We start from the raw sequence: 115,343 nt of genomic DNA on the forward strand, positions 1-115,343 counted from the left end.
GTAAATCGGCCACCATCCCATTTCTCCATCATGGCCAGGCACTTGAGCAGCATGCTTTTTCCACTGCCGCTTGAACCGACTACTGCGATCATTTCACCTTGTTGCATATCAAATCGTATATCCCGCAGAACCGGAACACGGTCCGCTCCAACGGATTTACTCAAATTCTCAACTCTGATCATCGCGATGTCTCCTCTTGTCCATGTTTTTCCCTACTATATAGTGTACTCGGAAATGGACATCAATTTCCATGCGAACACCAGCTTCTATTTTAACACAGAATGAGAACTAGGTTTTTGCTGGAACAGGACACCTGCGGCACCAAAAAGCAAATAAAAACAACCAAGCAGGATAAACATGCTTCCGGGTGAGATCCAATTGATCATCTGACCACCCAAGTTCGGCCCCAGAATACTGCCTATCGTAAAATGGAACGAGGCCACGACGTTCGCTGCTGGAAGAAGTGCCTTTGGTAAAATATCTGCTGCATAGGCAAGTCCAAGCGAGAAAAACGACCCTACCAGCCCACCTGCTACGGTTAGTAATACCAGCGTCCACCAGAAGTGAGTTCCGGCCACAGGTACCAGCATGAACATAACCCCACCTGCAATACCAGCAGACATTAACACTTTTTTGCGTCCAAAGCGGTCACTGAGGATACCCAGAGGTAGCTGCAGGAACAATCCTCCAATTCCCACAAACGGCAGTAAAGATGAGATCTGACTGGCATCTAAGCCGATCCGCAAACCGTATACCGGGAAGTTGCTGTTCATCCCGGCTTCCATATAACCATAGAGAAGCGCTGGTATTAGCGCATACCATGCCCATGCCCAGCTGCGTCGGAAGCGGCGTTCCGGGAGCTGACCATGCTCTGCTTTTTCCGGTTTGGTATCAGGAAGCTTCATTAATACAAGCAGGAGCACGGCCCCCATACAAACGAAAAGAACCCAGAACGGCACTGCCTCGCCAAATCCGAGCAGCTTGATGCCCAAAGGCCCGATACTGAAGCCAAGTCCGTAGGACATGCCATATAGGGATATGTAACGCCCTCTTTTTTCGGGTGCCGTCACGAGAAGAACCCAAAGCTGAGCAGCATAATGTAATGCACTATCGCCTATACCAACGACGAGACGAAGAATAAACCATAATTTAATATCCGGTAAATACGGAAAAAGAATCAGGGGAAACATAACAAACAGCAGGCCGCCGACAATCAGCTTTTTAAAACCAACTGCTCCGAGCAGCCGTTCAGCGACCAGTGTCATTGCAAAAGAACCTACATACAGCGCTGCTGCATTGAGACCATTCAACCCTGGTGATACCCCTTTTTGCTCCAGGAAAATGGATAGTACAGGAAGCAATAATCCTTGACTAATCCCTGCTACAACTATAACGATGATAAGGATGAGATAGTTGGATGTAGAATGTGATGATTTTGCGACATTAATGGATGACACGAATTTCATTCCTCCTGCGGACAACCAAAAGAAAAATCGCCATCGCTGACGACTTTTCGCATGTTATTCATATTCGTATGATAAAGCGCTGCTTCACCGGTGCATTTGCCCCGGACTTGAACATTATAGTGGACAACGCCCTGCAAAACAAGCCATAATAGTACATAAGTCGCTGCGTACATTTAGATGTGACGGGAGGATTCTGCATCGTTATGACTTATCATGTCAAGATTGATGTTTCACCGATATATGAAATGCTCAACAGTTTTCTTGTATATGTCACGAAAAAATGGATTCAACATTTGGATGTTGGACCCGAATGGATTCTTGAAGTGGAAGGCAAACTAAGTTCCAACGTACGTGCTGCTCTTGCACCTGCGTCGACTTGGCCTTTTGATGATTTTGATGTTTTGTTCGCATGGGCTGCCTACCGGACCTGCTCTTCAGAGAATCAGGACTTTCTCAATATGCTTGCGAGTCTGCCTTCAGAGGAATTGTTTGCACGAGTATCTCCTCTTCTGCCGAGTATTACAATAGAAGAAACAAGTCGTATTCGGGACAGTTACGTGCCGCTTCTTCGTCTCTGGGACCAGCATTACTGCCAGAATATAAGTGACGATTATCGTACCTGGCTGGAAGAGGACGCTCAGGAGAAGCGAATTCTTTTGGAGAAAATGGGACCTGAACTGCTTATCGAATATGCTACAGCAGGTGTTATTGTGGAACCAATGCCCGGATTAGATGAAGTGATTCTATTCCCCACAGTACATAACCGTCCAATTAATATTTACTGCTTCTACGAAGGCATGATGATTATGCAATACCCGGTGGATACTCCTGAAGAGAATGAAGATCAGCCGCCAACCTGTCTGCTGCGCTTTACACATGCTTTGGCTGATCCCGAACGGCTTCGCCTGCTTCGTTACGTATCCGATGAGCCGAAGTCGCTTGCGGAGATGTGCGAAGAATTGAACAAAGATGAAGACATGGTTAAAGATCAGGTTATGGCGCTGCGTGTCGCAGGTTTGCTGCGTACCCATCTGCTCGGCAGTAACCGCAAAGAGAAATACAGTATCCGGCCGGATGGCGTGTCTGAATTGAACATGTTCCTAGAATCCTATATACGCATATAAATGAGGATGTAACTGGAGTTGCCGGCTGCAAGGAGTGATTTTGAAATGAACACGATTAAACAGCACATCATTTTCGATCTGGACGATACGCTCGTCTATTGCAACAAATATTTTAACTTAGTCCTCGGTGAGTTCTTCGAGAACATGCAGGAGTGGTTTGACAATCATGCATTAACCGTCCAGGACATTCGTGACAAACAACTGGAAATTGACGTGACCGGTGTGAACCAGGTCGGATTTGCCAGTCACCATTTTCCACAGTCTCTTATTGATACGTATCGCTTTTTCTCTCAGAAATATGCAAGAGCCACTTCCACTGAAGAAGAAACGTTCCTCACGAAGCTTGGCATGAGTGTATATGATCGGGAGGTTGAACCATACCCTCACATGGTTGAGACACTGGAAAGTCTGCAATCAGCCGGACATGCCCTCTATCTGTATACTGGAGGCGAAACGGTGATTCAACAACGGAAAATTGATCAGATGAAGTTATCTGCTTATTTCGATGACCGTATCTATATAAGGCAGCATAAGAACGTCGAAGCCCTCGAAGGCATTTTATCTTCCGGCCCTTTCGACCGCAAGACAACATGGATGATCGGAAACTCATTACGCACGGATATTTTGCCAGCAGTCACGGCTGGAATCCATAGCATATATATCAAACAACCAAATGAATGGCAGTATAACATTGTTGAACTTCAGCCCAATCCGGAGACTTCGATGTACACCATCACGGCTCTCGAAGAGGTGCCTCAGGTCATTCATGAGAATATTCAGCAGCAGCAGCAAAAAAGGACCCTTGATTAAGGGTCCTTTTTGTTCACATCAAATCTGTGATTGCTTCATTTTTTTGAACAACCTTACTACTCCTGCCTTTCAGCTGACAGCTTGCCCGAAGATTGATCCTGCAGGATGATCCGGGCCTTAACCGTACTCCCGTCCTTACGTTTGAAAGACAGCACCTGAGTGCTTCCCTTCTCGATCAAAGACTTTAACATTGTACTGGTTATTTTTTTGCCAACGTACTCTTTCCAGATGACAAACCCACAGCCTTCCTTAAATCGCGTACACCCATAGCCTTTTTTCCCCTCTATAATCTGACCGGTGCAACCCGGCGAGGGACAAGATGCCAAGGGTTCACGAACACCGGCATTTGCCGAGCTCGCTGATGCAGCCTTTACTACTGAGACTGCTGTGTTACTCGATTTGGAGACAGATCCTGAAGACTGCCGTGATGATTTCGGAGCTGATGCTGCTGTTCTCGCTGTTGTTTTCGTTCCTGATTTTGAGGATTTTGCTCCCTTGCCTTTGCCACGTCCCCCACGTGAATCTTCACCAAATGCATCCGCAGGTGCAGGGGCTTGTACACGCACCTTATCAATAATGGACATGGTGAACTTCTTAACGTTCTCCATAAACTTATCCTGACCGGCTTCCCCTTTGGAAATCTGATACAATCTTCTCTCCCATTGTCCAGTCATCTCCGGGGAGGTTAACAAATCAACACCGGCTCGCCGAATCAATTCGATCGCTGTTCGACCTTTTAGCGTCAACTGCATCTTTTTCCCCTGCATCGTGATATAACCAACATTTTTGAGCCGCTCGATGGTTGCAGCTCGTGTTGCTGGCGTGCCCAGACCGCTGTCCTTCATGGCATCACGCAGTTCTTCGTTTTCGATCTGCTTACCCGCACTTTCCATCGCTTTCAGCAAAGTTCCCTCCGTATAACTTTTGGGAGGTTGGGTTGCTTTCTCCTTGAACTCGCTCTTGCTACACTGCACTGGAAGTTCTGGCTGCACAGAGAACGACTTATCCGTCCATTCTTCGGATTCTTCTTCCTCATTATTGTTCTTCTTCGTTTTTTTCTTTCCCGAGCCATTCTGCTCTTGATCTGTAGAAGGAAGAACGACTTTCCACCCGAGTGACAGCAGTTCCTTCACAGAAGTTTTGAACTGATGCTGCTCTACTTCAGTAAGTACGGTATGCTGTTTATACTCTGCAGGCGGATAGAAATGAGACAAAAACCGTCGGACGATCAGGTCGTAGATGTTCTGCTCATCCTTCGATAAGGTACCTGGCCTTTTTAACGTAGGCAAAATGGCATGGTGATCCTCAACCTTGGAAGGATTGCAGACTCCCTTGTTATTTTTATGAACCAATTCAGGTTTTGCACCAATAGCCAGCTCACTATAGGGCCCGTTCTTAAGCAGGTTTAATGTTTTGTGCATACCCTCAATATTCTGTTCCGTAACATAGTTGGAATTCGTCCGCGGATAGGAAATAACCTTGTGTTTCTCGTACAAGGCCTGTGCAATATCCAGTGTCTTCTTCGCTCCATACCCATACTTGGCATTGGCTTCACGCTGCAGCAGAGTCAGATCATATAGTCTGTACGGATACTCCTTCGTTTGCTTCGCCTCATACTTGGTAATATGTCCGGTTTTGCCCTTCACACTGCTCGCTATCGCTTCAGCAGCCTCCGCATCCGTGAGCTTGTCTCCTTGGCGTAAGCCTCTGTACTCTACACCCTCCTGACGGAACCAGGCGGCGACTTCATAAAATGTTTGTGATTGAAATGCCTCAATCTCCATTTCCCGATCATAGATCAACGCAAGAACCGGTGTCTGTACACGTCCCACAGATAACAGGGCGTTATGCCGAGTCGTGAAGGCACGTGAAGCATTCATGCCAATCAGCCAATCGGCCTCACTTCGGGCGCGAGCAGCATGAGTCAGATTTTCGAACTCTGATGCATCCTTAAGCCCGTCAAAGCCACGCTTAATGCTCTCTGCAGTCAGGTCCGAAATCCATAGTCGTTTAACGGGCTGACGCAGCTTCAGCTGCTGTTGAATCAATGCAAAAATATACTGGCCTTCTCGCCCGGCATCACATGCATTTACGATCGATGATGCTCGTTTGGCAAGTTCTCCAATCATCTTAAGCTGATCTTTTGTTCTGGGATTCGGCACGATTTTGAACTGATCCGGAATAATGGGCAGATCCGCAATATTCCATCGTTTGTATTTCGTATCATATGCATCCGGTTCAGCAAGCCCGAGCAGATGACCAATCGCCCAAGTGATAATGTAATGCTCACCTTCAAGATAACTGCGATTGTTCTTGGCTCTTGGTTCTATGACGGCGGCAATGGTTCGACCCATATCAGGCTTTTCCGCTATAACCAGTGTCTTCATCCGTCCATCTCTCCTCCTTCACCGTCCGCTTGACGGCAAAAAGGGGCCTTCCGCCCACGGAAGCCCCTTGCTTCTGAAACCTATTATATCAGATTTTGAATCCGGGAGCATCCTCCGTGGAACAATTAGCCTGCAGCTTGTTCATTTACGGCCTGCTTTTCCCTACATTCCCTGCATACACCCTGGAAGTCAAGGCGATGATCCGTCACGGCAAATCCGTATTGACGTTCAATCTGCTGCTCCAGACGAAGCAAGCCATCTTCCATAATTTCTTCCACAGTTCCGCACTCCGTGCAGATCAAATGGTGGTGATGATGTGAGCCATCTGTGCTCCGCAGATCGAAGCGTGCAGCACCATCTCCAAAATTTATTTTCTCTACAACCTGAAGATCACTTAGCAGCTCTAGTGTCCGATATACAGTTGCCAGGCCGATCTCAGGAAACTGCTCCTTCACCAGCAGAAACACTTCCTCAGCACTGAAATGATCCTTTTCATGTTCAAGCAGCACACGTACCGTCACTTCACGTTGTTGTGTCAATTTATATCCTTTGTCTACCAATTGCTTTTTAATGTCAAATATTTGTTCTGAAATGGACTTCTCCCGGTTTCTTGCCATAGCTGGTCGCACCTCCGGATTTAAATTCTCTATTTAACAAGGTCATTTGTAGTCTTATTTATAATTATTATAATCTAATAATAAATCTTTACGACTTAAAAAGCAATGCTATACCGCACACTAGCTCAAATTATTTGCTACGCAATAGAGTTATGAAATAAAAAAACAACTCCCACTATAAGCGAGAGTTGTTTTTTGTATCACATCTTTTGTTCCGAAATAATGTATGAAATTATTGCTTATTTCAAGTTAAGCAAGAACGGTGGCACCCATCAGGTATTTGTCTACCTCACGAGCGGCTTCGCGTCCTTCATTGATAGCCCATACAACCAGACTTTGTCCGCGACGCATGTCACCTGCAGCAAATACTTTATCCACATTGGTATTGTATTTGCCGTAGCGAGCTTTAACATTGGTACGACGATCTGTTGCAAGTCCCAGCTGTTCAACCAGCGTTTGCTCTGGACCATCAAACCCGATCGCGATCATTGCCATTTGTGCAGGGAAAACGCGCTCTGTTCCAGGGATTGGCTGGTAGATCTTACGACCTGTTTCATCGACAATACGCTCGATTTGAATCGTGTGCAGTTCTTTGAGGTTGCCCTCTTCATCTCCAACAAATTTGGTTGTCATGATGGAGAATTCACGCGGATCCTGCCCGAACAACGCTTTGGCTTCCTCTTGTGCATAGTCCAATGTATAAACATTAGGAAATTGCGGCCAAGGGTTGTTAATGCGATCACGTTCCATTGGTGCTTGGGTATGTGTACCAAATTGGGTTACGGTACGACAACCGTGACGGAGCGATGTAGCCACACAGTCCGAACCGGTATCTCCGCCACCAATAACGATAACGTCTTTATCTTGTGCAGAAATGTAGTTTCCGTCTTCCAGGTTGGAATCCAGGTAGCTTTTGATACTGCCATTCAGGAAGTCCATCGCGTAATGTACGCCTTTCAAGTCGCTTCCTTCAATATTGAACTCCCGCGGCTTCGTAGCACCACCACACAACACGACTGCATCATACTCGTCCACCAATTGCTGAGCAGGAATATCCTTGCCAATCTCGGTGTTTGTCACGAACTGAACGCCTTCCGCTTCAAGCAGATCCACACGACGCTGCACCACTTTTTTGTCCAGTTTCATTGTAGGAATACCATACATCAGCAAACCGCCGACACGGTCCGAACGCTCATATACGGTTACCGTATGACCTGCTTTGTTCAATTGAGCTGCCGTCGCAAGACCTGCAGGGCCAGAACCAACGACCGCTACGCGTTTACCTGTGCGTTTCTCCGGAGGTTGGGGAACCACCCAGCCTTCTTCGAATCCTTTTTCGATAATAGCTTCTTCAATCGTTTTGATGGTAACCGGCTGGCCGATCAGGCCAACGGTACAAGATCCTTCACATGGAGCTGGACAGACACGACCTGTAAACTCCGGAAAATTATTTGTTTTGTGCAGACGATCAAGCGCTTCTCTCCACAATCCACGATATACAAGATTATTCCATTCCGGAATCAGGTTATGCACAGGACAGCCCGACGTTCCGCCAATCATATCTATACCTGTATGGCAATACGGGGTACCACAATCCATGCATCGTGCACCTTGTGTTCTGAGCTCTTCTTCAGCCATATGTTTATGAAACTCTTCCCAATCCTTAATCCGCTCAGCCGGCTCCCTGTCCGCAGGCAGCTGCCGTTTGTATTCCATAAATCCAGTAGGTGTAGACATCTTACGTTTTCCCCCATCCGTTCTCGTCTTAATCCTTTCATTGGCATGGTTCTATATGAAATGGATTACTCATGCTGAGTTTTTTGTCTATTGTATCACAAAAACTTCTCAAAGATATTTCAATTATAGTAGCATTTCGACAACTGAATATTAAATGGATTATCCGCATAATTATTTGTATTTTATACATCATATCGTCAGGTTTAGCTGTGGTCAATACCCTTATTTTGGAGCTGAAAATGATGATCAAAAGTCTGTTCTAACGTTTATTATGTCGAAAAACAAAAAGAACGTCATGTAAATGTGAGCTAATTTGCCATTAAAATCAAGCAAGTCAGCCCTATATACCTCCTAATTCCGAATATTCGCTCGAATTTAGGGCTTCACAACGGTAAAAGCCCACAACTTTTATACTTTTTTACTAGTTATGTTGAAAATCTTATTTTCGAGCCCCAATTTCTCTTGGTTACAAATGTTATATTCGTGTAAACCACAAAAAATGGCTGAGGGCATCCTACATTTTTAAAATAAATTAAAAAAGACGCTGTTCACGAATATTTCGTCAATCAGCGCCTTTTGTATTTTTGCATTTCACACATCAAATTTCTAATCAATGATCATCTAACAGATTAACTTCAGCGTTTGCGTTCATAAAACTCAAACGTATAGGCATACACATTTTTCTCGTCCTGCTCGCCCTCAATCTGCTCCTTCAGCTCCCATTCGGTCCAATCCACATCCGGGAAAAAGGTATCTCCCTCAAATTCCTCATGGATCTTGGTAACCACCAACCGGTCCGCCAGCGGGAGGAACTCACGGTATACCTGTGAGCCACCGATTACACATAGTTCCTCTCCTTTGGTAGCCTCCAAACCTTCTTCAATGGAATGCACCACTTCTGCCTGCTCTACCTTGTAGTTCAGATCTCTGGTGACTACAATATTCCGGCGCTGCGGAAGCGGCTTACCTCCAAAGGATTCCCACGTATTGCGGCCCATTAAAATCGTTTTGTTTAACGTACGACGCTTAAAAAAAGCCATATCTTTGGGCAAACGCCATGGAATCGAATTGTTCAAGCCAATAACACCATTTTCACCCATAGCCCACACAAGTTCAATACTCAAAATGCTACACTCCTTCTTCGAGTCTGCTTATACCGCAATTGGAGCCTTAATACCCGGATGATGCTGATAGTTCTCAAACTCAAAATCCTCAAACTTATAATCAAAAATCGAATCCGGCTTACGTTTAATGATCAACTTAGGCAGTGCGAAAGGCTCACGCTCAAGCTGTGTTTTCACTTGCTCCACATGATTGGAATAGATGTGCACATCGCCACCCGACCAGATGAAATCTCCCACTTCAAGGTCACACTGCTGGGCAATCATATGTGTCAGTAACGCGTAGCTGGCAATATTAAATGGCAACCCCAGGAACGTATCCACAGAGCGCATCGTAAGCATACAGGATAGTTTACCCTCCGCCACATAAAATTGAAACGCAAAATGACAGGGTGGAAGCTTCATGTTGTTAATCTCTGCCACGTTCCATGCACTTACCAGATGGCGGCGTGAATCCGGGTTATTTTTAATTGAATCGATAACTGCTGAAATCTGATCAATTTTCTCCCCGTTTGGAGCTTCCCATGTTCTCCACTGTGAACCGTAGACCGGGCCTAGATCGCCATTCTCGTCTGCCCAATCGTCCCAGATTTTCACTCCGTTTTCTTTCAGATAGGCAATATTCGTATCCCCACTCAAGAACCATAATAGTTCATGAATGACGGATTTAAGATGGATTCGCTTCGTAGTTACAAGCGGAAAGCCTTCGGACAGGTTATAACGAAGCTGTCTGCCAAACACGGATTGTGTACCCGTTCCGGTACGATCCCCTTTATGAACACCGTTATCCAATATATCTTGTAATAAATCGAGATAGTTTTTCAAGTTGATTTCCCCTCGCATCTCTATATATGTTGCCACTCAGCTACAGATTGATCTGATTTTCATCATGTCTGATCATCTTAACAGTTTATCACACTGTGCACGATGGAAAAAGAGTTGAAAACACATTCAATTTTGCCCATGTTGTACAGCACAAAGTGCATGATGTAGCTCTACGGAAGCCATCTGCATTCACAAAAAAGAGGCAAATAACGCGTTAGCGCTACTCACCTCTTGATTTACGTATGATGCCGGACGAGTCCGAAGCTTAGACGATATTAGCGGGAAATGATGTGGATCGGATGACCCATAACCAGTTCCGCAGCTTCCATCACGATTTCGCCCAAAGTTGGGTGAGCGTGAATAGTCAGAGCCAGATCTTCCAGAGTAGCACCCATTTCGATTGCAAGACCAAGCTCAGCAATCAGGTTGGAAGCTTCCAGACCAACGATTTGGCAACCCAGTACAAGGCCGCTTTCTTCGTCAGCTACGATTTTCACGAAGCCTTCAGCATGGTTCAAAGATACCGCACGGCCGTTACCCGCATAAGGGAACTTACCTGCTTTTACTTTGTAGCCTTTTTCTTTGGCTTCTTTTTCAGTGTAACCTACGCTGGAGCACTCTGGATCTGTGAATACAACAGCTGGCATACATTTGTAGTCAACGACAGACGGTTGTCCTGCGATCGCTTCAGCAGCCACTTTACCTTCATAAGAAGCTTTGTGGGCAAGTGCCAAACCGGATACGATATCACCGATTGCGAAGATGTGCGGGATGCTAGTACGGCCTTGGTGGTCAACTTTAACGAATCCACGCTCGTCTACGTCAACACCGATCAGGTCCAAACCAAGCTCACCGTCTGTGTTTGGACGACGTCCAACAGTAACGAGCAGGTAGTCTGCAGTTACTTCTTTGGACTCACCATTTACGGAATATTTAACAGTTACATCTTTATCCGTTTGCTCAGCACTTTCAGCTTTTGCACCCGTTACGATTTCGATGCCTGTTTTCTTCATGTTTTTAGCCACAAGGCTAGTCATGTCTTTATCGAATCCTGGAAGTACAGTATCCAAACCTTCGATGATCGTTACTTTAGCACCGAATTTGGAGTACATTTGACCAAGCTCTGCACCGATATAACCGCCACCGATAACGATCAGGCTTTTCGGTACTTCAGGCAGGTTCAATGCTTCTGTCGAAGACAGAATGCGTCCGCCAAATGGGAAAGGTTTCAGTTCGATTGGACGGGAACCTGTTGCAATGATTGCATTTTTGAATTTGTAACGCGGAGATTCGTGATCGTTGAATACACGCGCTTCGTTTTCGTTAATGAACATGCACTCACCGTTGAAAACTTCAACTTTGTTGCCTTTAAGCAAACCAGCTACGCCGCCAGTCATTTTCTTAACAACGCCGTTTTTGAATTCTTGAGTTTTGCCGAAGTCCACTTTTACGTTTTCAGCAGAAATACCGAATGCTTCACCGTGAAGTGCATTTTCATATTGGTGTGCAGCAGAGATCAGAGCTTTGGATGGGATACATCCACGGTTCAAACAAACGCCACCAAGCTCGGATTTGTCTACAATCAATACGCTTTGGCCCAGTTGAGCAGCGCGGATGGCAGCTACATAGCCGCCAGGACCCGCACCAATTACTAATGTGTCGATATTGAGAGAAGCGTCGCCTACTACCATATCTTACACCTCCATAACGAGCAGCTCAGGGTTAGCGAGCAGCTGTTTAATGTAGTTCATAAAGTTTTGTGCTGTTGCACCATCGATGATACGGTGGTCAAAGCTCAAGGAAAGAGCCATTACAGGAGCTGCAACAACTTCGCCGTCTTTGATAACCGCTTTTTCGCTGATTCGTCCAGTTCCGAGAATTGCAACTTCAGGGAAGTTGATGATCGGAGTGAAGAACATACCGCCAGCAGAACCGATGTTACTGATGGAGATTGTGCTTCCTTTCATTTCGTTAGCGCTCAATTTGCCATCACGGCCACGAGCTGCCAGATCACGAATGGAATCAGCGATCATCCAGATGGATTTGCGATCAGCATCTTTGATAACAGGAACGATCAAGCCGTTGTCTGTATCTGTTGCGATACCGATGTTGTAGTATTTTTTGTAAACAATTTCGTTAGCTTCTTCATCAATCATTGCGTTCAGAGCAGGGAATTGACGGGAAGCTGCAACCAATGCTTTAACGATGAACGGCAGATAAGTAACTTTCGTTCCTTTTTTCTCTGCGATTGGTTTCATACGAGTACGGAAAGCAACCAACTCAGTTACGTCCACTTCGTCCATGATTGTAACGTGAGGTGCAGTGTAAGCCGATTTAACCATAGCATTGGAGATTGCTTTACGGATACCTTTGAATGGTACGCGCTCTTCTTCAAGGCGTTGGTCAGCTGCTGCCGCTGCTGGTGCTGCGGATTTTTTCTCTTCTTGAGCAGGAGCTGCGGAAGCTGCTGCGGATTGGCCGCCACCATTTTTGAAGGATTCAACATCTTCTTTGGTTACTTTACCGTTGTTGCCAGTGCCGTTAACCTGAGCGATGTCTACACCTTGCTCACGAGCAAATTTGCGTACGCTTGGTGTTGCCAGAACGTCTTTGGCAGGTACTGCCGGAACGCTGTTGTTGCCGCCTTCTTGAGCTGCATCCGAGCTGGAAGCTGCTGCAGAAGAACCGCTAGTGTCAGCTCCGCCTTGAGCTGCGTCTTTCTCTTGTGCACCTTGGTCGCCAGCAGGAGCGTCGTCTTGCTCAGGCAGTTCGCCTTCTGCATCGATAACAGCAACAACTTCACCAACGTGACAGATTTGACCGTCTTTAGCGAATACTTCAGTAACTGTTCCGTTAACCGGACAAGGTACTTCTACTACCGCTTTGTCGTTTTGTACTTCCATGATGATATCATCGTCAGTTACTTTGTCCCCGACTTTGATGTGCATCTTGATGATTTCGCCTTCGTGAAGGCCTTCGCCTAGTTCAGGGAATTTGTATTCAAATTTAGCCAACTGAAAAACCTCCTTGATTATGTGCTCAATCCTGAAAACAACCCTTAGCTCCAAGAACTAACTGTTACTGCTAATGCAAATAACTGTCAATCAAGGGGCTAATGGCTGTTTACAGTGCAGCCTGTGCTGCGATGTGAATCACCATACTGCGCCTTGCGGCATGTCAGATGATCAAATTAGAAATTTACGACTTTGTTAACCGCAGCAACAATACGTGCTGGGTTAGGCAGCCATGTATCTTCAATTTGTGCGAATGGATATACAGTGTCCGGACCAGCTACACGCAGAACCGGAGCTTCCAGGTGAAGAATTGCTTTTTCATTGATTTGGGCAATGACTTCAGCTGCAACACCTGCGCTCTTTTGAGCTTCTTGTACAACAATTGCACGATTTGTTTTCTTAATGGAAGCAACAACGGTATCGATGTCGATCGGGCTGATCGTACGAAGGTCGATTACTTCAACTTTGATTCCTTGTTTTTCAAGCTCTTCAGCTGCTTTAACAGAAGTATGAACCATCATACCGTAAGTAATGATCGTAACGTCGGAACCTTCACGAACAACGTTTGCTTTACCCAGTTCAACAACGTAGTCTTCTTCAGGCACTTCTGCACGGAAAGCGTGGTACAGGTTCAAGTGCTCCATGAAGAATACAGGATCATTGTCGCGGATGGAAGCGATCATCAGACCTTTTGCATCGTAAGGGTTAGAAGGAACTACTACTTTAATACCCGGAGTTTGCGTGAGCAAACCTTCCAGAGAATCTGTATGCAATTCTGCCGCTTTTACACCGCCACCGAATGGTGTACGGAATACGATTGGAGAATTGTATTTTCCACCGGAGCGGAAACGCATACGAGCAGCTTGCACTACCATTTGGTCAAGTGCTTCGAAGATGAAACCTACGAATTGGATTTCAGCTACCGGACGGAAGCCTTGAATACCCAAACCTACAGCCAACCCACCAATAGCGGACTCAGCCAGCGGAGTATCAAATACACGCTCTTCGCCAAACTCTTTTTGCAGACCTTCCGTTACACGGAAAACACCGCCTACATTACCTACGTCTTCACCGAAAAGCAGAACGTTAGGATCACGTTTCAACTCAACGCGAAGCGCATCACGGATTGCTTCTTTCATGTTCAATTGTGCCATTTGCTTCATTTCCTCCTTAAACATTGACAGTTCACATTTGAATTCATACATGTATACCGAGACACCAGAGCCGGCGCCGGATGTTTATGCTTTATCGGAAAAAACTTATTGGAAATCAGCTTTTTGCTCTTCCAAGTGCTTAGGCGTTTGTTCGAACATGCTGTCGATCAAGCCTGAAATCGTCATTTTCTCGGTTTTTTCCGCTTTTTTGATCTCTTCATTTACTTTAGCTTTTGCTTCTTCTTTCACACGAGCTGTATCTTCTTCAGTCCAAAGACCTTTTTTCTCCAGATACTTAGCGAAACGTGCGATTGGATCTTTTTCGCTCCACTCCGCCTCTTCTTCTTTTGTACGATATTTGGAAGCATCGTCAGAAAGGGAGTGAGGACGGAAACGATAAGTTACCGCTTCAATCAATGTAGCGCCTTCTCCGTTACGTCCACGTTCAGCAGCTTCCTGAACCGCTTTGATAACAGCGAAGATGTCCATACCGTCAACTTTAACACCTTTGATACCTGCTGCTACCGCTTTGTGAGCGATGGACAGAGCTGCTGTTTGTTTAGCAAAAGGAGTTGTGATGGCATAACCATTGTTTTGTACGAAGAAGATAACTGGCAGTTTGTATACACCAGCGTAGTTCAGACCTTCATAGAAGTCACCTTCAGAAGAACCGCCATCACCTGTGTACGTAATAACAACTTGCTTTTGTTTCTTCAATTTATAACCCATAGCAATACCCATTGCGTGCAGAATTTGTGCACCAATGATGATTTGTGGCATCAATACGTTAACGCCATCAGGAATTTGTCCACCATGTTGGTGTCCACGGGAGTACAAGAATGCTTGATAAAGAGGAAGCCCGTGCCACACGAGTTGCGGAATATCGCGATAGCCTGGAGCAATAAAGTCTTCTTTCTCAAGTGCAAACTCACTACCAACCATTGTTGCTTCTTGTCCAGATACTGGAGCATAGAAACCAAGACGACCTTGACGGCCCAGGTTTACTGCACGGTCATCCCAAGTACGGGTAAATACCATGCGATACATAATTTCTTTTAATTGATCGTCGGAAAGTTTAGGCATCATGTCTTTGTTTACAATTTCGCCGTCAGGAGACAGCACGGACAGAGCTTCTACATCCTCCGTATACACTTCATAAGGAACCTTGCTCATTTTTTTCTTCACCTCAACAAAAAATTTGAATATCAAGTTCCGCTGTTATAATATTATTATACACCTGTTTCACTGCATACGTCAAAGATATCCGTAATTTTTTTATGTTTCCTACCGGATTGTATGTATAACAGGGGCTTAATATTGGTATAACAGCATAATACATGATTGCGTGTTTGACCTATCCCCGCACCAGGTTAATCTTACCGTATTGCGCGGACGAATGCAAAAATAAACCGAGAAAGGTGACGTTTTATGACGGATTCCCGCTATTTGAAACGTACGATTGTAAAGGAAGAAATCGATAGCCGCTATCTTGGAGAGAAGCGCACACTTCGAATTTATCTTCCACCCGGCTATAACGAATTACTCAGCTACCCTGTCGTTTATTGTCAGGACGGCGAAGAGTTCTTCAACTTTGGTCGTATCGCTACGACTGCCAACCGTATTATTCTGGATGAGGGTGCTGAACCTTTCATTATTGTAGGTGTTCAGGTTGATGTTTCTGTTCGAACCCAGGAATATGCTCCATTTGGTAATCGATTCAAAGCATATACCTCATGCTTTGCTGAAGAGATTATTCCCTTTATTGAAGAGAAATATCCGGTAAGACGCTCTCCACAGGAACGCTTGCTCGCTGGCGATTCACTTGGTGGCAGTGTTTCATTGCATCTGGCCCTGCTCTATCCAGATCTGTTCACACGGGTAATCAGCATGTCAGGAGCCTTCTATTCTGCCTCCCAGGAAATCTATGCAGCTGAAGAAGACTTGTCCTGGCTATCCATCTGGATGATCGTCGGTTTACAGGAAACTGCCTTTGAGGCGGATACCGGCACTTATGATTTTGTTCAGCTAAACAGGGACACACGTGATTTGCTGGAAAAACGCGGTGCTCACGTCTCTTATCGGGAAAAGGATGGTCATCATCAATGGGGATTTTGGCAAAAGGAACTGCCTGAAGCCCTGTTATATTTCTTGCAAGAGAAATAGTGTGCTTCATATTATAAGCGGCTGTATTGGCCGCTATTTTTTATTTCTATTTGATAACGCTTACAAAAATCTTCTTAAAAAAAGCAGGAATCTCCTGCTTGTCTATAACCTCATTTTATTGAAACAAATCCTGTACCTATTCGGATTAGGCAAGAGAATGATCTTTTTGAATTTGCTCCAAAAGTACATTGCAACCCGCTTCGACCAGCTTGTACACTTCTTCGAAGTTACCTGTAAAGTACGGATCCGGCACTTCCCGAAGGGATTCATTCGGCAGAAGGTCCATGAATTTCATAATATCCGCCTCTGCTCCGCCAGTTATCTTACGCACATTCGCAATATTGGAATCATCCATGCAGACAATATAATCAAATTGGTTAAAGTCCGCACTTCCGAATTGCCTAGCAGCCATGTCGGCATAGGAAATTTGGTACGAATCAAGCAGCTTGCGCGTTCCTTCATGCGGAGGCTTGCCAATATGCCAATCTCCTGTGCCAGCAGAGTCCACCTGAATCTGGTGTTGAAGCCCTCTCTCCTCTATCTTGTGACGCAATACCGCCTCGGCCATAGGTGATCGACATATGTTACCAAGACAAACAAACAAAACACGAACCATGATTACTCCCCCTTGCTTAACGTACGCTTAAGCGCTGACTGTGAAGGCTGTGATGGAGCTGCTTCTGCGCTCACCAAGGAACGGCGAGGAAGCTTCCATTTATAATGTACAGAACACATCCGGAAAAATACCACTGCTGCAAAACATATCAACAGTCCCATATTCGAGGTAAACCATCCCATACCTATAACAAATCCGGCTGTCATAGCCCATACCGCATAGATTTCGTCGCGGAGTACTAGTGGCTTGCGGCCTGCAAGCAAATCACGAATAATTCCACCGCCGATCCCCGTCAGTACTGCAGCAACGATTACCGCGCTGATGGGATGTCCCATATTAGCAGCATACAGTCCACCTTGGATGGCAAACGCCGCCAGTCCGATCGCATCAAACAGCGCTTCTGTTCTCTTCCAGTGACCGATCCACTTCAGAGGAAGCAAGAACGCTACAGCAACTGATACCAGTGCTAGCATAATTAGTCCACCCTGACTCCAGAGCGTAGTGACAGGCACCCCAATCAGTACATTACGAACAACCCCGCCACCAAAGGCGGTCACCAGCCCCAATACGAGCACGCCCAAGATGTCATATTCCTCTTCCATTGCCACGAAAGCACCAGACATTGCAAAAGCAACGGTGCCTATAATGCTGAACACTTCAAAAATGTGCAAGTCCAACCTGTTCAAACCTCACTTTTCAAGTCATCTCCATGTCGCTCTACCCATTGTATCCGCGAGGACCAAAATTGTGCAACCACATTTTGTGTTTTATACTGAGAGCATTCGTGAATACTGTGAAATGATGTTATACGTTCTACATTAATAGAAAGGATGAATGGAATGACTACGAAACGCATTGTGATTTTTACAGGCGGGGCTCTCTCTCCTCAATTTCTCAAAGAAATTAGACAGGATGATATGGTTATCGCAGCCGATCGCGGAGCTCTGTATTTAATTGAACATGGCGTAAAGCCTCATATAGCAGTTGGAGATTTCGACTCCATTACAGAGCAGCAATGGCAAATGGTGCGTGAAAACAGTGAGCGCATGATCACGGTTGATCCTATCGCAAAAGATTGGACAGACACTGAAATGGCCTTTGAGACGGCACTAGAACACGAACCCACCCATATCCTGATGCTTGGAGCTACGGGGACTAGACTGGACCACACCTTGGCCAATGTACATATTATGGTTCGTGCTATGCAGCATCATATCTTCTGTACCATTCAGGACGAACACAACTATATGATGCTGACAACATCAAAATTAGAGGTGGAGGACCGGGGGTATGAATACATTTCCTTACTGCCCCTCACTCCAGAAGTTACGGGTATTACATTAGATGGCTTCTTGTATCCTCTTGATCAAGCTACCATACGCATGGGACAATCTTTGGGGATAAGCAATAAACTGCTTGGATCATCAGGAACTGTATCCATAGACAGTGGATTATTACTTATCATACAGAGCAAAGATTAACCTATATCCTCGATAGTTATTACGTTTTTGTAACCTGAAAAATGTACGTAATATAAGATCAAAACTAGAAAAGACCCTTGATAATCAAGGGTCTTTTCTAGTTTTCTGTCCAAACATATAAGTCAACGATTAATTTTTTGACATTTTTAATTATTTTTTAATAAAGAAACCCAAACCTAGGCTGTACAAGGGATTATAGCAGTTTATCCAATTTCTAGGCTGTTACAAACCTGTTATACTCGCTTTAGCAACTTAACGAAAACGAATTTTGGAGGTAACAAACAACATGAAAACAAACATCTTAGTCCAAAAGGCCGTAACCGTCGGGTTGTGCGCTACATTAGGTTTTGGAGCTGTATTAATGACAAATGCACCTGTTGCACAAGCAGCAACTGCATCCGTATCTACTGGACAACAAATCGTAAACTACGGCAAAAAATTTACGGGAACACCATATAAATTTGGCGCGTCAACGTCCACTACGAAAAATTTTGACTGCTCTTCTTTTATGAAATATATCTTTAAGAAGTATGGTGTAGATTTGCCACGTACGTCTGTAAAACAATCCAAAGAAGGTAAGGCTGTATCGAAGGCTAACCTGCGTGTAGGAGATCTGGTATTCTTCTCGAGCGGTAGTCGTTCCACAGGTTCAAACATTACTCACGTAGGAGTATACGCTGGCAATGGCAAAATTCTGCACACTTACGGCTCTCCTGGTGTAACCATCTCGGATTTGAATTCCGGTACTTGGAAAAGAACATATATTAAAGCTCGCCGCGTACTGTAGTTATACTCTAATATATACTATAGACAGGCAGTTGGGACCGGATCTTGGATCCGGTCCTTTTATATTTACCCAACTTTCTAAGGATTACAAACAGGCGTATTTTGGTAATTTAACGTCATATTTATACTGGGAGTCATTCATTAACTGGTATGAAGCATGTAGCCGATGCCGCGTACGGTATGAATCAGTTTAATATCTCTCCCTTTATCTACCTTAACACGCAAATGTTTAATATATACGTCCACTACATTGGTATCCATCGCAAAATCATACCCCCACACTTCCCTTAGAATTGCACTCCGCGTACACGCCTCATTCACGTGCCTGGCCAAAAATTCCAGCAGTTCATACTCTTTTGGTGTCAACATGAGATATTCCCCTGCACGGCTTACCCTGCGTGAACGCAGATTCACTTTAAGATCATGCACGACGATAACCTCCTCATCCGTTCGGGCTGCATTCGAGAAGACGCGGAGCAAATTTCGAATTCTCGCCATCACGATTTTCCACTGAAACGGTTCAACAATGACATCATTCGCGCCTTGATCAAGCCAAGCCACTATCTGTTCAGGGGTTGCGTGAGATGCTATGACGATAACAGGAACAATGCCTTCCTTTTGCTCCATTAGCCATTGCAGTTCCTCCACTATGGAAGTGTCACGCTCGTCCTGATTTTCAACCACCCCGATGATCATAGTGCAGGTTCCAAGCCCAGAGTCCTGTTCCTGATACAGCTCTTCCCAAGTAATATCAGAAACGGAGTAACCTTCGGCACACAACACTTCCATGTAAACGTTCGTTCGATCCTCTGCACCAATCAGTAAAATGGACGTTTTCATCTCGATTCACCCGGCCTGTCTCAAACCGCTGTCAAGGTGTAGGATGACGCATTCGATCCTCATTTTTCACCAGAAGGACAGCAACCTGTTGTTTGCTTAGCATGCCGTAAAACGAAAAAGTCCATTCCCCTATAGGGAACAGACTCGAGAAATTAATCATTTAGCCAAAGTATCGATGTACGAGTGTACGAGCTTCTGCAGTATCTTTTGTACCATGAACCAAAACACGTCCATCCTGAAAAATCACCAATCGATGCGCCCCTGTCGTAAAAGAGATCAGGAACGGATTAACTTCAACTGGTCCTTCATCAAGCCTCCTCAGACGCTCAGCCGTATCTTGAAGATTCAGCTTCATGGAGCGAGAAGGACGAATCTGAACCGTATCCCTACCGCATAACACATCGGTTTTCTCCAGATTGGCAGCGGAAAGGTAAGGATAGGAAGCGGTATTTCCACAGGAAGGACAATCTGCTTTTTTGGCCCCATCCACATTTATGGATATGTACTCATTCCGCCATACATCAAAAGACAACAGCTTACGCCGCAGCGCACCTTCATTACCGCTAAGAAGCTTCATCGCTTCTGCAGTCTGGTTCGCCGTTACCATCTGCACAGCCTGGGGTATAATCCCCGATGTATCGCAAGTATCTCCGCCAAGCGGTACCTCTCCAAGTAAACAGTTCAAACAAGGAGTATCCCCGGGCAGGAACGTATACGTGATACCATAACTCCCCACACACCCCCCATAAATCCAGGGAATGCGGTACTTCTGGGACATGTCATTAATCAGCAGCCTTGTATCAAAATTATCCGTGGCATCCATGATAAGATCTGCATTTTGAATGAGATCCTCCAGCTCGTCTGCACGGACATCCATCACCTTGCCTTCAATGACAATCGAAGAGTTGATATCGAGCAGGCGTTTTTGGGCTGCCATCGCTTTTGGCATTCGCTGAACTGCATCCTGTTCAACATAGAGCTGCTGTCGCTGCAGGTTGCTCCATTCCACATAGTCCCGGTCCGCAATGGTAATGTGTCCAATACCTGACCTGGCGAGCGTCTCTGCAATGCCAGTTCCCAGTGCACCTGCCCCCACGATAACAACCCTGCTGTTGTTTAGTCTACGCTGACCTTCTTTGCCAAACGGAGCATATCGTTCCTGTCTCGAATATCGATCACTTTGCTCCGTTGAATTTGTTTCTTCTATCATGTATGAACCATTCCTTCCGCCGGACTGCTGGCTGCCGCATAACGCTTAACGGGTATCATGCCTGCTTCATAAGCAAGTCTTCCTGCCTCAACTCCCATTCGCATTGCTTTTGCCATTTTAACTGCATCCGTTGAACCGGACACCGCCGTATTCAGCAGCACACCATCCGCCCCCAGCTCCATGGCATAAGCAGCATCTTTGGGGGAACGCAATCCCGCATCCACAATTACAGGAACAACCGCTTGTTCTATTATGATTTCCAAATTGTATGGGTTGATAATGCCTCTTCCTGCTCCGATCGGTGAGGCACCTGGCATGACTGCATGAACCCCGAGCCGTTGAAGCCGTTTGGCTAAAATCACATCATCCGAGATATAAGGCAGTACGATGAATCCTTTTTCCAACAAGATCTCGCAGGCCTTGTACGTTTCGATTGGATCAGGCAGCAGTGTGACTCCATCTCCGATCACTTCTACTTTTATCATATCACAAAGTCCTGAGGCACGGGCAAGTTCAGCGGTTCGGACGGCCTCTTCTGCAGTGGAAGCACCCGCGGTATTAGGAAGTAAAGTGAATCTCTTCAAATCGAGTGTATCAAGGAAGTGGCGTTTATCCCGCTCTTCCAAGTTCAGGCGTCGAACGGCAAAAGTCAGCACTTCGGTTCCTGAAGCTTCTACCGCTTGACTCTGTATATCCAAATCGTCAAATTTGCCCGTACCCAACAACAATCTGGAAGAAAATGAATGATGTCCTACCTTCAGCATATATTAACCGCCTCCCACAAAATGTACGATCTCAATTCGGTCTCCGTCTCTTAATACGGTCGATGCATGGTGCTCCCTCATCAAAATCTGACGATTTAACTCAACCACCACAGTTTTTACCTGCAAATTAAAAGATTGCAGCAGCTGATCCACATGATTCAAATCGTCATTAATGTTCATGCTCTGCCCGTTTACGATGATGTTCACTGCATAATCTCCTTTCTGCTCAAACGCTCCGGACTCAATTCATCAATGCCAAGTTCTTCCGAAGAATGGCCAGCAATCAAATCAGCCATCAGACTGCCGGTTATTGCGCTCAGTAAGATGCCGTTTCTGTAATGTCCAAATGCTGCATATAGCCCAGGTACGCTTTTACAAGCTCCCAGATAAGGCAAACCGTCAGGAGTCGCTGGTCGAACCCCTGCCCAAGCACGGATAAACTGGGCTTGCTGAATTCCAGGGACCCAGCCTGCTGCGGATGCAAGCAGCTTTTGAATACCTTCAACAGTTACATCACGATCCGAGCGCCCTGGTAAACTGGTTGCTCCGATCCAGACTTCGCCGTTTGCTTTGGGGACAATGTATACATTATCTGCATAAACCGTCTTGTCAGGTCTGTAATCTGCATCATGTTTCGCATATTGTATTGCAGCAATTTCACCTTTCACCGGAAGAGTGGGCAGGTTAAGACCCACCTGTTTCAACATCTCTCCACCTTGTAATCCAGCTGCGACAACAACATGCTTACACGTTAATCTTCCAATCGACGTTTCCATACCCTGGACTCCACTCGAATCCGCAGTTAGACTTACATTCTGTACACCTTCGATTAATTTGGCCCCCATTGTTTGAGCTGCGACCGCATAGGCACGTGCCAAATTGACAGGAAGAAGTTCACTTTCTGAAGCTCTATACAGAGCCCCGAAAGCTTCCTTGCTTATCCATGGGGCTTCACGTTGAAGATTGGAATGATCCCACCAAATTTGCTCTGTAAGCAAATCTGTACTTTTTCTGGTATCGCTATACTTTTTCATCTCGTCTTCATTCCGAAATGGTGTAATAAATCCATTCTGCTGCAAGCCAATTTCAATGCCGCTTAGTCGTTGAATCTGTTCTTTTTGCTGATGCAGTCGTTTTCTACTTTCATATGCTAGTTTTGACATCACAGTAGTATGAAACGTCTCGCTGTCTGCAGCTAACATGCCCGCTGCGGCAGAAGATGTCTCACTTGCAATACGCGCACGCTCGATTAAAATTACTTCTTTACCTCGTGAAGCTAGCTCATACGCGATGGCACAACCTATAACGCCGCCTCCCACCACTATCGTTTCCGCATGAAGCTTGCCACGAAGTTCTCCACGTATTTGGGCCGTAAAAGCAGCTCCATTTCGGTAAAGGCTGCCACTTCGTCTTCGACCTCTTGCTTCTCCGCTCATTCATTCACCTCCGCGATTCGTTCTTATTTCTATCGTTCAATAGCCTGCCTCAAGGCTGCTGCTGCGCTTTGCGGATTATCGCTAGCCCAGATAGATGATATTACTGCCGCACCACTTGCTCCAGCTGCACGTACAGCAGCTATGTTTGCCGGTTCAATGCCGCCAATGGCAATTACGGGAATGGAAACGCCTGAACATATTTCAGACAGGGCGGATAGCCCTCTCGGCTTGATCCCAGGTTTACTGCTGGAGGAAAATACATGACCATAAAAGAGGTAATCTGCTCCGCGTTCTTCAGCTTCTCTAGCTTCGTGAAGAGAGTGAACAGAAATGCCGAGACGAAGTCGATCGCTTTTGTTCAGGCTGCTGCCTTGAATAGTCGTCATATTGGACTGGCCCCAATGAACCCTCTGAATTAATACATGCTTTTCCAATTCATTCAGCTCACATAGACCATTGATCACGATCCTGTCAGATGGAATTCCTGCGTACAGCAAACTATACGCCCATTGAATTTTTTGTTCGGTGGTTAGATGTTTCTCCCGGATGTGAATATAGTCAAGCCAGGGCCATACATCCGTTGCAATCTTCACAAAACGTTGTTCATCCCCTATGCCCGGTGAAACAGCATGCAGTTCAAACGATAATGAATTCACAAGTTTCTTAGAGATATCCGTTTGGTTTCACCTTCCCTGCTGTCAATATGTAAGCACAAAAAAGCCACTCCCGTAGGGAGTGGCCGCGATAACATGTCAAGTTAGTTAAATGAGCTTTACATGCCAGTTGTCAGGTATACAAGCTATAAACCATAGCCTTGATATATACGAGATATCTTCATGCTCCACTCGTGAGCATTCACATTCGCTGCAAAATCGAATATTAATTTGCCCATATCATTAACTAAAACGCGCCACTTCCCTACGCTGGTATAATCCAGATCAGGTGCAAAGGGTCCGGAATCGCATTATTCCATCTCAGCCGCAACGAGCGGCCCCCCTAGTGATCATATGAAGTTGTAGCCTATGTTACCATAGTCACCTTTTTTTGTCACCGTTGATTTCTCAAACTCATGTTGATGTTTGATTGTAGAGTACTTCATTGCTCCACAACAACTAGTTTTTCTCAGACCAGGCTTCGACGTCCCATGTCTTGGTGACCCAATCCTGATAAAATTCAGGTTCATGCGAAACGAGCAATACTGTACCTTTAAACTCTTGCAGAGCTCGTTTTAGCTCCGCTTTTGCTGTTACATCCAGGTGGTTTGTCGGTTCATCAAACAGGATCCAATTGCTTTCACGCATCAGAAGCTTGCACAAGCGAACTTTCGCTTGTTCTCCCCCACTCAGTGCACTCAGCGGGCGAGTGATGTGCTCGTTTTTCAAACCACATCGGGCCAGATGCCCTCGTACTTCGTTCTGCGTCAGGTGAGAGAATTCGTTCCACACATCTTCAATCGGCGTAATATTGCCCGCACGGACCTCCTGTTCAAAATAAGCTGTCTCCAGATAATCCCCCAGGAACGTTTTACCGCTAATTGGAGGTATCTTTCCCAGTATGGTTTTAAGAAGTGTCGACTTACCTACACCGTTACATCCGACAATGGCTATTTTCTCACCACGTTCGATTGTCATTGTCATTTTAGGCAGCAAAGGGTAGGAATAACCAATCTCAAAATCAATTCCCTCGAATACTGTTTTGCTGCTGGCACGGGCATCTTTGAATTTAAATGTCGGTTTTGCTGCTTCATCCGGGCGATCGATTCGTTCAATCTTGCCCAGCTGCTTCTCACGGCTTTTAGCACGTCCGGAAGTGGAGGCTCTTGCCTTGTTACGCTGAATAAAATCTTCCTGTTTCTTAATATATTCCTGCTGTTTCTCATAGGCATCGATATGTTGTGCTTTTTGCATATCGGCCATTTCAAGAAACTTATTGTAGTTGGCAGCATATCGCGTCAATTTAGCAAATTCCAGATGGTAAATGACGTTAACGACTTCATTCATGAACTCCGTATCATGCGAAATCAGGATAAATGCATACGGGTAATCTTTTAAATATCGCGTTAACCATTCGATGTGCTCAACGTCCAGGTAGTTCGTTGGCTCGTCCAGCAAAAGAGCCGTCGGTTTCTCGAGCAACAACTTGGCGAGCAATACTTTGGTCCGTTGTCCCCCGCTTAGAGCAGCGACGTCACGATCAAGCCCAATAGCGGATAATCCAAGGCCATTCGCCATTTCTTCCACTTTTACATCAATCAAATAAAAATCGCCCTGCTCAAGCTGTTCCTGGATTTCACCCATTTCTTCCAGCAGTTTTTCAAGCTGGTCTGGGTCTGCATCAGCCATCTGGTCTGTAATGACCAACATTTCTTTTTCCAGTTCAAGCAGGGGAAGGAAGGCATCTTTTAAAACGTCACGGATTGTTTTGCCAGGAGTCAGCTTGGTATGCTGATCCAAATATCCGTACCGGACTTTTGGTGTCCACTCTACTTTCCCGCTATCTTTCAGCAATTTTCCGGTCAAAATATTCATTAAAGTGGACTTTCCTACACCATTTGCTCCGACCAGGCCTACACGCTCTCCTGCAAGTAAACGAAAAGATACATTTTTAAATAACGTGCGGTCACCAAAATTGTGACTGACGTTCTCTACTGACAATAAACTCATGAGATGAGGTTGCTCCTATCTATTTAACATTACTTTTTTTCGGTATTGTTTATACCGGTCAAGTTCTGAACTGAAACCCTATTTTAGCACAGGACCTGCCTTTTCTGAAAGCAATGTAGTAGGCTCAGCAGTCTTACTTAGTGAACAACCTTGTTAATGTAACAATTCCCCTCAAAATACCCCGCAGCCGCGGCCTGCTTCGCATCTGTAAAAACTTCTTCAGCTCGGAAGTTATTTTTACATGTTGCTGGATAATAATACTTTATGCCGGTTGAAGGTTCTATCCCTCCAATGACTGCTGTTCTTTTAACCAACCTTCCTCCGCCGATGGCATAGGTGTTTACCTTGAGGCTTCCTACAGGCAAGCCCTGAATAAATGCCATGATCCCCGTATCATTAATCGTATTGTACCAATCCTCCTGAGAAATAAGAGGCAGGGTAAACGTATAGGATATCCCGTTTCTTCTTGCAAACTCATTATGCCGATTAATGACTTCGGCAAGATTCTCCTGCACGCTCATGATGATACGAGTTTGTCTGACCTGCTCAAACGAATTTGAATTTTGCAGCAATGGAATTCCACTAGTTGAAGCGAGTTCCCTTTGAAAACCTTCAATCCATTTATCCTGAACGGCATCATAAGCATATACATAACCGTCGAGTGTAAAATTAATGCTGCTGCCGTCTGAATCTGAATATGTATAGGGCATTTTAGGACTCCATACCTGGTGGTACGAATCATCAGTCTCACCCGTCATCTCTGCTTCCTTAGCTAAGATATAATAACCATCGTAATCCAGTACAACTATGGCTGGTATGTAATCAAACAGTGCTTGTATCGCCTTTGGATCGTCATGTATACCCATATTCAAGGCCATCGTCTGAGTGAATGTCTGAAGCGCCAGTTCCTTATCGGCCTTTACGAATTTGGTGGAATCATACCCTGCCTCACTGTTTTGCTTCTCATTCTGGTGCATTACGTTTCCTGCGTCCAATACAGCTGTTTGGAGGGCCGATCTATACCTTTGATTAAGAAGCTGAGCTTCATCCGCATCATGAGTATTCCGAGAAACCATCCAAAGAAAGGGTAGAAATACTAGAACAAACACAATGGACAAATCAGTAATCTTCATTGAGAACCATGCCTCCATAAGTGGTAAACACTGCTGCTGCAGGAGCCGTACCATTCAGCCACTCGCGAATCAGCATGGCTGGTGTCCGGTTGGTATTTTTAAGTGTAATCGTGAAAAAGTCACCCATGGTCAGTGTGTATCTACGAAGCGGATCATCGGCTGCGTACGTGCCTGAGACAGGGAACAATTTTTCCAAGATTTGCGCTGAGTAATATGCATCCTGTACCGTCTCATACGTTCCTGTAAATGTACCTTGATCCATAGGATCTGTGTAGTGAGGAACATATTTTTTGTGCAGATGCTCCATGGTAATCTCGTAAACATTGCCTGTTCGCGCCAGCTGTTCTTCAAATTCGGCATACATCCCAGGAGAGATATAACCTTTCGTTCTGACTGAATCCACAAAACGGGTAACCGTCTGATATGTGACCATTCGCGCTATATCGTCTTGGCGATCTGCCGTTTCCGCAGTCGGATATACATATAGCAGAAGTACTGCCAGCATAACTGCTAGCAGCTTGGATACAGCATTTATCAATTGATACTGGCCTCCCTCCAAAATGCAATTCGAAGCAATCCCCCGCTATCATCTCTTACAAACTCCGGTTTATAGGAAGCAATCACGTCAACAGGTATGGACGCACTTCGGTTGATAAGCGGGTCTATCGTATACGTTTTCCCGTCAACCTGCACTTCGACTGCTGTACCCGTCATTTGTCTAACCGTATGTAACACCTCGGCTCCGCTGTAACGAAGGGGTTTGCTTATTTTTAATGTTGTATTTATTCTTCCTTCCATGTCTTCATTCGTGTGCACGCTGGAACTCAAAGCACTGGACAATAAGCTAACGCTTTGTTGTCCATACAGACAGGCTGTTACAAACAGGACAATGGCGGTACAAAACAACATGAGTTGCTGTGTATTCTGGGACAATGGAAACCAACTCCTGTCAGGATTGCTGGAAGATTAGTCCTCTCACCACATTTGATTTGTCTTTAACGATAACGGCCTTGAACTTTCCACTTGGGTTGACATATTGATTGTCCTTTTCGCTCATCGTCTGATTAATACTGCCTACTTTGTTATCCGGAGCAACAACTGAACCGTAGTCCGCATTATTGATATCCTGAGAAATATTCAACTCATTGCCATACCACTGACCACCCTTGTTTTTTCCTGTAATGACCTGGATACCAAATTGATCCTTGTCCGCATACTTACGCAGGGCGTTTGTAACTTGGGAGCCACTGATCGTGGTCCCGTCATACACCGTAAATGCTGCCTGAGACAACTCTGTCTGAATATCCGCAAAATTGTTTTGCGCTGTTTTGGTTGCCTCCTGAGCAGAAATAAACAGCAGTACCACAATCGTAATAAGGGCAATCGTCAAAAAGATCCCTGCGGCTACCTTTAAAGCACTTGAAGCATTGTTCATGTTAAATCCTCCTAAGTTTTGATAAATAAATGTATATCAGTCTGAACAGGTTCAACCTGAACCGCTACAGTTTCTGAATTTGTTCATAATAAATGTTCATTTGCAGGAAGCTCATACCAACAAGCGGGATCACCAGATAGAGAAAAATAAGGGCATACATCGGGGTAAAGCCAATCATTCTGCCCCATGAGGCTTTCACATCTATCATTCTGGTATACTCCTGCTTCCGCTGATCGAAATAAAAAGCCATCATGCTGTCCAGATCATCAAACGCTTCCCGGATCGAAATTTTACCGAGTGCAAGCTGCAGTTTGTCCACCAGACGCTGAAATTCAGGCAACCCTGCATCCTCTTTCAGCTGCTCAAGTGCATTTTCTGGTCCATGTTCAAAGTGCAGCAGACATTTTTGAAGGGGTCGTTTGAAAATGACGGCAAAACGATTGAGCCATTCCAAAATCTCTTCAACGGACATCCGGTCCATCTCACGCAGAATGGAGATCACCGTCTGATATTGGTAAATTTCATGCTTCATGTCCATACTTCGCATTTTACGCTGGAACATCATGAGCCATATGGGCATGTAATATCCGGCCGCGCCAATAAAGATGGCAATCAACAGCTCCCACCAGTGCAAATACTGCTTGTTGTATATTTCGAGCTTTTGAATAATGCGCAGACTCGTTTCAGTTTGTGTATCAGAGTCTAGTGGGTTGGAGGAAATCTGTTGTAACATGTTAAACACGTCATCATAACTAGTTCCACGTTTCATGTCTAACCGCTCCATTACCTCTCGGTCCAAAGCTGTTTTTTCGGCAGCCTGCTTCAGTTCCGCATCGGCCATCACTCCAAACATGCGGTCATCTCTCACCGGATCGTATAGAACATGATTTCGTTCAATATGATGAAGCAGTAATATGCAACCGATAGCCAGTGTAAAAGAGCACACAAACAACATCAGTCTGCGGATCGCCAGCCACTCGTATTTTAATTCAGCGCTGCTCTCCCTCATTAACCTTACGGTCTGGGTATAATTTGTACTCCCTGGTTTGGCAGCAAACAACATGGCCAATTTACGAATGTATTTTTGGTTATACAAAAAACGGTCCATGAAGGAAGGTTTGTGCCCTGATCGGAATCGCGTTTCATCGTAATGCTGAAGTCTCTGCAACAGCAAGTAGGCCAAAATAATGATGATATAGATTGATATTTTGGTTATAAATCCAAGCTTGCTGCGGTAAAACTCATCCATGGTCGGGAAACTGCCTCTCGCCCAGCGTTCAATGGGAGCCGTAAACAATACCGGAGCCAGCGCAATCATATTCAATCCTTTTAAAAGGTAATCCAACTTGTCACGTCGCAAAATTTCGAGGTGAATTTCCTGAGTCAGGTTTCCCAAACCTTTCAGGTATATTGAACCTTGAGCCCTGTCCTTGTCCCCAAACTCCATCACCATATAGGAGATGCCAGCAAAAGCCTTCAGAAAGCGATTGGGGGCTATCTCGTAATACCTCTCCAGCGCTTCATTGGGATCTGGTGAAGTCAGTGCCTCATAGATTAGCAGCACCTGATCAGCTGCTTCACCCACTCCAGCTTCTCCAGCTTCATAGAGTGCTTCTTCGATCATTCCGTGCTGGTGGTATCGATGTCGCACGTCCGCAAACAGATCCAACATTTGGACCAGCAGCCGTTTCTCTATGCGATTCAGCCACAAGTCCACGACAAGACTATGAATTACGACAGCGCAAAGTACAGACAAAATGAAGAAAGCAATCCCTGGTTGCATTAAGAACAGCACGATACTAATACTTCCGTATCCTCCCGCAACAATCAGAACAACAGTCATGGTCATACATCGTAAAGATGCTTCGTCTCCAACATGTCTGAATGAAATCCGCTTCTGAATTAGATAGATGTAAGATGCCAAAATCGGCACCCTCGTACCCCAGCGATAGGACTGCAGCAGAAATGACCTCACCCAGACCGTTGGATTAGCAACAGGAGTTGTTCCAGGAACTCTACCGCTTAAGCCCTTCCCCCTCTTTTGAAAGAATTGGAGAGTCAGGAGGGTAATCACGAGCCCGGAGATACATATACCCAGCAAAAGGATAAGCCACGATTTAGTTGTCATGCATATCACCCCAGTGCCGCTCAATAAACTGTTCAAACTGCGATGCATCGTGCAATGTCATTTGGTCCCGCATATCCATGATGCAGCTAGGTGACAGGGGAGCGGTTACCACATATTCGCCGTCCTTGTATTCAATGACATTCCGAAAAGCAAACCCTGCCCGTTCTTCCACACTGTCTACCTGATCAGCACGAGGCAAGCACTCTGTAATTCGCTCTATGTATCTGCGTCCTTCGGGATCCTTTTTCATGTGCACATCAAAATTGATGACACTGACGACCTGTTCCTCAGCAATGTGCTCATGTTGAAACATGCCTGTTTTGAGCAAAGAGTTGCGGAGCGAGAATACCAGATCCCGGAATGTCTTGGCATGGTGGGTAAACAGAGTGAACAAACTCGCCACCTGCGACATTTGAATCATCCAGGCAGCAACCTCATCACTCGCAACCTCTCCCAGTATGTTGACTGTTCCATCTGTTTTTTTCTGTAAATCCAGTCCTTGTTGACCTGAAATATGTTCCGTCTCCCGGAAGCTCAAAATATTACGACGACTGTAGATTCGACGCAGCTGCAGCTCGAATGCCATTTCTTGTACACGCAGGGTGTATGAGGCATAGATATGCTTGACCATCGCCATTAGGAGCGTCGTTTTACCAGAGCCCTGAGCACCAGTCACAGCTGTAATACGGCTTCCTTTCATGAGGTACTGCAGCAATGTGATTGGCAGTTCGGCATTGCTCCCGGTTATTAATTGCTCAAGCGACGCATTGGGAATATCGAATTTCCGGACAAAAAACGCCCATGATTCTGCAAAGGGAGGCCGTACCACAACTACACGTGAGCCATCCTTCATTTCGTTAACCTTATATCCATTCGCTTCAGATAATTGACCAGGATAGTTATATTTATAAATATTCTGACAAACCCTCTTCAGCTCGCGTGTACTGCCAAACGATAAAAATGAAAGATGGATCGACTTCCCTTTGTAAAAAATCCAAACACTTTCCATACCACTTAGCGGAACGTCAACGGGTGTATCCTTCAAGCCGTCTTCCAACAAATCATTCCAGGAAGCCGGGTGCTTAACTCCGATATCCTGCATGGCATCCAGCATACCGCTAACCCCACCGCTAACCCCGTCAATTCGCTGGTCTCTGATTTCATCTACAACCGAGAAGCCTTTGTAATGTTGGTATATCCGCTGGACGATAATATCCGTTTTTTCTCTAAATCCGAGTTCACGGTATTCGCATTCAAATACATACCGGATATCTTCCTCGGAAACATAATATCCGCCGCCATCCTCAGCACCATCCTCCAATCGGAGTCTGCCCAGATCGTAAGTGTCAATCAAGCGTGACAAGGCATCGACGCCGAACTGCTGTCGGTACAGGTAAAAGACAATTTCAAACTGGTCTTGAACGGATAACAGATCGGGTTCCGCAAAAAGGATGACTTCATCCACATTGGTTTTATTCAGACCTATGTTTCGAGTAAGTAAGTCAGCGATCAGGTTCTTTACATAGGTTTTGTCACTTATGCTGCCAGAGACGCAGCCTTTCAGCGCTTTTCTCATCTCGGCACGCTGATTGATTCTCCTGCGATATTCTTCTTCATGAAGACCGATATCAGCAAGCTGACTATGACTTAATTCATGCAGCGAGTTCTTCACCTGTTCAGTTAGCATTTCAATCGTAAATGCCTCACGTTCAGGAGTTCCTGCATTTTTTTGCCGATGGAATGATTTCGTTTTGATCCAGATGTATGTCAAAAGAGCTATTACAATAAAACTGATCCCTATCATATTCCAGAGCATTGGAGGTTCAGGCTCCCCTTTCCAGCCTTTTCAGAACAGTACGCATACCTGCACCGTCCATAATCAGGCGAGCAAGTTCAGCCATACTGGCGGCCATGCTCCCTTTTCGAAGATCTCTACTGTCACTCAATCCTTCAAGCTGCAGATACGTAGCCGTATCCTTCCGATTCACAGCATCCAGAAATGCAGTCGTATAAGGCACAATGGATATGGATCCTTTGTACCGGAAACGTCGGCGAATGTTGTTAAGAGTTGCCCTTGCTTGCGGATCATACTTGCTTATGACAACATGCATGTTTTGGTTACTTAAGTTATCAGGTTTGATGTGTTCAAAAAACAATTCCAGATCCCGCATATTTTGTGTCAAATTCACCACAACATAATCAGCTTGAGCCAGTAGATCGGTCGCATCCATTCCCTCACGGTCCACATCCAGCAAAACCATATCGTAGTACTCATTCGCCACTTCCAGCAGCGCTTTCAACGTTTCAATATGTTCATTGGGCGTACGTTCCATCTGGTTAATTCTTCCGGTCAATAAATCCAATCTATCCCGTAATAGTGGCTTCGCGTAATCTTTCAAATTATGCTTGTTGAGGCTTCCACTTATATGTAATCGTTCTACTGCATCCCAACCACCCTCTTCAAATCTGAACAGACTGTCAGCCTGCCCTAATTCCATAGATGGTAGCGGAGCTTCAATACCACTGCCGACTGGACCTGTGTTCACTAATAAAACTCGGGTCCTGTATTGAAGTGCCATGGCGTAGGCGCTAATAACTGCACTGGACGTACTACCCGAGCCTGCAAAAGGACTCCAAAACAAAATGTTGCTCATGCTCTCATCCTTTCCGCTTCCTTAATCGCTCGGCGACTTCGAACACTTTCCCATCCAGTCAATTGTTCGAACAAACGACATAGTGATTTTTTGTAACTCCGGGATAAAGGCCCTAACCGCACCCGGCGATGATGTTCATTTTCCAATTTCACCGCAGCAGTGAGTTCATCCCATGGAAGTATCAAAGATTCGCCTGTCCAAACAAAAGGACTTCCTTCCAGATAGGCCCATAGGTAACGTTCTTCCAATTTGCAGTCAACTGCATTAATCAGAATGCGCTGAAATGAAAGCTCTGTTGGTAAAGACTGCTCTTCAAGAAGCCGCCTCAACCAGCCTTTTCCTCGTTCCAAATTGTAACGTTCATAATCACTCACCCAGACTCGAATATCAGCCGTGAGCCATAATTCTCTAGAGGCGAAATGGGAGGTTTCCATGTCATACAAGACATAATCATAAGAGTCCAACCCTTCTCCACTAGCCTCCAGATGACTCTCAACCGCGGCCGAAGTTACAAAGTGACAGGCCATATCAAAACCCTCAAATTCAGTGATAGCCAGAGAATGGTGTCCTTCTCCAACCCCATACCCATACTTTTGCTGTAAGGTTCCGTCAACCAGTAACACCCGCTTTCCTGAAGTGGCTAAAATTTTGCACAGATATAACATAAGATCATTTTTTTCACATAATCCAGCGAAAATCCAAGTTTGCACGTGACACTCAGCCCCTTTCCTTTGAAGCATTAGTTCGTTGTTATAAGCATTATATTTTTACATTTTGAATGTCTACTACTCTCCTCCGGTCAACAGGCTTTTCTGTTCATCCGTATATGCGGAAGACTCCGTGGATTGATTGTTTACATTTGTCGTTTGCTGATTGCTTCCTGATCCGTCATTCCATATGACTTCGTCCGAACTATTGTTAGAGCGAGGTCTGCTGTTATGGGAAACGGATGATTGTGCAACATCTTGCTCAACACTTTGGGAGGGCGCTGTCATGGAAGCAGCCAGAGAACTCTCAAGGGAACTCCGTACCTGTCTCGACAACTCCTGTTCTGCCCTTCGAACAATGTTCGGGTCACTTTCAAGCAGTTTCAGCACTTCACTATTGGCAGGGTACGTTGGAATTGCAGCTGTCTGGAACTGAGGCTCAACATACGTTAGTGCATAGATTGAAGCTTTATGTAAATAGGCATCTACAATTGCGCTGGACAGCGACAGAATCTCTTCCTCGGTCATGGTAATCCACAACGTCGCTTCATTTAGGCGCTCTACTTTCTTCTTGGACAGAAGGATATAGTCCTGACCTGTTGGAAATTGGATGCGAACGTCTATATTATCGCCTTGTGCAAGTGAAGTGGGTAATAAAACGACCTGCAGTTCACGATTTCTTAGATCTGGCGGTGCTGGCGTGTCTTCATAAACCATTTCGGTTGTTATGGCTGTTCCTTTTTTCAGTTCTATTTTGGCTACTTGCCCATCCATCTGTTTGGTGCTGGACCATAAATTACGTGGTGCTTGAGCATCAGGTACTGCGATAAGCTTAATATCCTCGGGTAAGATCGGTTCTCCTGCTTCAACGTCGCGTACCGTTACCCAGCCTTGTGCTCCTGTGTTCCATTGCTGCAGCAGCTCAGCCTCTTTTTGTTCGTAAGCTGAAGCATACTGGGACTCCATTTCAGATTTGGTATCATTCATTGTAATCACGTTGTAGATGACATATCCCCCGAATAACAATCCTACTGCTCCCGCACCAGTTAGTCCGGCATATATCATTTGTCGGCTTTGTTTTCTTAATTTGGACAAAAAATGCTCTCCTCTCACAAGCTCCTCTAATCATGATTTTATTCTTCTTGCAAAAAACGAACGCTTCTTGGGCTGCTGCCCGATCAAATGATTCAATATATGGGCTAATACCTTGTCTGTCTGAGGATCCCTATCAAAAGGATCAATGTGCAATGGAAGTCCGTACACACTTGATGTATTCAGTGTTCTACGTACACGCTGAACAGCATCTGTCGCTGCAAGCGGCAGACAATAAATCCATTTGTCTTTCGGATAACGATGATGCGAACGAACAAATGCATTAATCTCTTCCTGTTTCCACTCAGCACCTGAGCCTACAACAATAGGCAGGTCTGCTCGCAGAAACTCCTCCAGTCGATTCTGATCCTGACCACTACCCAGATCCATTACGATAAATTGGTAGCTGCCACCCAGCAGAGACAAAATATCTGCTCGTCCGGACTGTTTCCAATAGTGCACTCCGTCTACTGCAAACTGTCTGCCTGCCGATAATGGCTTCCCGGCTTGGGCAACTTGCTGAATCCTTGCAAACGATTGGGAGCGCGGCGACATCTCGATGACCGCCACCTTAAACTGTTGTCTCTCCAAGTAATGGCTAATGGCTATGGCGGTATGCGTAACCCCTACACCGGAAGATGCACCTGTCAGAGCAATAACTCTAGTTCCACCGCTAATTGTCAATATTGTCGATTCATTACTCTCCGTTATTCCAGGTCTTCGAAGCAGTTCTTTGCGGACTTCATCGGCAGATTGGAAACGTTCCTCAGGGTTCTGTCTCAACAATCGCCGTACAACCGGAATGTAAGTGCGAGGTACATCACTGCGTATGGAACTTTCAACGCCTTGTATCCATTCTGTATACGTACCACCCGTCATAAGGTAAAGCAGCAATGCACCGAGCCCATACAAATCCGACCTTGCATCCGTCTGTCCAGTACCGTATTGTTCAGGAGCAGCAAACCCTGCTGTTCCCAGTTTCACCGTATCCTCTGTATGCTGAGCTTTGAAGCTGCGAGCAATGCCAAAATCAATCAACCTGACTTCATGGTCTGGGGTTATCATGATGTTGGATGGCTTCAGATCGCGATAGATCACTGCTGGATTCAGACCATGCAAATAACTGAGCACGTCAAGTAATTGGAGCACAAAATCTGTCATATGTTCGAGGGGGATCTTACCGCGACATTGCTTGTTATAATCACTCAGTGTCTGACCTTCAATGTATTCCATTACCAGGTAAGTATAGCCCTCTTCATCCGGCACAAAAAAATCAACAATCAACGGTAATCTGGGGTGCCTGAGTGAAGTCAAAAGAGCAGCCTCCGTCTCCATACTCGATTCGTAAGGTAACGTAGCAACACTTTCTTTTATCGCCCAGGTCTTACCTGGCAACTTCATATCTTCTGCCTTATATACGTGACTCATCCCACCTGTACCCAGTACGGACTCGATTCGATATCGTTCTCCCAGCAGGCTCCCATGTTCCAGCCTCGCCGGATGTCTCATGTATAATCCTCCTTTCTGCATAACAAAAAAGGGAAAGCTTACCAAAGTGCAACAGTCCGGTTATCCGGACTTGTCCACCTCGGGATGCTTTCCCTTGGATTTATTATGGTTAATATTGGTATCATTATAGTATACGCCACAAGATATTGTAAAGTAGTAAATTTAAAATCTTTACGTGCTTAATATTTAATCATATAAAGTGTTATTTCCTCGCGATTGTGAAACAATTGTTTGGATCGTTGAATCTGCATCCGTGAACGCTCAAACGTATCAATGACTTCCTTGATCAGCGCGAGTGGTTTCTTATGAAGCAATTTTACCGTAACAACCGCTGTTCCACCGGATTGAAGACTGTATAACAAGTCCGAAACGAGTCGGCTCATCAGTTTAGGACTCCAGCTCATGTCACAAACAAGCAGGTCAAATTCACCTTCACGAAACCGGACATCACCTGCATTCTTTTTCAAAAACGTAAGTTTGGGCGATTCCAGAAGTGTGGCATCCATTTTGGCTGGGTCCACTGCTGTGACTTCTAGTCCTCGTTCTAGCAAAAAGGAAGTCCAACCACCAGGGGCAGCACCAATATCAAGCGCTTTGTGAAACGATGCAAAATCGATGCCAAATGTTTGCTCTGCCTCAAGCAGCTTGAATTTGGCTCGCGAGATCTGGCCTTCCTCTTTTTGAAAGCGTACAGCTCCCCCGCTCCAGTCGGAAAGGTTCTGTTCAGGTCGTGATATCCCAGCATACAATGCATCATCTGCCGCAAACACAGAAATAACAGAGTCCGCAGCGCGAACAACCCACTCACAGCCTAGTGTATCCAGCTTTTCGGTCAACCATTGCTTCAATGATGCGGCGTTCTCCAGCCAAAATGAACCTTCCGTTTTACGGACTTGTAGTGCCACTTTGGTTCCGGTCAACTCCGTATGGTTTGTAATAAAGGCAATCAGTTTCTCCATCGCCTGATCAGAATCTTCCGTATTCTCCTGAAACTGAACAGGCTGAATGTGACGTAAAAACGTTGGATTTTCCTCAAGGAGTTTGATCGATACCTCTTCTTCTGTTACCGGTAAGCCGGCAAGAAGCACTTCACCCGGTACAATTACCGTGCTCTTAACAGCACCGAATGTACGGCGCAGTTCTTCCTGAGCATAAGGTGCAAAGCCATGATTGGCTGTGCAGATAAAACGGGAGAAGTTCCCTTCTCCGCTAGATGACTGTGTACTCAACTTGTGTTACCCTCCAGAACGTACGCGAATCCATGGTCGATCGTGATCCCACTGGATGTCGACCGGAATGTCGTACGTATGCTTAATTGTATCCTGTGTCAAAACATCATGTTTGTTTCCAGCCGCAGCAATACGACCTTCGCGAATCAATGCTACATGTGTGAATAAGGGCATGATCTCTTCTACATGATGCGTTACATATACTACTGTTATATTGCGCTGACGAAGTCGGTCGATTTCAGCCAACATTTTTTCACGTTCATACAGATCGAGCCCAGCGCACGGCTCGTCCATAATTAATAACTTAGGATCCGCCATCAATGAACGTGCCAGCATGACTTTTTTTCGCTCGCCCTGGGATAGTGTACCCAGCGGGTGGTTAGCCAATTTAGCGAAGCCCATGTCATCCAGAAGATTCAAGGCTCTGGTCTTCACTTCATCGGGAATGGTCTGATAAAAACGCAAAAAGGCAAATGCACCTGTCGCAACGACCTCCCAGACCGGGTCTCGCAATGTCAGTTTTTCAATCAGCGTTTGACTGATATAACCAATCTCTTTTCTGACTTCACGAACGTCACATTGCCCATATAAGTTCCCCAGCACCTCGATACGCCCTTGACTAGGGAACATATATCCATTCATCATTTCCAGCAGCGTTGTTTTGCCTGAACCATTACGTCCCAGAATGACCCAATTCTCGCCCTGCTCAATATGCAGATGAACGTCATCCAGGATCTGATTATCCTCCCGGCGAAGAGAAATATGCTCCATCGAAATAATCCTCATTTTAGGACCGCCTTTCGAATTTCATTTAGCAGGTGCTCCACCGAGGACATTCGATAAATCATTTTAGGTACATCCTGCTCACCATCAAACAGCATCACTGCAGGTACGCTTGAAATTTTAAACTGCTGCACAAGTTCCGGAATATCATGAATGTTCATTTCAAATAATGTGTTCTCCGGCAGCAAATGCTCCGCGATTTCCAGCATTCTTCTCGCTGCAGCACAAGTACCGCATAAAGGGGTGTAGATAAATACAGCTTGAGGAATACCTTCCCACACACCGCGCATCAAAAGCTTCGAATGAATGGGCTTCATCAGCTGAGCTCTCCCGCAGCAACCCGAAGCATAACCTCACCTGTCATCGGACCATTGTGTACCTTTACAGTGTCAGGTTTATTGGTATATAACAATTCGTACATCTGACGTTTGCCGTACATGCTGGAGGTGTGTAAATAAATTTCGCGCGGAAACAGCCCTTCCCGTACAATGGCAGCTGCAACTTCTCCACCATTTGGCGAATCCGGACCCAATTCATAATCCAGGGACAGGATATCCACATCACCTTCCCTGAGCAGCATGAGACATTCTTCAGCATTGGTAGCCAAGACAAATCCCTTAGGACATGCCCGGTAATCATCCAAGAAAACATGCATACAACCACTCCTCTCCCCGTTTACAACCAGGAACGCATGACCTCAATATCATCTTTGTGCGTCCCATCCTCACCTGTCTCGGTTTCCAACACAACGACTGCCCGTTGGAACTCAGGTGAACTCAACATTTCTTGCATCGCTTTGCTTCCTATAAATCCCTGACCGATTCGCGCATGTCGATCCTTGCACGAGCCGGAAGCATATTTGGAGTCATTAAAATGCACAGCAGCAAGAGTATCCCAGTACCCAAGCTGTCTGCCTTTTTGAAGCATATCCTGTTCACTATTACTGTGCCACATCCCTGAAGCAAAAGCATGACATGTGTCAAAACAAAAAGCAATATGCTCCGGATATTGGCTCAGCTTGCGAATCTGAATCATTTCTTCCATGGTCGTTCCCATTGGACCGTGGTCACCTGCCTGATTTTCGAGCAAAATCTTTGCCTGTCCATTCCAGTCTTCCAAAACCGTATCCAGACAATGGATAAGATTCTGATACCCTTCAAGCGGCTGATCGCTCTTAAGATGACCAAAATGAACTACCGTTCCTACTGAACCGCATGCATCTGCAATATGCAGATCATTTCTAATGGAAGCTACGGTAGCATGAAACCCCGCCTCTCCACGGGTCATGCCCAAAGCCGGATTCGTTGGATAGGGTGAGTGTGCAATGGACGCAATGCCATTCTCCTCACACCACTCCCGGCACAATTCAGCATTTTTAAGGTCAGGATCTTTCAAACCAAGGCTGCGGGGGTTCTTCGGAAAATATTGAAATGCCGTTGCCCCCATCTCATATGCCCTCTTGGCTGCTTGTAAAAATCCACCTCTCGTGCTGACGTGTGCGCCGATTCCGTAATTAGGCCTCATGCTGACAATTCGGACAGAAGAAAGCCTTCTTCCCCGTAATTTCCACTCGTTCAATCGTGCCTCCACAACGTGGACAGCTTTCCCCTTCGCGATCATATACCCTGCATTGCTCATCAAAACTTCCTGTTTTCGTGTCCCCTTGCATCAGCGGCATTTCCATATAACCACCCTCCGATGCTGCTTCACGGAGCACCGACTGCATAGAACGGAACAAACGCTCTGTGAGTTCTGAAGAACTGGCGATGTTCTGTGTTTTGGAACTAGGTCTCAAACCTGCAGCAAAAGCAATTTCATCCGAGTAACAATTGCCGATACCAGCAATAATGTGCTGATTAACCAGGGTCGTTTTGAGCGTTCCGCGGCGTCCTCTCAGCAATGAAGCAAAACGCTCAGGATTCATGCGTCGATCCAGTGGCTCCGGTCCAAGATCGGACAAGGCTTCTTCTGTTTCCTTTGATGTTAGCAGGTGTAAATAACCCAATCGAAGTCCAATAAAGAACAAGATACGATCACCAAATTGAATCTCAACTTGTGTCGACCGATCGGGACGATCTGCCTCAGTCCCCCAGTAAATCATGCCTCCCAGCATGAGATGGAGCACCAGTCGTTTACCGTTTGCCAAATGAAAAATAAGATGCTTAGCCCGGCGCTCGACAAAAATAATACGATTGCCTGTAAGTTTGCGCGTAAATTCCTCTGGCTCTTTATTGATGGATTTTTCCCGATTAACGACAACACCAGTAATAAGTAAATCAAGTATTTCTGCGGACAATAATGTCCGGTAGTTTTCCATTTCCGGCAGTTCCGGCATCTGTATCTATCCCTTCTTGGATGCTTGGCTCGCTTGTTGCGACAGCCACTCAATCAGTTTATGCAAATCATCAAACACATGATCAGGACGTATCTTGGTCGCGCTGATATGAGTGTCCATATTTTCTTTCGTTGTGACGCCGGTCAATACGAGCAATGTCTCGCATCCTGCTGCTGCTCCTGCTGCAATATCTGTACGCATATTGTCCCCGATCACAGCCACTTCATCAGCCCTTAGATTTAAACGATCAATCGCTGACTTCATAATAATGCTGGAAGGCTTGCCGATTACAGTTGGTGAAACACCTGTAGCCGCTTCGATCGCAGCACCAATGGTACCTGCTCCTGGAGTCAAGCCATCATCAGAGGGGAGCTGCAGATCTGGATTGGTCAGGATTGATTTTGCTCCATCATTAATCCAGCGAAGTGCCTTGGTTAGTTTTTGGTAGGAAAATTCTCGGTCAATCCCTTGAATGACGTATTCCGGCTTTTCTTCCGTCCTTTGCAATCCTGCTTCATCGATAGCCTGAAGTAAACCAGCTTCTCCAATGCAGGCAACCTTTGCGCCAGGAGATTCTTCAGCTACATATTCAGCAGCAGAAACTGCAGATGTGCAAACTTGAGAAGCTTCCGCTGGAATTCCCATTTCGTTCAAGTGATCTGCTACACCTTGCGGAGTACGTGAAGAATTATTTGTTACAAATAAATAAGGTACAGCTTGTTCATTCAGCGTCTGAATAAGCTTGTCTGCCCCTTCAATCCGATGTCTGCCATGATAGAGTGTTCCATCCAGATCGATCAGATAGGCCTTAATCATACAGAGCACTTCCTTTCTTTTAGACCATTAATAATTCATGTCCTTAATTACATTTTAATGATTTTTGATCCATAGCTATGTATATCAAAAAAATAATGTGGGCTTGCTCGTATAAGCACGCAACACGTCGAACCGAATCGAACCCAGACGTTTTGACTCGCGCGCCTTCTGTACAAGCTTGTCATTTCCTGCGCTTTCCCGGAAAATAATTCAATTCATTTCCCTGCTCATATTGCCCATCCTACACGCTTTCCGATCAGATTGCAAAAGGGACCTCAGGGCCTATCCCCCTCAGTCCCGTTTGAATTGCCACCTTTAAAACCAAACTTATTTGAAGCCCAACTGGCTTAACTATAACTGTGATCCATTCTGATGATGAATGACAGGAATTAACTGATGCTCATTCGCCAACCTGGAGTTAGGAAAAACGGCCTTTGCTTCGTCCAAAAGGGGCTGCAGTTGTTCTTCATCCTTATAGCGAGAGCTAAAATGAGTCATAATCAATTCTCCAACATCTGCTGCTCTAGCCGCCTCTGCCGCTTGCTTAGCAGTGCTATGATAGTACTCATGAGCGGTATCTGCCAAATCGTCCATAAATGTTGCTTCATGTACAAGGACATCTGCGTGCTTAGCGAGGGGCAATACATTTGCACACGGTCGTGTATCTCCCAAAATGGTTATCACTTTGCCGCGTTTGGGAGCTCCTAATACATCCTCCGGACGAACAGCTCTGCCGTCATCCAGGGTAATCGTCTCTCCACGTTTAAGACGACCAAAAAGAGGACCCGGCTTCAAACCATACTCTGCCAGCTTTACTTGATCGAGACTGCCTGGACGATCCTTCTCCGTAATTCGGTAGCCGTAGCTGTCGATCCGGTGCTCCAGCAATGCAGACTCTACAATGAAGCTCTCGTCTTCAAACAGCAAACCACCCGTATGCTCAACAATCTTCAACTCATAGTTAATCCGAGACTGACTTAACTCCATTACGGTTGTAACCATACGTTCTGTCCCAGGCGGTCCATAAACCGTAAGGGGTGTCGTACCTCCCTGGTAAGCTCTGCTTGATAGCAGGCCGGGAAGCCCGAATACATGGTCCCCATGAAGATGGGTAATGAAAATCTTCTCCAATTTACTCAGTTTTAGCGGTGAACTTAAAATTTGGTGCTGGGTTCCTTCCCCGCAGTCAAACAACCACAAAGCTCTTCGCTCATCCAACATGCGGAGCCCAATGGAAGTTACATTCCGCTGCAGTGTAGGTACACCAGCGTTAGTTCCCAGGAAATATAGTTCCATCCGGATTGCACCTCTTTCTGTTGCCAGCAAAAAGCCTCCGACGATGCGGAGGGCTCTGCCTGACCTCTTATTGACTATGCTTTTTCAACATTAAAATATTTGGCTTGCGGATGACTGAACACCATCGCGGATACGGAAGCTTCCGGCTCCATCATGAAGCCTTCCGTCAGTTCCACCCCAATGTCCTCAGGCTGCATCAGCTTGAAGAGTGGCCCCTGATCTTCCAAATCCGGACAAGCCGGATATCCAAATGACACCCGTATCCCTTGGTAACGTGCGCCATGACGCTGTTTCATGGTCATGTTCGCCGGATCCGGGAAGCCCCATATATCTCTCATCATATGATGCACTCGTTCAGCTAATCCCTCAGCCACTTCAAGCGCTACAGATTGCAGAGCATGTGATCGAAGGTAATCCCCTTGCTCCTTCCATGCCGTAGATAGTTCACGAACACCGTGACCGGCTGTTACAACCATGAATCCAACGTAATCCATTTCTCCAGATTCAACTGGCTTCAGGAAGTCAGACAGGCACAGGAACGGTTCAACCTTTTGCCGCGGGAATGTGAAGGTATGCAGAATATTGCTTGTATTCTCGGGATCGTAAATGATGATGCTATTGCCGCTGGATTGTGCCGGGAAGAAGCGATACATCGCATGTGCCTGGATAATTCCATCCCGGACTGCTTCTTGCATAATCCCGTCTACAACCGCTTTGAGATCAGTTGCTTTGGGATCACCCGAAGCGAGCAGCTGCTCCACAGAACCACGAAGGCCAAGATGATGACCAAGCAGCATTTGCATGTTTACATACGGCAAAATGTGCGACAATGGATAATTACGCAGCGTGTGCCGCTCAAGATCCGGAGGAACTAGAACAGGATTGTCGATTGCGATATCCGACCGTTCAACTCGCGTAAGCTCCGGCAGCGGTTTAACTGTTTCTGCACTGGACGCATCCGCTTCTTTTTCAGCCTCCATCTCCAGCTGCATGACTTCACGGGAAACCGGGTTCATCAGCTTGTTTGCCAGATCCAGACCATCCATGGCGTCTTTTGCATATACAACCATCCCGTCATATTCAGGGCGAATACGGTTTTTGGTGAATTTGCGCGTAAGTGCTGCTCCGCCCACCATGATAGGTACATCGATACCCGCTGTACGCAAGTCTTGCGCGGTGACGATCATCTGCTGAGCCGATTTGACGAGCAAACCGGACAGACCAATCGCATCCACTTTTTCTTCTCTATATGCTTCTATGATTCGTTCTGGTGGTACTTTTATACCCAAATTAATGATTCGGTAACCGTTATTGGACAGGATGATCTCCACCAGGTTCTTCCCGATGTCGTGCACATCACCCTTAACCGTTGCCAGAATGATTTTGCCTTTCACAGATGTTTCATTTTTCTCCATGAATTGTTCCAGATAAGCAACTGAAGCCTTCATTACTTCTGCGCTTTGTAAAACCTCAGCAACGATCAGCTCGTTGTTGTTAAACAGGCGTCCTACTTCTTCCATCCCCCGCATAAGAGGCCCATTGATGACTTCAAGCGCTGAGTATTTGGCAAGAGCCTGTTCCAGATCTGGCAACAATCCCTCTTTGCTGCCTTCGACAACATAAGAGGCCAGACGCTCCTCTAATGAAAGATTCGAAATCTTTTCTTTCTTCTCAACCTTTTTGTTCCGGAATGCCGCTACGAATGCAGCAAGTGTTTCGTCATTCGTATTATAGAGCAGCTCTTCCGACAATCTGCGTTCTTCCTCCGGGATGGAAGCATAACGTTCCAGCTTCTCCGTGTTTACAATGGCGTAATCAAGTCCAGCCTTCGTACATTCATACAAAAACACAGAGTTCAGGACTTCCCGACCGGCCTCAGGCAATCCAAATGAGATGTTACTGATACCAAGAATCGTATGACACTCAGGCATAGCTTCCTTGATAACACGAATCCCCTCGATGGTTTCCTTGGCAGAACCAATATACTGCTCATCTCCGGTACCAACAGGGAATACCAACGTATCAAAAATCAGGTCTTCAGCCTTTAATCCATACTTGTTCACCAGCAGATCGTATGAACGCTTGGCAACCTCCAATTTATCTTCACGACTAATGGCCTGTCCACGTTCATCGATGGTACCAACTACAACGGCTCCGCCATATTTGTGGATAAGAGGAGTCACAAGCTCGAATTTCTCTTCACCATCCTCAAGGTTAATGGAGTTAATTATCGCTTTACCTTGAGAGTACTGGAGAGCAAGATCGATAACCTTTGCGTCAGTTGTATCAATCATCAGCGGAACTTTTACTTTTTTGACGACCAGTTCGAGGAATTTTTCCATATCCTCAGCTTCTTCGCGGTCCGGATCCTGCACACAAACGTCGACAACATGTGCACCATTTTTCACCTGAGCGCGTGCAATTTCCGAAGCTTCCTCATATTTCCCTTCAACGATCAGGCGCTTGAATTTCCGAGATCCAAGCACGTTGGTCCGTTCACCAACCATATATGGACGATTGTCCTGCTCTATATATACCGGATCAATACCCGATAATGCAGGCGGATGTGTTCCGTTCATTTCTCTTGGGGGGTACTTGGCAAGCGTATCACGCATCGCCCGAATATGTGCTGGAGTTGTACCGCAGCAACCTCCGGCGATGTTTAACCATCCCTGTTCGGCAAATGCCCCAATTTTCTGAGCTAGTGAATCAGGTGACTCATGATAATTACCATTTTCATCGGGTAGACCCGCATTCGGATAACAGCTGACTGCTACTGACGCCATGCCAGAAAGAGAACGAATGTGGTCACGCATAAACTCCGGGCCTGTAGCACAGTTTAGTCCCACTGAAATTGGGTTAAGGTGTTCTAAGGATATATAAAAGGATTCGATGTTCTGACCCGCAAGGGTTGTGCCCATCGGTTCTATTGTCCCTGAAATCATCAAAGGGAGCTTAATTCCACTCTGCTCGAATGCTTGCTGGATACCAATGCTGCCTGCTTTGACATTAAGGGTATCCTGCGAAGTTTCAAGCAGTAGCGCGTCAACGCCTCCCTCAATTAAAGCAAGCGCTTGCTCGGAATAACTGTCGATGAGCTCCTGGAACGTTACGCCGCCCGTAACCGAGAGCGTCTTCGTTGTTGGTCCCATCGCACCTACCACATACCGTGGAGAATCTGGAGTCGAAAAGCGATCTACCGCAGCTCTCGCAATTCGAGCAGCTTCGAGGTTAATCTCGCGAGCACGATCCTGGATATCATATTCGGCCAATACTACTGAAGTAGCTCCAAATGTATTGGTTTCGATTAAATCTGCACCAGCTTCCAGATATTCTTCATGAATGCGCTGGATGAGTTCTGGACGTGTAAGTACCAACATTTCGTTACATCCATCCAGATCATCTCCGCCAAAATCCGCACCAGTAAGATCAACTTGTTGAATCATGGTCCCCATCGCACCGTCGAGGATTAATATTCGTTGTTTTAATGCATCATGTAGACTAAGCTTATCCAATAACTTCACCCCCGCAAAACGTTAAATCTTAGTTTAACAGAAACTTACTTATTGTGAAAGATCGGTTTTATTCAGCTGTATGGCGGGTTTCAGGCGATCAAGGTCGAATTTGCGAATCGACAAAAAGGTAGACATCCGATATAATATCTATTAAACCAAGTGGAAAAGAGGGAAAGAACATGGCTGAAATTGTGATCAGAAATACGAACGAACGTATCACTGGAGACGAAAATGTTCGAAATTTCTTGGACAAATATGAAGTACTCTATGAAAAATGGGACGCATCCAAATTAAGTGCTGAATTGCAAAATAACTTTGGATTGACTGATGATCAGAAAAACCAGGTTTTAGAAACCTTTGATTATGAAATCAAAGACCTCGCTGCACGTCGCGGATATCAAATCTGGGATGTCATCACCCTCTCCGAACAAACGCCAGATATTGAAGAAAAATTGGCCAAGTTCGAGGAAATCCACACACATGCCGAAGATGAAATCCGTGCCATTGTCGCGGGTAAAGGGATCTTTGTTATCAAAGGCACAGATGATGTAGGTTACTTTAATGTAGAATTGTCTCCTGGAGACGTCATTTCCGTACCCGAAAACACGCCGCATTTCTTCACTTTGATGGAGAACAAACAGATTATTGCTGTTCGTCTCTTTATTGAGAAAGACGGCTGGGTTGCTGACCCGTACCCGGATCCTACGTTTATTAAACAGGCCTAATCTCATATTACGGATATCGTTCATTCAACAAACCCCTGTCCATTTGAACAGGGGTTTGTTGCGGTTTGGATCATTATACAACATTAGATGGATTATATAAAATAATGTGGATACTTTGCTTTAACCGTCTCCTGTTCAACGACGACAAGTCTAAGGTGAGCTTCCATCACCTTCATCGCTTGTTCTGTTTGGCGCTCCTTGATGAGCTGGTAGATTTCCTTGTGTTGGGAGATAATAATTTCGGAATTAATGTCTTCTGACAAGCGAAGGATACGCAGACGATTAAACGGAATGTTAAGCTGCTGAAGCATTTTCCACGTTCTCATTTTCCCAGTTCCCTGAAACAGGATCTGATGAAACTCCTCATCCAGTTCAAACAGTCGATAGAAGTTATTCTTATCCATGCACACTTCCTGCATGGCGATATTGGTTTCCAATCTGAATTTGAATTCTTCTGCAAATGAGGCACATGCCAGCGCTACAATTTCCTTTTCTATTTTTTCTCGCATAAATCTGCCTTCTTCCACATGCTCCAGATTAATATGCGAAACGATTGTTCCACTCTGCGGGATAATATCCAAAAGTTCCTCTTCAGCAAGCTTCATGAAAGCTTCGCGAACAGGCGTTCTACTAACCTCAAGTTCATCCGCTATTTCTTTCTCTGAAATCTTCGTACCAGGCTTAAGCTCAAGGTGCAAAATTCTTTCCTTTATCAGCTCGTATGAGTAAGCGCGGGTCGAACCTCTAATCTTTTGATTAAGTGACATTCCTTAACCTCTTCCTCTCAGCCGTATTCATTCATCTTAGCATAAATTGCCGTTTCACTAAAATGAGCTCAGCGAAACGGCAATCGTTTAAACGTTGTCTATCATGCTACTACTGTTTGTTCTCTTTATACTTTTTGTACGTATCGTTGGAAATCTGCAAGTACTGAGACAACCCTTGTCCTTCCAGTTCTTTTACGAAAGCATCGAACTCCTCAAGACTGCGTTCACCCAGAATAAATTTAAGGGTATTTTGGTCCGAATAGTCCTTAAGTGGAGTACTAAGCAATGTCACCTGTTCACGGTCAAGATCTGAGTACGGGATTGGAGGTTCAGCAGGAATAACTTCCTTGGTATCCTTCATGTCCTGCTGGAATTTCAATTCTTCTTCACTAAACATGGAGTGCAGCAGATCCGTTGTTCCACCATAAGCAAACACACCACCAGAGAAACCGTAATCAATACGCAGATCTTTTGTGCCTTTAGGATTCAATCCATTATAGTTCACATCATCCGCAAGCTTGCGAACCCCATCCTGTTTCGTGAAGGTCTCTCCTTCAACTCCCCATTTGGCGAATTCCTGGCCTTCATCACTGTAGTACAACCAGTCAATAAATTGCATTGTTGCTTTGAAATTTTCACTATCTTTAATTTTACCGGAAATCATGACACCGTTTTCAAGTCTAGATCCAGACATTAATTGTCCTTTCGGACCGCCTGGAACCGTAATTTTAGCAATGGAAAATTTTCCTGCACCCAACGTTTTATTCATATCATTGCGATGCAGCACTAACGTTTGAGAGTTACCATTAATGATAAACGATTTGCCAGAGACAAATTTTTGTGTCGCTTGATCATCATCTTGAGTGAAACTTTCCTTGTCCAGCAATCCTTCTGACACCATTTTGTTGAAGTAGGTCAGCATTTCTTTGTACTCAGGAGTAGTGGATGTATATACGAATTCATCCTTGTCTTCCTTATACGTAAGACCATTTCCGAAGCCCCAACCGCCCTTGGTTCCAAAACCAGCAGCCGCAATATTTAACGTACTGTTAAATTCAAATCGGTCCGAGAACGGAATCGAATCCGGATAGATTTCTTTCAACTTCTTGGCAGCATCATATAGTTCATCCCATGTCGTTGGGATAGGAATATTGTTTTCCTCGAAAACATCCGTTCTAACAATCAGTGTATAGTCTGGCCACACTTCTTCATGCAAACCAGGGAGAACATAATACTTCCCGTCTTCCTGACGGAGACCCTCCAGTTCATCCTCAAGCCCCCACTTCTCTACTTTGTCCTTGAAATTGGGCATCAAGTCAACATAGTCACTAACGGGCAATACGGCACCAGATGATACAAAGGCAGATTCTTCGCCCGGATAAGTTTTAGGGATTACGAGAGGTGCATCTCCAGAACTGATCAAAAGAGATCTTTTTTGCGGATAGTCAGACATCGGTACAATGGTAGGATCCAAGGTCACACCCGTCAGCTCGGTGATTTTTTGGAAAAGCAACCAATCTTTTTTGTATGGATATGCTGGCTGATCACTATAAAGGATGGATAAGTTGAATGGCTCTGAGGCTTTAAACGTTTCACCCACTCCGTAGGACTCCATAGCCCCTTTGGATTCAGGTTCTGCCTTCTCGGTTCCCGCTCCGCTGCTGCATGCTGCCAAAACGACACTCATCATTGTTGCCAAAACCATCTTGCCTACAAGCTTGCGTGGTCTCTTTTTCATTCCATTGTCCCCCTGCATGTGGTTTAGATTGGCCTTGCGTCTAAGAGATGTTAGCTATATGCACTTGGAATTACTGCTTAACAGATCCCAACATGATACCGGTTACAAAGTATCTTTGCACAAACGGATAAATCGTAAGAATAGGCAAAATCGTAAGTACCATCGTTACCGACTTGATATTGGCTGAGATTTGAGTCAAATTATCAGCCGACGCTCCAGCAGAAGCTCCTCCTGTTGCACCTGCAATCATATTGCGCAAATAAATGGTCACCGGGAACAGTTCCTTTTTGTCAAGATACAGGAATGCCGGGAACCATGAGTTCCAGTGTCCCACAGCGTAGAACAGAACCATAGTAGCCATTACTGCCTTACTTAGCGGCAATATAATACGAAGTAAAATACCATATGTGTTTAAACCGTCGATGGCTGCTGCTTCCTCAAGCTCCTCGGGCATGTTTTCGAAAAATGACTTCATAATTAACATGTTATAAATGCTGATGGCTCCAGGTACAACTAACGCCCACATCGTATTGTTCATGCCAAGGGAATTAATCAGGACATAGTTTGGAATCAATCCGCCACTGAAAAACATGGTGAACACGGCAAACATTGTCCAGAACTTGCGCCCCATTAATCTCCTTTTAGAAATCGCATACGCGAATATGGTTGTCATAAACATGGATATCAACGTACCTACCACAGTGTAGATCACTGTATTTTTATAATTCGTCCAGAACATGCTGTCACGCGAGATGGTCTTGTAGGTTTCCACATTAAAACCGCGCGGGATGATGCTGACTTTCCCTGAATTGATATAGGATTCGCTACTGAAAGATTGTGCTACAACATTCAGGAACGGATAGAGAGTGATGAATACCACCAGCAGCAAAAAGATGGTGTTAAATACTTTGAAGACTTTGTATGATTTTGATTCCTGCATGTTACCCCTCCTTTACCACAAGCTTCGTTGTGTTAGTCTGCGTGAGATTGCATTTACCGAGAATACCAAGATCAGTCCGATGAGTGATTCGAATAATCCAATCGCAGTAGCGTAACTGAAGTTGCTCGATTGCAAACCTACACGATACAGATAAGTGGAAATCACATCTGATGTATCATAGATAAGCGGATTGTAAAGGAGGAGAATTTTCTCAAATCCGACAGCGAGAAAATTACCCATATTCAGAATTAACAATGTAACAATCGTTGGCAAAATGCCTGGTATGGTTACATGGATTGTCTGTTTCCAGCGATTCGCACCATCAATCCGTGCAGCTTCATACAAAGAATCATCGATTGTTGTTAATGCGGCAAGATACAAAATGGCTCCCCAGCCCATACCTTGCCAAATTTCAGAGGTGATATAGATCGTTCTGAACCATTCGGCGCGCTGCATAAAAGGAATGTTGTCTCCGGTAAAGAATGCAACCAAGCCATTAATGGATCCATTCACTGCCGTTAGTTGCAAAATCATACCGGCTACGATAACGATCGATAAGAAATGCGGCAGGTAGGATGCAGTCTGAACGAACTTCTTGAAGCGTTTACTTTTTACTTCATTCAAAAGCAGAGCAAAGATAATGGGAACCGGGAATGTGAAGAGTAATGCAAGCCCACCCAGCATGAGTGTGTTTCCAAATACTTTCCAGAACGTGGGGTCCTGAACAAACATCTGAAAATATCTTAATCCAACCCAAGTTTCACCAAAAATGCTGCCTCCCGGTACAAATCTTCTAAAGGCAATTACATTACCAATCATGGGCCCGTATTTAAAAATTAACAAATAGATCACTGGAAGTATTAATAGTGAATACAGCTGCCAATCTTTGCGGAGTAATGCTCCAGCCGTTCTTAACCTGCTTTCTTTGCGTAATGAGGTCATCGTAAGCGTGGTTTTAGCAGTTTCTGACTTCATATCTGATTCACTCCGATCAAATAAACTTGATAAAATCAAAAGTACTTCATGACAGCTCCCATCTTCACTTCTTTCTATCGAAGACCTTGCAGAAATTCACCCCCACTGCATAATAGATATTTGGTAATGTAAGCGATATCAATTTAAAGTAGTTTAATGGATATACTTAGGTTTTGATTGTTATCTTACTGCTCAATCTCATGAGTACCTGATGTATTCCAGAAATTAATATTTCCCAAAACTATGTAAAGCGCTTACAATATACATAAAAATAATAAAGCAATAACTTCTGATTCCATAACCTGGACATGCCAAAAGAGTACTGCTTTTAAATGATTCCCATACTAGTCATACTAGTATGTTAGTTACATTCTAAAACAGCAGTCCCAACTTTTCAATACCTTTTTTTATTATTTTTGATATTTCTTCACTACACAAGTTTCAACCAAACCAAAAAACATTGATAACCCATGAATGATTTTGCATCATTCACCGAGGTTATCAATGTTTTAAAATGCACCATTGTTCAATTCTGAAATAATCAGAAATTAGCAATAATACGATCTAATTCTGATAAGTGCTTAATCTCATGATCAGGTACATACGACTCCGAGTTCACTTTGTTCTCCCGATTAATCCAGACAGCCTGGATTCCTGCTGACAAAGCTCCGCGGATATCCGTCGTGAGTTTATCTCCAACCATCAAGCCTTCTTCTGGTTTTACTCCAAGTTTGCTAAGCGCATGTTCAAAGATAGACGGATCCGGTTTTCCTTTTCCAAAAGTACCCGAGATGATGATCTCATCGAAGAAAGGAGCCAGTTCAGGCACACCATCCAACTTCTCTTGCTGCAGAGCAGGACAACCATTCGTCAAAAGCAACAGTTTGAATTTTTCCTGCAAGTGACGCAATGTGTCCATTGTTTCCTCATATACATGAGGTCTGGATCTTCGCTCTGCTCCAAATTGCGAGGCAAGACGTTCGGCCAAATCTTCACGGTCCACTCCCAGCTTCAATAAGCCACGACGCCAGGACTCCTTACGATATACAGGGGCAAGCTGCTCCAATTGACGGAATTCCGGCTGGTCACCGCCTGTAAAATTAGCCCATAGCCCTTCAAACGGATTGATACCAATCATTTTGGTGAATGGAAAGGTTTCATAGGATTCATATAGACTACGAGCTTCATTACGAACAGCTTCTTCCAATGCCCCAGCATCAACGCCGGTTTCTTGTGAAGCAAGCAGGCAAGTTTCGTGGAATGCTTCCCGCACACTGCGTTCATCCCACAATAAAGTATCATCCAGGTCGAACAAAATCGCTTTTAATGCCATTCCGATCATCTTCCCCTTTGTGAATAATTACTTTTTCTCGTCTGTTTCTACAGTAATCTGATGTGCTTTGGCAAATTTCAGAAGTCGTTCAGAAATGGCATCTGTGTCATAGCGGTTCAACAGTTTAGTGAACACCCATCTTTTGCCACGGCTGTTATGTTCGATAACTACCGTTCCCTGTTCGAATCTAAACTTAACGATGTCATCTACTCCAATGGAGCGTTCCCGATTCCCTTTGGTTGTTATAATCCGGTTGCTCCCGATTTTGATGTAAGGACGGCGAAGCATAAAAATCACAGCCAAAAATACATACAACAGCATCGTAACCCAGTCCCATGTTGTCATCGGAGCTTTAACAAGAAATGTGCTCATAAACAGATACAAAAACGCAAGTCCAATGAGGAAAATAGGAAACAGAAGACTGCGTCCTTTGAATATGTCCTCACCGGGCGTACCCGAAATCGGTTGACCATTTTTTTTGCGCTGCTGATTCAACTGCTTTGAATTTTTCCGAACCGTTCTCTCGAACGAACGAGCCATGAGAATCCCCCTTATGTCATCTTTGTATCGGCTTACAAAATTCGCAAACCGACATTCCCCCTATAAATTTGCATTCTCAAAATAAAAGGAAGAAACCTAAATATCATAATGATATCTTTAGGTTTCCTTAGTGTTTGAGTTTGCCTTGGTGGCCTTGATCCTTCTCATCATCAACAATTTCAATAGAATCCAGTTGCTGTCTGAAGTTGCTGCGGATGTTGTTTAAGTAAATTTCTCTAAGTTTAGCACGTTCGGCAAGTTCTTCCTCTGAAAGTCCAGTGGACTTTTGTTTACGAGCCAATTCATTGATGCGTGCTACCAGGCTATCTATATCCAAGCTTGTCCCCTCCAAAAATACAAAGTCATACTAACTTTGACATGATCGAGGCGGCTTGTCAAGGCTGCTACTTACTCGCTCGAATGAATCATGATTTTAAGGTGTAAACTGAGGCAAAATTAGGACTTGTCCAGCTTGAATTGAAGTCGATTGAAGCTGATTTACTTTCTTTATTGCTTCTATATATACACGTGTATCCATATTTTCCGGTTTATGCTCCAAAGATAAGCTCCACAATGTTTCACCCTGGGATACCGCAATTTTGCTGCCAGGAAGAACATTGTTCTCGTCTCCTGCAAACACAGTCAATACAGTGCTGCAGCCAATGAATATGATTAACGATGCCATAATCAATTTCAACATCCATGTTGGCATCTTGGCTTTTGCAAACCATTGTTTAAAGTTACCTATGTTAGACTTGACCGCTTCCGAGTTCATCGGTTCATAAATACTTTGATAAGTGGAATATCTCATATTAATCGTCCTCCAAACGTTTGTTCCTATCTGTTAAAATCAATATAACACGAACACTTGTTTTGTACAACAGATTTTTAGAACAATTGTTCGCTTTATTTCAAACCCCAAATCTCCTGTAAATCTCTAGATGAATCCAACTCGTTTATTTACTATTGTTAGATTTGAAGGACTATACGAATAAAAGACTCAAAAACATTGATTTTATCGGATTTTATTTAGAACTTATGTTTGTACGAACGGAGGTTCTATGTTATAATTTTCCCAAACGTTACTAAAATGGGGTTGATACGGTATGTCGAAGATATCCAGCAGGCAGCAAGCTATTCTGGAGTTTATACGCAATGAAGTCCGGTTGAAGGGATATCCTCCTTCCGTACGTGAAATTGGTGAAGCGGTTGGACTGGCTTCCAGTTCTACGGTTCATGGACATCTGGACCGCTTGGAGAAGAAAGGTCTCATTAGACGTGACCCTACTAAACCGAGAGCCATTGAGTTATTAAGCCAGGAGGAATCAGAACACTCCCATCAGTTTGCACACAGTGTTGCTCGCATTCCTGTCGTAGGTAAAGTCACTGCAGGGGTTCCGATTACCGCAACAGAGAACATTGAGGATTATTTCCCGCTACCGACACATTATGTTGGAGAACAGAAAGTATTTATGCTCTCTGTTGTTGGTGACAGTATGATCGAAGCAGGGATCGTCAATGGAGACTACGTTATCGTGCGCCAGCAGCAAACAGCAGATAACGGGGATATTGTCGTTGCGATGACTGAAGATGACGAAGCTACAGTTAAAACATTCTACAAAGAGAAAGACCATATTCGTCTTCAGCCTGAGAATGCAACATTTGAACCACTTCGTTTAAAACATGTTAGCATTTTGGGTAAAGTGATTGGCCTTTTCCGTGATATTCACTAGTCTTTCTTCCAACAGCAAGTCAGCTGAACTGTAATGACAAAAAGAGGTTGCCCTGTTTAACAGGACAACCTCTTTTTATATGCTAAATTTCGACTTCGTTAATTCCATTTGTTATCTTTTGAGAATGCTTTTGTGATGAGAGAATACTTCAAAACTTTGCTGACCATGATATGACCCCATACCACTCTCTCCTACACCGCCAAACGGTAAATAATGTGAAGTCATATGAGACAACGTATCATTAATGCATCCCCCACCGAAAGACACTTGATCCAAGACCTGATTCTGCAGCTCTTCTTGCTGCGTGAACAGGTATAGCGCCAGCGGTTTGGGACGGCGTACAATCTCAGCGAGCAGAGGATTAAGATCATCGTAAGTCATTACCGGTAGAATGGGACCGAATATCTCTTCTTGCATAACAGGTGAATCCCAGTCCACATTTCCTACCAAGGTAGGTTCAATCAGCAGCTGATCCCGATCAGAGCGACCACCAATGAGAGTATCACCATCTTCTAAGAATACAGACAGTCGATCAAAGTTACGTGTGTTGACGATATGCGGAAAATCAGGATTTCCCATGACATCCTTACCGAATTTATCTTGAATCTCCTCACCAATCTCTTCAAGGAGTTTATCGTGTACGTCCTGATGTACAAGTAAGTAATCCGGAGCAACACAGGTCTGACCCGCATTCAAGAACTTACCACGAACGATCCGCTGAGCTGCCAACTTCAAATCTGCGTCTTTATGAACAATTACAGGGCTTTTTCCACCAAGTTCAAGCGTTACCGGCGTAAGATGCTCTGCTGCTGCTTTCATAACGATGCGACCAACACCCGTGCTGCCTGTGAAGAAAATATAATCAAACTTCTCTTTCAACAAGGCTGTGCTCGTTTCGACTTCACCTTCCATGACAGCTACATATTCCTCAGGGAAAATATCCGTGATCAGGTCATACGTCAGACGTGACACTGCCGGCGTTAATTCAGAAGGCTTAATAACAGCAGAGTTACCCGCTGCAATTGCACCAATCAAAGGACCAAATGCCAGTTGGAACGGATAGTTCCATGGCGCAATAATGAGAGCAACTCCGTAAGGTTCTGGATAGATCGTGCTTGTACCATCAGGTATAACAGCACTTGTTGGCACTGCTCGAGGAGCCGCCCATTCCTTAAGATGTTCTAGTGCAAAATCCAGCTCACCCAAAACGATGCGAATCTCAGAGTTATACGCCTCTGTTTCTGATTTATTTAAATCTGTATGCAGTGCGTCCAATATCCGTTGCTGATATTTCTCTATTCCTTGTCTTAATTGCTGAAGAGCATGAATCCGATACTCAATATTTTTAGTTTGTCCTGTATAAAAGAATGCCCGCTGACTTGCAACGAGTTGTTTCGTTTGTTCCATATTAACATCTCCAATTAATGATTTAAAATTAAATTGCTAAAAATATAATTGAATTATATCTTGTTTATATGAAATTATCAACATATTAAAATGACTGTTCTCTGGAAAATATATATCTTCTCTCTTACTATTATATGTATACTATTAAATACTGCTATTTTCTTAGAAACCTAATCACCACTGTCCCATTATGTAATTCATTAAAAAAACCCTTGGCACTATTGCGCCAAGGGCTTTCCATATTAGTACAGCGTGATGTATTGATCGCGTTCCCATTGGTGGACTTGTGTACGGTACATATCCCACTCAATTTCTTTCAGCTCGTAGAAGTGAGCCAGGGCGTGATCGCCAAGTGCATCACAGATGACTTCACTGCGGATCAATTCGTTCAAAGCTTCTTTCAGGTCAGCTGGCAAGCTTGGAATGCCTTCTTCCACACGCTCTTCTTCTGACATAATGTAGATGTTACGGTCAATCGGAGCTGGTAAGGAAAGCTCACGTTTGATTCCGTCCAATCCTGCTTTCAATAAAACAGCCAAAGCCAAGTAAGGGTTAGCAGCCGGATCCGGGTTACGAACTTCAACACGTGTACTCAGACCACGGGAAGCTGGAATACGGATCATTGGGCTACGGTTACTGGCGGACCATGCTACATAACAAGGAGCTTCATAACCTGGTACAAGACGTTTGTATGAGTTCACAGTTGGGTTAGTAATTGCTGCAAACGCACGGGCATGCTTCAGCGTTCCAGCCATGAAGTGACGTGCAGTTTTGCTCAGACCCAGCTCGTCCGACTCGTCAACGAATGCATTCGCACTGCCTTGGAACAACGATTGGTTACAGTGCATACCGGAACCGTTCATACCAAACAGCGGTTTCGGCATAAAGGTAGCATGTAGACCATGCTGACGTGCAATCGTTTTAACAACGAGTTTGAACGTTTGGATCTGGTCTGCTGCTTTTAGAGCATCAGCATATTTAAAGTCGATCTCATGCTGACCTGGAGCTACCTCATGGTGGGAAGCTTCAATCTCAAAGCCCATTTCTTCAAGTGTGATAACGATGTCACGACGACAGTTTTCACCAAGATCCGTAGGCGCAAGGTCGAAATATCCACCTTGGTCATTCAGTTCGTTAGTAGGGTTTCCTTTTTCGTCTGTTTTGAACAAGAAGAACTCTGGTTCAGGACCGACATTGAAGGAAGTGAATCCCATTTCTTCGGCTTCCTTCAGGTTACGTTTCAAGATGCCGCGTGGATCTCCAGGGAATGGGTTGCCATCCGGCAAATAAACATCACAGATTAGGCGAGCAACACGGTTCTCAGCTACCCAAGGGAAAATCAGCCAAGAATCGAGATCCGGATAGAGGTACATGTCGGATTCTTCAATACGCACATAACCTTCAATGGAAGAACCATCAAACATCATTTTGTTATCCAAAGCCTTGGTCAATTGGCTTACAGGAATTTCAACGTTTTTGATAGCTCCAAGCAAGTCGGTAAATTGCAATCGAACGAATCGTACGTTTTCTTCTTTAGAGATGCGGAGAATGTCTTCTTTTGTATAACTCACGATACCTCTCCCTTTCTTTTCTGCTTATTTGGCTTGCATGTTATATTTGTACATTAGAAAGTTCCACGGGTCAAGGAGTCTGCCATCACAACTGCATGATTTCACCTCACTCGCCAAGTTATGCGAACTTACTTTTTATTAAAAAATCGAGAAAGCTCTCCCTGAATGAGAGATACTTGTCCAGGTCTCTTACCCGAAACCAGCTGTTGCTTCAATAAACGGTGCAGCTGTGTATCCGACAGCTCTCTGCGCTTCACTTCTGTATCAGCAGTGATAACTGTCGCTTCTTCGGATTCCTTGGATACCGGATTCATAACCTGCTTGATGCCGGCAATATTAACACCTTTTTCGATCAAAGCCTTGATCTCCAGCAATCGTTCTACGTCATTAAAGGAAAACAACCGTTGGTTACCTGACGTTCTTGCCGGTACAATCAAGCTGTGCTGCTCATAATATCGAATCTGACGAGCGGACAGATCCGTAAGTTTCATAACAATACCTATCGGGAATAAGGCCATATTTCTGCGAATTTCGTCACCCATGTTCATCAACCTTCCAGTCATCTATTCTTCACCCTATTGTACATTTAGTTATTACTAAGTGTCAATGATGTGTTAGATAAACTCACAATAATTTACGATCTTTCATTGTCTGGAGCGCCATCAAAACGCCATATTTAACATGAGAGTAGGTTAACCCCCCCTGCATGTAGCCGATATATGGCTCTCGAATAGGCGCATCCGCTGACAACTCCAGGCTTCCGCCCTGTATAAACGTACCTGCCGCCATAATGACGGGATGTTCATAACCAGGCATGTCCCATGGCTCTGGAACGACATGACTATCCACTGCAGCAGCCCGCTGAATTCCCTGTACAAAAGCGATCAGATGCTCCGCGGAGGAGAACTGCACAGCTTGGATCAAATCTGTACGTGTCTCATTCCAAGCAGGTTTGGTTACAAATCCTGAAGCAGCAAACATTGCAGCGGCAAAGGTACTGCCCTTGATGGCTTGTCCCACAATTGTCGGCGCCATGTAAAGTCCCTGGTAGATCCCCCGGGTTGTTCCCAACATGGCACCAACCTCACCACCTATGCCAGGTGCAGTCAAACGATACGCTGCCAATTGAACATACTTTTCCTTCCCGCATATGTAACCCCCGGTTTCAGCAAGGCCTCCGCCAGGGTTTTTGATTAGTGAACCTGCCATCAGATCTACCCCGACCTCTGTCGGTTCGCGTTTCTCCGTAAATTCGCCATAACAGTTATCCACGAAAACGATCACATCTTCTTTGATGGCCTTGACCCGTTTTACCATATCTGCGATCTCATCAATACAGAAGGAAGAACGCCAGTCATAGCCGCGTGAACGTTGGATACCAATGACTTTGGTTGAGGCAGTAATATTCCCCTTAACTGCGTCCCAATCGACACTGCCATCTGCCAGCAAAGCGGTTTCACGGTATCCAATACCAAAGTCCCGAAGCGATCCGGTTCCATCTTCCGGACTTCCAATGACTTTGTGCAATGTATCATAGGGTTTACCTGTGATGTATAACAACTCGTCACCTGGGCGCAGTACGCCAAAGAGAGCGGTAGCTATCGTATGTGTACCTGAGGCAAAATGGGGACGAACCAACGCAGCCTCTGCGCCAAATACGTCCGCATATACTTCATCCAGCACTTCCCGGCCGCGATCGTTGTATGCATATCCCGTTGAACCGGCAAAATGATAATCACTGACTTGTTTGCGTTGAAACGCATCAATGACCTTCCATTGGTTGTAATCCGTAATACCGTCAATCATTTTCATCTGTTGTTCAATCTGGGCCTCAACTTGTTGTTGCAGCTCCACAATCTTTGTATCCAAGCTTGCCATCTTACTTCATTCCCCTTCATTGCACTAATCTAACGCATAATATCGATTATCGTGTCAACTTACCATACCAATATGTCATGTATATTACAATTCAATGAAATCTTCAAGTAAATAACCGAATTTTTCATATTCCCCTTTTTGCAGCTCAACTTGATAGATCACATCGTTTTCTTCAAAAGTGGTTTCAACAACATCTCCAACCTTATAAAGAACAGATGTAAGATCTCCCCGCTCTGCAGGAATACGGAACCGCTTCGTATCACCCGTCAGCTCTTCCTGAATTCGCTCCCGAATCTTCAGCAGGTCAGCTTCTTCCAGTGCACTTACCTTCATATGGTCTTTGTCCAAAGGAAGCATTTCCAGCTGCTCAGGTGTACATGCATCTTTTTTGTTATAGAGCACCAATTGAGGCTTATCGCCAGATCCGAGCTGCTGGAGAATTTCATGCACGGTTCTCATCTGATCTTCCCTCATTGCAGAGGATGCATCCACAACATGCAAAATCAGATCGGCTTCGTTCACTTCCTCCAATGTTGCACGGAAAGCGGCAATCAGATCATGCGGGAGGTTTTGGATAAATCCTACTGTATCCGTAAGTACAATTTCTTTCCCGCTCGGAAGCTCCATCGTACGTGAAGTTGGATCCAACGTTGCAAACAGCTGATCCTGAATATATACATCAGCGGCAGTTAATTGTTTAAGCAATGTGGATTTGCCTGCATTCGTATACCCTACGAGTGCAACCTGTACAATGCCTGTCTTTTTGCGACGCTCGCGATGAAGTTTACGGTGGCGTGTAACCTCTTCCAGATGCCGTTTCAGATCATCAATGCGACCCCGGATATGACGGCGATCCGTCTCCAGCTTGCTTTCCCCCGGTCCACGTGTCCCGATTCCCCCTCCAAGCCGTGAAAGGTTTTTGCCATGCCCCGATAATCGTGGAAGCAGATAGCTAAGTTGGGCCAATTCGACCTGAATGATACCTTCTCTTGTATTTGCACGTTGAGCGAAAATATCCAAAATCAACTGGGTACGGTCGATAATTTTGAGATCCAGTGCCTCTTCCAGGTTACGAACCTGAGCTCCAGACAGCTCTTGATCAAATATCGCTGTGGTCGCGCCCAATTCCTCTGCGATCGCACGAAGCTCCTCCACCTTACCTTTTCCGATAAACCACTTCGTATCCCGGGTCTCACGGTTCTGGGACAATACACTCAGCACCTCAACACCTGCAGTCTCTGCAAGCTTCACCAATTCCTCCAAAGAGTACTCCGGATTAATGCCTGATCGCTTTACTTCATCTGTAATCAAACTAACTAAAACGGCGCGGTCTTTCTTAACCTGATCTGTATCATGGGTAACTGTCATATTCAATGTGTCCTCCTTATCAAACTCAGCTTCATCTATTACGGTTATTGTTCCCTCATAGCGTACTTTAAGCCGAACCGGTTAACCCGGCCGGCTGCTCCAAAAAGCCATTATCGCTTACTTTCGCTCAAACTTCAAATCCTCTGTTCGAATCGTCATCAGTTCCAATTTTCCCGGACTGCCTTGGGTATATTGTTCCAGCAATCGAACCGCCTGATGACGTATGGACCGCTCAATTGCATTTCGAACGTACCTAGCATTGCTGAAGGCATGCAGAGACTCATTTTTTTCCTGCAGTAAATGCTGCTTCAACTTCAGGATGGTCTGTGGCATTAAAATATAATCTCGCTCTTTCGCCATAATCTCTGAAATCTGTATCAACTGATCTATGCTGTAATCCGGAAATTCAACCTGGATAGGAAATCGGGATGGTAATCCCGGATTGGTCTGCAGAAAGAAATCAATTTCTTCAGAATACCCTGCCAGAATCAAAATGAATTGATTTTTGTGATCTTCCATGGATTTTACAAGTGTATCAATAGCTTCCTTGCCAAAATCCTTCTCACCACCGCGAGCCAAACTGTATGCCTCGTCGATAAACAAGATGCCTCCAAGTGCCTTCTTCACCAGATCACGCGTTTTCTGCGCCGTATGTCCAATGTACTCTCCGACCAGATCGGCCCGCTCCACCTCAATAAGGTGCCCTTTGCTGAGCACGCCCATCTTTTGGAACAGCTTTGCCACAATCCGCGCAACCGTTGTTTTTCCGGTCCCTGGGTTTCCTTTGAAAATCATATGATACACATGTGCTCCACTGAGCAGACCTGCCTCAGAACGCATCTGGGCGATTTGCAAAAATGCATAGATTTCAAATACGAGATCCTTGATAGTTTCCAGCCCAACCAACTGCTCGAGCTCACCTTGAATCTCTTGAAAATGGCTGTGCTTAGCTAATCCCTTTACTGCCTGAAGTGGTGTCTCATCTTCCTTCGCCAACATCTGAGGCTCTTGGTTACGCAATACAACATTAATTTGTCTGGATGGTCTGCCTCCCGGTTGCCCTCCTGCAGCCATGACCCGTCCGTTCATTCGCCATCACCTCTATTTTATCGGGCTGATCTCTCCTGATTATTAATGTATTCTATCAGATGCTCCAATATTAGAAGGATGGCGAAGTAATTCTCTGCTTGTCAAAACTCAGATTTGAACGTTTTTGCGAAACTCCCCGTTCTCAAACAAGGTCTTCCGATGCTTCAATGATAGTTGAAAATAAGGAAACACATGAGCGTCAATAGCATGCAGCAATTCCTTGGCCGTTCGGTTAGCCAGATCATAATCGCCGGTTGTAATATGCTTACGCGAGAGGGCGTCCTCAAGCTCATCTTCATCCAGTAAAAATACCTCTCCATCTTTCAGGACGACTACATCGAGATAGAGATCATCAAACCAGGGAACCCCCTGGTCCGTGATGCCCTGGCTTCGACAGGTATCAATGTACCATTCAACGATCCGTTCCTGATCGTCAAACATGGCTGTCACCACGAAATGCTCTCCCTTCGGATAATACTGCAGCCATGAATACCCTTTATCTGCGATGCAAAACGTACTCCCCCCGTAGGTTTTCCACAAGGGTTCTTTCAAATCCTGTATGGTATACAACGTAATGTAACCTGTAAAAACTTTGGATTGTACGAACCGGCATGTAAATTGTCGGTTCGTAATCCGGCGCCAGTTCGCGCGGTCCCCGAATTTCCGTTTCATACGAACCCCTCTTTGCCGACTACAGGCCCTTGACCTGTTCTCATATTGGTGAACACTGAATAACGTCCGCACAACCGATTCCATGACTTACGAATCAGTTTTGCACAACGTATTACGATAGCTACAGCTTACCATATTTAAGTTATACACTCAAAATTAAGCTTTGCCTCACCAATTTATCGATATGTATGAGTTAAAATATCGCTGTCTAAAACAAAAAACCTGCTTCACCGATCATACGGGAAGCAGGTTAAGAGCTGCGTTAAATGATATTTAGTTAAAGTTAACCGTCGTTTCCGGTCTGTGTTTCAACCGAACCATCATTTTCACCTGTGTTGCTTTCTGTTCCGGCATCCGGCGGAACAACTTCACCAGGAGTCGTAACCGAACCATCGCCGGATCCATCATTGTTCCCACCAGGATCGGTAGTTCCCGTTCCAGGGGATGTATTTCCATCACCAGACTGGCCGTTTCCTTGTCCCGGTCCTCCATTATTACCATTACCGTTGCCATTACCGTTATTGCCATTGTTTCCATTACCATTTCCGTTGTTACCGTTATTAGCGTTGTTCCCATTGTTACCGTTGTTTTCACCCGAGTTCCCATTATCCGGTGAACCGTTATCCGGATTCTCGGTACCAGGCTGTTCCGTTCCAGGATCCGTTCCTGACTCTGTACCCGGTTCTGGTTCCACTGGTTCGATCTCCTGCGCCTCAATCATAAGTGAGATCGTATTGGACGGATCCGTTTCAAGCCCAGAGGCCAAATCAAAGGCAGTAACATAATACTCATATGTCAGGCCTGGAAGTGCACTTAGATCCTGTGCACTAGTCGATCCCACCAAATCAATCAGATGGGTGAATTGCGCTTCGGACGTCTCTTTCCGATAGATACGATATTGAGTATTCGCATCTCCTGTTCCTGTCCAGTTAAGCGAAACCGTCTGAGAATTCGGGTCATATGCCCCGCTTAACCCACTAACCGATAATTGCGGCTGCTCCGGTTGTGTTTCTTCCGGCGGTGGTGCCTGTGCACCTTTAGGTGCTTCAAAGTCCTTTACAGGTACACCCTTCAGTGCATCGGTCATGACTTTGGCGAAGAAAGCAGCAGATAGCTTACTGCTGTTTTTGAGCATATGGGTGGCGTCCGGATTATCATATCCCATCCAGACTGCAGCAGTCCATTCAGGTGTATATCCAACAAACCATACATCACGGTTTGCGCTGTTGCCAGCGATGCCGCTCTGCACCGTACCGGTTTTACCTGCTACCGGACGATCCAGTCTTGCTGAACGTCCTGTACCATCATTAACTACGTTTTGAAGCATCTGTGTCAATGCGTATGCATTTTGTTCACTCATGACACGCGTCGTATCTGACTTGTCATGTTTGTAAACGGACTTATCCGAGCTGTCTTTGATTTCCTTGATCGCGTAAGCCTGTTGATATTCACCGAGGTTGGCAAATGCACTATAAGCTTGTGCCATCTCAAGGGTATTTGTACCTTTGCTCAGACCACCCAGAGCGATTGCGAGGTTTTTATCCTCATCTGTAAGCTGAATGCCTACACTCTTGGCAAACTGCACGCCAGTATTTACACCTATTTTATCAAGCAGCCACACGGCAGGAATATTCTCCGACTTCGTGATGGCCTCTGTCATACTGATTGTTGAAGAGTACCCATGCAAGTTTCCCGGGCAATAATTGCCAAAGCACTGCTTCTGATTGCTCAGCGGCGAATTGGCGTTATAGTCGCCAGACTCCAGTGCAGGGGCATACGATACGATGGGCTTGAATGCCGATCCCGGTTGTCTGCGGCTCTGTGTTACCCGGCTGTACCCTTTCGTTTGATAGTCACGTCCACCCAAGAGAGCAACCAGACTACCATTTTCATGGTTCATGATAACCATGGATCCTTGAACCTTCTGGTCGTCTTTGCTTTCTTCAAATAAACTGTCATCCGAGAAGGCACTTTCCATGGCCGTCTGTGCCTGAGCATCCATGGTTGTATAAATCTTGTATCCACCGATGTTCAGATCATCTTCTGTTTTGCCTGTTACGCGTTCTGCTTCACGAAGAACATAATCAATAAAGGCTTGATATTTTTGCTCTTTTTCCGGTGGTGTATAATCATAATCCACCGCTTTGGCTTCATCCATTTCTGCCTTCGTAATGTAGCCTTGTTCGTACATCAGCTGCAGCACCACACCGCGGCGTGCTTTGGAATCGTTCGGATTGCTCAGCGGGTTATAGGCGGATGGCCCTTTAGGCATCGCTGCAAGCGTAGCAATTTCCCACAGATCAAGGTCTTCAAGCTTATCCTTGCCAAAATAAAATTCGGATGCAGCCTTAATACCATAACGCTGATGACCGAAAAAGATTCGGTTCAGATACATTGTCAGAATCTCATCTTTTGTGTACTTGCGCTCCAAAGCCATCGCAATGGATACTTCCGTCGCTTTCCGGAAGAATGTTTTATCACGGGACAGGAACATATTTTTCGCAAGCTGCTGGGTTAGCGTACTTCCCCCCTCAACCATGGAACGGGCCATGATGTCTTTTACAGCTGCACGTCCGATGGACCAGATATCCACACCCTGATGCTCATAGAATCGTCTGTCCTCTGTTGCCACAAAAGCTTCCTTTACCAATTCGGGAATCTCATCTTCATCCACTGGTTCCAGCTTCTGAATCGACAGCTCACCCATTAATTGGCCATTGCGATCATATACTTTCGATGTCTCATTAATTGTTGTTTTGTCCATATTGGCTGTAAGCAGCCGCTCACCACTGACCATGATGAACAGATACCCGCCTAGTGCACAAAAGATGGCGATTGCCATAGTGAAAAACAGTGTCCACCCAACGCGTTTACCCGTAATTTTTTTCTTTTTAGAGGTCTTAGGCTTCGCTTTCTTAGGTGACTTGTTATTGTTGTTGCGATTGTTAGACCTCGACAACGGATCGTTTGGCATGTTACCTCCTGACTCCCTTTCGGTTGCTCAATTTCTATTTGCCTGTATAGGCTAATGCTTATCATAACCCTTTTTTGCCCGGAATGAAAAGAACAACCCTTGTTAAGGTTGCTCTGCTTCAATTCCTATACTTGTAGACGAAATGGTTGTAGAAAAGGTTTCGTAATTTTTTAAGCTTCGCCGCTGTTATCCTGCTGCATCAGCGATACGCTGCGTTGCGGCGTGAACGTGGAGATGGCGTGCTTGTAGACCATTTGCTGGCGTCCGTCGCTGTCAATGACGATCGTAAAATTGTCAAATGCCTTGATCGTTCCACGGATTTGAAAGCCGTTGGTCAGATAGACCGTAGCAGGAATGTTTTCTTTCCGCAGTTGGTTCAAGAACGTATCTTGGATGTTGATGGACTTGTTCATTAGCCGTACCCCCATTGGTTCATTTGAATTCGTGTTTAAGATAGTATTCAATATCGCTGAGTAGCTTTCGTGCTATTATATCATGAACAGTTTCATATAATCCACAAAAACCCCTTGTCTACTATTTTGCATCTCGGAATCAATCTGACGTGCAGTTAGAAGACTTATCCATTATACACCGCTTGTCTAAAATGCAAAAGAGGGACAAAACCATCGTTTTAGTGCGCTTTATTCCTGCCGTTCCTGGTCAACCAAAGGGTTCGCCAATGCTTTCGTTAACGGAATTTTCTGCCGTTCTTTTCGATCATGAATCAGCATTTTCAGGTATGTATTGGTATTGTACAGAACGATAATGACCCAAATTAGGGCAATAAGACCCAGAATGGTAACGGCAATTCCGAATAATCCAGAAAAAAATAGATATAAGCTCGTTCCTCCACTCACACTTGAGTCCATTCAGATTCCTCCTTTCGCATTTGAACACATCGTCAATGTCTCATGTTGTTATGTGTTTTCATCTTAATGATATTGTTATTTTTTTACAATCATTTTATTGACTAGATTCATTTATTTTCTATGTTTTGCACTCAAAATAAAAAACCTCTACTCTTTTTTGAAATCAAGAGATAGAGGTTCAAACGTCCCATAAGGGACCTATTCACACGTTTCGCAATCATTTAAACTTTTGATGAATTAATGCACATACCCGCTCATAGTTCCCTCCGAAATCTTCGGTATCTGTCATATCCACCCATTCAATGTCCTTCATATGCCGGAACCAGGAAAGCTGGCGTTTGGCAAATCGGCGGGTATCCCTCTTCAGCCATTCGACCGCAGCATCCCAGCTGACTTCGCCTTGAAGATAGGCCGCAATTTCCTTGTAACCCAGTCCCTGCATGGAGATATGTCCTCTGGCCACACCGCGTTCCAGCAGTGAGTTCACTTCTTCTACCAAACCTTGCTCAATCATCAGGTCAATACGTTCTTCAACCCTTGCGTAGAGCTTTTGACGATCCATTGTTAAACCAATAATACTCAGATCGTACGGGGATTCTTTCTTCTGCGACGCCAGTTGTTCAGATAACTTTTCCCCTGTCAGGTGGTAAATCTCAAGAGCACGAACAATTCGCCGCTGGTCGTTCACATGCAGTCGATCCGCACTAATTGGATCTATTTCCCTCAGCTTGTCATGCAGTGCCTGAGCACCGTGTAACTCTGCATAGCGGAACTGTTCCTCCCGAAAAGCGTCATCCGACCCGCTTTCCGAGAATTGAAATCCGTAACAGACCGACTCTACATACAGACCGGTTCCCCCAACAATAAAGGGCAGCTTACCGCGATCCTGTATTTCACTGATCAGCCGGGTGCAGCTCTCCTGAAATTCCGCAACCGAATATGGATATTCCGGTTCATGGATATCAATGAGATGGTGGGGCACTCCCTTCATCTCTTCACGGGTAATCTTGGCCGTCCCGATATCCATTTCACGATAGACCTGCATCGAATCTCCCGAAATAATTTCGCAATTAAACGCTTGTGCGAGCTCGATACTCATCCTTGTTTTGCCTACTGCTGTCGGTCCAACCAGTACAAGCAGTTTAGGTTTAACTTCCGCTTTCAACATTTATCACTCCGTACAGTGTTTTTGCATTGGCGCGATCCAGCACCTCGAATCCGAGCCTCATAAACTCCGCGCTGCCGCGCTTTTCTTTCATCACAACCCGCTTGCGGGCTACCCGTTTGGCCTCCATGATACTTTGAATATCCAGTGCATGGGAGTTTGCATAATCCCGCAAGGGCTGAATCGCACTTGAATCCATCATCGGCTCGCGGAACATGGGGTCGAAGTAGACTGTGTCGCAGCTTCGATCCGGCATCGAACGAAGAAGATCCAGATGATTAGCATGTCTTAATTCAATTCTGCGAAAGGCTTCATCGATTTCGGGCTGATTACTCTCGTAATAGGACATCCCCTCAACCAACAGTGTATAGAGCTGCGGAGAGCTCTCACAAGCAATAACCCGCCCCTGCTTACCTGCTGCGACGGAGAATACCAGTGCATCCGTACCTAATCCGGCTGTACAATCAATGATGGTATCTCCTTCAAGTACAGCTCCCGCTTCCAGCATAGGATCGGGCTCTCCCCGCAATACACGCTTCGCGCGTACAAATCCCATGCTTGGATGAAATTCAAGCTGCGGTGCATTCTTACGATACAAGCGTGCCTTGCCTTGAAGCACAACCAGGATTTCGTTAACGCCATAACGTTCAATCAGCTTGGGCAAAGACTTTTTATTGCGCGGCACATAGGTACCCCCCGTCTTTTCCGCGAGCTTGCGCGCGCGTTCCACAAGCGAAGGCGCCTCTGTATCACCGGTTGTAATATACATAACTTCCTCCTAAACAGCTACATGACCCGTTTGAACAACTTCTCCAGATCATAGGTTGAAAATGAAACCACTATCGGTCGCCCGTGTGGACAAGTGTAAGGCTGCCTGCAGGAACCGAGTCGCTGAATTAGCGTCTCTGCTTCCTGTTCTGTCAGCTTCTGATTGGCTTTAATCGAGGCTTTGCAGGAGCACATGATGGAAGCAGCTTCCCGCATTTTCCCCACATCAATGCTGCGCTCGCTGAGCACCCATTCAGACATTTCCTCAATAATATCCTTCTCATCCCCTTTGGGAAACCAGAACGGATGGGAGCGTACACGAAACGTCTGTCCACCGAAATGCTCCAGATAGACCCCAGCCTGTTCAAACCAGGCCAGCCTGGACTTGAGTTTTTCCGTCTCTGAGGGTGTAAATTCCAGCGTGATCGGCAGTAAGAGCTCCTGTGAAGCTTGAGCCGGATTTCCAAATTTTTCATAATAATATTCATAATTCACCCGCTCATGAGCGGCATGCTGATCAATCAGATAGAGGCCGTCTTCATTCTGGGCAATCAGATACGTACCGTGATGCTGACCAATCAGGCTGAGCTCAGGAAACGCCGGCATCGTTGCATCCGACTTCACCGCTGCTGCCAGCTTCGCAGTATCAGGTAAACCTGAACCCTTCCAGCTGCGCTCCATATTGGAACGATTAGAAGCTTGATAGGATGGCCGGTTTTCTCTAACTGGAGCATTCATGTTGGTTGGTCGATATGTCGGAGCTGTGTCCTGAGTTGGCACCTCGCGTTCATCTGCCTGAACCCGCTCATCAACAACAAGTGCTTGAAACGGATTTATCGGGTTGAGCTGATCTGGCGGTGGAGCGTCCGGCAAGGGAGGTACCTCTGAAAAGAGTTCCGCAGCCTGTCCCGGTTGAATATCAGCGGGGGCATCCAGATCGTCCTCTTCCATGGCCGTGTTTCCTGGCACAACGGTGTTATTCTTTTTGGACTGTGCACTATCATCTTCTATCGCTGGCTCATCCTTGTATGGTCCTCGCGGAAACAGAAACTGTTCCTGTATAAATGAACTGTCGTTCCCACGTCTGATCTGCTGTTTGGTCACTTGAGGTATAAGCACTTCCTGCCGCAGTATTCCCCGTACTGTCGTTTCAATAAATTCGTACAACTCGGCTTCCTTGCTGAACCGAACTTCCAGTTTTGCCGGATGCACGTTTACATCTACGAGTGAAGGATGCATCTCAAGCTGCACCACAACAAGCGGGAATCGATTGATCGGCAGTAGCGTGTGATACGCTTTAAGAATGGCCTGATTAAGACCATAATTGCGAATAAATCGACCGTTCACAATCGTTGACATGCCGCCCCGATTGGCCCGAGTCCATTCCGGAAGACTGACTAATCCACTTACCCGATAATCCAGATTCTCGCCCTGGATAGGCAGCATGGCTTTGGCTGCACTCGTACCATAGATTGCTGCCACCACCTGAAGCAGGTCGCCGTTTCCGAGCGTTTGCAGCAGCACATTGGCATTATGCCGCAGCGTAAAGGAAATATGCGGATGAGACATGGCCATCCGGTACAGCACATCCGAGATATGTCCCAACTCGGTTTGGATGGTTTTCATATATTTCAGGCGGGCAGGAGTATTATAAAATAATTCTTTGACAACAAACTCTGTCCCTTGAGGTGAAGTAGCATCCTCATGTGTACACAGTTTACCACCCTCAATCACAATCCGGCGTCCCCGGCCGTCGTCTCCGCTAGCCGTTAGCACTTCGACCTTGGAGACAGCCGCGATACTCGGCAGAGCCTCTCCCCGAAAACCAAGACTTGTGATCTGGAAGAGATCACGGCCGTGCGTAATTTTGCTTGTTGCATGACGATAGAATGCTGTTTCCAGATCCTCGGGCTCAATGCCTGAACCGTTGTCTTTCACACGAATACTGAGCAATCCGCCCTCTTCAACGGAAACTTCAATTTTGGTAGCCCCAGCATCCACAGAATTCTCCAGTAATTCCTTTACAACCGAAGCAGGCCGTTCAACCACTTCACCTGCTGCAATCTGGTTGGCAATATGTTCGTCAAGGACATGTATTTTCGCCACAGGTTTCCCCTCCCATCATATCAGGATAATTGCTGTGCCTTTAACTTAAGCTCGTTCAATATTTGCATCGCCTGCAGAGGCGTCATATTCATAACATCAATGTCTTTCATGTTGCGTATAAAATCTCGCGCTGGTTTATCCACTGCAACCACAGCATCGGGCATGCTTCCCACGCTGGGCTCATCATCACCGAATATCGACAGTTGGACAACGTCCTGTTGTTTGGAACCAGCCTTGTTCTTATTGCCTTGCTCCTTGGACGGCTCTCTCTCCATGTATGTCACCGTATTAGGTACCGAAACTACAGCTTCCTCGCGTACTACTGTGACACTTTTGGCATTTTCCGTTCCAAGTGTATTATTGTAGTCCGATCCCGAAATGCGGCTTTCCTTCCCGGCAAACTCACTGCCGACCGCCACCTGTGCGGCCGCATGTTCGAAGCCGTGCAGTAAACCATTCGCTCGTTCAATGATACTATCCGGCAGACCGGCAAGTCGTGCGCAGTATATACCATAACTGCTGCTGGCAGCACCCGGAATCAATTTACGTAAGAAGTTTACTTTGTCCCCGCTCTCCTGCACGGCCATGGAGTAGTTCGCCAGCTTATCCAGACTTTCTTCCAGGTGAGCCAGTTCATGAAAATGCGTCGATACGAGTGCTTTACAGCCTATAATGTCGTGTACATACTCAATGACGGATTGGGCAATGGCCATCCCCTCGCTTGTTGACGTGCCCCGGCCCAATTCATCAATAATGATCAGGCTCCGCGGCGTTGCTTTGTCGGTCATTACCTGGATATCCGCCATTTCCACCATAAACGTACTTTGACCGCCAATCAGATCGTCTGCTGCCCCAATTCGTGTGAAGATGCGATCCATGATGGGTACCTCAGCCTGACCTGCAGGTACAAAGCAACCGATCTGTGCCATGATTGAGATCAGGGCAACTTGTCGCATATACGTACTTTTCCCGGCCATATTCGGACCAGTAATCAGAAGAATCCGTGCTTCTTCCTTTTTCATTGCCGTGTGGTTGGCGATAAAGGCACCATCTCGCATAACAGCCTCCACCACGGGATGACGTCCTTGTTCCACAACAAAGTCATAACCATCTGTCAGTGTTGGTCTCACAAAATTCCGCTCTGCACTGATTACTGCGAAGGATTGATACACATCGATCTCCGCAACCTGTTCAGCCAGTTTTTGCAGTCTTGCAATTTCCTGATTCAACCGATCCCTCAGCTCAGCAAACAATCCGTATTCAATATCGACCATCTTGTCCTGTGCTTCGAGAATCAATGTTTCCTTTTCCTTAAGCTCCGGCGTAATGTAACGTTCTGCATTGGCCAACGTCTGTTTTCGCTCATAACGGCCTTCCGGCAAGGAGGCCAGATTGGACTTGGTAATTTCGATATAATAGCCAAACACCTTGTTGTAGCCAATTTTAAGGGAGCGGATGCCCGTAGCTTCACGTTCTTTTGCTTCCAATTCAGCGATCCACTGTTTTCCATTCACCGATGCTTCCCTTAGTTCGTCCAGTCGTTCATGGTAACCTTCCCGGATTAATCCTCCATCCCTTACGGAAACCGGAGGCTCGTCCACAATGGCACGCCCGATGGCATCCCTTAAGTCACTACAGTCATCCATCATCTCCGCAATATTCTGAAGCGTGGTAGAAGAAGACTCTGCACAATACTGGCGCAGTCCAGGTATTTTATCCAACGATAGTTTGAGTGCATTCAGATCACGCCCATTGGCATTTCCGAAGGCAATCCGCCCCACCAGTCGTTCCAGATCGTAAATGTCCTTCAGTTCAGCACGCAAATCCTCACGCAAAATAAACTGATTGTATAGCGTGTCCACTGCTTCAAGTCGCTCATTAATTTTCCCTTTTTGCAGTAAGGGTTTATCCACCCACCGCCGCAGCATCCGCGCACCCATGGATGTCTCCGTTCTGTCCAGCAGCCAGAGCAACGAGCCTTTTTTGGAACGCTCGCGAACCGTTTCCACAAGTTCCAGATTACGTCTGGTGAATGGATCCAGAATCATGAAGTGATCCGGCTCGTAAGTCGAGATTTGTGTCAATTGCCCCAGAGAACGTTTCTGCGTTTCACTCAGATAAGAGAACAGTCTCGCAACACAAACCTGACGTTCAGGCTCGAGTCTTGCCCATGCAGCTTCACCGAATTGTTGCCGAACGAGATCTTCCTTGCTTTTGGTCCAAGGCGTGTATACAACAGGTCTCCCGATTGGTGATGACTGTGCAGCGACGGTATCGAGAAGAGTCGCATCACCGACTAATTCGGAAGGTTCGTAGATGCCGATCTCGTCTTTCAGCCATTCCTTGGAATATGGCACGGACGTCACGTACAATTCACCCGTTGACAGGTCACATGCTGCCAGCGCCAGTGTATTTTGGTTTCCTGTCAGGCAGACCATATAATTGTTGGATTTGTCCCCAAGAGTCTTGCCTTCCATCACCGTTCCAGGCGTGATGACACGTACAATCTCCCGGCGTACCATGCCTTTTGTTACGGTTGGATCTTCCATCTGCTCACAGATGGCAACCTTGTATCCTTTTTCAATCAGACGCTGTATGTAATTGTCCGCCGAATGATAAGGCACACCGCACATCGGAATTTTCTCTTCCCCACCGCCTGCGCGTGCAGTCAGCGTAATTTCGAGCTCACGTGCTGCATTGACAGCATCATCGAAGAACATCTCATAGAAATCACCTAATCTAAAAAAAAGAAAAGCGTCTTGCGCTTCCGCCTTCACTTGCAAATATTGTTGAATCATTGGCGTATACTGAGCCATGAATATCCTCCATCCGTTCCTATGTTGTCAGGAAGAGTCCCTGCCCTAGAAGGAACAATAAGGCGGTCAGGCACATCTTCGTGCCTCCGCCTCATGTTTCGGCCATCTGCCGCTTCCTTCAATGACCAGTGTCTGCATGTCTTCCATAGCTGTAATCAGATCCAAAATTGACTTGCTTTCTATTATAACAAAAAAACATCTACTCTTCATGAACCTGCACGAATATTCCAGACTTTGCGAATGTCCCGGCTCTCATCCCACGTTTTCCCTTCTCTCAGGTGACGTATGAGCGGAGCAGCATACTTTTCATATCTTGCGTAGTCCTCCAAGCCGACCAGATCGTCCAGAAGCGCTGGAATGTACTCTTTCATTCGTTCCCTGTCTCCTTCGTAAAAGGCAGCATGCACTGTTGTATTCATCAAAGGACGAAGAGGAAGACTGGTGTAGGAGGCGGCAATAAGACCTGCGAGAGCGACCACTCCTTTGGCAACAAGTGGAGAGATCAGGAAGCTGGGCAGTGTTCGATATTCGAATCCACCATAATGCTTCAGTCGAAAATCACCCAGCGATCCGTACCTTGGACGCCTGCCCGAACCTCGCGGGTCCTGCAGAAACGCAAGCGGCAGGGCCAGATAATTGTCAAGCACACGCAGCAAATCCCCGTTAAGCGTCACTCCGCTGAAATGGACATGTCCCCCGAGCGGCAATCCACGCTGCGGCATTCCCCCAGCCTGCCAAATAAGCGAGTGGTCGGTTATGCTGCGGGATGCCAGGTCGAAAGCTCTAAGTAAATGAGTTAGCAGCTCTCGCGGTTCCGAACTGGGGGCAGGACGAAGTTCAGCAACCGGATAGATTCGCCTCCCCCCGATAGTCACGGAATCACAGCCTACCATTCCCGTGCGTCCGAGAAACCTAGAGGCAGGTATAATTTTGGACTCCGGCATCTGCACGAGTAGAAACTCCGGGTCCATTCCAAGCACGGGCGTTACTTTGTTCTGACTTTCCTCATCCAGTTGTGACTGCAGCTGCTTCCAGCCTTCCCGGTACATGACAGATAGATCTGTCATGCCCTTCCACGGACGCGGGTCAATCGAAACAACAGTGCACCCTTTTTTTCCCGAAGCTTCCAGCCGTACAGCGCCGTGATCGAGTCCAAGGGTATATAAGGTTTTAACAGCAAGCCGCTCGATTCGTTTGAACAATGTAGAAGCCGCTTCCCGGTCCAGTACGCTATCCTGTGCACCGCCCATGCCGCTTGTATCCCGCCGTTTAATCCGAAGTGCGTACAGGCAGCATATCTCTACATCGTAACGTACTCTCAGGCCAGGCTCCCTTTTTTGCCTGTCACGTGAAGCAAGCACTTCAATGCCGGCTCGCTCCAATCGTCCTGCCCGTTCTCCCGCCGACATGCGTTCGTAACGTCTAACCGCTTGCTCTGCCTCTTCCATTACATTCATTCGGTCCCTCCTTTCCATCGCCCAAAAAGAAAAAAGAGGGCTTGCGCCCTCTTCACTGCCGCTTGCGGCGCATATAATACCTTAGCTAAGGATACAAGAGACGAAGAAATTACAGTTCCTCGTCAAGCAGGTCCGGATCAAGATCATCATAATCTTCATCCGTGCTGCCAAAGTCATAATCCTTGTCTTCGTAGTCTCCGCAACCATCTGTGCATACCTTCACGCATACTTTGGTTTCGGCAACCAGTTCAACAGCGAATTCCCGTTCTACCCGGATAATTACGCTGCCTCCGCCTGCGGATACAGTGGCTTCCACACAGCTTGGTTCCTGCGTTGCATCCGCAGATACCTCTACTGTGGAAGCCCGGTGTTTCGGATCCACGTAAGACAAAGGCACATGTTCTACATACGACACCGTTTCTTTGGCTACATCTGTCTGCGAATTTTTGTCATAGGAATACCAAATGTTGATATCGTAAGTACCAATAACTTCAATTCCGTCCCCCGCTGATACGGCTTCATATTGGTGGTTGATAATCCAAGCCCCCAAAATACTGGTCGGACCATTAGGCGGAGTCACGGTATGTGTTACGGTAGAGAACTTACGACCTTTGCCGCAGATCGCCTTCGTGATTATCTCTCTACATTGATGTTTATGACTCAATGACATCTTTAAACCTCCTCCATACAATCATTCACTACAAGTGTATGCAGGGCATCCGTCTAGGGTGACAACTATTTTCTATTATTCGTTTGTAGATTGGGACCGGTCCGTAATCGGCGACGGCGCTTTGTCCTTTTTCGCAATTTTCAGATACAGCGCGAGTTCCCGGCACAGCTGGAGAATCGCAGAACGAATCTCGAATTCTTCCCTTGTATCTGGCAGCTCCATTCGTCTGAATTCTTCCTGCACATTTGCGAGAAGTTTTTCAGTTCGTCCAGTGTAAGACTCCGTGAGCACATCCTGACTGAGCTGGTCAAACAGCTCCGACACCATTTCGGCGTGTGGCATCTTCTGATAAATTTGGGATACCAGATGCATCATATGCTGAATGGAGTCCAGCTGCGTTTTTCGCATGTAAAAGTATACGCTCCATTCTTCGTTCGGATGAATGACCTGATTCTCCAGTGAACGCTTGGCTGCTTCAATGCCTCCAAGAACAGCCTTGTCCGCTTCGATCATTTCCTTCCCTGCCCAGACCTCATTCGGATTACGAAGAGTCGCAGCAAACTCCTTGAAGATCACGGAGAATAGTTCGTCAATCCTTTTGCGAATCTGAAGCATTTGCGGGTCCGCTGCTGGCATATATGCCAGATTAACGACCATCGCAGATCCCAGACCAATCAGCAGCAACCCGATTTGCACCAAAATGACTTGAACGTCCATCTCCCCGCCACTGAAGACACGAAAGACCACGACAGACCCCGTCACAATGCCTTCCTTGAATCCGGCCCGAACAATTACCGGAAACGCAATCAGTATGTACACGGCTAGAACCCAATAATGAAAGCCTAGAAAGTGAAAAAGTACACTTGCGAACAAAAGACCTACCACAGAAGCAAAGAATCGCGCCGAGATCGTGCGAATGCTTCTTTTTCTCGTAACATCGACACCCAGAATGGCTAGCAAACCTGCCGATGTTGGCCCGGGCAAGCCGCACCAGTCCGCAATCAGCACAGCCATCAGTGCAGCAATTGCGGTTTTTATTACTCTAAAACCCATTTCTCATTACCTCTCCTCTAAGCTGCTTATATGTCCAAGCCAGCTCTTCGTCCCATCCGGATGAATGCATGTCCTGCTTCATACCTCTAACAAATCTGCGTTAGCCTGGTTCTGCAATACGTAGTATTACACACCCTGAGGCAAACCATTTCCAGTTTTACAAAAAAAGAAACTTTTAAAGGGATGCATAGACCTATGCAGTCACATCAGAATCAATAAACGGCATCAACCGACATGCCCATGCATGCCGGTCACAACATCGCGTCCCGGATGTGGGACGCTGGCAATTTTGATTTCATGCGGGAGGAAGCCATATAAGGCTAATCTCCAATCTCCGCATACATGAAGGACTTCACGGAATATTCGTATTAGTATGGTACTTGATTTTGGGTTAGCGGGCAACGTGACACCCCTTGTGAAATTGTATACATAACACGATCTAGCAATATCTTTTAACTTTTTTCGTGGCACTACCTGCGTCCTGCCAGCAGTTTTCGCTCCACATACACCACAAGCTGATACATCGCTGTAGCTACGGCTGCGATAATAAGCAGGCTCGATAATACCAGGGTAAAATTGAAGACCTGAAATCCGTATATAATTAAATACCCGAGCCCCTGTTTGGCCACCAGAAACTCACCCACAATTACACCGACCCAGGCCATGCCCACATTGACTTTCAATGTAGAGACAATCGCGGGAAACGAAGCCGGCAGGACAACTTTGGTAAAGATCTCCGACCGGTCGCCACCGAACGTACGAATGACCTTGATATAATTGCTGTCCACTTCGTTGAAACTGTTGTACACAACCAGGGTCGTAATGATCACCGTAATGGACAACGTAGTCATGACAATAGCCGTAAAGCCTGCTCCGAACATGACGATGAAGATGGGGCCGAGTGCAACCTTTGGCATGCTGTTGAATACAACCATATAGGGATCAAGCACTTTGGACAAAAAAGGAGACCACCAGATCAGGACCGCAAGCAGCGTTCCGACAAGCGTCCCCAGCAAAAAGCCAACTGCCGTCTCCCCAACGGTGACTGCGACATGGATCCAAAGTTCACCACTGGCGATGTCCTTGCCGATCTGGGCAAAAACTTTGCTCGGATAGCTGAACAGCAGGACATCAATCCAGCGCAGCCTGCCCGCCAGCTCCCATAACAAAAACATGCAGACCAGCAGGGACAGCTGAACCGCAAGTACCTTGCGGCGCCACTCAGCAACCTGCTTCATGTGGCCCTGGTGCAGCTTCTGCATCCATTCTTCACGGCGCATTTCCTGCTTCTCTCTCGTCTGATTCACCCGTTCTTCTCACCTCCTCCGGACTGTTCCAGTTCGCTCCATAACGCCTGAAAAAGCTCATTAAAACCTTCCTGCTCCCTTGCAAAGAATGGCTGGGATTTCCGAATGGCTTCAGGAATGATAAACTCTTTCCGAATTCGTCCAGGATTGCGATCCAGCACAATAACGCGGTCACTCACTGCAATCGCTTCGGACAGGTCATGTGTGACCAGCACCGAGGTTTTTCCTGTTTCCTTGAGCGTATCTGACACCAGATCCTCCAGCTGCAGCTTGGTCTGATAGTCCAGCGCAGAGAACGGCTCATCCAGAAGCAGCAAGGATGGATCGGTTGCCAGCGTCCGCACGAGCGCGACACGCTGCCTCATGCCACCAGATAGTTCGGAAGGATATAAATTCTCTGTTCCAGCAAGGCCCATCTCTGCAAGCAGCTCGCTTGTTCGTTTACGACTCCGTTCATCCAGCCTGCCCGTCAATTCAAGTCCGATCAGTGCATTGTCCAAAATGGTACGCCATGGAAACAGATAGTCCTGCTGCAGCATGTAGCCAATCTGGGCAGAAGGACCTTCAACCAGTTTCCCTTTAACCTTCACCTCTCCCGAGGTCGGCGTGAGCAGCCCGGCGATGATGGACAACAATGTCGTTTTGCCACACCCGCTAGGACCAACGAGACTGACAAATTCTCCTTGTTTAACCTGAAGGCTCAGGTCTTCGATGACCAATGAGGCTTCACGCTCATTGACATACACTTGCGAAATTCCTTCCAGTCTAATCACCGTATCGGATTCAGGCATGGCGATCACTTCCTTTCCTGAAAGCCTGTTACTTCACAGATGCTGCTTGTTCCGCATAGGTGTTATCGACAATCGCTTTGGAATCCACTCGTTGTTCGAGTTCTCCAGCTGCACTCATGACGTCCAGCAGATTGTTCCATTCTTCATCGTCAATAATCGGATCTGTTGCATATGTCCCCTGTTCCTTATAGCGATTAATACTACTTACGAGAATGGTTTGATCGATGTCTTTAAAGTAAGGGAGGATGACATCGGCAATCTCTTCAGCCGAATGAGAATCTACCCAGACCTGTGCTTTGTGCAGCCCGTTCGTAAATTTCTGGACAATTTCCTTGTTGTCGTTGATGTAGCTTTGTTTCGTCATGAACACCGTATAGGGCAAATGTCCACTCTCCGTTCCAAACGATGCAACGACCTTCCCTCGGCCTTCCTGTTCAAAGATGGACGCCTGTGGTTCAAACAGCTGTACATAATCTCCTGTACCCGACGCAAATGCAGAAGCAATGTTGGCAAAATCAACATTTTGGATCAATTCCAGATCATTCTGCGGATCAATGCCATGTTTGTTCAACGTGAATTCTCCAGCCATCTGCGGCATCCCGCCTTTGCGTTGCCCGAGAAATGTACTTTGGTTCAGCTGATCCCAATCAAAGCTGCCTTCTGCACTCCGTGCAAACAAAAATGTTCCGTCTGTTTGGGTTAGCTGAGCAAAGTTAATGACCGGATCTTCCGCTCCCTGCTGATAGACGTAGATAGATGTCTCTGCTCCGACCAGGGCAATATCCACAGAGCCCGCGAGCAAGGCAGCCATCGTTTTGTCGCCACCCGCCGTTGTCTGGATCTCGACCTCCAGTCCCTCTTCTTCAAAAAAACCTTGGGCTACGGCTACATACTCCGGTGCGTAAAATACCGAACGCGTCACCTCGCCAATCGTAATTTTCGCTTCGTTTTTCTCTTGGTTGCAGCTCGTGAGCGCCACAATGATAATCAGCAATATAACGATGGCACGGATGAACCAGGGCGTGTATTTCATGCTGTTTCCCTCCTTCGCTGGTTTCAGCAGTTTCTCTCTACTATGAATATGCCGCTGCCCATCAAAAGGTTAAGAACTTGCACACCAAAAAAAGAGCCGGGCATATGCCCGGCTCTCTCTAGTACCAGCTTCGTGTTATGAGATTAAAAACTACAGTTTATAAATCTCGGTATATTTTGCTTCCAGATAGTCGGCCAGATAATCCGGGTTCAGCTCCTCACCTGTCACAGCGAGAATCAATTCGGAAGGCGTACGGCTCTTGCCGTAACGATAAATCTTGTCCGTTAACCATTCCTTGATCGGTATCAGATTGCCTTCAGCAATATAAGCGTCAAACTCCGGCAGTTCCTGGCGCAGCGTATGTAGAATCTGAGCGGCATACATATTGCCAAGTGAATACGATGCGAAATAACCAAAATCACCACCGGACCAGTGAACATCCTGAAGCACACCTACACCATCGTTTGGAGGAACAATCCCGAGATATTCTTTGTACTTCGCGTTCCAGGTTTCCGGCAAATCCTTAACTTCCAGTCCCTCATTGAACAGCATTTTCTCAATCTCATAACGGATGATAATATGCAGATTATACGTCAGCTCGTCTGCTTCAATTCGAATCAGGGAACTTTCGACGCGGTTGATTGCACGGTAGAAATCTTCCAGAGCCACTTCGCTCAATTGCGGAAAATGCTGCTGCAAGTCTTGATAATAGCGAGTCCAGAACGGACGGCTGCGACCAATCATATTTTCCCAGAGACGGGACTGGGATTCATGAATACCCATCGACGTTCCTTCAGCCAGAAGGGTACCTGCCAGACTTTCGTCAATATTTTGCTCATATAGAGCGTGTCCGCCTTCGTGCAAAGAACTGAATACCGCGCTCGTCACATCATCCTGCAAGTAATTCGTCGTGATTCGCACATCCCCCGGGTTAAGTCCTGTCGCGAACGGATGAACACTCTCATCCAGTCTTCCGGCATCAAAGTCATAACCCATCTGTCCCAAAATGAACAAACTGAATTTTTCCTGTTGATCCGTATCAAACAGCTGGTTTAAGAACTCCGTATTCGGCTTGTTTTCGGAAGCATTGATCTTTTCCTGCAGCGGCACCAAACGTGCTTTCAACCGGGCAAATACCGCATCTACTTTCTCTACGGTCAGATCCGGCTCGTACATATCAAGCAGCGTATCATAGCGTGTGTCTTTCACACCCCAGTAGTCGATGAACTCCTGTTTGAGTTTCACGATCTCTGTCAAATATTGGGAAAAGCCTTCAAAATCGCTATTATGCTTCGCATCTTCCCATGCGGTTTCCGATTTGGCCGTGAGCACCGTATATGCTTGAACCTTCTCAGGCGGGACGGATTGGCTCCGATCGTATTCCTTTTTGCATTCCAATACCAGACGGCGATTTATATCATCCAGTTGATTCAACACCTCTGGTTTTGTCAGCGTGTCCAAATAGGTTTTCATCTCATCCGAAGTTTGAAGCTTGAACGCTTCGGTAGATAACATGCCGATGGTTTCCGAACGAGTCGGAACGCCTTTCTTCGGCGCACCAGTGCGCAGATCCCAATGAAGCAAACCAATGGCTTCGTGATAACTTTTGATTTTGCTGGCCAAATTAAGGAATGATTCCAGATGTTTCAGGGTTTGTTCTTCCATTGTTATCGTTCACCTCTCCAAAAAAAGTTTAGACTCCCTATTGATGATACTTTTTGCAATGCGTATAATCAACTTTTAACAGAGGTAAATGGCATGATTCTTATTTATAAGATATCGTGCCGTTTGCTGACCGTGGTATAATTAAGAGCAGGGCTTAGGACAAGCTGCATATCGATGCAAGCAGCCGTGCTCATCGTATTGGATAACAGGAGGCAATGGACATGAACAACATTCAAGAGATTTTGGCGTACAACAAATCATTTGTCGAGACAAAAGAATACGAAAAGTATACGGCTGGTAAGTTTCCAACTAAAAAAATGGCAATTATCACATGTATGGACACCCGTCTGGTGGAACTGCTGCCCAAAGCGATGAATTTGAAGAATGGTGAGGTTAAAATCCTTAAAACGGCAGGCGCCATTATCTCTCAACCTTTCGGTTCTGTTATGCGAAGCGTGCTTGTAGCTATTTATGAGCTCGGGGCAGACGAAGTTGTTGTTGTCGGTCACACCGAGTGCGGTATGGCCTCTTTGCAAGCAGACACAATGATTGGCCACATGCTTGACCGCGGTGTATCCAAGGAAGTCATAAATGCTCTGGACAACTCCGGAATCAATTTGAACAATTGGCTTCGAGGGTTTAACAGTGTGGATGAAGGGGTAAAACATACTGTAGGAGTCATCAAAAATCATCCCCTGTTTCCACAGGGAGTACCCGTTCACGGCATGATTATCGATTCCTCTACAGGCCAGCTTGAGCTTGTAGTTGAAGGGTACGAGTAACAGGCATCTCTCTAAATGGTTTGGGTGCGGACCTCAAGGTCCGCACTCTTTTTTTGTCTAAATTGAGGCAGTTATGCTGTCAGGTTGTCAAACCATACAGTTTCAGTGTACACTTTTATGAAAGCGGTCATTGATGACAATATCCATTGTTTTCACTGGCCCAGCCCTAATATTAAGGAGACATGTGCATGAACATACTTTCCTACGGATTGCTCGGGCTGCTTACCCGCGAGGAGTCGTCTGGTTACGATCTGATGCTGAAGATCCAGCCTCATTGGCAAGCCAAACACAGTCAGATCTACCCGCTCCTGTCCAAGATGGAAAATGATGAACTATTATCTTCCCGCTGGGTGCAACAGTCTGACAAACCGGACAAAAAAATGTATGCAGTCACGGAAAAAGGTATCGAGAAACTGCTCGGCTGGATGATTACTCCTGTTACCGCTCCGGTAACGCGTGACGAATTCAATTTGCGTATTTTGTGTGTCGGGATCGCCGAAGATGGAAGCATGAGACGCATTCTGAATGAGCGCAAAAACTGGTTTATGGAGCGCATCCGGTATTTCGAGGATCTGAAGTCCCGCATCCCTCAGGATAACCTCCGCGTAGGCAGCCGGGAATTTGGGAGCTACATTTTGGTTCAAAAGGGATTAATGAATGCCCAGACCGGCCTGGAATGGTGCAACTGGGTGACTCAGCTGCTGGATGGTCAGGCAGCCATTCAGGACCCTTGTCCGATTATTTCGGAAAATTAATAAAAATTTGAAACGTTCCTGCTTTTAGACCGTATTACATGAGTAAGGCCCATTTTTAGGGTTGATCACACAATTTAATCGGGGGGTTACGATCTTTACAATGAAGAAAAAATTTGGAATTAAACATCTGATGATGGTTTTTATGGCTTTCACTCTGTTGTTCGCAACAGTTGGCGTAGCAAATCCGGATTCTGCTGACGCAAGACGTGGTGGCGGTTTCAAATCAGGCACAAAGAGTTATACCAACACACCTAAGAAATCCGACAACAATGTGAGTCAGTCCAACTCGAACAACAACTCAGGTACAGGCGCAGCTGCAACGAACCGTGGCGGATTCTTCGGCGGTGGCGGCGGATTCATGAAAGGCATGATGCTGGGTGGTCTGGCCGGTATGATGTTCGGCGGATTGTTCGGTGGCATGGGAGCTCTTGGTAACATCCTTGGATTGCTTGTAAACGTGGCTGCGATCATGCTGATCGTTATGCTGGCAATGGCACTCTTCAGAGCAATTGCAAATCGCCGTAAACCGGCTGCAGATGGTCGCTATGACCGCCGCAATGATCGTGATGATGATGACCGCAACAGAAACGGACGGTACTAATCATTATGGTTCTAAGCATGGATGAGATTGTTAATGCAATCTGTCTTCACATGGCTGAACGCAAAGGTGTGCGCCCGACTGATGTCAATGTTGAACTGAGCTGGGAAGAAGATACGGGATACTCCGCTGAAGTCTGGATTCAAGGCCGTAGTCAATACTTGGTTGAATCCAACATGATAGAAGCGATCCTGCGCTACCTGCACAGCGAATACAACATCCGGGCTTACCGTGAAAACGTCAGACTTGATCTGGACGAAGAGATTACAGCCATTGTGAATCAATAATCAAATCAATTATTTGCGGATGATTTGTTAAAGGGCCGTCTCCCTAATGTCATTGACATTAGTGGAGACGGCCCTTTTGTTCACCTTGAGAATGATGAATATCCTGGGAATTTAACCTTACGTTGTTCTTCCCAAGATATTCGTGATACGGTACGTTCCTACTTCAATTTCACAAGGCTGTAGTTCTTTTTGCCTTTACGAATAATGATGAACTTGCCACCAATCGCATGCTCCGCAGACACTGTAAATTCCAGCTCTGTAATCTTCTCTCCGTTCATAGAGATCGCACCTTTGGTGACATCCTCACGCGCTTGGCGTTTGGATGGCTCAAGGCCCAGATCCACCAGCCAGTCCACGATGTTTTTGGCTTCGCCGTCTGTTTCAAACGTAGGCATTTCCTTGAAGCCCTGCTCGATCTCATCGGCTGTCAGGGAGCGGATATCTCCACTGAAGAGCGCAGCGGTAATGCGTTTAGCTTGCTCCAGCATCTCATCGCCGTGAACGAATTTTGTCATTTCTTCGGCGAGTGCCTTCTGTGCTTCACGTTTGTGCGGCTCGGTCTCTACCTTTTCAGCCAAAGCTTCAATTTCCTCTTTGCTAAGGAAGGTGAAGTATTTCAGGTATTTGATGACATCGCGATCATCCGTATTCGCCCAGAACTGGTAGAATTCGAATGGTGTCGTTTTGTCCGGATCCAACCAGATCGCACCGCCCGCAGTTTTACCGAATTTTGTACCATCGGCTTTGAGCATCAGAGGGATTGTCAGCCCGTAAGCTCTTGCTTCAGATCCTTCTTTCTTGCGGATGAGGTCCAGACCACTCGTGATATTCCCCCATTGATCGGAGCCACCGATTTGCAGCTGCACATCCTCGTTTTGGAACAGATGATGGTAATCCAGAGACTGCAGGATCTGGTAGGAAAACTCGGTGAACGAGATTCCGCCTTCCAGTCTGCTCGCCACGACATCTTTTGCCAGCATCGTGTTAAGATTGAAGTTTTTCCCGTAATCACGCAAAAACTCGATGACGTTAATTTGATGTGTCCAGTCGTAGTTGTTCACCATGCGAACCTGGTTGTCGCCTTCGGTTACAAACAGCTTTTTCATCTGTGCTGTCAGCTTATTGACATTTTCTTGGACCTGTTCCAGTGTTTGCAGCGAACGCTCGGATTGACGTCCACTTGGGTCACCAATTGTACCCGTTGCTCCCCCAATCAGGATCACTGGACGATGTCCCGCAAGTTGAAAACGTTTCAGCATCATGAACGGAATCAGGTGACCGATGTGCATACTGTCTCCAGTTGGGTCAACCCCACAGTACAAGGAGATCGACTTGGTTTCGGTCAGCTCACGCAGCCCCTCCGCATCCGTCTGTTGGTTTATGGCGTCACGCCATTCAAGTTCATCAATAATATTCAACCCAAACAACCCCTTTCTCTTCTAATCGTTCTTCAGTCATGGACTACGTTAATGGTCAAAAATACAGATGGAAGCAGCTTTTTTGGACACAAAAAAATCGCCTCCTTGTCTTCATTAGACATAGGGACGATTATCATAACCGTGGTACCACCCAACTTGCATGAACAGATGCTTACGCATCATCCATACCGCTTTTGGCAATATATCGTTTGCCCATTCCGCTTGGCATTACCCAAGTACTCCAGAGTGTAATTCGCAGCCCTTGTATGTATCAGGTTCCATCAACCCCTGACTTTCTGTAACAGGGACAAAGCCGCTACTGCGCTCCATCAACGTAATTCATGTATTAGATTATAGCCAGTATAGCCGAACGTTCAACCCATTGCAAGAGCCTGTATTCAATCTGCTCAACGTACAGCAAAAAGAGACACTGCTCTTTTATACTATGCCTCTATAATCAGCTTCCTATGATAATACGTATACGCCTTCTCCGCAATCTGATCCTCATTATCCCACAAACGCTGATCCAGAGTATCCAACCTCAGTTCCTCTTCTGTCGTGAGTAAACGGGGAATGTCCCATAATGCTGTCAGCCTTTCATCATCCGCCAAATGCTCGATCAAGCGATACTGCTCCTGAATATTGCCCAGCACCTGGTTCGCACCAATCGTATGTAATGCCCGCAAAACATGAAGATATGCTTCTTCTCCCCAATTGCAGAAAAATTGAATGAACCCACCGTTATATACGTCTACTTCCAACAGCCATAGGGCTGCAATTTCCTGCTCCTCGGATGTTAATCCCGACCATCCCTGTTCTTGTTTGTTCTTTTTGTCTACAAACTTCAATGCATAATCATACCATACATCATGAATATCTTGATTACTCATGCCCTTCATCCCTTCCCCTAGGCTGCATGCTCTCCAGTTCATGGCGTTTACCGGTTTGATGCCAGTGTACATAGGGTTCTCCCAATTGCTGAAAAGCGTTCGTAACGTTGCGGTCCATTTCCTGTATCACTTCGCTCGTGTATTTCAAATGAGTGTTGATATTATCTACGTCGTACTTTTTCAACATCTCCACATGCACCGTGGTAAAAATAATATCCTCCAGCAGCCAGTAGATAACCATCTCGGTCTGCTTCAACTTTTTCTCCAACATGGGCATTCCACGTTCATAGATGGTGACAATATAGGTTCCATTTTCCATTTCAACATAAGGCACGCCTTCCCATTTGAACGGGTCTAATAGACGGTTAACATATGTATTGCTCTGTTCTTGGTCAAAGTCTGTTTGGGATAACAGTTCAAGCAGTTTTACTACTAATTCCTGTTTCGTTAAAACATCTGACATGGCAGCTCACCACCTGTAATTCATTAAATTTCTTCCCCATGACATGATCATGAAAAAGCTGCCGGTGGCAGCTTCTTCGTGATCACCAGGTTGCTTGTACTCACAAGGTACCTATTGCAACTTATGATTGTATTTTCAATCTGAAAATTTTCAAACTGAAGGCTGAATCTGCACTCCCCATCAGGTTCCGCAAAATGTCCGATAAGATGGATCACAGGTCGTCGGCAATGTGGCGTATTCTTCCTGTTCCGGTGTATGTGCGTAAGGTTCCCGGAGAACGGCTAGCAGCTGATTCATTACGCTATAATCCCCATCATTCTCTGCCCGTTCAAGCGCCTCTTCCACTCTATGATTCCGTGGGATGATTGCAGGATTGCTGCTCTTCATCAATCGCTCTACAGCCTCTTTTGATCCAGACTGCCGGCCCAGTCTGGCTTTCCAGCGTTCGTTCCATTCCGCAAATTCCGGTGCTTCGTTCAGATTCGAGTTCTCCCACTTATCAAAAGTTAAAGCTAAAAACGTATTCGTGAAGTCCGCCGATTGCTTTTCCATCAGTTCCAGAAAATCTTTCATCAGCGTTTCATCTTCGTCCTCTTCTGTCAATAATCCCAGCTTGGCACGCATGCCGGATAACCATTCTAGATGATACTGCTCCGAAAATTGGGAAATGGCATCCTGTGCAATCTGTATGGCCACATCTTCATGTTCATGCAGCAGCGGCAGTAATGTCTCCGCAAGACGAGCCAGATTCCAGCCCGCAATATAGGGTTGATTGCCGTAGGCATAGCGGCCTTGCGTATCGATTGAACTAAAGACTGTTGCTGGATTATAAGCATCCATAAAAGCACAAGGCCCGTAATCAATCGTTTCTCCCCCGATGGCCATATTGTCCGTATTCATGACGCCGTGGATAAGTCCAACATTCTGCCATTTGGCTATCAGTGAAGCCTGTCGTTTGATGACTTCCCGGAGGAAGTTCAAGTAACGGTTATGATCCAAAGGAATGTCAGGAAAATGCCGTTCCAGCGTATAGTCCGCCAGTGCTCTCAGTTCGTCTACTGTTCCCCATCTAGCTGCATACTGAAAGGTTGCCACGCGGATGTGACTTGAAGCGACTCGGGTTAATATGGCACCCGGTCGTTCCGTTTCACGAATAATGCTTTCTCCAGTCGTCACGACCGCCAAACTTCTCGTTGTAGGGATACCCAGTGCTTCCATGGCTTCGCTGATAATATATTCACGCAGCATCGGTCCGATCGCCGCCCGACCATCTCCTCCACGGGAGTATGGCGTTCTGCCCGAACCTTTGAGCTGAATGTCCACCCTCTCGCCACGTGGCGTAATCTGTTCACCCAGCAGCAATGCCCGTCCATCACCAAGCATGTTGAAATTGCCAAATTGATGGCCTGCGTAAGCTTGGGCCAGAGGCTCGGCTCCAGGCGGAATTTCATTGCCTGCAAAAATTGCTGCCCCTTCCTTGCTGTTCAGCGTTTCAGCATTCAGTCCGAGGCTGGCCGCAAGGGTTTCATTAAAGATGACAAGCTCAGGTGACTGTACCGGTACTGCACCCTGACTCGTATAAAAGGTCTGCGGCAGCCGGGCGTAACTATTGTCCAAATTCCAGCCTGCGCCTAACTTATCCTTTTCCATGTGCACTCACTCCTTCTCCTCAACAAAGGAACTCCTCTGTTTGTATTCATGTAGCCTGTGTGAACCAATGCTCATTTATGTAGTCGCATGGAATTCCGAAATGATGAACATATCATATGTTCATAAGGAAACTTTAGCATATTTGTTGGGTGTTTGCATATTTCATGGTGCCCGACAGCCAAATAAGCCCACAAGGTATTCATTAGGAAGAATGATGTTTTCCACTCTTTCCAGCAATGAATTCGATGTGGGCTTTCTCGTTTAATTCGATATTATTCAGTTAAGATGGAATTAGGTATGTGCCTCCTGAGTTCCGGCTACAGGCTGAACAGGCAGACTTTCCTTTTTGAAACCAAGATTGAAAAAGATATTGAGCAGAATCGCTGACAGACTTCCTGTGATAATGCCATCGCTCACAATGATCCGAATGCTTTGTGGCAGCTGGGCAAACAGGTCTGGTACGGTTGTAACACCAAGCCCGAGCGAAACCGAACAAGCGACGATCAACAGATTGGACTGCTTGCCAAAATCGACGGTTTGCAGCATTTTGATTCCAGAGGATACGACCATACCAAACAGAACCACTGTTGCTCCGCCTAATACTGCACTTGGGATAATGGTAGCAAATGCCGCTACCTTCGGAATGAGTCCAAGGAAGACCAGAATGCCTCCGGCTGCAACCACAACATTTGTAGTTTTCACCTTGGACAATTGAACGAGCCCGACATTCTGCGCGAATGTATTGTATGGAAAGGCATTGAATATACCGCCAAGTACAAAAGCCAAGCCCTCTGCACGATAACCGCGAGCCAGATCCTTCTCATTGATGGGCTGATCGCAAATTTTGCTCAAAGCCATAAACACACCTGTTGACTCGATAATCACGACAGTACCTACGATGATCATTGTAATAATCGGGCCAAGCTCAAATGTTGGCATTCCGAAATAAAAGGGTTGTGGCAAGTGGAACCATGACGCTTCCTGTACAGGAGAGAAATTCACTTTTCCCATGAGAGCGGCAATGAGTGTTCCTGCGATGATGCCAATCAGGACGGCAAGAGATTTAACGAAACCCCGAGCATACCGGTTCAGTATCAAAATAAAGAGCAGTACTCCGAAAGAAAGTGCCAGATTGTCCACGCTTCCGAAGTTTTCACTATTTGCCCCGCCAGCCATATTCTTTATACCGGTAGGAATAAGTGCTAGACCAATAATGGTTACCACGGTACCAATGACAACGGGAGGAAACAGCTTGACGATTTTGCTGAAAAATATGGCACAGATGACGATAAATAAACCGGCTGCTATGATGGACCCATAAATGGCTGGAATACCATACTGAGATCCGATGGCGATCATGGGCGTAACAGCTACAAAAGAACTACCGAGTACTGCTGGCAAACCAATGCCCAGATACTTTCCCTTCCGAGCCTGCAGCCACGTTGCAACACCGCATGTGAGCAGGTCAATGGATACCAGATATGCCAGCTGCTCTGCAGTCAGATTCAAGGCTCTTCCCACGAGTAAAGGTACCAGAATTGCCCCGGCATACATTGCCAATACATGTTGAATCCCCAGTGAAAAAATTCTCATCTTCTTTGTTTCGTTCATCCGCGCTCGCCCCCGAAATTAGAATCAACCCATCGCACTGAATAATCATGTTATGTTGATTCACATTATATAAACTATTCCGAAAACTTCCATGATACATGAACGAGAATTGTTACAGGAGATAAAGAGATCGTATCTTTTTGGGCAAACGAAACAAAACACCCGATTTTTGGTGTAACATTATTTAACATCTCACTACATTTTTTTTAATGAATATCAGGAGAATAGAAAAAAGCCAGCACTACATGTGCCAGCCTGCTGTTCAATCGATTTAATCATCATCGGAATTTTCATTGGAGGACTCCCGATATGAACTTCGTACTCAAGATCACTTCAATCTTCCAAACGATATGTTCTGGTATTTAAACTCATGCTTAGTGTTCTCCTACATGACCTGACTTATTTCGAAGGGATCGGAAAATCCGTTACAATAACATTCTCTACCCATCCGTTAAGGGAAGCTACAAAAGCCTGATGCGCAGGATGCGGATCATATGCACGCAAGGCTTCTTGGTCTTCAAACGTCACTCTTAATCCAAGCGTGAATCCCTGAATATGATCCGTCTCTTCCTTTACATTGATTCCGGCAGTCAGATCGATGATCCCAGGAATCTCGTCCTGCAAGGCGAGCAATTGTGAGACAAATTCCTGCTGTTTTGCCGGCGTAATTTTATCGTTGAATTTGAATACCACCAGATGTTCGAACATGAAATTTCCTCTCCTTCGTTATAAAATGTTCATTTACGACATAGTTCAGATTCTATATGTTTTTTCCATATGTTTCAATCTGAGCTCCTGATTCTGCTTCGAACTTTAGACGAAAAAAGGTGCGTTCAAAGCCAGACTATCGCTGACCTGACGCACCTCTTCGCAGACACAGTGACGCTAAACGTGCTTAATGCCTTAACGCTCTGCTCTGAACATGGTGAAGGAGCTTCTCCAACCATGCAATGTTGCTCTCAATCGTGTGATAAGCATGATCCCTCATCAGCCACAGAGCATCCATCAAATCCTCACTTACCTCGATCTCCTCTGGTTTCTGCTCGTCAATATAATCGAGTTTTTTTCTTTGTTTCACGATTATATCTTCAATAAGATATGCGATCTTCTGATTATCCACCTTATCCAGATTAACCAGCGCTGCATAAAGGGACTGAATGCTCGTGAATTTCTGAAATACTTTATAGATGCTCTCTTCCAGTGCTAGCCGTCCTTGATCAGTGATCCCATACATCGTTTTGTCTGGTCTATTCTCACTCTGGATCGTTTCAATCTTCTCGATTAGCCCCTTCTTATGCAGCACTTCGAAATTGTAATAGATCGTACCTTCCGTGATTTTGGCCTCGGTCTGATCCAAATGTTTGCCTATTTGCTTTTTGATATCATAGGGATAACAATTCCCTTCACTTAATGCACCAAGAATAAATATTTGAATTGACATGTGACTGCCCCCATTCTGCTCTTACCAAGGGCACAGCTTCTTACAAATTCGCCTGAGCCCTTTTATTTCTTATTTTATACTATAGCGGGCTGTTGTGAAGACTCTTGCAGCGGATTGGTTTGCTTGGCCTGTTTGAAATGGTGAATCGCTGCATTGAGAACGAAAGCTACCATCCCAACCAGCGCTAATCCAATGGCGTAATGGGCCGTTCTGCCACCACCGAAGAGAATATTGTAATCCAGATGCGTGGAATAGAACATCGGCGTGATCTGACTGACGAATTTGAAATATCCAGGCATCATTTCAAGTGACATGGACGTACCGTTCGCAATGGATTGACTTAGCACGAATATCATGTTGATCAGCATACCTCCCTGACCGAGAAGCATGATGAAGATACTTGTAAATTCGATCGACACAAATAATTGCAGACTATGCACCAGCCACATTTTCAGAAACACTTCCACCCCATATCCTTGAACCATGAAGTAGATGCCTACTCCAACCAGAGGAGCAATCAGGGAAATGAGCAGATTCGCCCCCCGCAGGGCAAAAAAGGCTTTCCATTTTCCCATTTGTGCACGAAGCTGCTGCATTCCGCCCACGCTCTGCATGGCATAGATCATGGCTCCAACATAGAGCGCCATCGTGATGAACATCGGCGCCATCTGATTTTGCATACCGGCAGGCTGTGGGTTGCTCATGACGATATTGGATGAGACCTTGCCCGTGGTTGATTCCACAATCTGTTTGGATTGATCCGCAGGAACCTGCATTCCGTTCAATACCGCTTCAAAGCTTTGAGCCTGAACCTGTGCGCTGATCTGAGCGGTAATTTCTGCTGCTACACTTTTCATCGAACTGGTAATTGTCGTTGGGTTAGATTCATTAATCAAATATTCCAGCTGCGCTTTGCCGCTCTGTTCAGACAGTTTCTCCGTAAAGTCACCAGGTATACGTATCACCATATGGATATCACGGTCTTCCAGACCCGTCTTCGCCTGTTCCAACGACTCATCGGTTACGATATGGAACGGGAGCTGCTCCTGCAGCTTCTGAACAAATTCAGTACCAGATTGTTGGTCCTCATTAACGATGGCCACGGTAAGATTCGTTACGTTTTTGGGAATGGCGCTATATCCGGACATGAAAACGGTCAGCATCACAATCTGATAGAACACAATCATGAATATCCCCGCTTTGACTCCTTTATGCTTCAGCATGCTCTTCACTCTTTACTCCACCTTATTATTATAATTTAAACTACTTGAATTAAAGTACTCTTGTTTGTTATATTTGTCAATGACCCCAACTAAGGAGGTAAGATGAATGAAGAAGAGCACGATTATTTCTCTGTCTGAAATCACGAAATTCCAATCGAAAGAAGAAGAGTTTAGTCCTTATCGTTGGTATCGCCACATGCTCAAACAGGAACCTGTCGTTTACAATGAAGAGACGGATTCCTGGCATGTGTTCAAGTATGACTTGGTCAAAACCGTATTGAATGATCATGAACATTTCTCCAGTGTAAGAGAAAGATCGATTGTAAACGTGGGGTATTCAAGTGAGGGTGAAGGTGCTGACAGCGAGCACCACATTCCGGACAAGCTGGATATTCACAACGTCGATCCTCCGGAACACCGCAAGCGAAGATCATTATTAGCAAGTGCATTTACCCCAAGAAGTCTCAAACTTTGGGAACCGCGCATTCAGGCCGCAGCAGACGAGTTAGTCGCGGAATTTTCTCAGCTTCCCGAGGTGGATATTGTACAAGCCTACACAAGTATGTTTCCAGTAATCATCATGTCTGATCTGCTTGGCATTCCTTCCAAAGACAGGCTCCTATTTAAGGAATGGGTAGATATTCTCTTCATGCCAACCACGGATGCAACCTTTAGCCGGATCAATGAAATGAAGAAAATTGCGGGTCAGCAATATTTCGAATACCTTTATCCTTTTGTTGTGTCCAAACGAACAAATCTTGCCGAGGACATCATCTCGGACCTGATCCAGGTCGAAGTGGATGGTGAACATTTTACGGATGAGGACATTGTACGCACCACCATGTTCATTCTGGGCGCAGGAATAGAAACCACAAGCAACCTGTTGGCCAATTCCTTCTATGCGCTGCTCTATGATAAGCCTGAACTGTACACGGAGCTGAGAGATAATCCAGAGCTAGTTGGAAATGCAGTGGAAGAAATGCTACGGTACCGTTTCCATATCAGTAAAATGGACCGCATGGTCAAGGCGGATAATAACCTGCTTGGGGTTGAACTTAAAAAAGGAGACGCCATCGTAGCCTGGATGAGTGCAGCCAACATGGATGAGGACATGTTCGAGGATCCTTTCACATTGAATATTCATCGTCCGAACAATAACAAACAGCTCGCTTTTGGCTTCGGCACACACTTCTGCCTGGGTGCACCTCTCGCTAGGCTGGAAGCCAAAATAGTTTTGACCACATTTTTAAGAACCTTCTCAAGCATTGAACCTGTCAGCGGATTCGTTTTGGAAGACCACCTGACTCCGTCTGCAGCAGGACAATCGCTGACAAGCCTTCCCATAAGGTTATATAAATAGTACGCTATAGATGGTTAACAGAAAAGGAGCAGGAAATCTGCTCTTTTTCTGCTGCCCTGCTATTAATAGCATGCGAGGGAGCAATATCGTCCAAGAACCTACCTTCTTTTCCGTTTATAATGACAAGAACTTACGAGAAAGAAGGTGCAGCATGAATCGCGAAATACGAACCGTTGTATTTGATACCGATCTGCAGCTTGAAGCTTATCAATTCCAGGGCATTATGCAGAAATTCCCCAATCACTTTCATGACTATTATGTCATTGGTTTTATTGAGCAGGGCAAGCGACATCTGGTCTGCAATAATCAGGAGTATGTGCTGAATACAGGCGACATCATCGTATTTAACCCTCATGACCCTCATGCCTGTGAACAGATTGACGGAAGAACACTCGATTATCGCTGTATCAACATCCAGCCAGAGGTCATGAGAGAATACACCCGCGAAATTACCGGACAAGACTATCTGCCGCACTTTACAGCACCCGTACTCTATCAACACGAATTGGTCGGCTCTTTGCATGACCTGCATTTGATGATTTTGGAGGAGCAATCCGATTTTGGCAAAGAAGAACTGCTGCTCCTGCTGCTTGAACAGCTGCTTCGGGATTATGCGGATGTTGAATCCCCCATCTCTTCTCAGGATGTCACAACCGAAATCAAGCGTATCTGCGAATACATAGAATCTCATTACATGGAAAGTATATCGCTGAGTGAGTTAGCTGAACGAAGTGGAATGAGCAAGTATCATCTGGTACGTCTATTTACTCGCCAAAAGGGCATCTCACCATATCGGTATCTGGAAACTATTCGTATTAATCAGGCCAAACGCTTATTGGAACAAGGAACGCTGCCGCTTGAGGTATCCGCCCAGACGGGATTCAGCGATCAGAGCCATTTTACGAACTTTTTCAAAAAACTTATCGGTTTGACGCCCAAACAATATCACCGAATCTTTAACCATGAATACGAGTCCCAACGGCAGCAGGACCGTGTTTCACGATGAGTGAAAATAAACATACGGCTGGTCACCTACTCGCCTTGCTTACGATTTTGATCTGGGGGACCACCTTTATCTCCACAAAAATTCTGCTCATCGATTTTACACCTGTGGAAATCTTGTTGTTTCGTTTTCTGATTGGATATGTGCTGTTGTTCCTGATCTACCCTCGTGTGATGCGGATATCAACGATTCGGGATGAGATGCTTTTTATGGCGGCCGGACTGTGCGGGGTCACATTGTATTTTTTGATCGAAAATATCGCGCTTGTTTTCACACTGGCTTCCAACGCAGGTGTCATTGTGTCCATTGCACCCTTCTTCACCGCTTTGCTTGCACATTTCTTCCTGAAGGATGAGCCGTTATCTCGGCATTTTGTCGTCGGTTTTGCTATTGCTTTGATAGGCATTGTGATCATTGCGTTCAATGGGCATTACAGCCTGCAGCTAAATCCGCTGGGCGATCTGCTTGCTTTTGTGGCTCCTGCTGTCTGGGCAATCTATTCCGTCCTTATGCGTAAAATAGGCGATCTTCACTATCACACCATTGGTGCAACACGCAAAGTGTTCTTTTACGGGCTTTTGTTCATGCTCCCTGCCTTATTCCTGTTCGAATTCCATTTTGACATGGAGCGGTTAGCCGATCTGACCAACCTTTCCAATCTTCTTTTTCTCGGGGTAGGCGCTTCTGCGTTGTGTTTTGCAACCTGGAATAGGGCGGTAAGCCTTCTGGGAGCAGTGAAAACCAGCGTTTACATTTATTTGGTGCCTGTAATTACATTGTTAGCCTCTGCACTGCTGCTGCATGAACCCATTACTTGGATTACCATGCTTGGTGCGGTGTTAACACTCCTGGGTTCAATCATCTCAGAACGAAAAGTTCGGAAGCACGCCCTCGGATCGAAGTTGTCCGAGAGCCATTAGACTCTGGTCGTTTGGAACGCAAAGAAGGCACCATTCATCCTTTCAGGATTAGTGCCTTCTTTGTGTTTGCGTGCGATGACTTACCTTTTGCACAAATGTTATTATCCAAGCTAGGAGTAGTTAGCTAATTCAGCCTGGCAAGCAGCGTACTCAGCTCATGCTTCTCCAGATGCCTCCATTGTCCTCGCTCCAGTTGATCCAGTGTTATATTCATAATACGGATGCGCTCCAGTTTCAGCACTCTGTACCCCAGGGCTTTGCACATTCTGCGAATTTGCAGGTTAAGCCCCTGTGTCAGAATAATCCGAAAAATATTCTCACTGTGACGATATACTTTGCATGGCTTGGTTATTACGTCTAGAATCTCGACTCCTTGGGACATCATTCTTAGGAAATCATCTGTAACCGGTTTATCCACGGTCACCACGTATTCTTTTTCATGATTATGCTCTGAGCGCATCATTTTATTAACAATCTCTCCATCGTTCGTAAGCAAAATTAAACCTTCCGAGGCTTTATCCAGCCTGCCAACGGCAAAGATACGTGATGGATAATTCACATACTGTATAATATTGCCCTCGACTTGTTGTGCTGCCGTACAGACAATACCTATTGGTTTGTTCAGAGCCAGATATACAGGTTGGCGATCAACCTGAGGGATTTCCTTGCCGTCGATCAGGACGCTATCTTCTGCTTCAACCTCTGCTCCCTTTGCACATACCTCGCCATTGATCGTAATGCGTCCGGCTGCAATTAAGCGGTCTGTCTCTCTCCGTGAGCAGAATCCCGTTTCACTTATGTATTTATTAATTCGCATGCTTCACCGCTTCTCATATCTGTAATATAGCCATCATCTCATTTATAATGAAAGGAAGCAATGAAGCCTATACGAAAGTCTTAGGATAAACAACTACCTTTGAGGAGATGCTCATGGACAAACAATGCATGAGAGTGCTTAAGAAGCTGTATCAGCATGCCAATGGCGAGTACGACAGCGAGCGACAGGTGACGGTGTATCGAACGGATACACTAACTGCTGACGAACAAGACGTACTACATACGCACGGCTGGGTTCCTAATGATCTGGAGCTAATTGCTCATGACGAGATCATTCAACAATTAATCGATTTGCAGCAAAATGAACATCTATCCTGGACCACGGTCACCAATGCATTTGTGGCGGGTGTTGGTGGAAGTTATCCCCGAGGCATATCTGCACTTGGAAGCTATCATATGATGGTTCACATGCAGCACCATGCTTATGAAGAAGCGAAACATTTCCATTGTTGTAAATACTGCGGTTTAAGCCGTAACAGCAATGAATCATGGGATAATTTGTCCTTTATTCGCTATGCCGTTCACTTGGGACACGATTACAGCTCGAATAGTTTAGGGACATATGCTGATTTGACAGAGCTAGTTTCCCTGCTTGAACATGAATCCATTACACCGAGTGAAGAGGACATTCACACCTTCAATCAACTGCTCCATAGTTTGGATCAGGCAGAGAGCGAGGAATCTCCGGGAAAATATGAGAAACGGCTCACAGCCGAGAAATTGATCAAAGGACAGGCTGGTATCCGCCGAGGCATATTGAAATCTTTATCCCGAGTAGGGGTTCTGCCAAACCAGATTCTCTCCCTTCATCCTGATCATTGGACCAATATCGAAGAACTGCTGAATGCCGAATTACTGCTCAGCAATACGAAAGGCCGCTCCGACATGGAGATGCCATGGGCCGGATGGCAAGGTAAACTCGGTGTGGATTGGGAGAAGGCCCGTCAGCTTTTTGGAAGTATGATCCTCCATCATTCCTAGTCGTAAAAAACAACCCAAACAGCTTCAATTCGATGAATTGAAACCGTTTGGGTTCGCTTGCTGCAATTGTTTTTGAACATGCATTTCTTAGAAAATGTCTAAACTGAAATATCCAGACTACTTCCCAGATTCGGATGTGGGGCTGGAACAGATTTTAACATTTCCGTAAGCTGTTGACCTTGTTGTTCTGCCATGTTTTTCGACAATGACATCACCTGCAAACTCGCCGACTGCGCCAGCGACGTTTGACTCATGGCCATTGATAATGCTGCAATATCCATGTTCTGCACTCCTTTATGTATCTAGTAAATGAGCGTACCTAATATATATCGGATAGTGCACAGGAATTGTGTAATCTAACGCACGCCATGATCCGATTCAGGAGGGAAGATCTCAAGAACGTTAAGACTGAATCAAGCCATACTTCACAAAACTGTGATACAACCCATCTTCCTCAATGGTTTCAGTAATGTCATCAGCGATGGCTTTCAGACCGGGCTTCGCATTGCCCATGGCAATGCCTATATTGCAAAATTCCAGCATCTCCGCATCATTCATGCCGTCTCCGATGGCCAGTGTGTCTTCCCGAGACATGCCCAGGTGTTCCAGCAGATCCGCAATTGCAATTGCCTTGTGAATGCCAGGAATCATGAGCTCCCCGCTTGCCTCTCCAAAGATAGGTACGGTGCACTGGATAACCTCGAATTTGCCCTGAAATTCCTGCTTGATCCGTTCGAACGGAACCACAGCACTTTCCAGAAAACAAACCTTATTGACATCATCCTTATATAAGTCGGCTTCACCGTAGGTCAGACCCGTAATAAAGGGATGCGGCTTCTGTTCCTTTTTCGCTCTGGCTGTCGGATCATTCTCCACATCACCGTATATGCGACGTTCGAGATGGGGTTGAAGATTGCTACTTGCATAGAGGGCCGAATTGGATTCCAGATAGAAATCAATCTGATGTTCATTGAAAAAATCGACCATATGACGAACATCTTCAGCCGTTACCTTTTTATGATATAGAACTTCATCACCAAACTCCACGTATCCGCCACCTGCACCAATCAGACCGTCGAATCCGACGTCCCAGATGGAATCATAGATCTCCGCCTTGGAACGCCCTGTGCACAAATAAAGCAGATGTCCATTGGCACGTGCCTGCCTGCAAGCCTTCTGAGCTGAAACAGGTATGTTCCCATCATCATCCACAAGTGTGCCATCAATATCGATAAAGACTATCTTACGTGTCCGTGTGTTCATCTGAATCTGCCCCCCATTATGTCTCAAGCCATGTTGTATCCATCCATTCATGCCAAAACACTTATTCCTTTATGATTTCCCAACCGGCCGGTCTTAGCACATAAACAGCATAGTGAAATTACGGATTCCGAGGGGTTCGTTGATCAATTAATTTCTCCAAAAATTCGGCGAAGGAGTCCGCATACACTTCAGGCTCGCCATTAAAATAATCCAGCCGCATAACCTTGTATTCCCCACGGTCATCAGCGTTTCGTGTATCAAAGTAGTAATACTCGTCCTCATCCGGAATAAACAGTTCCAACTTGCCTTCCTGCTTCGCCTGTTCATCAGCAAGCCGGTATATGTACAGAATATCCGTGTCTGCATATTCTCGGTCCTCTGGAGGCGCAACGGTTAGAATTTCTGTGCCGCTTAACATCGCCTGGCCATAATTCAGGAGCCACCAGCGATAGGAAGGAGGCAATGCGAAGCCTAGTTCCTGTTCTACTTCGATAATCCAGCTCTCCTGAACCTGATGATTGGGGAACCAGCGTATAGCCTCGGTATGCTTCAATTTTTCAATCAGACTTGTATACATAGATACATCTCTCCGATCTCAGGCGTTTTCGATTTGAGCGTTACCAACTGTGCTCGTTTGCTTGCTTTGACTTGATCATTGCCAGCTTCTATACAGTAAAGATCACTTCTCAGCTGGCTTCTCCATATGCACAATTTGCCACTCATTTTGCTCTTCGGTCACAATTGTAAATCCTTGACGTTCCCAGAAATCCACGGCCCCAGGCAAGAAACGGTGGGTATGTAGATATAACATGGTGTACGGCATTTCTCTTACAACACGCTCCAGCTCTTTCACCAAAAGTGAACCAATACCGTATCTGCGATAGGCAGGATCGACATAACATTTTACAATTTCAGCTGCGGATTGATCCGGATACCGACCTTCGATCACCTGAATCCGACCATCATATGGCAAAGTACCGATGGAGCCTACAATGCCCCCTTCCTCCGTTACGGCTACAAGAAAGACCCCACCTGCTGTCTCCATATAATGTTCTCTAAATTGCATCAGATCCGCAGGTATCTGTTCATGATTCATCATTGGGAATACTTCTCTGCGGACACGCATGGCAAAATCAACAGCTTGCTCAATCTGATGGAGCTGAACCTTCATTATCTTGGGCACCGTCTGAAGCTGTGTCACAATATTTTCATTCCTATCCTATAGATTAGAGCTTGGCTTATAGCAGCTACCCGAACCCGCATTCTTGGTGAGCTCACTCTCTTCCATCATCTTACCTAAATTAATTTCTTCTATCAATCTAGCTGCACTCCTATCCAAAATGATAGAAAGCCCGCGCGATTTGAGAGACTCTGCATACGATAAGACGTGTTACCAAATCAAACTCACAAGGGGGAAAAAGCGATGTGGCTATGGCTGGGTATCTCTGCAGCATTTCTGCTCATGCTGGGATTTGTATATCGTTACGTAGAAGATATCCTTGAAACGCGAAAGTTTCATCCCCATGCTCCCAAGCAGCTCTTGATCAAATTTAAAGACGGCACTACGGCAGATCAAATGCACGCTCTGCATAAAAAAGGAAGATGCAAAGTTGCCGAAACTTATGAGGATCTCGGCTGGTATCGGGTAGAATCAAGCAGAATCATGCATCGCATGCTCAAGAACTATAAGGATCATGAACTCATTGAACATGTAGAACCCAATTACTTCGTTCAGGCATCCTATACCCCGAATGACCCCTACTTCCCTTATCAGAATAACCTGCAAAAGATTAACGCACCTGCGGCTTGGGATATTAGCCAAAGCAACAGCTCCATCAAAATTGCCATTATTGATACCGGAGTGCAGCTAAACCACCCCGAGCTTGCCAGCAAGCTCCTTCCAGGTTATGACTATGTCAGCTATGACGACATTCCCGAGGATGGAAACGGACACGGCACACATGTGGCCGGAATTGCGGCTTCCGTCACGAATAATGGAGCTGGCATCGCTGGCGTTGCTCCGCTTGCGTCCATCGTACCCATTCGTGTTCTGGATGATAGCGGGGTGGGAACCATGGGCAATGTCGGCAACGGGCTGGTCTATGCTGCCAATAACGGTATACAAGTGGTTAATTTGAGTCTGGGCGGACCTGTCGGCGATGCCTTCTTGCAAGCTGCGGTACAGTATGCCTGGGACCGCGGGGCAGTCATTATTGCTGCTGCAGGCAATGACAATACTTCCTATCCAATCGTGCCCGCTTCCTACCCCAATGTGATTGCCGTCGCTTCCACCAATCCTTCCGATCTGAAATCCAATTTCTCCAACTATGGTTCATGGGTTGATATGGCCGCTCCGGGTGACAGCATACTGTCGACTTATCTCGGCAGCTCGTACGCATATATGAGCGGAACATCAATGGCAGCACCACAGGTGGCAGGTGTAGCTGCCTTGCTTGCTGCCCAAGGCAAAACCAATGCCCAGATCCGCGATGCATTGTGCTTTGCCTCCGATCCCGTATCCGGTTCCGGGGTCTATTGGCAGTATGGCAGGCTAAATGCACAACGGAGTCTGCAAGTCCCTTAATTGGTTTTTCTCTTAGATGGACATATAAAAGTGAACTTCCCAAAGTTCTGTTCAATTGAACAAAACAGGAGCAGAACTGTGTGTAGCACAGGACTGCTCCTCCCTTTTTCTGAATTTCACTTACTGGACAGAACTTAGAAGTATTGTGCACCTTGAGTAGCAATGACGTCCTTGTACCAGTGGAAGCTTTTCTTTTTCACCCTTCTCAGCGAACCCGTGCCGTCATTGTTTCGGTCTACATAGATGTAACCATAACGTTTCTTCATTTCTCCTGTACCTGCACTGACCAAATCAATCGGGCCCCAGCTCGTATATCCAATGATCTCGACTCCGTCCTGAATGGCTTCTGCCATCTCGGCAAAATGACGGTCCAGGTAGTCAATGCGATAATCATCCTCCACCGTGTGATTATCCAGCAATACATCCGTAGCACCAAGACCATTTTCCACAATGAATAATGGCTTGCCGTAGCGGTCGTGCAGCTGATTGCAGGTAATGCGCAGACCTTTCGGGTCAATGGTCCATCCCCATTCCGATGCATCAAGATAAGGGTTTTTCACGGAACCAAATACGTTGCCCTCGGTTGAATCCTTCAAAATCTCCGGATCGGTGCTTGTGCAGCGGCTGGCATAATAGCTAAAGCCAATATAGTCCACCGTATTCTGCTTAAGAAGGTCGGCATCTTCTGGCTGCATCTCGATATGAATCCCGTTTTCTCTGAAGAAACGCTTCGTGTAGCCCGGGTATGCCCCCTTGGATTGAACATCAATGAAGAAAAATGATTCGCGATCCTGCTCCATCGCCTTCCATACGTCCTCCGGATTGGAAGTGTAGGGGTACACCATACCTGCCGCCAGCATACACCCGATCTGTGCACCGGGTATCATCTCGTGACACGCCTTAACAGCAAGTGCACTGGCTACCAGTTCATGATGGGCCGCCTGATACAGGACCTGCTGCTTGTCCTCCCTCTCTTGCAGGACGATACCTGCACCAATATAAGGTAGATGCAGAAGCATGTTGATTTCGTTAAACGTCATCCAGTATTTCACTTTGTCCTTATATCGATGGAATAACGTCTTCGCATAGGTTTCAAAAAATCCAATCATCTTGCGGTCCTTCCAGCCGCCATATGTTTGCACGAGGTGTACAGGTACATCAAAATGACAAATGGTAACGACCGGTTCGATATGATATTTCAACAATTCATCGAAGACATCATCATAGAATTGCAGGCCTGCCTCATTGGGCTCGGCGTCATCCCCGTTCGGGAAGATCCGGGACCAGGCGATCGAAAGTCTTAAACATTTGAACCCCATTTCGGCAAATAAAGCTATGTCTTGCTTGTACCGATGATAGAAATCAATGGCTTCATGAGAAGGGTAGAACTCACCTTCCTTGGGTTCGAACGAATCCAGGTTACCCATCGCAATGGGGAAACGCCTAGACCCGGTAGGGATCAGATCGACCGTAGTCAATCCTTTCCCCCCTTCCAGGTAGGCACCCTCCAGCTGATTCGCTGCTGTTGCTCCTCCCCAGAGAAAATTCTCCGGGAAGGAAGTTGGCTTTTCAAACATAAGCACTCCTCCTATTCATCCAAACTTGATTTAACCCAGCACAGTCAGCAATTTGTCTTTTTCGTTCACCGATGCATTCTCTGTGCCCACAACATCCAGGTAATTCGAAGTATTCGTAATAATAATGGGAGTAACCGTCTCATAACCGGCATCCTTGATGGCCTGCAGATCAAACTCCATAATCAAATCTCCAACGTTGACCCGGTCACCATCTTTCACATGAGCATTAAAATGTTGACCTTTCAGTTGTACCGTATCTTGTCCAATGTGGATCAGCATCTCTACACCATCATCCGTCACAAGTCCAATGGCATGCTTTGTGCGGTAAACCGTTTGTACAACACCTGTGATTGGAGATACCACTCGGCCACTTGTTGGTCGAATCGCAATGCCTTTACCCATATGCTCACCAGCAAACGTAATGTCGTTAATTTCTTTCAATTGAATAACTTCGCCAGCCATTGGACTAAAGATTTCGTATTTGCTGTTCGGATTGGGATCGAGTGCAGGTGCTTGTGCAGCTGCCGGAGCTGATACCGGTGCAGCAGCTTCCTTGAAACCAACTACATACGTAAGAACGAAACCAAGTATGAACGCAACGGCTGTTGCAACAAGTGCCATGTAGAATGAAGAATCAACACCTGTAGCCGGGTTAATGAAGGTCGGATAACCGAATACGCCAAGGCCGCCAAACATGTACATTTTCGAACCGAAGAATCCCAGTATGGCGCCGCCAATACCACCAGCAATACAGCTCATGATAAACGGTTTTTTCAATGGAAGGGTCACACCATAGATTGCCGGCTCGGTTACACCGAAGATGCCTGAGATGAAGGCCGGAATACTCAAAGATTTCAGTTTGGCATTTTTAGTTCTCAACATTACGGCAAGTACCGCACCAATCTGAGCAAAAGAGGCAGCGAACGACATGGCAACCACCGGATCCGCTCCGGACGTACTGAGGTTCAGAAGCATGACTGGAACCAGACCCCAGTGAAGACCGAACAGTACGAACACCTGCCACAGACCTCCAATGATAAGTCCTGTAAGAAGTGGGCTCAGATCATAGATCCCGGTTGCTCCTGCACCTATCAACTGTCCAGCCCAAGTGGATACTGGACCAATCACAAGGAACGTTGCCGGAACGATAACAAGCAGTGTAAAGAATGGAACAAGGAATGTACTAACCACTTTAGGAATAACATTTTTGAAGAATCTTTCGATCTTAACGGCAAAGAATGTAGCAATAATAATTGGAATTACCGAAGATGAATAGTTCATCAGGATCACTGGAATACCCAGGAACGTAATATGAATCGGTGATTCAAACAACGTACCCGCGAATAGCGTGTACAATGGATCTCCCGCAGTCAAACCGGACAGCGTAGGATAAACCAGTGTAGCCCCGATGGCCATACCCAGGAACGGTGAGCCGCCAAACTTCTTGATAGCCGTATAACCAAGGAATACCGGGAAGAAGTAGAACAGACAGTCACCCGTTGCATTCAGCAAATGGTACGTTCCGGATGTGTCCGTCAACCAGCCGAAGGATAGAAACATGGCTGTAAACCCTTTGATCATCCCTGTTGCAGCAAGCAAGCCGAGAAGTGGAGTGAAGACTCCCGAGATCATATCGATAAATCGGCTGAACAATCCTACTTTTTTCCCCGATTCATCCTTCGTCTCTTCAACCTGACCTTCTGTCGGCAAGTTGCCCACCTTCACAATCGCTTTATATACATCCGGCACTTCATTGCCGATGACTACCTGATATTGTCCACCACTCTGCATAACCGTAATAACGCCAGGCAGATTTTTAATCTCTTCTGTTTTAGCAACGCTTTCATTTTTCAGTTTAAAGCGTAATCTGGTTACACAGTGGAAAACGCTGTTCACGTTTCCAGAACCACCTACACGGGATAGGATGTCTTTGGCCAGTTGATCGTAATTCATAGTTATTCTCCCTCTCTAAGTAGACTCCCCATGCTTGTGAAACAAAGAAAACCTGAACTACTGAACATACACAACGCGCCGGATGATCCGGAAACAAGTCGTGTTATTCAGCAATTCAGGTTTTGCCCTTAATGGTTGCAACCCTGTAAGGCTGTACACAGCGATATTCGGTTGTTACTTCAACAACTTCATCTTAAAGTAAGTTGCAACCAGTCTACTGACCTGGAGTGATCGGCATTGCCTGATTGAACAGTTACAATCCGATTTTGTATGCGCTTACTTTATGGATTTATAATAGTATAACTTCTGATCTTTTGCAAGCGCTTTTTTAGTGGAATATTTTGGTTTAATCGAACTACTCTGAAGTTGCGTGCACCACGCGTTCAATATGAATCGACAGATACATCATTTCCTCGTTAGTAAGTTGATACGTGTAGTTATTTTCAATAAATTTTTTGATTTTTTCGGAGCACTTGTGCGCTTCGGGATACTTCTTCTGGATCAATTCAAACAATTCATCATCATTGTTATTTTTATAGTGCTTTCCTTTGACAAGACGTTGGGCAAAAAATTTCAGATGTGTCACAAATCGGTAATAGTTCAGCGAGTTCTCGTCAAAATCCATTTTGAAATGGTACTTGATGATCGTCAGCACCTCTTGCATCACCTGCGTCATGCTCCGAATATTCGGCATTTCTTCGTTAAGTGCTGCATTTACAAAATGTAATGCCATAAATCCGGCTTCATCTTCCGGTAACAGGACACCAAATTGATCACAAATCATGTTGAGGGCCTCGAGTCCCACTTCGTATTCATCCTTGTACAACTGTTTCGTTTCCCACAGTAGTCCATTTCGTATAGGCAGGTTCTTGCGATATCGCTCAATGGCGAAATGGATATGATCTGTCAGATGGAGATAGATGCTGTCATTCAATTTTTTGCCCAATTTCAGTTTGGCATACGCGATGATCTCTTCGGAAACTTTCATGTATTCCAGCGGTATGCTGGCGATTAATGTTTTGAAGTTTTCCTGGATATCTTCATTCTGCAAAGTAAAGATCTTGTCAATATGCTCCTCGGAGACCCGATCACCTGCCCGCTTCTGAAAAGCTATTCCTCGGCCAATGACGATGACTTCGCGCCCATCCTGAATGGCAACTACAGCATTATTGTTCAGCACCTTCTCGATTTTCACTTTATCCACCCCAATATACAGAAAAAGACAAGCCATACCTTCAACGAGGTCATAGGTCTGCCCTTTTCAACTTCAATATCTACGATATGTGCGTTCATGGTATTACAATTTTCTACAATGTGCAACAATAAATTTAATTTGGTTCCATCTGTTTTATTTTATTCAGTCTCTCTCGTATGTTCTTGAAGCATTTGCATTAATTCCTCTTGAATTAAAAAAATACGCCCAAAAATGAAGATCACAATTCACCTAATTTTCAATCAACTATAGACAATATTCCATACCATTCACGGTTAATGAGAGAACGTCAAATGTTTACCGACCCGAGGAGAACTAGCACTCTTTTGCATTAAATTGCAGGGCGAAACGGGCGCGCACGCCTAGTTTTTCTTATTTCTATTTTCCTTCTCCAGCTCAGCTTCAATCCTCTTGTTGATCACACTCATCTCATCGGAATTAAGTTGATCCACTTGCTTGAACTCTTTATCGAATTCGTACTCTTTTGATTCCTTATTGTTCATCAGCCCCAAATGATTTTTAATCGCACGAATGTCCTCACGAACATACAACGTATTTCGATAATTATCCACCACAAGACCGAGTATAATGCCAATGACGATGACAGTGCCGTACGGCACCAAAAGACTAACAATAGCTCCTGCAACCATCAAGACTAATACAAACACTATGATTCAACTCCTTAGACCTTGCAAATATTAATACAATCGCTTCTCATACGATTCTTGTAAAGAACGGACGACATCGTCCTCCGTAACACCTAATTTACTAGCATGCGCAGCGATAATACGTGCTGGTTTGGGTAATTCCTCCTTGGCGAGCCAGTTCTCAGGTTCCCATGTGTGCGAACGTTTAAAGGCTTTGCCACAATGCATATAGCACTCTTCTACCGTTACAGCGATACCTAGTTTGGGTGTTTTGCCCTGCGCCTGCATTTGCGTCATCATGTCCGTATCCCGAATTATTATCGCTCTGCCATTGATACGCAGTGTCTCTTCAAGTCCAGGAATAACAAAAATCAATCCAATGTGCGGATTGGACAAAATGTTCAACAGCGAGTCAAAACGCCTGTTGCCCGGCCGTTCCGGAATGACCAGATGATGCTGATCGACGATGTGCACAAATCCTATTCCGTCCCCCCGGGGAGATACATCACAAGAGCCAGAACGATCACTGGTTGACATAAAGAGCAGGCCAGAACGGGCAATGAATTGCTGACAATGCTCATCCAGATAGGCAATCGATTTATTCTTCACCAATTCTCCCGGTGAACCGCAGATTTCTCGAAGAACGTCCTCCGATGTTACGATGTCTTTAAATATGTTATTGGTCAAAATGTACACGTCCTTTCTATCCTTCTACATATCTTGGTGATTAGCTGATTATAGATCAAATCTTTTCTTGATGGCTTCTGCCACCTCTTCAGGACTTTTATGTGTGTTATTGATTCGAATGTAGTGCTCATGTGTAAATTCTCCCGGGACTGAGTTCAGTTGGTGTTTGTTCATGCTATCTAGCAAATCCTGTTCGGACCATTCTACGTTTCGCTTCGTTGCCTTATGCAGCAGCCGGTGAGGACTCCGGTTACGTTTCAATCGCTCCGGCATATCTGCCTCCAATTCGACATAACACACCTGTCCGCCATGAGCAGTGAACAGCTCACTGATTTTACGGATATATTCTGCATCCTCTTTAGAATCAAACGCCCACACGTATGTAAAGATCAAGCCGGGAAGATTGCTCTTCGCCACTTCTTCAAAAATTTCCTGGCGAAACAGACTCACCAGTCGTTTACCTTGAGGTGTACCATAACTGAAATAGGGAGATACCAGCTCAATCGTCATGTGATTATGAAACAACTTCAGTTCCGTGATCTTCTCCAGTTCCTGGCCGACGGTCATCTTCCCGACCGCTTGTGGACCAAAAATGATGACAAACTTCATCCCATCACTCCTCATTTGGATATAAATGATTTGAATTTTCTGGACATTCATCCATAATACCTCTTTAAAAGCAAATAAAAAAGAGATTCAAGTTTCCCCTTTTTTCATCAGGAGCCTTAGAATCTCATTCATTTCTTTAAAAATAATATTCAAATTTATCGCCCAATCAGCGCCCAGCCCCATTTTATTCGCCGTAATCCAATCGCTATCAACCAAGAGAGCAGCAGGGCAACGACGTATGACAGTAGTATGCCAAAACTAAAATGCCGGGCCATTTCCACCGAGAACTCCCGTCTCCAGAATAACAATACTAATGGGTGCATCAAGAATACTCCGAAGGCCACTGTACCCAGTGAGTCGAAGAGACGATGAATCCGATGTGCTCGATCCCGCTTTTTTGCCGCTATTCGTTCACATCCCATCAGCAATAACAAACATGCAGAAAGTGTAAACAAATTCCGGAACAAAAACAGCAAGGTATACTGCATGATTGGAATTGCAGTTAAGGATGTTTTTATGTAGACACTGCCATATATAGATATAAAAGCTCCGCTTAAAAAGGCCAAAATTAAGACATAGCGGTATGAACGCAGTTTCTCCAGAGAAACGTTAAAGTTCAGGCCAATCCATGCGCCAAACCCAATAACGATCAAGTAACTCGGCAGTAGACTTCCCATTCGTTCGAAGTGAAACTGAAGATGCAGCACATAAAAGACAGCCTGAGCTGCAATGAAGAATAAGGGCAGATAACGCTTAAATAAACGAAACCGGGTTAGTGATAAAAGTAACGGAAACACCGCATAAAACTGAAGAATAATAAGAAAAAAGTATAAGTGCGTATGGGCTGTTCCTGTGAGTAATTGTTTAAGAAAAAACGTAAAATGAGACATTGGATCATGATGTGCCAGCTCCTGTTTGACCCCAAAATAAATGAATGACCACATCACATAAGGAACAAACACATAGAGCAGACGCTTTTTATAAAATGCGAACATCCACCCTGTTTCCTTCACCCTGGCACTATAATTGTAGAACAGAACAAGTGAGGACAAAAACAGAAACGCAGGCACCGCGAATTGCAGTATACTGTTCCAGAAAAAATAAAAATCATAGCCCTGCGAATGAGTGGGATAATGTGTAACTGCTGTGGATGTTGCATGGATAGCAACCACCGCCATGATGGCAATAGCCCGAAACAGATCCAGATATTCAATTCGCCGGGGCCGATTAACAGGTTGATTCATGATAAAACCTCACTTATGACTGATATGGGATGATAGTTTCCGGCCGCAATCCAGATTCTACACTTCATTGTAATCAGCCTGAGAGGGTTATACAATCGTTATCCATATTATTTTCGTCAATTCACACCCGCATTCAACATTATTCGACATTATCAATCCAGAATCGCTCCACTACGTTACCATCTGGCTCAACATAATGTTGATCCTGCACTCCCCCATTACGAAGAATGACTTTTTTGGAAGCGATATTATGGGCGTCACACACAACCAGCACTTTGGTAATTCCAAGCTCCCTAGCCTTAACCAGGCTCAGCTCAAGGATCTGTGAACCATAATGGTTCCGACGCTCATCTGGACGAATTCCATAGCCGATATGTCCACCACTGTTCAATAGTTTGTCTGTAAGCTCATGCCTGATATTTACGGCACCAACCATCTTGCCGGTCTCTGTTACAAGCCAGTATGTACTATCCTTGACCCACCCTTCCGGAATGTCAATTCCTTGTTCACTTCGATGAAGAGAGGCTATCATTCCTTCAAAATCACTTGGATCTTTTGCAATAACCCAAGGCACCATTAATTCTCCACTTTGTAGCCAATCCTGATAAAATGCCATGTATGCTTCTTTATAAACAATCGATGGTCTAACGAGTCTGACTTGTTCTTTTGTCATACGAAGTACACTCTCCTTTCCCTAATTCTACAATTACATTAAATAAAAATGAAGAAGGAGCTGCATTAATGCAGCTCCAGCAGCTCCTTTCACAGTTCTTATATTCCTCTATCTATTTTACTTTATGGTTACGGGCTCCGATTCCTCCACACACTTGTATGTGAAATGGTAACTTCCCGATCCCAAATCAATCTTCACGTGAGATTCTATCGTTTGAACACCCTGAAGAAGAGGCACCTTGTGCAAAGGAAGACCGCCCTCCATAACTGTCTGAAGGCTTGCACCCGGCAAAACAACGGTACCAGTTACATTTGCGGGAATGGTTACGTGCACTTCCATCTCATTGTTTTTCCTGCGATACCAGCTTGAACCCACACGTCCATACATCGTATCAAGACTTGCTTCCACCCAATCCAGACCCGGACCAGGCTGCGGCTCAATATGCACAACATGGAAGCCCGGAGATTTCTCATCGGAACGGATGCCTGCAACATAACGGTAAAGCCACTCTCCAATGGCACCGTACGCATAATGGTTGAATGAATTCATGTCTGCACTCCATAGGCTTCCATCTTCTTTTATCCCGTCCCAATGTTCCCAGACGGTCGTGGCCCCTTTCGTTACCTGATACAGCCAGGATGGATAGTCTTCCTGAAAGAGCAGCGTGTAAGCTAGATCATGATGACCCGTTTCGCTAAGTACCGGATTCAGGTATGGCGTGCCCACAAAACCGGTTGTCAGATGATTCCCTGCATCTGCAACCAGTTTTCCCAGTTGATCGATAGCCCGCTGTCTTGCCTTAGCATCCAGTAATTCAAAATGTAGGGCAAGAACATGAGCTGTCTGTGTAGGAACCGCCAATTTCCCCGCAGGCGTAACAAATTCCTCGCGGAATGCAGTTACAATGTGATCATGCAGCTTTGCATAGTATGCTTCATCTTCGCCCTGCCCAAGAACTGCGGCCGCCTTTCTCACGAGTGAGACCGAATAGGCATAGAACGCAGTTGCCACAAAATCCTTGTCCGTGGCACCAATATAGCTGTCCGGCTTGGAATCAAGTCCCAGCCAGTCTCCAAAGTGAAATCCCGTATTCCATAAGTATGGATTGTTACCTTGCTCATGAATATAATGAACCCAACGTTTCATGCTATCATATTGCTCGGCAAGCAGTCTGACATCCCCATACATCTCGTAAATGGTCCAGGGACAGATAACCGCTGCATCGCCCCAAGCAGCCGAGGAATGACTGGTATCTCCCCAGCCCTCTGAAGTTGAACTTCTTAGATCCGGAACGAAAAAAAGGAATACCGCCGTCCTCGCCCTGATCTGCCTGAAGATCCCGCAGCCATTTCGTGAAGAAGGGACCCGTGTTCATTAGATATGAAGCTGTCCGAATAAACATCTGGGCGTCGCCGGTCCAACCAAGACGTTCATCCCGCTGTGGACAGTCTGTCGGTACGTCAAGAAAATTCCCTTTTTGTCCCCAGAGTATATTATGATGAAGCTGGTTTACAAGCGGGCTGGAGCATTGGAAATCACTTGTTCGCTCCATATCGGAGTGCAGCACGACTCCCCTAAAGTCATCTAGATTTATGGATTCCGCGAAACCGATGAGCTTAACATAACGGAATCCCTGAAAAGTGAAATGGGGTTCATATGACTCAACCCCTTCACCTTTTAAGGTATATCGAATAGACTGCGCTGCTCCGCGCAGATTCTCGGTATAAAAATTACCCTCATGATCCAAAATCTCAGCGTGTCTTAACTCAACGGTATGCCCTTGTTCACCCTCTATGTTGAATTTCACCCATCCCACCATATTTTGCCCCATGTCCAGCACACGGTCTCCCTGTGGGGTTGTGATCAAGGCGATAGGTTCGAGCTCCTGCACCCTGGTAACAGGTACATTCTCCTGAGCAACGATAATATCCTTGGTATATTCCAGTACGTCCACAGGTGACCAACGGGTTGAAGTGTTATCTGTCCAATCCGTCTCCAAGCGTGCATCGTAGGTCTCCCCCATGTAAATATCAGACATACATATGGCACTGCTCGCCGTCTTCCAGTCCCCATCAGACAGAATGGTTTCTACCGTTCCATCCGCATAGTGAACATGAAGTTCCAGCAGTAAAGCTGCTTGATCTCCAAATATCCTTTTTTCCTTCTTCCATCCCAGATGACCTTTGTACCAACCGTCTCCAAGGTATGCACCGAGAATATTCCCCCCTGCTTGAAGAAGATCAGTGACATCATACACTTGGTATTGCAACCGCTTACCATAACTGGTCCAGCCGGGCGTAAAATAATCCTGTCCCACTCTTTTGTTATTCAGGTGCAGTTCATACAGTCCAAGAGCTGTTACATAAATTCTTGCACAGGTTACCTCTTGTTTCAGTTCAAAAGTTGTACGTAGGCGGGGACAGGCCGTATCATGCTCATCGGGCCTTGACGTAATCCAATCAGCCTGCCAAGCATTCTTGCTGTCCATCAGTCCCATTTCGAAGAACGCTGCTGCTGACCAGGCAGATTGCTCTTCAGCAGCGTCCCAGACACGAATGCGATAATAATACCGGGTTCGTGCCTGAGGCTCCCAACCAGCCAGTTCCACATGAATGGACTGATCGGAGATGACTTTTCCGGAATCCCACACGGTCTGTTCATGGCCATCCGTTAGAGACAATTGAATTTGATAGGCGGATTGAACGCAGTTTCGCTGGTCCGACTGCAATTGCCAGCTTAATCTGGGTGATTTGACATCCAGTCCAATCGGATTTACTTTATACTCGCAACGAAGATGATTGATGGTCAACATAGGGATAAACATTCCTTTCCATCGTGGTTTCCAATACAGGCTTACGCTATAATTATACTGATCCCGCTCAAGGAAATACCCGGTAAAGAGGACTATTTAACCCGGTAATTCGGCCATAACCATAAGGAGGTGAAGCCATGAACTCATCAGTACACCTGTTAAAAAGTGAACTCTTCTTCAACTCCGAACTGCAACTCTTTGTGAATAGATGTACCGAGGACTTCAACCTCCCTTTCCATGCCCATGATTTCTTGGAATACAGTTATGTTGCGGAAGGCGCGGGTTTCCATCACATTGCTCAGGACATTGTCCCGGTTCAAAAAGGCATGCTGTTTGTCATCCCGGTCGGCGTTCCCCATGTATTTCGTCCATCATCCTCCAATGTCTCAGAGCATCCGCTGATCATATATAACTGTCTGTTCCATACAGATCTGATACATAAACTGTCCCTCACCATTCAGGAAGAGGACATTCGAAGCCACCTGATCGATTTGGCCAACAATGAGGTCTCTTATATATCCATCGGTGATCAGAATCGTCAGATTGAAGAGTTGCTGGTGAAGCTCTACCGTGAAACCTCCGTTGCGGGAATCGGTTCTTCCAGTATGTTATTCACACTCGTTTGCCAGCTTATCGTAACGACTTACAGACAGCTGCATCAGAAAAGGCAAGGTGAACATGGGCCCTCTTCCGATTTTGAATACATCCTTCAATATCTGGATCAGCATCTTGGCATGCGCATTCGCATGAGTGATCTATCTCACCAATCAGGTTGGAGCGAAAAGCAAATTGGCCGCATGTTCTTGAGCTATACGGGACAGACGTTCAGCTCGTACCTTCAGCACCTGCGCATACAAAAAAGCCGTGAACTCCTGAAGAGTTCACAGCATAAAGTTAGCCTCATCGCCGAGCTTGTCGGCTACCGGGATGTAGATACATTCTACACCGTTTTCAAACGAATTACAGGGGAAACTCCACTGACATACCGCAAAAGGTCCAGAACCTGAAGTCCTGGACTTTCCTTTTGGTACTTTGACTAGCCACTTGCAGTCTCAAACAAGTCATCTATGTATGCCTTGGCACCTTTCCAACTGGACATCAAGGGAAACGGATACTGTTCCCGCTCACTCCCATTCCACGGATGAGGGATACAAATGACTTTCTTTCCCGCTTTCCAAGCCGGAATCAAATTATGTGCTCCGTCATCAATTAACAAGTCAAAGTTAATCAAATTTTTCCGTTTGCATGTGATAAACTGCTCCGCCGTGATAAAGGGCATATGGCGCTGAAGCCAGTTCCACTTTTCCACCACGGTCTTCGGGTCTGCTGCCGTCACAATAATAACATCATAAGCTTCATTCAGCTTCTGCATTTCATCCACAACGTACTCGTCGTACAGCTCCAATTCCTCAAATAGTCCCGGCCGACCATAAAAAACATCATGAGTGCTCTCCGGATGACGCAAGTGAGACGTATCCCAATGAGTCATATCTTCATAACGCAGTGGATGGGTCGGGAAGTTGATGTTGTTGTGGTAAATGGCTCGCCGGACCAGATGACAGATCGTATCATCCATGTCTACAGCAATGATTGGTTTTTTCATGTT

General features: G+C 45.7%; 109 protein-coding genes, 1 pseudogene, 1 riboswitch and 1 other annotated feature (1 of these 112 cut by a window edge). Of the genes and pseudogenes, 17 read left to right on the forward strand and 93 right to left on the reverse strand.

Translation table 11 applies throughout. The features are described from left to right. Together MHB82_RS18425 and MHB82_RS18430 are read right to left on the reverse strand one after the other, a co-directional pair. On the reverse strand, positions 1-182 hold the start of the coding sequence (locus MHB82_RS18425; RefSeq protein ID WP_095286488.1) for a phosphonate ABC transporter ATP-binding protein. The gene continues 544 nt to the left of window position 1, outside the view; 182 of the gene's 726 nt are visible here — the first part of the coding sequence; the start codon lies at positions 180-182; its stop codon lies beyond the left edge, outside the window. Between the two features lie 84 nt (positions 183-266). Beyond that, positions 267-1,457, reverse strand: a complete 1,191-nt coding sequence (locus MHB82_RS18430; RefSeq protein WP_341175550.1) for an MFS transporter — start codon at positions 1,455-1,457, stop codon at positions 267-269. A gap of 212 nt (positions 1,458-1,669) precedes the next feature. Here MHB82_RS18430 and MHB82_RS18435 point away from each other — a divergent pair, with 212 nt between their 5' ends. Both MHB82_RS18435 and MHB82_RS18440 read left to right on the forward strand, forming a co-directional pair. Continuing rightward, a complete protein-coding gene (locus MHB82_RS18435) occupies positions 1,670-2,590 on the forward strand; it encodes an ArsR/SmtB family transcription factor (RefSeq protein WP_095357403.1) in 921 nt (306 codons plus the stop codon). Between the two features lie 45 nt (positions 2,591-2,635). Then, entirely contained in the window at positions 2,636-3,400 is a 765-nt protein-coding gene (locus MHB82_RS18440) for an HAD family hydrolase (protein WP_341175551.1), read from the forward strand. 56 nt (positions 3,401-3,456) lie between these two features. Here MHB82_RS18440 and MHB82_RS18445 read toward each other — a convergent pair whose 3' ends face one another. The 9 genes from MHB82_RS18445 to pdhA all read right to left on the reverse strand — a co-directional run bounded on the left by MHB82_RS18445 (position 3,457) and on the right by pdhA (position 15,428). Then, on the reverse strand, positions 3,457-5,787 hold the full coding sequence (locus tag MHB82_RS18445) for a type IA DNA topoisomerase (protein ID WP_341175552.1): 2,331 nt from the start codon (positions 5,785-5,787) through the stop codon (positions 3,457-3,459). Positions 5,788-5,912: 125 nt separating this feature from the next. Beyond that, complete coding sequence (fur, locus tag MHB82_RS18450) at positions 5,913-6,404, reverse strand: ferric iron uptake transcriptional regulator (RefSeq protein ID WP_275439924.1); 492 nt, start codon at positions 6,402-6,404, stop codon at positions 5,913-5,915. A 249-nt stretch (positions 6,405-6,653) separates the two neighbouring features. Further along, positions 6,654-8,141 (reverse strand): glutamate synthase subunit beta, encoded by a 1,488-nt coding sequence (locus MHB82_RS18455; RefSeq protein ID WP_095357400.1) that lies wholly within the window; start codon positions 8,139-8,141, stop codon positions 6,654-6,656. Positions 8,142-8,776: 635 nt separating this feature from the next. Then, complete coding sequence (locus MHB82_RS18460; RefSeq protein ID WP_341175553.1) at positions 8,777-9,265, reverse strand: dihydrofolate reductase; 489 nt, start codon at positions 9,263-9,265, stop codon at positions 8,777-8,779. Between the two features lie 27 nt (positions 9,266-9,292). Beyond that, positions 9,293-10,087, reverse strand: a complete 795-nt coding sequence (gene thyA, locus MHB82_RS18465) for a thymidylate synthase (RefSeq protein ID WP_095286481.1) — start codon at positions 10,085-10,087, stop codon at positions 9,293-9,295. Between the two features lie 275 nt (positions 10,088-10,362). Then, positions 10,363-11,778, reverse strand: coding sequence for a dihydrolipoyl dehydrogenase (gene lpdA / locus MHB82_RS18470; RefSeq protein ID WP_095286480.1), 1,416 nt, complete (start codon positions 11,776-11,778; stop codon positions 10,363-10,365). A gap of 3 nt (positions 11,779-11,781) precedes the next feature. Then, complete coding sequence (locus tag MHB82_RS18475) at positions 11,782-13,101, reverse strand: dihydrolipoamide acetyltransferase family protein (RefSeq protein ID WP_095286479.1); 1,320 nt, start codon at positions 13,099-13,101, stop codon at positions 11,782-11,784. A 176-nt stretch (positions 13,102-13,277) separates the two neighbouring features. After that, complete coding sequence (locus MHB82_RS18480) at positions 13,278-14,255, reverse strand: alpha-ketoacid dehydrogenase subunit beta (protein WP_095286478.1); 978 nt, start codon at positions 14,253-14,255, stop codon at positions 13,278-13,280. A 105-nt stretch (positions 14,256-14,360) separates the two neighbouring features. Beyond that, positions 14,361-15,428 carry a pyruvate dehydrogenase (acetyl-transferring) E1 component subunit alpha gene (gene pdhA / locus MHB82_RS18485; RefSeq protein WP_095286477.1) on the reverse strand — a complete coding sequence of 356 codons (1,068 nt, stop codon included), beginning with the start codon at positions 15,426-15,428 and terminating at the stop codon, positions 14,361-14,363. 255 nt (positions 15,429-15,683) lie between these two features. Between pdhA and MHB82_RS18490 the strand changes: the two genes are divergently transcribed. Next, positions 15,684-16,418 carry an alpha/beta hydrolase gene (locus tag MHB82_RS18490; protein ID WP_095357397.1) on the forward strand — a complete coding sequence of 245 codons (735 nt, stop codon included), beginning with the start codon at positions 15,684-15,686 and terminating at the stop codon, positions 16,416-16,418. Positions 16,419-16,563: 145 nt separating this feature from the next. Here MHB82_RS18490 and MHB82_RS18495 read toward each other — a convergent pair whose 3' ends face one another. Continuing rightward, positions 16,564-17,034, reverse strand: a complete 471-nt coding sequence (locus tag MHB82_RS18495; protein WP_095357396.1) for a low molecular weight protein-tyrosine-phosphatase — start codon at positions 17,032-17,034, stop codon at positions 16,564-16,566. Positions 17,035-17,036: 2 nt separating this feature from the next. Next, complete coding sequence (locus MHB82_RS18500; RefSeq protein ID WP_095357583.1) at positions 17,037-17,705, reverse strand: trimeric intracellular cation channel family protein; 669 nt, start codon at positions 17,703-17,705, stop codon at positions 17,037-17,039. A 168-nt stretch (positions 17,706-17,873) separates the two neighbouring features. Between MHB82_RS18500 and MHB82_RS18505 the strand changes: the two genes are divergently transcribed. Beyond that, on the forward strand, positions 17,874-18,515 hold the full coding sequence (locus MHB82_RS18505) for a thiamine diphosphokinase (RefSeq protein ID WP_095357395.1): 642 nt from the start codon (positions 17,874-17,876) through the stop codon (positions 18,513-18,515). A gap of 286 nt (positions 18,516-18,801) precedes the next feature. Further along, complete coding sequence (locus tag MHB82_RS18510) at positions 18,802-19,302, forward strand: C40 family peptidase (protein ID WP_095357394.1); 501 nt, start codon at positions 18,802-18,804, stop codon at positions 19,300-19,302. Between the two features lie 140 nt (positions 19,303-19,442). On the opposite strand, the gene MHB82_RS18515 is transcribed toward MHB82_RS18510, so the two are convergent. The 26 genes from MHB82_RS18515 to metH form a co-directional block, all read right to left on the reverse strand. Further along, entirely contained in the window at positions 19,443-20,141 is a 699-nt protein-coding gene (locus tag MHB82_RS18515) for a response regulator transcription factor (protein WP_341175554.1), read from the reverse strand. Between the two features lie 160 nt (positions 20,142-20,301). Then, the gene (locus MHB82_RS18520) at positions 20,302-21,351 is read right to left on the reverse strand and encodes a ThiF family adenylyltransferase (RefSeq protein ID WP_341175555.1); all 1,050 of its coding nucleotides are present in this window, start codon (positions 21,349-21,351) and stop codon (positions 20,302-20,304) included. Further along, the gene (locus MHB82_RS18525; protein ID WP_341175556.1) at positions 21,348-22,115 is read right to left on the reverse strand and encodes a thiazole synthase; all 768 of its coding nucleotides are present in this window, start codon (positions 22,113-22,115) and stop codon (positions 21,348-21,350) included. Before MHB82_RS18525 ends, MHB82_RS18520 begins: the two co-directional genes overlap by 4 nt. A gap of 3 nt (positions 22,116-22,118) precedes the next feature. Further along, on the reverse strand, positions 22,119-22,322 hold the full coding sequence (gene thiS, locus MHB82_RS18530; RefSeq protein ID WP_095357390.1) for a sulfur carrier protein ThiS: 204 nt from the start codon (positions 22,320-22,322) through the stop codon (positions 22,119-22,121). Continuing rightward, complete coding sequence (gene thiO / locus MHB82_RS18535) at positions 22,319-23,551, reverse strand: glycine oxidase ThiO (RefSeq protein ID WP_341175557.1); 1,233 nt, start codon at positions 23,549-23,551, stop codon at positions 22,319-22,321. The genes thiS and thiO overlap by 4 nt, the downstream gene beginning before the upstream one ends. Before the next feature lie 29 nt (positions 23,552-23,580). Continuing rightward, positions 23,581-24,207 (reverse strand): thiamine phosphate synthase, encoded by a 627-nt coding sequence (locus MHB82_RS18540; RefSeq protein WP_341175558.1) that lies wholly within the window; start codon positions 24,205-24,207, stop codon positions 23,581-23,583. A gap of 242 nt (positions 24,208-24,449) precedes the next feature. Further along, a riboswitch (TPP riboswitch) is annotated at positions 24,450-24,559 on the reverse strand. Between the two features lie 104 nt (positions 24,560-24,663). Beyond that, positions 24,664-26,214, reverse strand: coding sequence for a ribosomal protection-like ABC-F family protein (gene abc-f / locus MHB82_RS18545; RefSeq protein ID WP_341175559.1), 1,551 nt, complete (start codon positions 26,212-26,214; stop codon positions 24,664-24,666). Between the two features lie 137 nt (positions 26,215-26,351). Next, positions 26,352-27,347, reverse strand: a complete 996-nt coding sequence (locus MHB82_RS18550) for a hypothetical protein (protein WP_110823274.1) — start codon at positions 27,345-27,347, stop codon at positions 26,352-26,354. After that, entirely contained in the window at positions 27,334-27,885 is a 552-nt protein-coding gene (locus tag MHB82_RS18555) for a hypothetical protein (protein ID WP_110823276.1), read from the reverse strand. Before MHB82_RS18555 ends, MHB82_RS18550 begins: the two co-directional genes overlap by 14 nt. Next, on the reverse strand, positions 27,882-28,280 hold the full coding sequence (locus MHB82_RS18560) for a hypothetical protein (protein ID WP_095357384.1): 399 nt from the start codon (positions 28,278-28,280) through the stop codon (positions 27,882-27,884). Before MHB82_RS18560 ends, MHB82_RS18555 begins: the two co-directional genes overlap by 4 nt. 16 nt (positions 28,281-28,296) lie before the next feature. Further along, positions 28,297-28,782 carry an ABC transporter permease gene (locus tag MHB82_RS18565; protein ID WP_095286462.1) on the reverse strand — a complete coding sequence of 162 codons (486 nt, stop codon included), beginning with the start codon at positions 28,780-28,782 and terminating at the stop codon, positions 28,297-28,299. A 64-nt stretch (positions 28,783-28,846) separates the two neighbouring features. Then, positions 28,847-30,631, reverse strand: coding sequence for a hypothetical protein (locus MHB82_RS18570; RefSeq protein ID WP_341175560.1), 1,785 nt, complete (start codon positions 30,629-30,631; stop codon positions 28,847-28,849). Positions 30,632-30,899: 268 nt separating this feature from the next. After that, positions 30,900-32,726: an ATPase, T2SS/T4P/T4SS family gene (locus MHB82_RS18575; RefSeq protein WP_341175561.1), complete on the reverse strand. Its 1,827-nt coding sequence runs from the start codon at positions 32,724-32,726 to the stop codon at positions 30,900-30,902. 7 nt (positions 32,727-32,733) lie between these two features. Next, positions 32,734-33,564, reverse strand: coding sequence for a hypothetical protein (locus MHB82_RS18580; protein ID WP_341175562.1), 831 nt, complete (start codon positions 33,562-33,564; stop codon positions 32,734-32,736). Next, positions 33,561-34,274, reverse strand: coding sequence for a hypothetical protein (locus MHB82_RS18585; protein WP_095357380.1), 714 nt, complete (start codon positions 34,272-34,274; stop codon positions 33,561-33,563). The genes MHB82_RS18580 and MHB82_RS18585 overlap by 4 nt, the downstream gene beginning before the upstream one ends. 75 nt (positions 34,275-34,349) lie before the next feature. Beyond that, on the reverse strand, positions 34,350-35,366 hold the full coding sequence (locus tag MHB82_RS18590) for an SAF domain-containing protein (protein WP_095357379.1): 1,017 nt from the start codon (positions 35,364-35,366) through the stop codon (positions 34,350-34,352). Positions 35,367-35,396: 30 nt separating this feature from the next. Beyond that, entirely contained in the window at positions 35,397-36,872 is a 1,476-nt protein-coding gene (locus MHB82_RS18595; protein ID WP_341175563.1) for a serine/threonine protein kinase, read from the reverse strand. A 179-nt stretch (positions 36,873-37,051) separates the two neighbouring features. Then, positions 37,052-38,101 carry an SAM-dependent methyltransferase gene (locus tag MHB82_RS18600; RefSeq protein WP_341175564.1) on the reverse strand — a complete coding sequence of 350 codons (1,050 nt, stop codon included), beginning with the start codon at positions 38,099-38,101 and terminating at the stop codon, positions 37,052-37,054. Positions 38,102-38,107: 6 nt separating this feature from the next. After that, on the reverse strand, positions 38,108-38,881 hold the full coding sequence (locus tag MHB82_RS18605) for an ABC transporter ATP-binding protein (RefSeq protein ID WP_341176665.1): 774 nt from the start codon (positions 38,879-38,881) through the stop codon (positions 38,108-38,110). 2 nt (positions 38,882-38,883) lie between these two features. Continuing rightward, a complete protein-coding gene (locus MHB82_RS18610) occupies positions 38,884-39,201 on the reverse strand; it encodes a thioredoxin family protein (protein WP_095357376.1) in 318 nt (105 codons plus the stop codon). Beyond that, complete coding sequence (locus MHB82_RS18615; RefSeq protein WP_095357375.1) at positions 39,201-39,539, reverse strand: cyclic-phosphate processing receiver domain-containing protein; 339 nt, start codon at positions 39,537-39,539, stop codon at positions 39,201-39,203. The genes MHB82_RS18610 and MHB82_RS18615 overlap by 1 nt, the downstream gene beginning before the upstream one ends. 20 nt (positions 39,540-39,559) lie before the next feature. After that, a complete protein-coding gene (locus tag MHB82_RS18620; RefSeq protein WP_341175565.1) occupies positions 39,560-40,408 on the reverse strand; it encodes a deoxyribonuclease IV in 849 nt (282 codons plus the stop codon). Continuing rightward, positions 40,398-41,219, reverse strand: a complete 822-nt coding sequence (locus MHB82_RS18625) for an Fpg/Nei family DNA glycosylase (RefSeq protein WP_341175566.1) — start codon at positions 41,217-41,219, stop codon at positions 40,398-40,400. Before MHB82_RS18625 ends, MHB82_RS18620 begins: the two co-directional genes overlap by 11 nt. A 6-nt stretch (positions 41,220-41,225) precedes the next feature. Beyond that, positions 41,226-42,035 (reverse strand): TIGR01457 family HAD-type hydrolase, encoded by an 810-nt coding sequence (locus MHB82_RS18630; protein ID WP_341175567.1) that lies wholly within the window; start codon positions 42,033-42,035, stop codon positions 41,226-41,228. A gap of 351 nt (positions 42,036-42,386) precedes the next feature. Continuing rightward, positions 42,387-43,331 carry a ribonuclease Z gene (gene rnz, locus MHB82_RS18635; RefSeq protein WP_110823293.1) on the reverse strand — a complete coding sequence of 315 codons (945 nt, stop codon included), beginning with the start codon at positions 43,329-43,331 and terminating at the stop codon, positions 42,387-42,389. A 74-nt stretch (positions 43,332-43,405) separates the two neighbouring features. Beyond that, entirely contained in the window at positions 43,406-46,846 is a 3,441-nt protein-coding gene (gene metH, locus MHB82_RS18640; protein WP_341176666.1) for a methionine synthase, read from the reverse strand. A 179-nt stretch (positions 46,847-47,025) separates the two neighbouring features. On the opposite strand from metH, the gene MHB82_RS18645 reads away from it, so the two are divergent. Then, entirely contained in the window at positions 47,026-47,571 is a 546-nt protein-coding gene (locus tag MHB82_RS18645; RefSeq protein WP_095286447.1) for a cupin domain-containing protein, read from the forward strand. 92 nt (positions 47,572-47,663) lie between these two features. Here MHB82_RS18645 and MHB82_RS18650 read toward each other — a convergent pair whose 3' ends face one another. The 8 genes from MHB82_RS18650 to MHB82_RS18685 form a co-directional block, all read right to left on the reverse strand. Continuing rightward, positions 47,664-48,338: a GntR family transcriptional regulator gene (locus MHB82_RS18650; protein ID WP_095286446.1), complete on the reverse strand. Its 675-nt coding sequence runs from the start codon at positions 48,336-48,338 to the stop codon at positions 47,664-47,666. A gap of 109 nt (positions 48,339-48,447) precedes the next feature. After that, positions 48,448-50,076, reverse strand: a complete 1,629-nt coding sequence (locus MHB82_RS18655) for an ABC transporter substrate-binding protein (protein WP_341175568.1) — start codon at positions 50,074-50,076, stop codon at positions 48,448-48,450. A gap of 70 nt (positions 50,077-50,146) precedes the next feature. Beyond that, positions 50,147-51,016, reverse strand: coding sequence for a carbohydrate ABC transporter permease (locus MHB82_RS18660; protein WP_095357368.1), 870 nt, complete (start codon positions 51,014-51,016; stop codon positions 50,147-50,149). A 12-nt stretch (positions 51,017-51,028) separates the two neighbouring features. Next, on the reverse strand, positions 51,029-51,958 hold the full coding sequence (locus tag MHB82_RS18665; RefSeq protein WP_445671265.1) for an ABC transporter permease: 930 nt from the start codon (positions 51,956-51,958) through the stop codon (positions 51,029-51,031). A 574-nt stretch (positions 51,959-52,532) separates the two neighbouring features. Next, complete coding sequence (locus tag MHB82_RS18670; protein ID WP_341175570.1) at positions 52,533-53,324, reverse strand: HAD family hydrolase; 792 nt, start codon at positions 53,322-53,324, stop codon at positions 52,533-52,535. 27 nt (positions 53,325-53,351) lie between these two features. Next, positions 53,352-53,864 carry a hypothetical protein gene (locus MHB82_RS18675; protein WP_095286441.1) on the reverse strand — a complete coding sequence of 171 codons (513 nt, stop codon included), beginning with the start codon at positions 53,862-53,864 and terminating at the stop codon, positions 53,352-53,354. 127 nt (positions 53,865-53,991) lie between these two features. Then, entirely contained in the window at positions 53,992-54,201 is a 210-nt protein-coding gene (locus MHB82_RS18680; RefSeq protein ID WP_095357365.1) for a DUF896 domain-containing protein, read from the reverse strand. Between the two features lie 96 nt (positions 54,202-54,297). Next, entirely contained in the window at positions 54,298-54,675 is a 378-nt protein-coding gene (locus MHB82_RS18685; protein WP_341175571.1) for a LysM peptidoglycan-binding domain-containing protein, read from the reverse strand. 295 nt (positions 54,676-54,970) lie between these two features. Here MHB82_RS18685 and lexA point away from each other — a divergent pair, with 295 nt between their 5' ends. Further along, positions 54,971-55,597, forward strand: a complete 627-nt coding sequence (gene lexA / locus MHB82_RS18690) for a transcriptional repressor LexA (RefSeq protein ID WP_056689962.1) — start codon at positions 54,971-54,973, stop codon at positions 55,595-55,597. 111 nt (positions 55,598-55,708) lie between these two features. Here lexA and MHB82_RS18695 read toward each other — a convergent pair whose 3' ends face one another. From MHB82_RS18695 to MHB82_RS18795, 21 genes are all read right to left on the reverse strand, one after another. Further along, on the reverse strand, positions 55,709-57,004 hold the full coding sequence (locus MHB82_RS18695; protein WP_341175572.1) for an aldehyde dehydrogenase: 1,296 nt from the start codon (positions 57,002-57,004) through the stop codon (positions 55,709-55,711). A 242-nt stretch (positions 57,005-57,246) separates the two neighbouring features. Further along, positions 57,247-58,575: a type I glutamate--ammonia ligase gene (gene glnA, locus MHB82_RS18700; RefSeq protein WP_095286437.1), complete on the reverse strand. Its 1,329-nt coding sequence runs from the start codon at positions 58,573-58,575 to the stop codon at positions 57,247-57,249. A gap of 128 nt (positions 58,576-58,703) precedes the next feature. Continuing rightward, positions 58,704-59,117, reverse strand: a complete 414-nt coding sequence (locus tag MHB82_RS18705) for a MerR family transcriptional regulator (protein ID WP_095286436.1) — start codon at positions 59,115-59,117, stop codon at positions 58,704-58,706. An 82-nt stretch (positions 59,118-59,199) separates the two neighbouring features. Further along, positions 59,200-60,453, reverse strand: a complete 1,254-nt coding sequence (locus MHB82_RS18710; RefSeq protein WP_095357362.1) for a methionine gamma-lyase family protein — start codon at positions 60,451-60,453, stop codon at positions 59,200-59,202. Positions 60,454-60,537: 84 nt separating this feature from the next. Continuing rightward, positions 60,538-61,821 carry a GTPase HflX gene (gene hflX, locus MHB82_RS18715; protein WP_095286434.1) on the reverse strand — a complete coding sequence of 428 codons (1,284 nt, stop codon included), beginning with the start codon at positions 61,819-61,821 and terminating at the stop codon, positions 60,538-60,540. A 117-nt stretch (positions 61,822-61,938) separates the two neighbouring features. Beyond that, a complete protein-coding gene (locus MHB82_RS18720) occupies positions 61,939-62,910 on the reverse strand; it encodes an AAA family ATPase (protein WP_341175573.1) in 972 nt (323 codons plus the stop codon). Positions 62,911-63,018: 108 nt separating this feature from the next. Continuing rightward, positions 63,019-63,582, reverse strand: coding sequence for a DUF402 domain-containing protein (locus tag MHB82_RS18725; RefSeq protein ID WP_095357360.1), 564 nt, complete (start codon positions 63,580-63,582; stop codon positions 63,019-63,021). Between the two features lie 283 nt (positions 63,583-63,865). Further along, the gene (locus tag MHB82_RS18730; protein WP_341175574.1) at positions 63,866-66,556 is read right to left on the reverse strand and encodes a PBP1A family penicillin-binding protein; all 2,691 of its coding nucleotides are present in this window, start codon (positions 66,554-66,556) and stop codon (positions 63,866-63,868) included. A 170-nt stretch (positions 66,557-66,726) separates the two neighbouring features. Further along, positions 66,727-66,969 carry an RNA chaperone Hfq gene (gene hfq / locus MHB82_RS18735; protein ID WP_017687918.1) on the reverse strand — a complete coding sequence of 81 codons (243 nt, stop codon included), beginning with the start codon at positions 66,967-66,969 and terminating at the stop codon, positions 66,727-66,729. A gap of 228 nt (positions 66,970-67,197) precedes the next feature. After that, the gene (locus MHB82_RS18740) at positions 67,198-67,425 is read right to left on the reverse strand and encodes a hypothetical protein (protein ID WP_341175575.1); all 228 of its coding nucleotides are present in this window, start codon (positions 67,423-67,425) and stop codon (positions 67,198-67,200) included. A gap of 217 nt (positions 67,426-67,642) precedes the next feature. Beyond that, positions 67,643-68,590 carry a tRNA (adenosine(37)-N6)-dimethylallyltransferase MiaA gene (gene miaA, locus MHB82_RS18745; protein ID WP_445671266.1) on the reverse strand — a complete coding sequence of 316 codons (948 nt, stop codon included), beginning with the start codon at positions 68,588-68,590 and terminating at the stop codon, positions 67,643-67,645. Beyond that, positions 68,574-69,359, reverse strand: coding sequence for a class I SAM-dependent methyltransferase (locus MHB82_RS18750; RefSeq protein ID WP_341175577.1), 786 nt, complete (start codon positions 69,357-69,359; stop codon positions 68,574-68,576). Before MHB82_RS18750 ends, miaA begins: the two co-directional genes overlap by 17 nt. Before the next feature lie 17 nt (positions 69,360-69,376). Further along, the gene (mutL, locus tag MHB82_RS18755; RefSeq protein ID WP_341175578.1) at positions 69,377-71,464 is read right to left on the reverse strand and encodes a DNA mismatch repair endonuclease MutL; all 2,088 of its coding nucleotides are present in this window, start codon (positions 71,462-71,464) and stop codon (positions 69,377-69,379) included. A 20-nt stretch (positions 71,465-71,484) separates the two neighbouring features. Beyond that, positions 71,485-74,280: a DNA mismatch repair protein MutS gene (mutS, locus tag MHB82_RS18760; protein WP_341175579.1), complete on the reverse strand. Its 2,796-nt coding sequence runs from the start codon at positions 74,278-74,280 to the stop codon at positions 71,485-71,487. Positions 74,281-74,486: 206 nt separating this feature from the next. Then, positions 74,487-75,737: a putative amidoligase domain-containing protein gene (locus MHB82_RS18765; RefSeq protein ID WP_341175580.1), complete on the reverse strand. Its 1,251-nt coding sequence runs from the start codon at positions 75,735-75,737 to the stop codon at positions 74,487-74,489. Positions 75,738-75,846: 109 nt separating this feature from the next. Further along, entirely contained in the window at positions 75,847-76,407 is a 561-nt protein-coding gene (locus MHB82_RS18770; protein ID WP_095357354.1) for an outer spore coat protein CotE, read from the reverse strand. A gap of 75 nt (positions 76,408-76,482) precedes the next feature. Further along, positions 76,483-77,460: an aromatic acid exporter family protein gene (locus MHB82_RS18775; RefSeq protein ID WP_095357353.1), complete on the reverse strand. Its 978-nt coding sequence runs from the start codon at positions 77,458-77,460 to the stop codon at positions 76,483-76,485. 470 nt (positions 77,461-77,930) lie between these two features. Further along, complete coding sequence (locus MHB82_RS18780; protein ID WP_110823414.1) at positions 77,931-78,722, reverse strand: ABC transporter permease; 792 nt, start codon at positions 78,720-78,722, stop codon at positions 77,931-77,933. Positions 78,723-78,763: 41 nt separating this feature from the next. Further along, positions 78,764-79,558, reverse strand: a complete 795-nt coding sequence (locus tag MHB82_RS18785) for an ABC transporter ATP-binding protein (protein ID WP_110823318.1) — start codon at positions 79,556-79,558, stop codon at positions 78,764-78,766. A 28-nt stretch (positions 79,559-79,586) separates the two neighbouring features. Continuing rightward, positions 79,587-80,591 carry an ABC transporter substrate-binding protein gene (locus MHB82_RS18790; RefSeq protein ID WP_341175581.1) on the reverse strand — a complete coding sequence of 335 codons (1,005 nt, stop codon included), beginning with the start codon at positions 80,589-80,591 and terminating at the stop codon, positions 79,587-79,589. Between the two features lie 150 nt (positions 80,592-80,741). Next, complete coding sequence (locus MHB82_RS18795) at positions 80,742-82,256, reverse strand: carboxypeptidase M32 (RefSeq protein ID WP_341175582.1); 1,515 nt, start codon at positions 82,254-82,256, stop codon at positions 80,742-80,744. A 221-nt stretch (positions 82,257-82,477) separates the two neighbouring features. Here MHB82_RS18795 and MHB82_RS18800 point away from each other — a divergent pair, with 221 nt between their 5' ends. From MHB82_RS18800 to MHB82_RS18815, 4 genes are all read left to right on the forward strand, one after another. After that, a complete protein-coding gene (locus MHB82_RS18800) occupies positions 82,478-83,038 on the forward strand; it encodes a beta-class carbonic anhydrase (RefSeq protein WP_095357349.1) in 561 nt (186 codons plus the stop codon). 188 nt (positions 83,039-83,226) lie between these two features. Further along, positions 83,227-83,793: a PadR family transcriptional regulator gene (locus tag MHB82_RS18805; RefSeq protein ID WP_095286420.1), complete on the forward strand. Its 567-nt coding sequence runs from the start codon at positions 83,227-83,229 to the stop codon at positions 83,791-83,793. A gap of 100 nt (positions 83,794-83,893) precedes the next feature. Next, on the forward strand, positions 83,894-84,394 hold the full coding sequence (locus tag MHB82_RS18810; protein WP_095357348.1) for a hypothetical protein: 501 nt from the start codon (positions 83,894-83,896) through the stop codon (positions 84,392-84,394). 5 nt (positions 84,395-84,399) lie between these two features. Then, entirely contained in the window at positions 84,400-84,678 is a 279-nt protein-coding gene (locus tag MHB82_RS18815) for a YxcD family protein (protein ID WP_095286418.1), read from the forward strand. 158 nt (positions 84,679-84,836) lie between these two features. Here MHB82_RS18815 and tyrS read toward each other — a convergent pair whose 3' ends face one another. From tyrS to MHB82_RS18855, 8 genes are all read right to left on the reverse strand, one after another. After that, the gene (gene tyrS / locus MHB82_RS18820) at positions 84,837-86,096 is read right to left on the reverse strand and encodes a tyrosine--tRNA ligase (protein ID WP_110823322.1); all 1,260 of its coding nucleotides are present in this window, start codon (positions 86,094-86,096) and stop codon (positions 84,837-84,839) included. A 119-nt stretch (positions 86,097-86,215) separates the two neighbouring features. Beyond that, positions 86,216-86,438: a binding site (T-box leader), on the reverse strand. A gap of 101 nt (positions 86,439-86,539) precedes the next feature. After that, entirely contained in the window at positions 86,540-86,986 is a 447-nt protein-coding gene (locus MHB82_RS18825; RefSeq protein ID WP_341175583.1) for a DMP19 family protein, read from the reverse strand. Continuing rightward, positions 86,979-87,449 (reverse strand): Imm63 family immunity protein, encoded by a 471-nt coding sequence (locus MHB82_RS18830; RefSeq protein ID WP_341175584.1) that lies wholly within the window; start codon positions 87,447-87,449, stop codon positions 86,979-86,981. Before MHB82_RS18830 ends, MHB82_RS18825 begins: the two co-directional genes overlap by 8 nt. A gap of 180 nt (positions 87,450-87,629) precedes the next feature. Next, on the reverse strand, positions 87,630-89,099 hold the full coding sequence (locus MHB82_RS18835; RefSeq protein ID WP_341175585.1) for a protein adenylyltransferase SelO: 1,470 nt from the start codon (positions 89,097-89,099) through the stop codon (positions 87,630-87,632). A 291-nt stretch (positions 89,100-89,390) separates the two neighbouring features. Continuing rightward, positions 89,391-90,710 carry a nucleobase:cation symporter-2 family protein gene (locus MHB82_RS18840; RefSeq protein WP_341175586.1) on the reverse strand — a complete coding sequence of 440 codons (1,320 nt, stop codon included), beginning with the start codon at positions 90,708-90,710 and terminating at the stop codon, positions 89,391-89,393. Between the two features lie 399 nt (positions 90,711-91,109). Further along, positions 91,110-91,418, reverse strand: coding sequence for a Dabb family protein (locus MHB82_RS18845; protein WP_341175587.1), 309 nt, complete (start codon positions 91,416-91,418; stop codon positions 91,110-91,112). Positions 91,419-91,605: 187 nt separating this feature from the next. After that, positions 91,606-92,151: a PadR family transcriptional regulator gene (locus MHB82_RS18850; protein WP_095357343.1), complete on the reverse strand. Its 546-nt coding sequence runs from the start codon at positions 92,149-92,151 to the stop codon at positions 91,606-91,608. A 74-nt stretch (positions 92,152-92,225) separates the two neighbouring features. Continuing rightward, positions 92,226-93,374: a YhgE/Pip domain-containing protein gene (locus MHB82_RS18855; RefSeq protein WP_341175588.1), complete on the reverse strand. Its 1,149-nt coding sequence runs from the start codon at positions 93,372-93,374 to the stop codon at positions 92,226-92,228. Between the two features lie 106 nt (positions 93,375-93,480). Here MHB82_RS18855 and MHB82_RS18860 point away from each other — a divergent pair, with 106 nt between their 5' ends. The 3 genes from MHB82_RS18860 to MHB82_RS18870 all read left to right on the forward strand — a co-directional run bounded on the left by MHB82_RS18860 (position 93,481) and on the right by MHB82_RS18870 (position 96,657). Then, positions 93,481-94,734: a cytochrome P450 gene (locus MHB82_RS18860; RefSeq protein WP_341175589.1), complete on the forward strand. Its 1,254-nt coding sequence runs from the start codon at positions 93,481-93,483 to the stop codon at positions 94,732-94,734. A 151-nt stretch (positions 94,735-94,885) separates the two neighbouring features. Then, on the forward strand, positions 94,886-95,740 hold the full coding sequence (locus tag MHB82_RS18865) for an AraC family ligand binding domain-containing protein (RefSeq protein WP_095357340.1): 855 nt from the start codon (positions 94,886-94,888) through the stop codon (positions 95,738-95,740). Further along, positions 95,737-96,657 carry a DMT family transporter gene (locus tag MHB82_RS18870; protein WP_095357339.1) on the forward strand — a complete coding sequence of 307 codons (921 nt, stop codon included), beginning with the start codon at positions 95,737-95,739 and terminating at the stop codon, positions 96,655-96,657. Before MHB82_RS18865 ends, MHB82_RS18870 begins: the two co-directional genes overlap by 4 nt. A 124-nt stretch (positions 96,658-96,781) precedes the next feature. Here the strand turns inward: MHB82_RS18870 and MHB82_RS18875 are convergent, their stop codons facing one another. Continuing rightward, positions 96,782-97,474 carry a pseudouridine synthase gene (locus tag MHB82_RS18875; protein ID WP_095357338.1) on the reverse strand — a complete coding sequence of 231 codons (693 nt, stop codon included), beginning with the start codon at positions 97,472-97,474 and terminating at the stop codon, positions 96,782-96,784. A 113-nt stretch (positions 97,475-97,587) separates the two neighbouring features. On the opposite strand from MHB82_RS18875, the gene MHB82_RS18880 reads away from it, so the two are divergent. Next, positions 97,588-98,475: a hypothetical protein gene (locus MHB82_RS18880; protein ID WP_341175590.1), complete on the forward strand. Its 888-nt coding sequence runs from the start codon at positions 97,588-97,590 to the stop codon at positions 98,473-98,475. Positions 98,476-98,573: 98 nt separating this feature from the next. Here MHB82_RS18880 and MHB82_RS18885 read toward each other — a convergent pair whose 3' ends face one another. The 4 genes from MHB82_RS18885 to MHB82_RS18900 form a co-directional block, all read right to left on the reverse strand. Continuing rightward, the gene (locus MHB82_RS18885) at positions 98,574-98,756 is read right to left on the reverse strand and encodes a YjfB family protein (RefSeq protein ID WP_095357337.1); all 183 of its coding nucleotides are present in this window, start codon (positions 98,754-98,756) and stop codon (positions 98,574-98,576) included. Between the two features lie 121 nt (positions 98,757-98,877). Further along, positions 98,878-99,738 carry a Cof-type HAD-IIB family hydrolase gene (locus MHB82_RS18890; protein ID WP_341175591.1) on the reverse strand — a complete coding sequence of 287 codons (861 nt, stop codon included), beginning with the start codon at positions 99,736-99,738 and terminating at the stop codon, positions 98,878-98,880. 118 nt (positions 99,739-99,856) lie between these two features. Beyond that, positions 99,857-100,315 carry an SMI1/KNR4 family protein gene (locus tag MHB82_RS18895; RefSeq protein WP_095357335.1) on the reverse strand — a complete coding sequence of 153 codons (459 nt, stop codon included), beginning with the start codon at positions 100,313-100,315 and terminating at the stop codon, positions 99,857-99,859. A gap of 102 nt (positions 100,316-100,417) precedes the next feature. After that, positions 100,418-100,939 carry a GNAT family N-acetyltransferase gene (locus MHB82_RS18900; RefSeq protein ID WP_095357334.1) on the reverse strand — a complete coding sequence of 174 codons (522 nt, stop codon included), beginning with the start codon at positions 100,937-100,939 and terminating at the stop codon, positions 100,418-100,420. 222 nt (positions 100,940-101,161) lie between these two features. Here MHB82_RS18900 and MHB82_RS18905 point away from each other — a divergent pair, with 222 nt between their 5' ends. Next, a complete protein-coding gene (locus tag MHB82_RS18905) occupies positions 101,162-102,322 on the forward strand; it encodes a S8 family peptidase (protein ID WP_341175592.1) in 1,161 nt (386 codons plus the stop codon). Between the two features lie 134 nt (positions 102,323-102,456). On the opposite strand, the gene MHB82_RS18910 is transcribed toward MHB82_RS18905, so the two are convergent. The 11 genes and pseudogenes from MHB82_RS18910 to MHB82_RS18960 all read right to left on the reverse strand — a co-directional run bounded on the left by MHB82_RS18910 (position 102,457) and on the right by MHB82_RS18960 (position 113,749). After that, on the reverse strand, positions 102,457-103,899 hold the full coding sequence (locus tag MHB82_RS18910) for a 6-phospho-beta-glucosidase (protein WP_341175593.1): 1,443 nt from the start codon (positions 103,897-103,899) through the stop codon (positions 102,457-102,459). Positions 103,900-103,929: 30 nt separating this feature from the next. Further along, on the reverse strand, positions 103,930-105,852 hold the full coding sequence (locus tag MHB82_RS18915) for a beta-glucoside-specific PTS transporter subunit IIABC (RefSeq protein WP_341175594.1): 1,923 nt from the start codon (positions 105,850-105,852) through the stop codon (positions 103,930-103,932). Positions 105,853-106,207: 355 nt separating this feature from the next. After that, positions 106,208-107,047 carry a BglG family transcription antiterminator LicT gene (gene licT / locus MHB82_RS18920; RefSeq protein WP_095357330.1) on the reverse strand — a complete coding sequence of 280 codons (840 nt, stop codon included), beginning with the start codon at positions 107,045-107,047 and terminating at the stop codon, positions 106,208-106,210. Positions 107,048-107,427: 380 nt separating this feature from the next. Then, positions 107,428-107,733: a hypothetical protein gene (locus tag MHB82_RS18925; RefSeq protein ID WP_095357329.1), complete on the reverse strand. Its 306-nt coding sequence runs from the start codon at positions 107,731-107,733 to the stop codon at positions 107,428-107,430. A gap of 30 nt (positions 107,734-107,763) precedes the next feature. Further along, entirely contained in the window at positions 107,764-108,399 is a 636-nt protein-coding gene (locus MHB82_RS18930) for a pyridoxamine 5'-phosphate oxidase family protein (protein WP_341175595.1), read from the reverse strand. 48 nt (positions 108,400-108,447) lie between these two features. After that, positions 108,448-109,008 (reverse strand): AAA family ATPase, encoded by a 561-nt coding sequence (locus MHB82_RS18935; RefSeq protein WP_095357576.1) that lies wholly within the window; start codon positions 109,006-109,008, stop codon positions 108,448-108,450. Between the two features lie 155 nt (positions 109,009-109,163). Then, positions 109,164-110,252: an acyltransferase gene (locus MHB82_RS18940; protein ID WP_341175596.1), complete on the reverse strand. Its 1,089-nt coding sequence runs from the start codon at positions 110,250-110,252 to the stop codon at positions 109,164-109,166. Positions 110,253-110,391: 139 nt separating this feature from the next. Then, positions 110,392-110,925, reverse strand: coding sequence for a GNAT family N-acetyltransferase (locus MHB82_RS18945; RefSeq protein WP_095357327.1), 534 nt, complete (start codon positions 110,923-110,925; stop codon positions 110,392-110,394). 117 nt (positions 110,926-111,042) lie between these two features. Next, complete coding sequence (locus MHB82_RS18950) at positions 111,043-111,474, reverse strand: alpha-L-rhamnosidase C-terminal domain-containing protein (RefSeq protein WP_341176667.1); 432 nt, start codon at positions 111,472-111,474, stop codon at positions 111,043-111,045. Next, positions 111,475-112,161 (reverse strand): annotated as a pseudogene (locus tag MHB82_RS18955) (alpha-L-rhamnosidase-related protein); the annotation flags it as partial. Then, positions 112,076-113,749, reverse strand: a complete 1,674-nt coding sequence (locus MHB82_RS18960; RefSeq protein WP_341175597.1) for a family 78 glycoside hydrolase catalytic domain — start codon at positions 113,747-113,749, stop codon at positions 112,076-112,078. The gene MHB82_RS18960 and the pseudogene MHB82_RS18955, both read right to left, overlap by 86 nt. Before the next feature lie 125 nt (positions 113,750-113,874). On the opposite strand from MHB82_RS18960, the gene MHB82_RS18965 reads away from it, so the two are divergent. Beyond that, positions 113,875-114,744, forward strand: a complete 870-nt coding sequence (locus tag MHB82_RS18965; RefSeq protein WP_341175598.1) for an AraC family transcriptional regulator — start codon at positions 113,875-113,877, stop codon at positions 114,742-114,744. A gap of 29 nt (positions 114,745-114,773) precedes the next feature. Here the strand turns inward: MHB82_RS18965 and MHB82_RS18970 are convergent, their stop codons facing one another. Further along, complete coding sequence (locus MHB82_RS18970; protein WP_095357324.1) at positions 114,774-115,340, reverse strand: 5' nucleotidase, NT5C type; 567 nt, start codon at positions 115,338-115,340, stop codon at positions 114,774-114,776. Positions 115,341-115,343: the final 3 nt, after the last annotated feature.

It is taken from the genome of Paenibacillus sp. FSL K6-2862, from assembly GCF_038005125.1.
In the GTDB taxonomy this organism is placed as follows: domain Bacteria; phylum Bacillota; class Bacilli; order Paenibacillales; family Paenibacillaceae; genus Paenibacillus; species Paenibacillus illinoisensis_A.

Coding starts and splice junctions, on each gene's coding strand:
- MHB82_RS18840 (WP_341175586.1), bottom strand. CDS start 90,710: ATGAACGAAACAAAGAAGATGAGAATTTTTTCACTGGGGATTCAACAT.
- MHB82_RS18965 (WP_341175598.1), top strand. CDS start 113,875: ATGAACTCATCAGTACACCTGTTAAAAAGTGAACTCTTCTTCAACTCC.
- MHB82_RS18800 (WP_095357349.1), top strand. CDS start 82,478: ATGAACAACATTCAAGAGATTTTGGCGTACAACAAATCATTTGTCGAG.
- MHB82_RS18480 (WP_095286478.1), bottom strand. CDS start 14,255: ATGGCACAATTGAACATGAAAGAAGCAATCCGTGATGCGCTTCGCGTT.
- MHB82_RS18915 (WP_341175594.1), bottom strand. CDS start 105,852: ATGAATTACGATCAACTGGCCAAAGACATCCTATCCCGTGTAGGTGGT.
- MHB82_RS18615 (WP_095357375.1), bottom strand. CDS start 39,539: ATGCATGTTTTCTTGGATGATTACCGGGCATGTCCTAAGGGATTTGTC.
- MHB82_RS18610 (WP_095357376.1), bottom strand. CDS start 39,201: ATGAAGCCCATTCATTCGAAGCTTTTGATGCGCGGTGTGTGGGAAGGT.
- lpdA (WP_095286480.1), bottom strand. CDS start 11,778: ATGGTAGTAGGCGACGCTTCTCTCAATATCGACACATTAGTAATTGGT.
- rnz (WP_110823293.1), bottom strand. CDS start 43,331: ATGGAACTATATTTCCTGGGAACTAACGCTGGTGTACCTACACTGCAG.
- MHB82_RS18860 (WP_341175589.1), top strand. CDS start 93,481: ATGAAGAAGAGCACGATTATTTCTCTGTCTGAAATCACGAAATTCCAA.
- MHB82_RS18730 (WP_341175574.1), bottom strand. CDS start 66,556: ATGCCAAACGATCCGTTGTCGAGGTCTAACAATCGCAACAACAATAAC.
- MHB82_RS18575 (WP_341175561.1), bottom strand. CDS start 32,726: ATGCTCTGGAATATGATAGGGATCAGTTTTATTGTAATAGCTCTTTTG.
- MHB82_RS18945 (WP_095357327.1), bottom strand. CDS start 110,925: ATGACAAAAGAACAAGTCAGACTCGTTAGACCATCGATTGTTTATAAA.
- thiO (WP_341175557.1), bottom strand. CDS start 23,551: ATGAGCGGAGAAGCAAGAGGTCGAAGACGAAGTGGCAGCCTTTACCGA.
- MHB82_RS18510 (WP_095357394.1), top strand. CDS start 18,802: ATGAAAACAAACATCTTAGTCCAAAAGGCCGTAACCGTCGGGTTGTGC.
- MHB82_RS18595 (WP_341175563.1), bottom strand. CDS start 36,872: ATGAGACATCCGGCGAGGCTGGAACATGGGAGCCTGCTGGGAGAACGA.
- pdhA (WP_095286477.1), bottom strand. CDS start 15,428: ATGAGCAAGGTTCCTTATGAAGTGTATACGGAGGATGTAGAAGCTCTG.
- MHB82_RS18670 (WP_341175570.1), bottom strand. CDS start 53,324: ATGGCATTAAAAGCGATTTTGTTCGACCTGGATGATACTTTATTGTGG.
- MHB82_RS18720 (WP_341175573.1), bottom strand. CDS start 62,910: ATGAACGGACGGGTCATGGCTGCAGGAGGGCAACCGGGAGGCAGACCA.
- MHB82_RS18550 (WP_110823274.1), bottom strand. CDS start 27,347: ATGAAGATTACTGATTTGTCCATTGTGTTTGTTCTAGTATTTCTACCC.
- MHB82_RS18620 (WP_341175565.1), bottom strand. CDS start 40,408: ATGAGGCCTAATTACGGAATCGGCGCACACGTCAGCACGAGAGGTGGA.
- MHB82_RS18795 (WP_341175582.1), bottom strand. CDS start 82,256: ATGGAAGAACAAACCCTGAAACATCTGGAATCATTCCTTAATTTGGCC.
- MHB82_RS18785 (WP_110823318.1), bottom strand. CDS start 79,558: ATGCCTGAATCCGATACGGTGATTAGACTGGAAGGAATTTCGCAAGTG.
- MHB82_RS18865 (WP_095357340.1), top strand. CDS start 94,886: ATGAATCGCGAAATACGAACCGTTGTATTTGATACCGATCTGCAGCTT.
- MHB82_RS18685 (WP_341175571.1), bottom strand. CDS start 54,675: ATGAGATATTCCACTTATCAAAGTATTTATGAACCGATGAACTCGGAA.
- MHB82_RS18725 (WP_095357360.1), bottom strand. CDS start 63,582: ATGAAACGGAAATTCGGGGACCGCGCGAACTGGCGCCGGATTACGAAC.
- MHB82_RS18780 (WP_110823414.1), bottom strand. CDS start 78,722: ATGCAGAAGCTGCACCAGGGCCACATGAAGCAGGTTGCTGAGTGGCGC.
- MHB82_RS18910 (WP_341175593.1), bottom strand. CDS start 103,899: ATGTTTGAAAAGCCAACTTCCTTCCCGGAGAATTTTCTCTGGGGAGGA.
- MHB82_RS18630 (WP_341175567.1), bottom strand. CDS start 42,035: ATGATTAAGGCCTATCTGATCGATCTGGATGGAACACTCTATCATGGC.
- MHB82_RS18935 (WP_095357576.1), bottom strand. CDS start 109,008: ATGAAGTTTGTCATCATTTTTGGTCCACAAGCGGTCGGGAAGATGACC.
- MHB82_RS18825 (WP_341175583.1), bottom strand. CDS start 86,986: ATGAGTAATCAAGATATTCATGATGTATGGTATGATTATGCATTGAAG.
- MHB82_RS18970 (WP_095357324.1), bottom strand. CDS start 115,340: ATGAAAAAACCAATCATTGCTGTAGACATGGATGATACGATCTGTCAT.
- MHB82_RS18645 (WP_095286447.1), top strand. CDS start 47,026: ATGGCTGAAATTGTGATCAGAAATACGAACGAACGTATCACTGGAGAC.
- MHB82_RS18660 (WP_095357368.1), bottom strand. CDS start 51,016: ATGCAGGAATCAAAATCATACAAAGTCTTCAAAGTATTTAACACCATC.
- MHB82_RS18505 (WP_095357395.1), top strand. CDS start 17,874: ATGACTACGAAACGCATTGTGATTTTTACAGGCGGGGCTCTCTCTCCT.
- MHB82_RS18770 (WP_095357354.1), bottom strand. CDS start 76,407: ATGTCATTGAGTCATAAACATCAATGTAGAGAGATAATCACGAAGGCG.
- MHB82_RS18445 (WP_341175552.1), bottom strand. CDS start 5,787: ATGAAGACACTGGTTATAGCGGAAAAGCCTGATATGGGTCGAACCATT.
- MHB82_RS18495 (WP_095357396.1), bottom strand. CDS start 17,034: ATGGTTCGTGTTTTGTTTGTTTGTCTTGGTAACATATGTCGATCACCT.
- MHB82_RS18435 (WP_095357403.1), top strand. CDS start 1,670: ATGACTTATCATGTCAAGATTGATGTTTCACCGATATATGAAATGCTC.
- MHB82_RS18490 (WP_095357397.1), top strand. CDS start 15,684: ATGACGGATTCCCGCTATTTGAAACGTACGATTGTAAAGGAAGAAATC.
- MHB82_RS18580 (WP_341175562.1), bottom strand. CDS start 33,564: ATGAGCAACATTTTGTTTTGGAGTCCTTTTGCAGGCTCGGGTAGTACG.
- fur (WP_275439924.1), bottom strand. CDS start 6,404: ATGGCAAGAAACCGGGAGAAGTCCATTTCAGAACAAATATTTGACATT.
- MHB82_RS18855 (WP_341175588.1), bottom strand. CDS start 93,374: ATGCTGAAGCATAAAGGAGTCAAAGCGGGGATATTCATGATTGTGTTC.
- mutS (WP_341175579.1), bottom strand. CDS start 74,280: ATGGCTCAGTATACGCCAATGATTCAACAATATTTGCAAGTGAAGGCG.
- MHB82_RS18880 (WP_341175590.1), top strand. CDS start 97,588: ATGGACAAACAATGCATGAGAGTGCTTAAGAAGCTGTATCAGCATGCC.
- MHB82_RS18805 (WP_095286420.1), top strand. CDS start 83,227: ATGAACATACTTTCCTACGGATTGCTCGGGCTGCTTACCCGCGAGGAG.
- MHB82_RS18950 (WP_341176667.1), bottom strand. CDS start 111,474: ATGAATTCATTCAACCATTATGCGTACGGTGCCATTGGAGAGTGGCTT.
- MHB82_RS18815 (WP_095286418.1), top strand. CDS start 84,400: ATGGTTCTAAGCATGGATGAGATTGTTAATGCAATCTGTCTTCACATG.
- MHB82_RS18850 (WP_095357343.1), bottom strand. CDS start 92,151: ATGTCAATTCAAATATTTATTCTTGGTGCATTAAGTGAAGGGAATTGT.
- MHB82_RS18655 (WP_341175568.1), bottom strand. CDS start 50,076: ATGAAAAAGAGACCACGCAAGCTTGTAGGCAAGATGGTTTTGGCAACA.
- MHB82_RS18515 (WP_341175554.1), bottom strand. CDS start 20,141: ATGAAAACGTCCATTTTACTGATTGGTGCAGAGGATCGAACGAACGTT.
- MHB82_RS18765 (WP_341175580.1), bottom strand. CDS start 75,737: ATGAATGTAATGGAAGAGGCAGAGCAAGCGGTTAGACGTTACGAACGC.
- MHB82_RS18440 (WP_341175551.1), top strand. CDS start 2,636: ATGAACACGATTAAACAGCACATCATTTTCGATCTGGACGATACGCTC.
- MHB82_RS18940 (WP_341175596.1), bottom strand. CDS start 110,252: ATGAATCAACCTGTTAATCGGCCCCGGCGAATTGAATATCTGGATCTG.
- MHB82_RS18570 (WP_341175560.1), bottom strand. CDS start 30,631: ATGACCATGACTGTTGTTCTGATTGTTGCGGGAGGATACGGAAGTATT.
- MHB82_RS18870 (WP_095357339.1), top strand. CDS start 95,737: ATGAGTGAAAATAAACATACGGCTGGTCACCTACTCGCCTTGCTTACG.
- MHB82_RS18845 (WP_341175587.1), bottom strand. CDS start 91,418: ATGTTCGAACATCTGGTGGTATTCAAATTCAACGATAAAATTACGCCG.
- MHB82_RS18675 (WP_095286441.1), bottom strand. CDS start 53,864: ATGGCTCGTTCGTTCGAGAGAACGGTTCGGAAAAATTCAAAGCAGTTG.
- MHB82_RS18890 (WP_341175591.1), bottom strand. CDS start 99,738: ATGAACACACGGACACGTAAGATAGTCTTTATCGATATTGATGGCACA.
- MHB82_RS18740 (WP_341175575.1), bottom strand. CDS start 67,425: ATGGACTCAAGTGTGAGTGGAGGAACGAGCTTATATCTATTTTTTTCT.
- MHB82_RS18455 (WP_095357400.1), bottom strand. CDS start 8,141: ATGTCTACACCTACTGGATTTATGGAATACAAACGGCAGCTGCCTGCG.
- hfq (WP_017687918.1), bottom strand. CDS start 66,969: ATGAACAAGTCCATCAACATCCAAGATACGTTCTTGAACCAACTGCGG.
- MHB82_RS18790 (WP_341175581.1), bottom strand. CDS start 80,591: ATGAAATACACGCCCTGGTTCATCCGTGCCATCGTTATATTGCTGATT.
- lexA (WP_056689962.1), top strand. CDS start 54,971: ATGTCGAAGATATCCAGCAGGCAGCAAGCTATTCTGGAGTTTATACGC.
- MHB82_RS18775 (WP_095357353.1), bottom strand. CDS start 77,460: ATGGGTTTTAGAGTAATAAAAACCGCAATTGCTGCACTGATGGCTGTG.
- MHB82_RS18705 (WP_095286436.1), bottom strand. CDS start 59,117: ATGGGTGACGAAATTCGCAGAAATATGGCCTTATTCCCGATAGGTATT.
- MHB82_RS18905 (WP_341175592.1), top strand. CDS start 101,162: ATGTGGCTATGGCTGGGTATCTCTGCAGCATTTCTGCTCATGCTGGGA.
- MHB82_RS18520 (WP_341175555.1), bottom strand. CDS start 21,351: ATGATAGAAGAAACAAATTCAACGGAGCAAAGTGATCGATATTCGAGA.
- MHB82_RS18835 (WP_341175585.1), bottom strand. CDS start 89,099: ATGGAAAAGGATAAGTTAGGCGCAGGCTGGAATTTGGACAATAGTTAC.
- abc-f (WP_341175559.1), bottom strand. CDS start 26,214: ATGAGTTTATTGTCAGTAGAGAACGTCAGTCACAATTTTGGTGACCGC.
- MHB82_RS18695 (WP_341175572.1), bottom strand. CDS start 57,004: ATGGAACAAACGAAACAACTCGTTGCAAGTCAGCGGGCATTCTTTTAT.
- MHB82_RS18525 (WP_341175556.1), bottom strand. CDS start 22,115: ATGCTGAAGGTAGGACATCATTCATTTTCTTCCAGATTGTTGTTGGGT.
- MHB82_RS18710 (WP_095357362.1), bottom strand. CDS start 60,453: ATGGCAAGCTTGGATACAAAGATTGTGGAGCTGCAACAACAAGTTGAG.
- MHB82_RS18960 (WP_341175597.1), bottom strand. CDS start 113,749: ATGTTTATCCCTATGTTGACCATCAATCATCTTCGTTGCGAGTATAAA.
- MHB82_RS18650 (WP_095286446.1), bottom strand. CDS start 48,338: ATGTCACTTAATCAAAAGATTAGAGGTTCGACCCGCGCTTACTCATAC.
- MHB82_RS18895 (WP_095357335.1), bottom strand. CDS start 100,315: ATGTATACAAGTCTGATTGAAAAATTGAAGCATACCGAGGCTATACGC.
- MHB82_RS18625 (WP_341175566.1), bottom strand. CDS start 41,219: ATGCCGGAACTGCCGGAAATGGAAAACTACCGGACATTATTGTCCGCA.
- MHB82_RS18565 (WP_095286462.1), bottom strand. CDS start 28,782: ATGAACAATGCTTCAAGTGCTTTAAAGGTAGCCGCAGGGATCTTTTTG.
- MHB82_RS18665 (WP_445671265.1), bottom strand. CDS start 51,958: ATGACCTCATTACGCAAAGAAAGCAGGTTAAGAACGGCTGGAGCATTA.
- MHB82_RS18810 (WP_095357348.1), top strand. CDS start 83,894: ATGAAGAAAAAATTTGGAATTAAACATCTGATGATGGTTTTTATGGCT.
- MHB82_RS18750 (WP_341175577.1), bottom strand. CDS start 69,359: ATGTATATTACAACCGGTGATACAGAGGCGCCTTCGCTTGTGGAACGC.
- hflX (WP_095286434.1), bottom strand. CDS start 61,821: ATGACAGTTACCCATGATACAGATCAGGTTAAGAAAGACCGCGCCGTT.
- MHB82_RS18875 (WP_095357338.1), bottom strand. CDS start 97,474: ATGCGAATTAATAAATACATAAGTGAAACGGGATTCTGCTCACGGAGA.
- MHB82_RS18830 (WP_341175584.1), bottom strand. CDS start 87,449: ATGTCAGATGTTTTAACGAAACAGGAATTAGTAGTAAAACTGCTTGAA.
- MHB82_RS18885 (WP_095357337.1), bottom strand. CDS start 98,756: ATGGATATTGCAGCATTATCAATGGCCATGAGTCAAACGTCGCTGGCG.